This window comes from Roseobacter sp. N2S, assembly GCF_031454055.1.
GTDB lineage: Bacteria > Pseudomonadota > Alphaproteobacteria > Rhodobacterales > Rhodobacteraceae > Amylibacter.
This window is the reverse complement of sequence record NZ_JAVDQB010000003.1, coordinates 114,236-229,578: the sequence shown is the minus strand read 5'-3', so window position 1 is coordinate 229,578 and position 115,343 is coordinate 114,236. Positions and strand designations below refer to the sequence as shown.

105 protein-coding genes and 1 tRNA gene (2 of these 106 running past the window's edge) are annotated in these 115,343 nt (G+C 56.1%); 38 read left to right on the top strand and 68 right to left on the bottom strand.

The genetic code is table 11. The features are described 5' to 3' along the window. Positions 1–2,428: the 3' portion of a carboxyl transferase domain-containing protein gene (locus GGE09_RS10195; protein WP_309746013.1), read on the top strand. Its footprint begins 797 nt before the window's first position; 2,428 of the gene's 3,225 nt are visible here — the last part of the coding sequence; the start codon falls outside the window, past its left edge; the stop codon is at positions 2,426–2,428. 3 nt (positions 2,429–2,431) lie between these two features. On the opposite strand, the gene GGE09_RS10190 is transcribed toward GGE09_RS10195, so the two are convergent. Both GGE09_RS10190 and GGE09_RS10185 read right to left on the bottom strand, forming a co-directional pair. Beyond that, positions 2,432–3,184, bottom strand: a complete 753-nt coding sequence (locus GGE09_RS10190) for an enoyl-CoA hydratase/isomerase family protein (protein ID WP_309746012.1) — start codon at positions 3,182–3,184, stop codon at positions 2,432–2,434. Then, entirely contained in the window at positions 3,184–4,812 is a 1,629-nt protein-coding gene (locus GGE09_RS10185; RefSeq protein WP_309746011.1) for a long-chain fatty acid--CoA ligase, read from the bottom strand. Before GGE09_RS10185 ends, GGE09_RS10190 begins: the two co-directional genes overlap by 1 nt. 212 nt (positions 4,813–5,024) lie before the next feature. Here GGE09_RS10185 and GGE09_RS10180 point away from each other — a divergent pair, with 212 nt between their 5' ends. Together GGE09_RS10180 and GGE09_RS10175 are read left to right on the top strand one after the other, a co-directional pair. After that, on the top strand, positions 5,025–5,759 hold the full coding sequence (locus tag GGE09_RS10180) for an SDR family NAD(P)-dependent oxidoreductase (RefSeq protein ID WP_309746010.1): 735 nt from the start codon (positions 5,025–5,027) through the stop codon (positions 5,757–5,759). Further along, entirely contained in the window at positions 5,759–6,361 is a 603-nt protein-coding gene (locus tag GGE09_RS10175; RefSeq protein WP_309746009.1) for a 2-hydroxychromene-2-carboxylate isomerase, read from the top strand. Before GGE09_RS10180 ends, GGE09_RS10175 begins: the two co-directional genes overlap by 1 nt. 99 nt (positions 6,362–6,460) lie before the next feature. Here the strand turns inward: GGE09_RS10175 and GGE09_RS10170 are convergent, their stop codons facing one another. The 5 genes from GGE09_RS10170 to GGE09_RS10150 form a co-directional block, all read right to left on the bottom strand. Next, positions 6,461–7,162 (bottom strand): ABC transporter ATP-binding protein, encoded by a 702-nt coding sequence (locus GGE09_RS10170; protein ID WP_309746008.1) that lies wholly within the window; start codon positions 7,160–7,162, stop codon positions 6,461–6,463. Position 7,163: 1 nt separating this feature from the next. Next, positions 7,164–7,922, bottom strand: a complete 759-nt coding sequence (locus GGE09_RS10165; RefSeq protein WP_309746007.1) for an ABC transporter ATP-binding protein — start codon at positions 7,920–7,922, stop codon at positions 7,164–7,166. After that, the gene (locus GGE09_RS10160; protein ID WP_309746006.1) at positions 7,919–9,223 is read right to left on the bottom strand and encodes a branched-chain amino acid ABC transporter permease; all 1,305 of its coding nucleotides are present in this window, start codon (positions 9,221–9,223) and stop codon (positions 7,919–7,921) included. The genes GGE09_RS10165 and GGE09_RS10160 overlap by 4 nt, the downstream gene beginning before the upstream one ends. Then, positions 9,220–10,176 (bottom strand): branched-chain amino acid ABC transporter permease, encoded by a 957-nt coding sequence (locus tag GGE09_RS10155; RefSeq protein WP_309746005.1) that lies wholly within the window; start codon positions 10,174–10,176, stop codon positions 9,220–9,222. The genes GGE09_RS10160 and GGE09_RS10155 overlap by 4 nt, the downstream gene beginning before the upstream one ends. An 82-nt stretch (positions 10,177–10,258) precedes the next feature. Beyond that, complete coding sequence (locus GGE09_RS10150; protein WP_309746004.1) at positions 10,259–11,503, bottom strand: branched-chain amino acid ABC transporter substrate-binding protein; 1,245 nt, start codon at positions 11,501–11,503, stop codon at positions 10,259–10,261. Positions 11,504–11,735: 232 nt separating this feature from the next. Here GGE09_RS10150 and GGE09_RS10145 point away from each other — a divergent pair, with 232 nt between their 5' ends. Then, on the top strand, positions 11,736–13,238 hold the full coding sequence (locus GGE09_RS10145) for a class I adenylate-forming enzyme family protein (RefSeq protein ID WP_309746003.1): 1,503 nt from the start codon (positions 11,736–11,738) through the stop codon (positions 13,236–13,238). A 68-nt stretch (positions 13,239–13,306) separates the two neighbouring features. Here the strand turns inward: GGE09_RS10145 and GGE09_RS10140 are convergent, their stop codons facing one another. The 9 genes from GGE09_RS10140 to GGE09_RS10100 all read right to left on the bottom strand — a co-directional run bounded on the left by GGE09_RS10140 (position 13,307) and on the right by GGE09_RS10100 (position 21,726). Next, positions 13,307–13,711, bottom strand: coding sequence for a PaaI family thioesterase (locus tag GGE09_RS10140; protein ID WP_309746002.1), 405 nt, complete (start codon positions 13,709–13,711; stop codon positions 13,307–13,309). Then, the gene (locus GGE09_RS10135; RefSeq protein WP_309746001.1) at positions 13,708–14,505 is read right to left on the bottom strand and encodes an IclR family transcriptional regulator; all 798 of its coding nucleotides are present in this window, start codon (positions 14,503–14,505) and stop codon (positions 13,708–13,710) included. The genes GGE09_RS10140 and GGE09_RS10135 overlap by 4 nt, the downstream gene beginning before the upstream one ends. 4 nt (positions 14,506–14,509) lie before the next feature. Then, on the bottom strand, positions 14,510–15,538 hold the full coding sequence (locus GGE09_RS10130; protein WP_309746000.1) for a phosphotransferase family protein: 1,029 nt from the start codon (positions 15,536–15,538) through the stop codon (positions 14,510–14,512). An 8-nt stretch (positions 15,539–15,546) separates the two neighbouring features. Continuing rightward, entirely contained in the window at positions 15,547–16,194 is a 648-nt protein-coding gene (locus GGE09_RS10125) for a histidine phosphatase family protein (protein ID WP_309745999.1), read from the bottom strand. A 5-nt stretch (positions 16,195–16,199) separates the two neighbouring features. Continuing rightward, positions 16,200–17,210: a nitronate monooxygenase family protein gene (locus tag GGE09_RS10120; RefSeq protein ID WP_309745998.1), complete on the bottom strand. Its 1,011-nt coding sequence runs from the start codon at positions 17,208–17,210 to the stop codon at positions 16,200–16,202. Between the two features lie 77 nt (positions 17,211–17,287). Next, on the bottom strand, positions 17,288–18,484 hold the full coding sequence (locus GGE09_RS10115) for an acetyl-CoA C-acyltransferase (RefSeq protein ID WP_309745997.1): 1,197 nt from the start codon (positions 18,482–18,484) through the stop codon (positions 17,288–17,290). A gap of 10 nt (positions 18,485–18,494) precedes the next feature. Further along, the gene (locus GGE09_RS10110; protein ID WP_309745996.1) at positions 18,495–19,418 is read right to left on the bottom strand and encodes an SDR family NAD(P)-dependent oxidoreductase; all 924 of its coding nucleotides are present in this window, start codon (positions 19,416–19,418) and stop codon (positions 18,495–18,497) included. Between the two features lie 2 nt (positions 19,419–19,420). Continuing rightward, positions 19,421–20,548, bottom strand: coding sequence for an acyl-CoA dehydrogenase family protein (locus GGE09_RS10105; RefSeq protein WP_309745995.1), 1,128 nt, complete (start codon positions 20,546–20,548; stop codon positions 19,421–19,423). Between the two features lie 5 nt (positions 20,549–20,553). Beyond that, positions 20,554–21,726 carry an acyl-CoA dehydrogenase family protein gene (locus GGE09_RS10100; protein WP_309745994.1) on the bottom strand — a complete coding sequence of 391 codons (1,173 nt, stop codon included), beginning with the start codon at positions 21,724–21,726 and terminating at the stop codon, positions 20,554–20,556. A gap of 128 nt (positions 21,727–21,854) precedes the next feature. On the opposite strand from GGE09_RS10100, the gene GGE09_RS10095 reads away from it, so the two are divergent. Then, the gene (locus tag GGE09_RS10095; RefSeq protein ID WP_309745993.1) at positions 21,855–22,850 is read left to right on the top strand and encodes an NADPH:quinone oxidoreductase family protein; all 996 of its coding nucleotides are present in this window, start codon (positions 21,855–21,857) and stop codon (positions 22,848–22,850) included. A 103-nt stretch (positions 22,851–22,953) separates the two neighbouring features. Here GGE09_RS10095 and GGE09_RS10090 read toward each other — a convergent pair whose 3' ends face one another. After that, entirely contained in the window at positions 22,954–23,613 is a 660-nt protein-coding gene (locus GGE09_RS10090) for a histidine phosphatase family protein (RefSeq protein ID WP_309745992.1), read from the bottom strand. A 132-nt stretch (positions 23,614–23,745) separates the two neighbouring features. On the opposite strand from GGE09_RS10090, the gene GGE09_RS10085 reads away from it, so the two are divergent. The 3 genes from GGE09_RS10085 to GGE09_RS10075 are packed head-to-tail and all read left to right on the top strand — an operon-like array spanning position 23,746 to position 26,481. After that, positions 23,746–24,642: a haloalkane dehalogenase gene (locus GGE09_RS10085; protein WP_309745991.1), complete on the top strand. Its 897-nt coding sequence runs from the start codon at positions 23,746–23,748 to the stop codon at positions 24,640–24,642. Positions 24,643–24,652: 10 nt separating this feature from the next. Continuing rightward, complete coding sequence (locus GGE09_RS10080; RefSeq protein WP_309745990.1) at positions 24,653–25,474, top strand: enoyl-CoA hydratase-related protein; 822 nt, start codon at positions 24,653–24,655, stop codon at positions 25,472–25,474. 2 nt (positions 25,475–25,476) lie between these two features. Then, the gene (locus tag GGE09_RS10075; protein ID WP_309745989.1) at positions 25,477–26,481 is read left to right on the top strand and encodes an NADP-dependent oxidoreductase; all 1,005 of its coding nucleotides are present in this window, start codon (positions 25,477–25,479) and stop codon (positions 26,479–26,481) included. Positions 26,482–26,555: 74 nt separating this feature from the next. Here GGE09_RS10075 and GGE09_RS10070 read toward each other — a convergent pair whose 3' ends face one another. Together GGE09_RS10070 and GGE09_RS10065 are read right to left on the bottom strand one after the other, a co-directional pair. Beyond that, the gene (locus GGE09_RS10070; protein ID WP_309745988.1) at positions 26,556–27,593 is read right to left on the bottom strand and encodes an NADP-dependent oxidoreductase; all 1,038 of its coding nucleotides are present in this window, start codon (positions 27,591–27,593) and stop codon (positions 26,556–26,558) included. A gap of 85 nt (positions 27,594–27,678) precedes the next feature. Beyond that, positions 27,679–29,073 (bottom strand): amidase family protein, encoded by a 1,395-nt coding sequence (locus GGE09_RS10065; protein WP_309745987.1) that lies wholly within the window; start codon positions 29,071–29,073, stop codon positions 27,679–27,681. 176 nt (positions 29,074–29,249) lie between these two features. Here GGE09_RS10065 and GGE09_RS10060 point away from each other — a divergent pair, with 176 nt between their 5' ends. From GGE09_RS10060 to GGE09_RS10030, 7 genes are all read left to right on the top strand, one after another. Next, entirely contained in the window at positions 29,250–30,179 is a 930-nt protein-coding gene (locus tag GGE09_RS10060) for a LysR family transcriptional regulator (RefSeq protein ID WP_309745986.1), read from the top strand. Positions 30,180–30,326: 147 nt separating this feature from the next. Continuing rightward, positions 30,327–32,396: an FAD-dependent oxidoreductase gene (locus tag GGE09_RS10055; protein ID WP_309745985.1), complete on the top strand. Its 2,070-nt coding sequence runs from the start codon at positions 30,327–30,329 to the stop codon at positions 32,394–32,396. A gap of 164 nt (positions 32,397–32,560) precedes the next feature. Continuing rightward, the gene (locus GGE09_RS10050) at positions 32,561–33,652 is read left to right on the top strand and encodes an ABC transporter ATP-binding protein (protein WP_309745984.1); all 1,092 of its coding nucleotides are present in this window, start codon (positions 32,561–32,563) and stop codon (positions 33,650–33,652) included. Beyond that, positions 33,652–34,581, top strand: coding sequence for an ABC transporter permease (locus tag GGE09_RS10045; RefSeq protein WP_309745983.1), 930 nt, complete (start codon positions 33,652–33,654; stop codon positions 34,579–34,581). The genes GGE09_RS10050 and GGE09_RS10045 overlap by 1 nt, the downstream gene beginning before the upstream one ends. 1 nt (position 34,582) lies before the next feature. Beyond that, positions 34,583–35,392, top strand: coding sequence for an ABC transporter permease (locus GGE09_RS10040; protein WP_309745982.1), 810 nt, complete (start codon positions 34,583–34,585; stop codon positions 35,390–35,392). Between the two features lie 19 nt (positions 35,393–35,411). Next, a complete protein-coding gene (locus GGE09_RS10035; protein ID WP_309745981.1) occupies positions 35,412–36,449 on the top strand; it encodes an extracellular solute-binding protein in 1,038 nt (345 codons plus the stop codon). 134 nt (positions 36,450–36,583) lie between these two features. Beyond that, complete coding sequence (locus GGE09_RS10030; protein WP_309745980.1) at positions 36,584–36,784, top strand: hypothetical protein; 201 nt, start codon at positions 36,584–36,586, stop codon at positions 36,782–36,784. A gap of 38 nt (positions 36,785–36,822) precedes the next feature. On the opposite strand, the gene GGE09_RS10025 is transcribed toward GGE09_RS10030, so the two are convergent. The 9 genes from GGE09_RS10025 to GGE09_RS09985 all read right to left on the bottom strand — a co-directional run bounded on the left by GGE09_RS10025 (position 36,823) and on the right by GGE09_RS09985 (position 50,086). Next, positions 36,823–38,148: an aspartate aminotransferase family protein gene (locus GGE09_RS10025; RefSeq protein WP_309745979.1), complete on the bottom strand. Its 1,326-nt coding sequence runs from the start codon at positions 38,146–38,148 to the stop codon at positions 36,823–36,825. A gap of 9 nt (positions 38,149–38,157) precedes the next feature. Further along, a complete protein-coding gene (locus GGE09_RS10020; protein ID WP_309745978.1) occupies positions 38,158–39,129 on the bottom strand; it encodes a C45 family peptidase in 972 nt (323 codons plus the stop codon). A 9-nt stretch (positions 39,130–39,138) separates the two neighbouring features. Beyond that, a complete protein-coding gene (locus GGE09_RS10015) occupies positions 39,139–40,599 on the bottom strand; it encodes a biotin carboxylase (protein WP_309746216.1) in 1,461 nt (486 codons plus the stop codon). Between the two features lie 12 nt (positions 40,600–40,611). After that, entirely contained in the window at positions 40,612–43,353 is a 2,742-nt protein-coding gene (locus GGE09_RS10010) for an ornithine decarboxylase (RefSeq protein ID WP_309745977.1), read from the bottom strand. A 62-nt stretch (positions 43,354–43,415) separates the two neighbouring features. Beyond that, positions 43,416–44,390 (bottom strand): carbon-nitrogen hydrolase family protein, encoded by a 975-nt coding sequence (locus GGE09_RS10005; protein WP_309745976.1) that lies wholly within the window; start codon positions 44,388–44,390, stop codon positions 43,416–43,418. A 68-nt stretch (positions 44,391–44,458) separates the two neighbouring features. Continuing rightward, positions 44,459–44,890 carry a universal stress protein gene (locus GGE09_RS10000; RefSeq protein WP_309745975.1) on the bottom strand — a complete coding sequence of 144 codons (432 nt, stop codon included), beginning with the start codon at positions 44,888–44,890 and terminating at the stop codon, positions 44,459–44,461. Between the two features lie 10 nt (positions 44,891–44,900). After that, positions 44,901–47,672, bottom strand: a complete 2,772-nt coding sequence (locus GGE09_RS09995; protein ID WP_309745974.1) for a TRAP transporter permease — start codon at positions 47,670–47,672, stop codon at positions 44,901–44,903. 121 nt (positions 47,673–47,793) lie between these two features. After that, positions 47,794–48,741, bottom strand: coding sequence for a TAXI family TRAP transporter solute-binding subunit (locus tag GGE09_RS09990; RefSeq protein WP_405048544.1), 948 nt, complete (start codon positions 48,739–48,741; stop codon positions 47,794–47,796). Positions 48,742–49,102: 361 nt separating this feature from the next. Continuing rightward, positions 49,103–50,086, bottom strand: a complete 984-nt coding sequence (locus tag GGE09_RS09985; RefSeq protein WP_309745972.1) for a LysR family transcriptional regulator — start codon at positions 50,084–50,086, stop codon at positions 49,103–49,105. A gap of 117 nt (positions 50,087–50,203) precedes the next feature. On the opposite strand from GGE09_RS09985, the gene GGE09_RS09980 reads away from it, so the two are divergent. From GGE09_RS09980 to GGE09_RS09945, 8 genes are all read left to right on the top strand, one after another. Further along, positions 50,204–51,085 carry an ABC transporter permease gene (locus tag GGE09_RS09980; RefSeq protein ID WP_309745971.1) on the top strand — a complete coding sequence of 294 codons (882 nt, stop codon included), beginning with the start codon at positions 50,204–50,206 and terminating at the stop codon, positions 51,083–51,085. 7 nt (positions 51,086–51,092) lie between these two features. Further along, a complete protein-coding gene (locus GGE09_RS09975) occupies positions 51,093–51,878 on the top strand; it encodes an ABC transporter permease (RefSeq protein ID WP_309745970.1) in 786 nt (261 codons plus the stop codon). Positions 51,879–51,937: 59 nt separating this feature from the next. Continuing rightward, on the top strand, positions 51,938–53,104 hold the full coding sequence (locus tag GGE09_RS09970; protein WP_309745969.1) for an extracellular solute-binding protein: 1,167 nt from the start codon (positions 51,938–51,940) through the stop codon (positions 53,102–53,104). Between the two features lie 75 nt (positions 53,105–53,179). Then, complete coding sequence (locus GGE09_RS09965; RefSeq protein WP_309745968.1) at positions 53,180–54,256, top strand: ABC transporter ATP-binding protein; 1,077 nt, start codon at positions 53,180–53,182, stop codon at positions 54,254–54,256. After that, the gene (locus GGE09_RS09960) at positions 54,257–55,585 is read left to right on the top strand and encodes an aspartate aminotransferase family protein (protein ID WP_309745967.1); all 1,329 of its coding nucleotides are present in this window, start codon (positions 54,257–54,259) and stop codon (positions 55,583–55,585) included. Positions 55,586–55,616: 31 nt separating this feature from the next. Continuing rightward, complete coding sequence (locus tag GGE09_RS09955; RefSeq protein WP_309745966.1) at positions 55,617–56,108, top strand: N-acetyltransferase; 492 nt, start codon at positions 55,617–55,619, stop codon at positions 56,106–56,108. Further along, a complete protein-coding gene (locus GGE09_RS09950; protein WP_309745965.1) occupies positions 56,105–57,127 on the top strand; it encodes a histone deacetylase family protein in 1,023 nt (340 codons plus the stop codon). Before GGE09_RS09955 ends, GGE09_RS09950 begins: the two co-directional genes overlap by 4 nt. Next, on the top strand, positions 57,124–58,221 hold the full coding sequence (locus GGE09_RS09945; protein WP_309745964.1) for an FAD-binding oxidoreductase: 1,098 nt from the start codon (positions 57,124–57,126) through the stop codon (positions 58,219–58,221). Before GGE09_RS09950 ends, GGE09_RS09945 begins: the two co-directional genes overlap by 4 nt. Positions 58,222–58,330: 109 nt before the next feature. Here the strand turns inward: GGE09_RS09945 and GGE09_RS09940 are convergent, their stop codons facing one another. The 6 genes from GGE09_RS09940 to GGE09_RS09915 all read right to left on the bottom strand — a co-directional run bounded on the left by GGE09_RS09940 (position 58,331) and on the right by GGE09_RS09915 (position 67,703). After that, positions 58,331–60,091, bottom strand: coding sequence for a hypothetical protein (locus tag GGE09_RS09940; protein ID WP_309745963.1), 1,761 nt, complete (start codon positions 60,089–60,091; stop codon positions 58,331–58,333). 375 nt (positions 60,092–60,466) lie between these two features. Further along, the gene (locus tag GGE09_RS09935) at positions 60,467–61,837 is read right to left on the bottom strand and encodes an HlyD family type I secretion periplasmic adaptor subunit (RefSeq protein WP_309745962.1); all 1,371 of its coding nucleotides are present in this window, start codon (positions 61,835–61,837) and stop codon (positions 60,467–60,469) included. Next, positions 61,834–63,582, bottom strand: coding sequence for a type I secretion system permease/ATPase (locus GGE09_RS09930; protein WP_309745961.1), 1,749 nt, complete (start codon positions 63,580–63,582; stop codon positions 61,834–61,836). The genes GGE09_RS09935 and GGE09_RS09930 overlap by 4 nt, the downstream gene beginning before the upstream one ends. 149 nt (positions 63,583–63,731) lie before the next feature. Continuing rightward, on the bottom strand, positions 63,732–65,954 hold the full coding sequence (locus GGE09_RS09925; RefSeq protein ID WP_309745960.1) for a calcium-binding protein: 2,223 nt from the start codon (positions 65,952–65,954) through the stop codon (positions 63,732–63,734). A gap of 170 nt (positions 65,955–66,124) precedes the next feature. After that, positions 66,125–66,703 carry a hypothetical protein gene (locus GGE09_RS09920; protein WP_309745959.1) on the bottom strand — a complete coding sequence of 193 codons (579 nt, stop codon included), beginning with the start codon at positions 66,701–66,703 and terminating at the stop codon, positions 66,125–66,127. 10 nt (positions 66,704–66,713) lie between these two features. Next, positions 66,714–67,703: a helix-turn-helix transcriptional regulator gene (locus tag GGE09_RS09915; protein WP_309745958.1), complete on the bottom strand. Its 990-nt coding sequence runs from the start codon at positions 67,701–67,703 to the stop codon at positions 66,714–66,716. A gap of 516 nt (positions 67,704–68,219) precedes the next feature. On the opposite strand from GGE09_RS09915, the gene GGE09_RS09910 reads away from it, so the two are divergent. Further along, complete coding sequence (locus tag GGE09_RS09910) at positions 68,220–68,858, top strand: LuxR C-terminal-related transcriptional regulator (protein WP_309745957.1); 639 nt, start codon at positions 68,220–68,222, stop codon at positions 68,856–68,858. A 53-nt stretch (positions 68,859–68,911) separates the two neighbouring features. On the opposite strand, the gene GGE09_RS09905 is transcribed toward GGE09_RS09910, so the two are convergent. Together GGE09_RS09905 and GGE09_RS09900 are read right to left on the bottom strand one after the other, a co-directional pair. Next, positions 68,912–70,756 (bottom strand): adenine deaminase C-terminal domain-containing protein, encoded by a 1,845-nt coding sequence (locus GGE09_RS09905; RefSeq protein WP_309745956.1) that lies wholly within the window; start codon positions 70,754–70,756, stop codon positions 68,912–68,914. Between the two features lie 34 nt (positions 70,757–70,790). Continuing rightward, positions 70,791–71,435 carry a phosphoribosyltransferase gene (locus tag GGE09_RS09900; protein ID WP_309745955.1) on the bottom strand — a complete coding sequence of 215 codons (645 nt, stop codon included), beginning with the start codon at positions 71,433–71,435 and terminating at the stop codon, positions 70,791–70,793. Positions 71,436–71,503: 68 nt separating this feature from the next. On the opposite strand from GGE09_RS09900, the gene GGE09_RS09895 reads away from it, so the two are divergent. After that, positions 71,504–72,673, top strand: a complete 1,170-nt coding sequence (locus GGE09_RS09895; protein WP_309745954.1) for an amidohydrolase — start codon at positions 71,504–71,506, stop codon at positions 72,671–72,673. Here the strand turns inward: GGE09_RS09895 and GGE09_RS09890 are convergent. The 14 genes from GGE09_RS09890 to GGE09_RS09825 form a co-directional block, all read right to left on the bottom strand. Then, positions 72,670–73,551 carry a nucleoside hydrolase gene (locus GGE09_RS09890; RefSeq protein ID WP_309745953.1) on the bottom strand — a complete coding sequence of 294 codons (882 nt, stop codon included), beginning with the start codon at positions 73,549–73,551 and terminating at the stop codon, positions 72,670–72,672. The two genes, GGE09_RS09895 and GGE09_RS09890, sit on opposite strands and share 4 nt — an antisense overlap. Further along, positions 73,548–74,918, bottom strand: coding sequence for a M20/M25/M40 family metallo-hydrolase (locus GGE09_RS09885; protein ID WP_309745952.1), 1,371 nt, complete (start codon positions 74,916–74,918; stop codon positions 73,548–73,550). The genes GGE09_RS09890 and GGE09_RS09885 overlap by 4 nt, the downstream gene beginning before the upstream one ends. Beyond that, the gene (locus tag GGE09_RS09880; protein ID WP_309745951.1) at positions 74,915–76,246 is read right to left on the bottom strand and encodes an amidohydrolase; all 1,332 of its coding nucleotides are present in this window, start codon (positions 76,244–76,246) and stop codon (positions 74,915–74,917) included. The genes GGE09_RS09885 and GGE09_RS09880 overlap by 4 nt, the downstream gene beginning before the upstream one ends. Continuing rightward, a complete protein-coding gene (locus GGE09_RS09875; RefSeq protein ID WP_309745950.1) occupies positions 76,246–77,310 on the bottom strand; it encodes an ABC transporter ATP-binding protein in 1,065 nt (354 codons plus the stop codon). The genes GGE09_RS09880 and GGE09_RS09875 overlap by 1 nt, the downstream gene beginning before the upstream one ends. Further along, positions 77,307–78,095 carry an ABC transporter permease gene (locus tag GGE09_RS09870; protein ID WP_309745949.1) on the bottom strand — a complete coding sequence of 263 codons (789 nt, stop codon included), beginning with the start codon at positions 78,093–78,095 and terminating at the stop codon, positions 77,307–77,309. Before GGE09_RS09870 ends, GGE09_RS09875 begins: the two co-directional genes overlap by 4 nt. Positions 78,096–78,100: 5 nt before the next feature. Further along, entirely contained in the window at positions 78,101–78,928 is an 828-nt protein-coding gene (locus GGE09_RS09865) for an ABC transporter permease (protein ID WP_309745948.1), read from the bottom strand. A 70-nt stretch (positions 78,929–78,998) separates the two neighbouring features. Further along, positions 78,999–80,015: an ABC transporter substrate-binding protein gene (locus GGE09_RS09860; protein WP_309745947.1), complete on the bottom strand. Its 1,017-nt coding sequence runs from the start codon at positions 80,013–80,015 to the stop codon at positions 78,999–79,001. Between the two features lie 265 nt (positions 80,016–80,280). After that, entirely contained in the window at positions 80,281–81,900 is a 1,620-nt protein-coding gene (locus GGE09_RS09855) for a dihydroxyacetone kinase subunit DhaK (RefSeq protein ID WP_309745946.1), read from the bottom strand. An 11-nt stretch (positions 81,901–81,911) separates the two neighbouring features. Then, positions 81,912–82,907, bottom strand: coding sequence for an ABC transporter ATP-binding protein (locus GGE09_RS09850; protein ID WP_309745945.1), 996 nt, complete (start codon positions 82,905–82,907; stop codon positions 81,912–81,914). Continuing rightward, positions 82,900–83,997: an ABC transporter ATP-binding protein gene (locus tag GGE09_RS09845; protein WP_309745944.1), complete on the bottom strand. Its 1,098-nt coding sequence runs from the start codon at positions 83,995–83,997 to the stop codon at positions 82,900–82,902. Before GGE09_RS09845 ends, GGE09_RS09850 begins: the two co-directional genes overlap by 8 nt. A gap of 4 nt (positions 83,998–84,001) precedes the next feature. Continuing rightward, positions 84,002–84,190, bottom strand: coding sequence for a hypothetical protein (locus GGE09_RS09840; protein WP_309745943.1), 189 nt, complete (start codon positions 84,188–84,190; stop codon positions 84,002–84,004). Then, the gene (locus GGE09_RS09835; protein WP_309745942.1) at positions 84,187–85,125 is read right to left on the bottom strand and encodes a carbohydrate ABC transporter permease; all 939 of its coding nucleotides are present in this window, start codon (positions 85,123–85,125) and stop codon (positions 84,187–84,189) included. The genes GGE09_RS09840 and GGE09_RS09835 overlap by 4 nt, the downstream gene beginning before the upstream one ends. Beyond that, a complete protein-coding gene (locus tag GGE09_RS09830; protein WP_309745941.1) occupies positions 85,122–86,069 on the bottom strand; it encodes a sugar ABC transporter permease in 948 nt (315 codons plus the stop codon). The genes GGE09_RS09835 and GGE09_RS09830 overlap by 4 nt, the downstream gene beginning before the upstream one ends. A gap of 140 nt (positions 86,070–86,209) precedes the next feature. Continuing rightward, on the bottom strand, positions 86,210–87,535 hold the full coding sequence (locus GGE09_RS09825; RefSeq protein WP_309745940.1) for an extracellular solute-binding protein: 1,326 nt from the start codon (positions 87,533–87,535) through the stop codon (positions 86,210–86,212). A gap of 225 nt (positions 87,536–87,760) precedes the next feature. On the opposite strand from GGE09_RS09825, the gene GGE09_RS09820 reads away from it, so the two are divergent. Beyond that, positions 87,761–88,792, top strand: a complete 1,032-nt coding sequence (locus GGE09_RS09820) for a LacI family DNA-binding transcriptional regulator (RefSeq protein ID WP_309745939.1) — start codon at positions 87,761–87,763, stop codon at positions 88,790–88,792. A 12-nt stretch (positions 88,793–88,804) separates the two neighbouring features. Here GGE09_RS09820 and GGE09_RS09815 read toward each other — a convergent pair whose 3' ends face one another. After that, on the bottom strand, positions 88,805–89,269 hold the full coding sequence (locus GGE09_RS09815; RefSeq protein WP_309745938.1) for a PACE efflux transporter: 465 nt from the start codon (positions 89,267–89,269) through the stop codon (positions 88,805–88,807). 99 nt (positions 89,270–89,368) lie between these two features. On the opposite strand from GGE09_RS09815, the gene GGE09_RS09810 reads away from it, so the two are divergent. Then, on the top strand, positions 89,369–90,265 hold the full coding sequence (locus GGE09_RS09810) for a LysR family transcriptional regulator (protein ID WP_309745937.1): 897 nt from the start codon (positions 89,369–89,371) through the stop codon (positions 90,263–90,265). Between the two features lie 82 nt (positions 90,266–90,347). Here the strand turns inward: GGE09_RS09810 and GGE09_RS09805 are convergent, their stop codons facing one another. Then, positions 90,348–91,475 carry an NADH:flavin oxidoreductase gene (locus GGE09_RS09805; protein ID WP_309745936.1) on the bottom strand — a complete coding sequence of 376 codons (1,128 nt, stop codon included), beginning with the start codon at positions 91,473–91,475 and terminating at the stop codon, positions 90,348–90,350. Between the two features lie 98 nt (positions 91,476–91,573). On the opposite strand from GGE09_RS09805, the gene GGE09_RS09800 reads away from it, so the two are divergent. Further along, on the top strand, positions 91,574–91,930 hold the full coding sequence (locus GGE09_RS09800) for a helix-turn-helix domain-containing protein (protein WP_309745935.1): 357 nt from the start codon (positions 91,574–91,576) through the stop codon (positions 91,928–91,930). Between the two features lie 55 nt (positions 91,931–91,985). Here the strand turns inward: GGE09_RS09800 and GGE09_RS09795 are convergent, their stop codons facing one another. The 6 genes from GGE09_RS09795 to ilvD all read right to left on the bottom strand — a co-directional run bounded on the left by GGE09_RS09795 (position 91,986) and on the right by ilvD (position 98,123). After that, complete coding sequence (locus GGE09_RS09795; protein WP_309745934.1) at positions 91,986–92,537, bottom strand: MarR family transcriptional regulator; 552 nt, start codon at positions 92,535–92,537, stop codon at positions 91,986–91,988. Positions 92,538–92,539: 2 nt separating this feature from the next. Continuing rightward, positions 92,540–93,841 carry a TRAP transporter large permease gene (locus GGE09_RS09790; RefSeq protein ID WP_309745933.1) on the bottom strand — a complete coding sequence of 434 codons (1,302 nt, stop codon included), beginning with the start codon at positions 93,839–93,841 and terminating at the stop codon, positions 92,540–92,542. Continuing rightward, positions 93,841–94,353 (bottom strand): TRAP transporter small permease, encoded by a 513-nt coding sequence (locus GGE09_RS09785; RefSeq protein ID WP_309745932.1) that lies wholly within the window; start codon positions 94,351–94,353, stop codon positions 93,841–93,843. Before GGE09_RS09785 ends, GGE09_RS09790 begins: the two co-directional genes overlap by 1 nt. A 61-nt stretch (positions 94,354–94,414) precedes the next feature. Continuing rightward, positions 94,415–95,461, bottom strand: a complete 1,047-nt coding sequence (locus GGE09_RS09780) for a TRAP transporter substrate-binding protein (RefSeq protein ID WP_309745931.1) — start codon at positions 95,459–95,461, stop codon at positions 94,415–94,417. A 50-nt stretch (positions 95,462–95,511) separates the two neighbouring features. Further along, positions 95,512–96,399 (bottom strand): NAD(P)-dependent oxidoreductase, encoded by an 888-nt coding sequence (locus tag GGE09_RS09775; RefSeq protein ID WP_309745930.1) that lies wholly within the window; start codon positions 96,397–96,399, stop codon positions 95,512–95,514. Then, positions 96,396–98,123, bottom strand: coding sequence for a dihydroxy-acid dehydratase (gene ilvD / locus GGE09_RS09770; protein WP_309745929.1), 1,728 nt, complete (start codon positions 98,121–98,123; stop codon positions 96,396–96,398). The genes GGE09_RS09775 and ilvD overlap by 4 nt, the downstream gene beginning before the upstream one ends. A gap of 102 nt (positions 98,124–98,225) precedes the next feature. On the opposite strand from ilvD, the gene GGE09_RS09765 reads away from it, so the two are divergent. Continuing rightward, on the top strand, positions 98,226–99,005 hold the full coding sequence (locus tag GGE09_RS09765) for a TIM barrel protein (protein ID WP_309745928.1): 780 nt from the start codon (positions 98,226–98,228) through the stop codon (positions 99,003–99,005). Beyond that, the gene (locus GGE09_RS09760; protein ID WP_309745927.1) at positions 99,002–99,787 is read left to right on the top strand and encodes a fumarylacetoacetate hydrolase family protein; all 786 of its coding nucleotides are present in this window, start codon (positions 99,002–99,004) and stop codon (positions 99,785–99,787) included. Before GGE09_RS09765 ends, GGE09_RS09760 begins: the two co-directional genes overlap by 4 nt. 70 nt (positions 99,788–99,857) lie before the next feature. Here GGE09_RS09760 and GGE09_RS09755 read toward each other — a convergent pair. The 6 genes from GGE09_RS09755 to betI form a co-directional block, all read right to left on the bottom strand. After that, a tRNA-Ser gene (locus GGE09_RS09755) sits at positions 99,858–99,947 on the bottom strand. Between the two features lie 144 nt (positions 99,948–100,091). Then, entirely contained in the window at positions 100,092–100,652 is a 561-nt protein-coding gene (locus GGE09_RS09750; protein ID WP_309745926.1) for a hemerythrin domain-containing protein, read from the bottom strand. A gap of 41 nt (positions 100,653–100,693) precedes the next feature. Beyond that, positions 100,694–102,355: a choline dehydrogenase gene (gene betA, locus GGE09_RS09745; protein WP_309745925.1), complete on the bottom strand. Its 1,662-nt coding sequence runs from the start codon at positions 102,353–102,355 to the stop codon at positions 100,694–100,696. 16 nt (positions 102,356–102,371) lie between these two features. Then, the gene (locus tag GGE09_RS09740) at positions 102,372–103,016 is read right to left on the bottom strand and encodes a glutathione S-transferase family protein (protein ID WP_309745924.1); all 645 of its coding nucleotides are present in this window, start codon (positions 103,014–103,016) and stop codon (positions 102,372–102,374) included. Then, positions 103,016–104,524 (bottom strand): choline-sulfatase, encoded by a 1,509-nt coding sequence (betC, locus tag GGE09_RS09735; protein ID WP_309745923.1) that lies wholly within the window; start codon positions 104,522–104,524, stop codon positions 103,016–103,018. Before betC ends, GGE09_RS09740 begins: the two co-directional genes overlap by 1 nt. Continuing rightward, on the bottom strand, positions 104,521–105,126 hold the full coding sequence (gene betI, locus GGE09_RS09730) for a transcriptional regulator BetI (RefSeq protein ID WP_309745922.1): 606 nt from the start codon (positions 105,124–105,126) through the stop codon (positions 104,521–104,523). The genes betC and betI overlap by 4 nt, the downstream gene beginning before the upstream one ends. 194 nt (positions 105,127–105,320) lie before the next feature. Between betI and GGE09_RS09725 the strand changes: the two genes are divergently transcribed. Next, positions 105,321–105,818, top strand: coding sequence for a DUF2867 domain-containing protein (locus GGE09_RS09725; protein WP_309745921.1), 498 nt, complete (start codon positions 105,321–105,323; stop codon positions 105,816–105,818). Positions 105,819–105,864: 46 nt separating this feature from the next. On the opposite strand, the gene map is transcribed toward GGE09_RS09725, so the two are convergent. From map to GGE09_RS09710, 3 genes are all read right to left on the bottom strand, one after another. Then, a complete protein-coding gene (gene map, locus GGE09_RS09720; RefSeq protein ID WP_309745920.1) occupies positions 105,865–106,614 on the bottom strand; it encodes a type I methionyl aminopeptidase in 750 nt (249 codons plus the stop codon). A 494-nt stretch (positions 106,615–107,108) separates the two neighbouring features. Further along, a complete protein-coding gene (pntB, locus tag GGE09_RS09715; protein WP_309745919.1) occupies positions 107,109–108,488 on the bottom strand; it encodes a Re/Si-specific NAD(P)(+) transhydrogenase subunit beta in 1,380 nt (459 codons plus the stop codon). Between the two features lie 10 nt (positions 108,489–108,498). Continuing rightward, positions 108,499–110,067, bottom strand: a complete 1,569-nt coding sequence (locus tag GGE09_RS09710) for a Re/Si-specific NAD(P)(+) transhydrogenase subunit alpha (protein WP_309745918.1) — start codon at positions 110,065–110,067, stop codon at positions 108,499–108,501. A gap of 273 nt (positions 110,068–110,340) precedes the next feature. On the opposite strand from GGE09_RS09710, the gene GGE09_RS09705 reads away from it, so the two are divergent. From GGE09_RS09705 to GGE09_RS09685, 5 genes are all read left to right on the top strand, one after another. Further along, the gene (locus tag GGE09_RS09705) at positions 110,341–110,763 is read left to right on the top strand and encodes a YeeE/YedE family protein (protein ID WP_309745917.1); all 423 of its coding nucleotides are present in this window, start codon (positions 110,341–110,343) and stop codon (positions 110,761–110,763) included. Beyond that, on the top strand, positions 110,763–111,182 hold the full coding sequence (locus tag GGE09_RS09700; protein WP_309745916.1) for a DUF6691 family protein: 420 nt from the start codon (positions 110,763–110,765) through the stop codon (positions 111,180–111,182). The genes GGE09_RS09705 and GGE09_RS09700 overlap by 1 nt, the downstream gene beginning before the upstream one ends. 64 nt (positions 111,183–111,246) lie before the next feature. After that, positions 111,247–111,843: a TetR/AcrR family transcriptional regulator gene (locus GGE09_RS09695; RefSeq protein WP_309745915.1), complete on the top strand. Its 597-nt coding sequence runs from the start codon at positions 111,247–111,249 to the stop codon at positions 111,841–111,843. A 107-nt stretch (positions 111,844–111,950) separates the two neighbouring features. Then, entirely contained in the window at positions 111,951–112,619 is a 669-nt protein-coding gene (locus GGE09_RS09690) for a PspA/IM30 family protein (RefSeq protein ID WP_309745914.1), read from the top strand. A gap of 31 nt (positions 112,620–112,650) precedes the next feature. Continuing rightward, entirely contained in the window at positions 112,651–112,926 is a 276-nt protein-coding gene (locus GGE09_RS09685) for a YiaA/YiaB family inner membrane protein (RefSeq protein ID WP_309745913.1), read from the top strand. A gap of 71 nt (positions 112,927–112,997) precedes the next feature. Here GGE09_RS09685 and GGE09_RS09680 read toward each other — a convergent pair whose 3' ends face one another. Next, positions 112,998–113,738, bottom strand: coding sequence for a YebC/PmpR family DNA-binding transcriptional regulator (locus GGE09_RS09680; protein ID WP_309745912.1), 741 nt, complete (start codon positions 113,736–113,738; stop codon positions 112,998–113,000). Between the two features lie 178 nt (positions 113,739–113,916). Between GGE09_RS09680 and GGE09_RS09675 the strand changes: the two genes are divergently transcribed. Beyond that, on the top strand, positions 113,917–114,513 hold the full coding sequence (locus GGE09_RS09675) for a LysE family translocator (RefSeq protein ID WP_309745911.1): 597 nt from the start codon (positions 113,917–113,919) through the stop codon (positions 114,511–114,513). Positions 114,514–114,589: 76 nt separating this feature from the next. Beyond that, positions 114,590–115,343: the 5' end (the start) of an SLC13 family permease gene (locus tag GGE09_RS09670; RefSeq protein ID WP_309745910.1), read on the top strand. The gene runs 1,025 nt beyond the window's last position; only the first 754 of its 1,779 coding nucleotides appear in the window; it begins with the start codon at positions 114,590–114,592; its stop codon lies beyond the right edge, outside the window.

Below are 115,343 nucleotides of genomic sequence, written 5' to 3'. Positions count from 1 at the left end.
ACTCGCCACCTTTGAATTCCTGCTTCTTGGCGATGGGTCTTTCGTCTTTATGGAATCCAACCCCCGCCTTCAGGTGGAACACACCATAACCGAGGAAATCACCGGCGTTGATCTGGTGCAGGCGCAAATCCGTGTGGCGCTTGGGGCAACGCTGGGCGAACTGGGGTTAACCCAAGCCAACATCCCCGCGCCAAACGGGGCTGCGGTACAATTGCGCATCAACTGTGAACAGTTCCAAGCAGGCGGTACGATAACCCCCACTGGTGGAACCCTGACAGACTATGCCCCAGGCGGTGGTCTGGGTCTGCGGGTGGAATCCGCCGCCTATACGGGAATGAAAACCAACCCCGCCTTTGACAGTCTGCTGGGTAAACTGGTGGCACACAGCCCCGCTGGCCTGCCCGCCGCCCTGACCCGCGCCCGCCACGGGCTGGCAAGCTTTCGGCTGGACGGTGTGCAAACCACCAAGCCTATTCTGGCCCGTCTGCTGGATTGTCCAGAACTGGAAACGGGTCAAGCCACTACAAATCTGGTCGGCGATCTGTGGCAGGAATGTGTTGCAATCCAAGCCGCCACCACGCCCACGACCCAGCCCCCCGCAGCAGACGGGTTTGCAGCGCCGATGCAAGGCACCATCCTGTCCGTGGCCGTAACCGCAGGCGAAGTTGTGGCCAAAGGCACGTTGTTGTTCACCATGGAGGCGATGAAGATGCAGCACCGCATCACCGCCCCCTATGCCGCCGAAGTTTCAGACATCCACGTCACCGCAGGCGATACGGTGTTTCAGGGCGACCCGCTGGCAAAATTGTCAGAACGGGACGGCGCAGATGTGGCGGTGGCCGAGGCGTTCATTCCCGACCCCGATCACATCCGCCCCGACCTTGCGCGCCTGACCACGCGGCGCGCCATGACGGCCGACGCGGCCCGCCCCGCCGCAGTGGAAAAACGCCACGCCAAGGGCAAACGCACCGCGCGGGAAAATGTGGCGGACCTGTGTGACACGGGCAGTTTTGTGGAATACGGCGATCTGACCTACGCCGCCCAACGCAAACGGCGCAGCCTAGAAGACCTGATGGCAAACACCCCCGCCGACGGGATGATCACCGGCTTTGGCACGGTCAACAACGGGCAGGTTACAGGGCAGACCCGAACAGCCGTGATGGCCTATGACTATACGGTTCTGGCGGGCACCCAAGGGGTTATGAACCACAAGAAGACCGACCGTTTGCTGCATGTAATCCGCGCCCAGAAAACCCCTCTGGTGATCTATTGCGAAGGCGGCGGCGGGCGGCCCGGCGATGTGGATGCCATGGACAATGCGGTGGCAGGGCTGGACGTGCCGACCTTCTGGTCTTTTGCGGCGCTGTCAGGTCTGGTGCCTGTCATCGGCATTGGATCTGGGCGGGTTTTTGCGGGTAACGCAGCCCTTTTGGGCTGTTGTGATGTGGTGATCGCCACCAAGGATTCCTCAATCGGGATGGGCGGGCCTGCGATGATTGAGGGCGGCGGTTTGGGCGTGTTTCACCCCGATGCCGTCGGCCCTGCAGATGTGCATGGCCCCAACGGCGTGATCGACATTCTGGTCGAAGACGAGGCTGAAGCCACCAAAGCCGCCGCGCAATATCTATCGTATTTTCAAGGGTCTACACTGGATTGGACCGCCCCTGACAGCAGAACCCTGCGCCATGTGGTGCCCGAAAACAGGCTGGAGGTTTATGACGTACACGCCGCCCTGCACGGGATTTGTGACGCAGGCTCTGTGCTGGAATTACGCGCAGGATTTGCACGCGGCATGGTCACCGCCTTTGGCCGCGTTGAGGGCCGTCCTGTCGGCATCCTTGCCAACAACCCGATGTTTCTGGCGGGCGCGATTGACAGCGATGGCGCGGATAAGGCTGCGCGCTTTGTGAAACTTTGTGATGCTTTTGACATCCCGTTGGTGACCCTATGCGACACACCGGGTATGATGGTCGGCCCGGAGGTGGAAAAAACCGCCCTTGTGCGCCATTGCTCGCGCCTGTTTCTGGCCGCTGGCAATGCGACGATCCCGATGATGACGGTGGTGCTGCGCAAGGGCTATGGTCTGGGCGCGATGGTGATGGCGGGGGGCAGTTTTCATCGGCCCCTGTTCACAGTTGCATGGCCCACAGGCGAATTTGGCGGCATGGGGTTGGAAGGCGCGGTTCGGCTGGGCTATCGCAAGGAACTGGAAGCCATTGCCGATCTGGACGAACGCCAAGCCCTGTATGACAAGCTGGTGGCCGACAGCTATGAAAAGGGCGAAGCGCAGAATGCGGCGGCTTGTCTGGAAATCGACACGGTGATTGATCCCGCAGACACCCGCAAATGGATTGCCGCCACGCTGGACGGGGTTGCCCCTGTGCCTGCGCGTGACGGCAAAAAGCACGCTTATGTGGATGCGTGGTAGGATCTAACCTGCCAGCATTGCGGCCATTGCGGTTTTGGTTTCATCGGAAAACCAACCGCCTTTTGGGGTGTTGGCACCGTTTTGCATGGCGGTTTCGATCCGCTGAACCGTGGTCCCACGCAGATCCGCCTTTGATGCGGCATATGTTTTCGGCGGTAAGGCGGCGTATTGCGCTGCAAGGTCCAACGCGCGGTCCATCACAGCATCAGCCGCGACAATTTCATCGACAATACCCGATGCCAAAGCGGCTTCTGCCCTGATCGGCTGACCGTTCAACAGCAGCCGCCGCATATCCGCAGCAGACAGTTCAGCCCGTGCCAGTTCCAGCGGACCAAAGGGCAAAGTCGCGCCCACCCGCACCTCAGCCAGACCGAAACTGACCCGTTCATGGGTCACACGGTAATCGCAGCCAATCACAAAGAAAAATCCCCCCGCAATCGCCGCGCCGTTGATTGCTGCAATGGTGGGTTTGGGCAAGGCATATAGTTTGGTAAAACTCTCGTTCAACGCGCGCACAATATCCCATTGACCTTGCAGATCAAAGCCTTGCGCCTCTTTCAGGTCCAGCCCGCCAGACAGCACTTTCAAATCACTGCCCAGCACTACAGCCCGCACGGAACTGTCCGCGCCAAGCCTGTCATATTCAGCCCCAAGCGCATCCAGAAACGCCGGATTAAGCGCGTTGACAGGGGCGCGGTGCAGCATCAAACGCGCAACACCGCCCCCCATGTCCGTGGTGGTAAACCAATCCGACATCAGCCAGCCAACGTGCCGTCATTGTGGCGCTGGCGCAGGGTCAGCTTCGACACTTTCCCAGTGGCGGTCATGGGCAATTCCTCCACAAACACCACCTCATCTGGAATTTGCCATTTGGCGAGGTTTTCACCCAGATGCGCCAAGATACCAGCCTGATCTTTGTCAGCGCCAGCCGCTGCCACAACAATCAGCAAAGGCCGTTCATCCCATTTAGGGTGAGGCACGGCAATCACTGCACAATTGGCCACGCAAGGATGGGACATGGCCATGTTTTCCACGTCGATGGAACTGATCCATTCCCCCCCCGATTTGATCAGGTCTTTGGCGCGGTCCGTGATGGTTAACATCCCCTCAGCCGTAATTTTGGCCACATCGCCTGTGCCAAACCAGCCATCGGCATCCAACGCGCCGCTTGTGGCCTCTTCGTTGTTGAAATAACCGCTGACAATCGCGTTGCCCCGCACGAACAGCTCTCCCTGCGCTTCGCCGTCATGGGGCAGACGCACACCGTCTTCGTCGACGATTTTCAGGTCCACACCAAACACACGCCGCCCCTGTTTCGACTTCAGATCAATACGTTCTTTCATTGGTAGGGCATCTTGTGTCGGGTTTAATACACCCACCGTGCCAATCGGGCTCATCTCTGTCATACCCCAAGCGTGGCAGACGGATACATCCATGTTTTCAAAGGCTTCAACCATAGAGCGCGGGGCCGCAGAGCCGCCGATGATGACTTCTCCAAAGCCGCTCGGTTTACCACCCTGCGCCTTGATTTCTGCCAGAAGCCCCAGCCAGACCGTAGGAACACCCCATGCAGAATAGACGCCTTCCTCCTGCATCAGTTTGTAAATGCTCGGCCCGTCCATGGCGGCCCCGGGGAACACCAAGGATGCACCTGTCAGGGGGGCCGCATAAGGCAGACCCCAAGCGTTCACATGGAACAATGGTACAACGGGCAGGATTTTCTTGCCCGGGCTTAAGCTGGTTTGCAGCGACACACCCGCCATCAAAGCATGCATTGTGGTGGAACGGTGTGTGTACAATGCCCCCTTCGGATTGCCCGTGGTGCCAGACGTATAGCACAAGCCACAGGCGGTATCTTCCGGGAAATCAGGCCACTCATAAGCCGCATCTTCGGCCTCTACCAGTTCTTCGTAACACAGCAGGTTTGGCAGATCGGTCTGGGGCATATGGGCGCGATCGGTCATTGCCACATAGATCAGGTCTTTGGGCAAATGGGCCTGCAAGGCGTTCAGGATCGGAATAAAGGTCAAATCCACAAAGATCACCTTATCTTCGGCGTGGTTGACGATATAAATCATCTGCTCTGCCGACAGGCGCGGGTTGATCGTGTGGCAGACGGCCCCGATACCAGCAATCCCGTAGTAAAGTTCAAAGTGGCGATAGCCGTTCCAGGCCAATGTCGCCACGCGGTTGCCCTCGGTCACGCCCAGTTTCAGCAGCGCCTTGGCCAATTGACGAGTGCGCACATCAATTTCGCGGTAATTCGTGCGATGGATGCCCCCTTCAACCGCAACAGAGACAACTTCAACGTCGCCGTAAACCTCTGCTGCGAAAGTAAGAATATCGTTTACCCGCATAGGGCGGTTCATCATCAAGCCTTGCATGGCGTTCCTCCTCGTTTTGCGGATACCATACTAATTTAATAACAAAAGTCAGGTTCTTTTTGAAAGAAACGACCACTAAATCACCATGACGTTGCGAAGCAATTGACAGGCACAGCGGCGGGTTCATACCATTGGCAATCACAATCTGAGAAAGGCACTTACATGCAGTTCGAACGGATCGAATTTCCCCCGCAATCCCGGGAACCTCTCCCATGACCGCCCCTGTCGCATTGATCGTCGGCGCGGGCGATTACATCGGGGCGGCCATTGCAAAACGTTTTGCTGCGGGCGGGTTTACCGTATGCCTTGGGCGGCGCAACGGCGATAAACTCGCACCGCTGATTGAAGATATCACCGCCAGCGGCGGCAGCGCCCACGGTTATTCAATGGATGCCCGCGACGAAGACAGCGTGGCAGGATTGTTCAACACCATTGAAACCACTATAGGCCCGATAGAAATCGTGATTTTCAACGTGGGGGGCAATGTGCAGTTTGATATTCTGGATACCACCGCCCGCGTGTTCCGCAAGGTCTGGGAAATGGCCACGTTTTCGGGGTTTCTTGTGGGGCGCGAAACAGCGCGGCATCTGGCGCCGCGTGGCAAGGGATCGCTGTTTTTCACCGGCGCTTCTGCCAGCATGCGCGGCAACGCAGGCTATGCGGCCTTTGGTGCGGGCAAAGCGGGGTTGCGATCTTTGGCTCAAACCTTGGTCAAGGAACTGGGGCCAAAAGGCATCCATGTGGCCCATCTGGTGATCGACGCAGGCGTCGACACTGCTTTTGTGCGCGAAAGAATGGCTGCTGGCGGGGTGGATGCAGACAGCCTGCCCCCTGACACATTGATGAACCCCAACAGCGTTGCCGAGGCATACTGGATGCTGCACCATCAAACGCGGGACGGCTGGACCTTTGAATTAGACATCAGACCTTATGCGGAGAAATGGTAATGAAAACCTTTGACTTTCTATATGATTTTGGCAGCCCGAATGTGTATGTGATGCATAAAATCATGTCCCAGATCGAGGCCCGCACAGGGGCCAAGGCCAATTACATCCCGATCCTGCTGGGCGGCGTGTTCAAACTGACCAATAACACCTCGCCGATGCAGGCCTATGACGGGGTGAAAAACAAACTGGCCTATGAACGGCGTGAACTGGACCGGTTTATCGAACGCTATGATATCCCGTTTCAGTGGACCCCGCATTTCCCCGTGATGACCACCGCCATCATGCGCGGCGCGGTGTTTGCACAAGACAAGGACTATGGACCCCGCTATCTGGACGTTGTGTTTGATGCGGTCTGGAAAGACGGCTTGAAAATGGACGACCCCACCGTCATCGCCGAAACACTGGACGCCGCTGGCCTGCCTGCCGCTGAAATCATCGCAGCCGCCCAATCCCAACCCGTCAAAGACCGCCTGTTTGAAACCACCGCCCAAGCGGTGGAACGGGGTGCATTTGGTGCCCCGATGATGTTCGTGGGGGATGAACCCTTCTTTGGCAAAGACAGCCTGCCCGAACTGGAACACTGGCTGGCCTCAAAACCCTAGGCGCAGGCCCTCGTTTCTTTTGAGCATAAATACCTAGCAAAAACAGTATTGGCGGGACACAGCCCCGCCAAAACCAAAACTTACATCTGAAATGCCGGCTTAAACTTCCAGCCACTCCTTGCGAATGTCTTCGCGGGATTTCAGCTCGGCCGGGGTGCCTTCAAACACCACCTGCCCGTGGCCCATCACATAAACCCGATGGGCAATATCCATGGCAATCGACAGCTTTTGTTCCACCAACAATGTCGCAACACCCCGCGCCGCAATCTGGTTTAGCAACTCGGCAACCCGCTGGGTCATTTGCGGTGACAGGCCCTCGGTGGGTTCGTCGATCATGATGAAATCAGGATCACCCATCAAGGTGCGGCACATGGTTAACATCTGCTGCTCCCCCCCCGACATTACGGATGCTTCTACATCCGCCCGTTCCCGCAGGTTAGAGAACATTTCGAACATATTCTCCATAGACCAGCGGCCATCTTCGTCCTTTTGGCCAGGTTTCAAACCAAGGATCAAATTCTGCCGCGTGGTCAGCCCCGGAAAAATATCGCGGTTTTCGGGCACATAACCGATCCCCAGATTGGCGATTTCAAAGGCTTTTTTACCGGCAATTTCCTGCCCTTTGAATTTGACTGATCCCTTCGGTTCCACCTCTCCCATAATGGCCTTGCAGGTGGTGGATCGCCCGACCCCGTTGCGGCCCAGCAGTGCCACGATCTCGCCCTCGGCCACGGTGATGTTCACCCCTTGCAGGATGTGGGATTTGCCGTAATAGGCGTGAAGGTCTGTTACTTCCAGCATATCAGTGCTCCGCCTCTAGTGCTGCGCCAAGATAGGCCTCTTGCACGTTCTGATCCGCACGAACCGCTTCGGGTTCGCCTGTGGCAACGATCTCGCCGTAGACCAGCACGCTGATCTTGTCACACAGACCAAAAACCACGCCCATGTCATGTTCCACCATGATCAGGGTTTTGCCCTCGGTCACTTTTTCGATCAGCCCGACGATATAGTCGGTTTCCGTGTTCGACATGCCCGCCGTGGGTTCATCGAGCATGATCACATCCGCCCCCCCCGCGATGGTAATGCCGATTTCCAGCGCCCGCTGTTCAGCATAGCTTAGAACCCCCGCAGGCAGATCGCGGCGGCTGGACAGGTTGATCTGTTCCAGAATTTCATCGGCGCCTTCGTTCAATGCGCGGGATTTCGACACCATGTTCCAAAAGCTGTATTTATAGCCCAAGGACCACAAAAGCGAGCAGCGCACGTTTTCAAACACCGTCATCTTTGGAAAGATATTGGTGATCTGGAAACTGCGTGACAGCCCCATGCGGTTGATTTCAAACGGGGCCTTACCCGCCAGATCCTGACCATGCAAACGTACATGCCCCGAAGTCTGCGGAAACCGCCCTGTGATCAGGTTGAACAGGGTGGATTTCCCCGCCCCGTTCGGCCCGATAATCGCATGGCGTTCGCCTTTGCCAATGGACAGGTCCACCCCGCGGATGATCTCGGTCTTGCCAAAAGATTTGCGCAAGCCGTCAAGTTCAAGAGCAGCCGTCATTGCGCGCCTCCGTCTTTTTTAGGGGTTAAGATGTTGGAATTAGCCCAAGTATCGCGCAGCTCTGGTGCGTTGCGTCTGGCAATCAGGAAACTGACAACCGTCACCGAAATGACCACAACCCAAGGCAATACGCTGTGGGTGGAAAAGACATAGCCAAACAGGCTCATGTCATCCTCGCCAACAGCGGCATGTTTATAGTGGAACATGATTTCACAAAAACACGCCAACCCAAGAATACCAACCGCCGCAGGCAGCACGGTTTTGATGTATGGCACAATCAAATCCTTCAGCTTACCCAGTTTATAGGGTGCAGCATGCATCATGATCACACCTGCAAGTCCGCCCGGGAAATACATCACGGTCAGCACAAACAACGCGCCCACATACATTTGCCACAACTCTGTTTGTAGAGACAAAACCGATTGCAACAAGGTAAAGACAATCGCTCCGATGATCGGCCCAAAGAAAAAGCCAACGCCCCCAAGGAAGGTGATCAAAAGGATCGACCCTGATGTGGCAAGGTTCAGGTTTTCTTCGGTCAGGATTTCAAAGTTGATAGCAAACAGACCACCCGCCACGCCGCAGAAAAAACCTGACGCGCAGAAGGAGTAGAACCGCACCCAACGAGAGGAATAGCCCAGAAACTGTGCCCGTTCAGGATTGTCACGCACCGCATTCGCCATCCGCCCCACAGGGGTTCTGGAAAACAGATACATCAGCAAAGCCGACAGAACCAGCCAACCTGCGGTCAGATAATAAACCTCGATCTTGGTGAGGAATTCATAACCGAACACTGGCAGACCATAGGTCCGATCACCACTGACGCCCTCTTCGCCGCCAAAAAAGGCAACGATGATGACGGAACAGGATGCGATCAATTCGCCAATCCCAAGCGAGATCATGGCAAACACCGTCCCCGCCGCACGGGTCGAAAACGCCCCGATGATGGTGGCCATCCCCAAGCCGAACAAACCGCCAAACAGTGGCAGGAATGGCAAGGGCAGCGGGATGCTTTCGGCCTCGACCCAGTTCATGACGTGCATGCACATAAAGCCGCCCATGCCCATATAGACCGCGTGGCCAAAGGACAGCATGCCGCCCTGCCCCAGCAACATATTATAGGCCAGGGCAAAGACGATGGTGATCGCCATCTGGTTCATAATGGTCAGCGCGGAACTGGACTGAAACACATAAGGCAACAGCACCAGCAACACCGTGCAGATGATCCAAGGCGCAACAGCCCCCGTGGTCATGCCACCGTAAGACCGTTTTTGCGAGATCGTAGAAGTTGTATCCGTCATGCGTCACGCTTTCCAAACAGGCCATAAGGGCGGAAGACTAGGATCACGACCATCAGAAGATAGGGCAGGATCGGCCCGATCTGTGGCAGTGTCAGGGTCCAAAGATCACGCAAGGCGCTTTCGGACATTTCCTCGGGCATTTCAAATCCAAGCGCCATCAGAATATCGGCCATTGCCAGATTATAGGATGCTGCGAATGTGGTCATCCAGCCGATCAACAGGGATGCAACCAGCGCCCCCCAAAGCGACCCAAGGCCGCCAATCACGATTGTGACAAACACAATGGACCCCAGCAAAATCGCCATCCCCGGGAAGGTGCCCAGTTGCGGCCCTGCGATCACGCCAGCCAGACCAGCCAATGCCGTGCCAACCCCGAACACACCCATAAAGATGAAAGGCACGTTGTGGCCCAACGCCTCTACTGTGCGCGGATAGCTAAGGGCGGCCTGAATGATCATGCCCACCCGTGTTTTGGTCAGAACATACAACAGGCACAGGAAGATCAGCACTGAAATGGCGATCATAAAGACCTTATAGGCCTGAATTTCATTGGTCCCGATGGAAAACAGCGCGAACTGAAGCACTTCGGGTGCGTCATAAGGCACCTGGTTCTTACCCCAGAAAAACTGAACGATTTCTTCAATCAAAAGAGCCAGACCAAAGGTAAAGATCAACTCGGGCACATGCCCGTATTGGTGCACTTTACGCAGGCCGTATCGTTCGACCCCCGCGCCTGCAATGCCAACAATCAAAGGCGCTACCAGTAGCCCCGGCCAAAAGCCCAGATACGTACTGATCTGATATGCGAAATAAGCTCCCAGCATGTAAAAGCTGGCATGGGCGAAGTTCAACACGCCCATCATTGAAAAAATCAACGTCAACCCGCTGGACAGCATAAACAACAGCAATCCATATACGAGCCCGTCAATCAGGATAACGAAAACCAGTTCCATCGTGCCCCAATCCTAACGATTTGTGAATTTTAGACGAAAAAGGCCCGCTTCGGAAAACCGAAGCGGGCCTGAAACATGCCGGTTAAGGGCGTTCCATCTTACAAGTTGTCGGGCTGTCCATGCCAGCCATTTCAACTTCGCTGGCCATTTTCATACCCCATTGGGATGCATCCATTTTGAACATGATGTCCTGGTCGGTATGCTCTTGGATATCCACGTTCTGAATGATCTGGTGATCCTGTGGACGCATGAACAATTTACCGCCCCAGATGCTGTCATGCTCCATGCCTTCAAGCGCTGTGGCAACCTTAACAACGTCTGTTGCAGAGCCAGCCTCGTTGATGGCTTTCGCCAGCATTTCGATTGTGTTGGCAATCCGTGGCTGGGTGATGTCGTGATCTGGGTATTTGGCTTCAAAACCTTCTACATATTCGATCATGCGATCGGATGCAGGCGGGTTCACAGCGCCTTCACTGACCAGGAAGATATGGCCTGTGCCTTGTTCCCCAAAGGTGCGCGTGATGCCGTTTGATGCACCGTAATAGGTGTAGATCGGGCCTTCAAAACCAGCGTCGATGATGGCTTTCCCCAAGCCAACCATATCTGCGCCCCAGTTACCTGTGATCACAGCATCTGCACCGGAAGATACGATTTTACGCGCATAAGGTGTGAAATCTTTCACCTTGCCAATCGGGTGCAATTCGTTGCCAACGATTTCTACATCAGGGCGTTTTTCAGCCAGATTTGAAACCGCAGCCGCTGCAACAGCCTTACCAAAGGAATAGTCCTGACCGATCACATAGACCTTTTTCAGGGACTCGTCTTTGGCCATAACGTCTGTCAGCGCATCCATTTTAATGTCTGCGTTGGCATCAAAACGGAAGTGCCAGAAGTTACAGGCATCGTTGGTCAAAGCCGGATCAACAGCCGCGTAGTTCAGGAACAGAACCCGGTCATCAGGGTTACGTTTATTGTGCTTGTTCACAGCATCCGTGATCGCATGGGCAATACCAGAGGAGTTCCCCTGCGCGATATAGCGCACACCTTGGTCAATCGCCACTTGCAACTGGATCAGCGACTCTTTCGGGCTCATTTTATTGTCAAAGCCGACGATTTCAAACATGTCCCCGCCCAGAACACCGCCTTTTTCATTCACCAGCTTTTCAGCCGCAAATTCAAATTCAGCCAGACCGTTTGTCCCAGTCGGTGAAAACGGGCCAGACAGCGGATCAACAAAAGCGATTTTAACAGTGTCGGCAAAAGCGACGGATGCACTCATGGTCATTGCCATAGCGGCAGCAACACCGAACGTGGTTTTCTTAAGCATTAATGTATTCCTCCCAGAATTGGTATCAACCTACACGCGACGCGTGGCTGATATACCCGAAAGAGTTGCATATTCCGTTCATAAGTCAAGCTTTACGCTTTGGAATAACGTTGGGTCACTCTGGTAGAATTCCTGTTTAACGGCTTTTGCCAAAACTTTGTGCTCTTTCGCATAGCGGAATTTTGTTTCACAGTTTCACAGTCGCAATTATTGCGAGAATCGGGAGCAGAAAATGAATCGACTACATCAGGTTTTAGACGGCAAGCCGGGGGGCGCACTGGCGCTGGTGGACTTTGACGGCACACCTTTCACCTATGGCGAGCTTCAACTGGAGTCCGCCGCACTCGCTGAAATCTTGCGCACGCACGGGGTTCGCGCAGGGGATCGGGTGGTGCTGGTGGCAGAAAACTCGGTGTTTTATGCTGCGATGGTTTTCGCGGTCAGTCAGTTGGATGCTTGGCTGGTTTTGGTAAACGGCAGACAATCCGCCGATGAAATCACTGCTATTCAAGCCCACGCCACCCCGCGCTGCGTGCTTTACACGCACAGCGCCTCGGCCCCTGCCCGCCAACATGCCGAACGGATGAAGGCCAAACAGATCGGCACATTGGCCGGTGGCCCTGTCTGGGCAACCGAAGTCTGTGACGTAGATGTCGAACCCGTCAGCGCCGATGCAGATCAGGTGGCTGTCCTGCTGTATACTACAGGCACCACCAGTGCGCCCAAAGGGGTGATGCTGACCCATAACAACCTACTGTTCAGCGCCAAAAATTCCACCACTTTCCACGGCCTGACCCCGGCAGACCGCGTGGTTGGCGTTTTGCCGGGCACCCATATCTATGCGCTTGCCTCGGTCTTCCTGCCCGCAATGATCGCTGGTGCGTCGCTGCATTTCTTTGCACGGTTTGATCCTGTCGCAGTGCTAAACCTGCTGCGCGACGGGGCGACCCGTTTCCCAGCGGTGCCCCAAATGATGGCCGCCATCATGCAACACCTGCATGAAGTGAACGAAGACCTGAACGCCCCTTCCCTAATCAGCATGATGACCGGCGGCGCCCCCCTTGATCCCGGCCTGAAAGCACGGGTGGAACGGGTCTTTGGCCTGCCGCTGAACAACGGCTACGGGCTGACCGAAACCTCACCTTCTATCGCGGCCACCCATAACGACGAACCACGCAGCGACGTGGGCGTGGGCAAACCCTATAAATGGATCGAGGTCCGGCTCTGGGATAAGAACGCCGATGGCATCGGTGAAATTCAGGTGCGCGGCCAGAACGTTATGAAAGGCTACTACCGCGCCCCCGAACGCACGGCCGAAGCAATGACAGAGGATAATTTCTTCCGCACAGGTGATCTGGGCCGCTTTGACGATGGCGGCGGCCTGCATATTGTCGGCCGTCTGAAAGAGTTGATCATCCGCTCCGGCTTTAACGTCCACCCTCCCGAAATCGAGGCCATGCTTTCCCAACATCCAGACGTTTTCCAAGTCGCAGTCATTGGCCGCACGGTGCCTGGAAACGAAGAAATCCTCGCCTTTGTGAAAGGCACCAAAGATCTGGAAGAAACCAGCCTGAAACTCTGGCTGCGCGACAGGCTGGTGGGCTATAAAATCCCCAGCCATATCTTTGTGGTGGATGCCTATCCTGCGGCGGCAAGTGGTAAGATCCTGAAACACAAACTGCTCAATCACTTCAGCACAGAAATCGCAGAAAAAGACGCCAAGGCAACCGTTTAGCCTTGGCCCGCACAGCTTTTTTGTTTGCTAAATATCCCCGCGCAGAGCGCAAAAAACCCACCGCACCTTTAACGGGTGCGGTAGCGGAATGTCCCCGTGGCTTTGGCAATCAACTCACCGGTTTCGTCGCACAGCTCGCCATCGGCAAAATAAGTCTTGCGCCCGCCCCCCGTGCGCCAGCCTTTGGCGATCAACAGCGTGCCTTTGGGCCGCGACAGATATTGCACAGTCATGGACAGCGTCATCACCAACTGCGGCGCGTCCGGATTGCCCGTGTAACTGCCCGCAAATCCCATGGCCGTATCCAGCAAACTGGCATGAACCCCGCCGTGGGGCAGCCCGTAACGGTTGCCATGTTTCGCCTCTAGGGGCATTTCAACTGTGGCTGTCCCCTCACCCCATTCCGCCAGACGGTAGCCCAGCAGTTTTTGGTATTCATAGGCGTCTTCAAACAATTCTGTGGTATCGGTCATTGGGGCTTCATATTCAAAAGTTCTGCGGTTTTCACCAGCAACGGGCCAAAGACCGTCTCTAGCTGCTTGGGCTTAACATGGAACGAAGGCCCGCCCACATTCAAGCCGAAAACACGCCCGTCCAGCGCGCGAATTGGCACAGCGATACCGTTCACATCGGGGCGCCATTCGCCGTAGCTTTTGCAAAATCCGAGGGTTTCATATTGATGTTTTGCCTCGATGTAACTGGCTTTTTGCTCTTCAATCAGTTCGGGCAGAAATTCCGCCCCACAGGCAAAAGCCGCTTCGCGCCCCGCCTCATCCAACCCCACAAGAATAGCGCGGCCAATGGCAGAAAAGAACAGCGGCAGACGCGATCCGATGGACAGTAGCAATGACACATCCTCGCGCGAACGTTCTACCGCGATATAGATCGCATCGGTCAAATGCCGCTCTGCCAGCGCACAAGTGATATAGCTGTTCGGCCCGTCGCGCAGACGGCCCATTTCCCCTTTGGCCCGCTCGGCGATTTCCATCCCCGACAAAACGCCAAAGCCCAAAGACAACACCCCCGCCCCTAGCCGATACCCCCCCGAGGACACGTCCAGCGACAGGTAGTCCAGCTTGCACAGCGTATAGATCAGCCGAGACACGGTGGGTTTGGGCAGACCTGTGCGCTTGGCAATATCCGTGTTGGTCAGAATCGATTCATGGGGGCGAAAACAGCGCAAGACATCCAGACCACGGGCCAGCGCGGTGATAAAGTTGCGGTCTTTATCCTCGTCCATATCAGTGATCAGATGAATGTCAGCCATAGCTTTACCCCTGCCCCAACGCTTTTAGGCCCGCGTTGGCAAAGACCGGCACATATTGGCCCATCTGCTTGCCCCGTTCAGGGTTTGACGCATTGCCATCCAGCGCCCGTTTCAGCACGCCCTGAATGATCGCGGCCATGCGGAAAAAGTTGAACGCCAGATAAAAGCCGAAGTTGTCGATAGGCCCGATGCCGCGCCGTTCACAATATTGCGCGATGAATTCGGCGTCTGTGGGCAGGCCAAGTGCAGCGCGATCAACCCCGGCAAGGCCGCGGCCCTCTTTGCTGGGGGGCATCTGCCACTGCATGATGACGGCGGCCAGATCCGCATAAGGATGGCCGATGGTGGACAGTTCCCAGTCAAGCACCGCAAGGCACAGCGGCCCGTCTTTCTGGAACATCATATTGTCGATGCGGTAATCCCCGTGTACGAGGGTCCGCTGGCCGTCATCCGCAGGGGATTGTTCCTCCAGCAGCGCCATCAGCCGGTCCATATCTGCCACTGTAGTGGTTTCAGACGCACGGTACTGCTTTGACCAACGCCCGATCTGGCGTTCGTAGTAGTTTCCAGGAGGTCCGAAATCCGACAGGCCCACAGCGTCAATATCAACATCATGCAAGGCCGCGAGAACCCGGTTCATATCGCCGATCACGCCAGTGCGCATGGCGTTATCCTGCTCGGGCATGGTGGGCAGCGTATGGTTGCGCCCGTCCACGTGATCCATCACGTAAAACATCGACCCGATCACAGCGTCGTCTTCACACAGGTGGTGCATTTTGGCGACGGGGACATCACTGCCTGCCAGCGCAGATTGCACACGGAATTCACGATCTACCGCATGGGCAGATTTCAGCAAAACACCCGGCGGCTTGCGGCGCAGCACGAAATTGCGGGCGGGTGTTTTTAGCAGGAACGTCGGGTTGGATTGCCCGACCTGAAACTTTTCAACCTCGATAGGGCCTTGAAATCCTTCGATCTTATCCGAAAGATAATCCGCAACGGCAGCAGCATCCAGTGTTTGCGTATCGGTCATGGCGTCCCCTAACTATAGGTCAGCATCTGTGCGAATTCCAAAGAATCCAGATGCGGTGTGGCGTTAAATTCATGTAAAAAGCGTTTTTGTCCAGCGAAGATAATCTTGCTCATCGCCGTGTTTTTCACCTGCAGGTTCAGGGTCATCATCATTTTGGGCGGTGCCCCGACGATAGAGGCAACCGTCTGCCCGATCACCCCGCCTGAACTGACCACCAAAACACGCTCTGCCCCGTCGCGGGTGGCACTTGTCAGCGCAGCTTCAATGCGCGTGGTGAATGTTAGCCAGCTTTCAGACGCTTTGGGCAATCCACCGTCCTGCCATTCAAAAATGGTTTCCCGCAGGGTGCGGAAATGGGTCTTGCGATCACCCATCACAACATCCGGCACTGCCCCGTCAAAACGGGCTCCCAGCAGGTTGTGAAAATCATATTCGTTAAAGCCTGCGTGAATTTCAGGGTCGGTAAACCCCATAGAATTCAGCGTCTCCATCTGCCGTATCAGCGACCCGACCACAATGCGATCCGGCTCCCAGCCCCGTTGGCGCAATGCAGCGCCGACAAGACGGGATTGTTCATGGCCTATGTCAGACAATTTGTCGTAGTTATCCGCCCCGAAAGAGGCTTGCCCGTGGCGGATAACGATCATTTCCGCCATTTTAATTAACCAGCCTCGCCCGCAAGACGGGCCACAGCAGCGTGGTATTCTGTGGCGATGCGATCCACCAAAGCGCCCGCAGGCTGGATGGCTTTCACCGCACCAATACCCTGTCCTGCGCCCCAGATTTCCTTCCATGCCTTTGGCTTGGATGATCCTTCGCCAAAGTTCATCGAGGACGCATCCGCCGCAGGCAGATTGTCAGGGTCCATCCCAGCCGCAGCAATGGACGGGCGCAAATAGTTGCCGGAAACGCCGGTAAACAGGCTGGATGTCACAATATCCGCCGCGGTGCCTTCGACCACAGCGTCTTTGTATTCGGGGATGGCATTTGCTTCTTCTGTGGCGATAAAAGGCGAGCCGATATAGCCCAGATCCGCCCCCATCACCCGCGCCGCCAGAACCGCGTCGCCCGTGGCAATAGACCCTGACAACAGCAGCGGGCCTTTGAACCAGCTCCGAATTTCCTGAATAAGCGCGAAGGGCGATTGTGGGCCTGCGTGGCCACCAGCACCAGCCGCCACGGCAATCAAGCCATCCGCGCCCTTTTCAATCGCTTTTTTGGCAAAGCGGTTGTTGATGATGTCGTGCAAAGTGATGCCACCACACGAATGCGCCGCCTCGTTCACCTCTACCCGCGCACCAAGCGAAGTGATCCAGATCGGCACTTCATGTTTGACGCAAATTTCAATGTCCCGTTCCAGCCGCGCGTTAGAGCGGTGTACAATCTGGTTCACCGCATAAGGGGCCGCTGGTGTATCGGGGTTCGCCTGATTGTGGCGGTCCAGTTCTTCCTTGATCTGGGTCAGCCATGTATCCAGCAGCGGGTGCTCACCTTCGCCTTCGCGGGCATTCAGCGCGGGGAAAGCCCCCACGATGCCAGCTTTACACTGTGCGATCACCAAAGCAGGCACCGAAATGATAAACAGCGGCGATGCAACAGCGGGGATACGCAGGCCTTGCAATGCTTTGGGCAAATGAGATTCAGCGTGGGTGGCATTCCAGGGGCGGGTCATAATTCGGCAGTCCTTAACGGGTTAGTAAAATGGGTGAATTGCGCCCAAACCATTGGACGCAATCCTTTTTTATAAGATCAGAGAACTTCGAACAGGCCGGCAGCGCCCATACCGCCGCCCACACACATGGTGCAGACAACGTATTTCGCACCGCGACGCTTGCCCTCGATCAGCGCGTGACCAACCATGCGCGCGCCTGACATGCCGTAGGGGTGGCCGATGGAAATCGCGCCGCCATTGACGTTCAGCAGCTCATCCGGAATGCCCAGAACATCGCGGGAATGAATGACCTGAACGGCGAAAGCCTCGTTCAATTCCCACAGGCCGATATCATCCATTTTCAAGCCGTGGGCTTTCAAAAGTTTTGGCACAGCATAGATCGGGCCGATGCCCATTTCATCGGGTGCCAGACCCGCAGCCATCACACCTACATAACGACCCAGCGGCGTCAGACCCTTCTTCTCGGCGGTTTTGGCTTCCATCACAACGGCAGCAGATGCCCCGTCAGACAGTTGGGACGCATTGCCCGCCGTGATGAATTTGCCTTCCTTGATAACCAGACCGTCCTTGAACACCGGCTGCAAACCCGCAAGGGATTCAGCGGTTGTGCCCGGGCGGTTGCCCTCGTCTTTTTCAAGGGTCACTTCATGTTCGGTGACTTCTTTGGTTTCTTTGTTCATCACCTTCATGGTGGTGGTCAAAGGCACGATTTCATCGTCGAACTTGCCAGCTTGTTGTGCGGCGTGAGTGCGCGCTTGGGACTGTGCGGAATATTCATCCTGTGCTTCGCGCGATACGTTATAGCGGGCCGCTACGGTTTCGGCGGTTTCCAGCATGGACATGTACATGTCAGGCTGGTGTTCCTTGAACCACGGGTCTGGTGTGATGAACATATTGGGCAATTGCACGGTGGAAACGGATTCAACACCGCCCCCGACAACCACATCCATACCGTCGGTGATAACCTGTTTGGCCGCCGTTGCGATGGCCATCATCCCAGAGGCACATTGACGATCCAGCGACATGCCGGGCGCCGTAGTGCCCAGACCTGCACGGATCGCAGCCTGACGGGCGATGTTGGTGCTGGTTGACCCTTGTTGCAGGGCCGCGCCCAAAACAACATCGTTTACTTCAACGCCCTCAATCCCGGCACGTTTGACCGCGTGTTCGATGGCGTGGCCTGCCAGTTGCTGGCCCAAAGTTGCGTTAAACGCCCCGCGATAGGCTTTGCCAATCGGGGTACGGGCGGTAGATACAATAACTGCGTCGCGCATGATAATTTCCTTACTTTTCCAGTTTAATGCCAGCCAGATCGGCAGCGTTCTTGGCGTATTTTCCAGTTTGTTCAAAGGCTTGGGTCAGGATTTCCTGCCCTTCAGGATCGGTGATCTGTTCCCACTGCGCCGCCACATTTTCAGGCGTGATATCGTCGCCAGCCAGTGTGATGCCTTTGGTTTCATAGACACGGGTTTGGGCAAATGACCCGCCACCAGCGCCCATGATTATGCGCGAGGGCGCATCTTCAGACACCAGATACAGAACCCCCGGCGTGATGGTTTCAGGCCGCAGCAATTCGCCCACTTCGGGGGTGAACAGTTCTTCGGTCATACGGGTTGTTGCGGTTGGTGCCAGTGTATTGACGCGGATATTGTCGCGCGCACCTTCCATGTGCAGCACATTCATCAGACCCATCATCGCCGCTTTAGCAGCGCCATAGTTGGACTGACCAAAGTTGCCATACAAGCCCGAAGACGAAGCCGTCAGCACGATGCGGCCATAGCCCTGTTCGCGCATGATCGGCCACACCGTATGGGTCACGGTTGCGGTGCCAATCAAGTGTACATCAACTACCTTTTTGAAATCCTCAAGCGTCATCTTGGAAAAAGTTTTATCCCGCAAGATGCCCGCATTGTTGATTAGAATGTCGATGCGGCCCCATTTGTCCATGGCCTGTTGAACCATGTCCTTGACGTCGGATTCACTGGACACATCGGCACCGTGGGCAAATGCCTCGCCGCCCGCCGCGATGATTTCGGCAACCACCGATTCCGCCGCAGCCGAAGACCGCCCCTGACCGTCAGCCGCAACCCCAAGGTCGTTCACCACAACCTTGGCTCCGCGCGCTGCCAGGCCCAGCGCGTGACTGCGCCCCAGACCGATGCCAGCGCCAGTGACGATGGCAACTTTTCCATCAAAGCGGATTGTCATATTCAGTATCCTTTTATTTTAGCAATCTGTTCGGCGTGATAGCCGTAATCGCCCAACCATTCTTGCGCCACACGGGCGCGTTTCATGAAAAAGCCCATGTCAAACGCATCCGTCATACCGATGCCGCCGTGCATTTGCACGCCTTCCATCACCGCCAGCTTCGCCGTCTGATTGGCCCGTGCTTTTGCCAGCGAAACCGCCAGCGCCGCATTTTCGGGTTCTTCGTCCAACATCCGGCCCGCATTTGCAATCGTTGATGTGGTGACTTCAATATCAGACCACATGTGGGCTGCGCGATGTTGCAGGGCCTGAAACTGGCCAATCAACACGCCGAACTGCTTACGTTCCTGCAAATAGCCCACCGTCATCCCGAAAGCACCGGAACTCAGACCAGTCATTTCAGCCGCCAGCGCCGCCTGCCCCGCCTGAAGTGCGGGTTTCAGCACGGTCATCGCCTGATCAACAGATCCAACAACGTCTTCGCCTGTGGCTTCAACCCCGTCAAAACTGATCTGCGCTGAATCGCGGGCATCAATCATGTTTTGCGCCGTGCGGGTGATGCCTGCACGATCGGCAGGGATATCAAACAAGGTCAGCGCGTCGTCATCGTCCCCTGTGCGGGCCAGAACCAGCAAGCGATCGGCACTGCCGCCATCCACCACAAAGGTTTTTTCGCCAGACAGTTCAAACCCGTTGCCCACCCGTTTGGCCTGCATCTGCGTCGCGTTCGGGGCGTGTTTCACCCCTTCGTCCAGCGCCAGCGCATAGGTCAGATCACCGCTGGCGATATTGCCCAATGCCTCGGCCGCGCGGGGATTATCCGCCACTTGCCGCAGGGCCGTTGCCGCCATTACGGCAGTGGAAATAAACGGCGAGGACACCAGCGTCTTGCCCATTTCCAGCGCCAGCAGGTTTGCCGCCGCATGACCCATGTCAATGCCACCCTGATCTTCGGGCACCAGAACACCGGTCCACCCCAGATCAGCCATCTGCTTCCACAATTCAGGATTATAGGCTTTGCCCGCATCCCGCAGTTCACGGAATTTGCCAACAGGCGAGGATTCATCCAGAAAGCCTCGCGCGCTGTCCACCAGCATAGTTTCGTCTTCGCTCAATGTTAGATTTGTCATAGTATTTACCCCGGAAGCCCCAAAACACGCTTAGAAATGATGGAAAGCATCACTTCTGATGTGCCCCCTTCGATGGAATTCGCCTTGGTTCGCAGCCAGTCAGCAGGCAGGGAACCGGTCTCACCGTCCCATTGCAGTGCCTCGGAACCGCCCGCTGACATGAACAATTCATGCTTGCGTTTGTTCAGCTCTGTCCCTGCGTATTTCAGCATGGCCGAGGCATCCCCGACACCTTTGCCACCCGCCGCCTGATCCTTGTACCGTTCAATTGTCAGACCAACGGCCATTTCTTCAATGTCACAGGCAATCGCTTCCGAGCGCAGGCTCGCCTCGGACAAATCATGACCTGCATCGGCCAGAACCTTACCAAGCGTACGCGCGCCGCCCCGACCCGAGCCACCGCCCGAAATCATTTCCCGCTCATGGGTCAGCAGATATTTCGCCACATCCCAGCCGCGGTTTTCCGTGCCAACGATCTGATCCTTTGGAACGGTGACATTGTCAAAGAAGGTTTCGCAAAACGGTGACGCACCAGAGATCAGTTTGATCGGACGGGTGGTCACGCCTTGGGATTGCATGTCAAACAACAGGAAGGAAATCCCTTTGTGTTTCGGTGCATCTTTGTCGGTGCGGATCAGCGCAAAAATCCAGTCTGCCTTATCCGCGTAGGACGTCCAGACCTTCTGGCCGTTAACCAGCCAATGATCGCCCTGATCCTCGCCTTTGGATTGCACACTGGCCAGATCAGACCCGGCACCCGGTTCGGAATAGCCCTGACACCAGCGCACTTCGCCCCGAGTAATGGGCGGCAGATAGTGCAGCTTTTGTTCGTGGCTGCCAAAATGCAGCAAGGCAGGGCCCAGCATCCAGATGCCGAAGGATTGCAGCGGAAGGCGGGCGTCCAGATGATCCAGCTCGGACAGCCAGATTTTTTCCTGTTCGCGGTTAAAGCCCGCGCCACCGTATTCAGCGGGCCAAGTGGGGCATGTCAGCCCGTTGGCGGCACAGACATCCAACCATTGTTTTTGCGCATCGGATTGAAAGGTCCAATTCTTACCGCCCCAGCAGATCGAATCTGCGGTGCGATCCCCGTCTTGCATTTCTGCAGGGCAGTTTTTAGAGAGCCATTCGCGTATTTCAGCGCGAAAATTCTCTGGATTTGTTGTATCAAACGGCACGGCTATCCTCCCAAACGCAGCGTCAAGTTCCGCTATGCAGAATTGCATTTCACTTGTGCGTTGACAAGATTGTTCCCGCCCCTGAACGTGGGCGTGATGTAACGTCATTTGAATTTGGGAGACAGACTATGCGCGCTATGATGAGCACTGAAGCCGGAGGACCGGAGAGCCTTAAACTGACCGAAGTGGACACACCAACCCCTGCAAAAGGCGAGGTGGTGATCCGCGTTCGCGCAGCGGGGGTAAACTTTCCTGACACGTTGATTATCCGCGATTTATACCAGATCAAACCCCAGCGCCCCTTTGCGCCCGGCGGTGAAGTATCCGGTGATATTGAAGCCATCGGTGAGGGCGTAGAAGGCTTTGCCATTGGCGACCGTGTGCTGGCGGTTCCCGGGTTCAACGGCTTTGCCAGCCATGTGATCGCGGATAAATCAACGCTGGTGCCGATTCCCGATGATATGCCCTATGAACAGGCGGCGTGTTTTGTGTTGACCTACGGTACGTCCCACTATGCGCTGAAACAGCGGGCCGCATTAAAGGCGGGGGAAACCTTGCTGATCCTTGGGGCCGCTGGCGGTGTGGGCGCGGCGGCAATCGAGCTGGGCAAAGCCATGGGCGCGCGGGTGATTGCGGCAGTATCCTCCGAAGACAAGGCAGCATTTTGCAAAAAGCTCGGCGCGGATGAAACCCTGATCTACCCCCGTGACATGGACCGCGATGCGCAAAAGGCGTTTTCAGGCGCAATTAAGGAACTGGCAGGGCCGAAAGGCGTTCAAGTGGTCTATGACGCGGTGGGCGGAAACTACGCCGAACCTGCCGTGCGCGCCCTTGGTTGGGAAGGCCGTTTTCTGGTTGTGGGCTTCCCCGCGGGCATTCCGAAACTGCCACTGAACCTGACCTTGCTGAAGAACTGCCAGGTGATCGGTGTGTTCTGGGGCGCCTTCACCAAAATGCAACCCGATGTGCATCAAGCCAACCTACGCGAATTGTTTGACATGTGGGGCAAAGGCCAGATCACCCCGCAAATCTCAGCGACTTTCCCGCTGGAACAGGCTGCCGACGGGCTGCGCTTGCTGGAACAGCGCAAGGTTCTGGGCAAAGTGGTTCTAACCGTTGATTAGATGGTAAAACCTGTGGTGAAAACCACCAAGTGACACCCCTAAAAACAGGGGCAAAGCACCCGCTTTTCCCCTGTTTTTTTTGATCAAGATACGGCCCGCACTCCTATTCGCCGAGATGGGTGCAATCGTTAAACGCCCGCACGATAAAGCGGTCTTTCGTTAGCACAACACGGTGGATCGACCCGTTTGACGCGCCAATCATCGCAAAGGGTTTACACCCCGTCGCAATGGACATAATCGCCCCGACAACCCCGCCATGTACACAAAACGCCAGTTTTTGCCCCGCGTGATTGTCCAGCAACCGCCACAAGCCGCGTTCCACCCGTTCATGCAATTGCGCGGTGGTTTCCGCCCCCGGAATATGGCCCCATTCATGTTCTGCCTTGGCGCGCAAAAACTCTGGCGCGCCTTCGGCCGATTTGATCCGGTATAGACCGCCATCCCAATGCCCCAGACTGATTTCCCGCAGGTCGGGTTCCTCGATCGGGGTCATCCCAAGATGGGCCGCAAGCGGGGCCATCGTCTGGTGCGTGCGCTGCAATGACGTCACATAAAGCGCATCGAAATGCTCGTGGCGCAACCGCTCGCCAACGGCAATGGCCTGTGCTTCTCCGCGTGGATGCAGCGGCGGATTCCCGTGGCCGTCTTTCATCGGAAATGACACACCATCGCGGGCAGGAATGGTTTCACCGTGGCGGATAAAGATCACGTCAACAGCGTCGTCAGGCACCACAAAACGGTGCTGGGGGTATTCTTTGGTCATGGGTATCCTTCGGGGTTTCAGTCCGGTTCCGCCACGTCGCGACGGGCCGTGATTGACAGATTTCAAGTCTTGCCCCTAGGCTTTTCACAAAGCTGACCCGCCGTCAAACCTGCCATCAAACCGGAGCCTCCCATGGATCGCCTGCGCACCCCTGACCAGCATTTCACCGACCTGCCTGATTGGCCCTATGCGCCCCATTATATCGACACGCTGACAGGCTATGACGGCCTGCGAGTGCATTACGTGGACGAAGGCCCAAAAGACGCGGATCGGGTATTTCTTTGCCTGCACGGACAGCCCACGTGGTCCTATCTGTACCGTAAAATGATCCCACCGTTGCTGGAAAGTGGCGCAAGAGTGATCGCACCTGATTGGCTGGGGTTCGGGCGGTCTGACAAACCCGTAAATGACACGGATTACACGTTCAACTTCCACCGCAACATGATGATCGCCTTTATCAAGGCATTGGATTTAAAGAATATCACCCTTGTGGTCCAAGACTGGGGCGGTGTGCTGGGCCTGACCCTGCCCCACGAACTGCCGGATCGGATCACCCGCCTGTTGGTGATGAACACCGCCATTGCTGCGGGTCAATCCGCTGGCAAGGGGTTTGAGGACTGGCGCGCCTATAACGCTGCCAACCCCGACCTGAACATCGCGGCCCTGATGGCCCGCGCCACCCCGATCCTGACCAAGGCCGAGTCCGCCGCCTACGCCGCCCCCTTCCCCGATGTCAGCTATAAGGCAGGCGTGCGCCGTTTCCCCGACATGGTAATGACATCCCCCGAAATGGAAGGCGTAGACCACTCCAAAGCCGCCATAGATTTCCTGCAAAACCACTGGACTGGCGACAGTTTCATGGCCATCGGCCTGCAAGATCCGGTCCTTGGACCACCCGTCATGAAATGGCTGCACAGCATCATCAAAAACTGCCCCGAGCCGATGGAAATCCCGCAGGGTGGCCATTTCCTGCAAGAATGGGGTGCGCCAATCGCACAGGCCGCCCTGCACCACTGGGGCGACATTTAAGGACTTTACCATGACACGCGAAATCAACACCGGCACCGGCGAACTGCTATGCTCTGTCACCGATCACGTGGCCACACTGACCCTGAACCGCCCAGACAAACGCAACGCCATGGGCGCGGAAATGATGCCGGCCTTGCAGCATATGCTGCTGCAGGTCGAAGCAGACAGCGACGTGCGTGTGGTTGTCCTGACGGGGGCTGGTAACGGTTTTTGCGCGGGCGGCGATGTTTCCAGCATGGGCGCACGCATCGGCGCAGGTTCAACCCTGACAGTGGACGAAAAAATCCGCTTTCTACAGCACGCCCAAGAAAGCTGCTCCCTGCGCCTCTATGAATTAACCAAACCCACACTCGCCGCCCTGCCGGGGGCTGCTGCGGGCGCGGGCATGTCGCTTGCACTGGCCTGTGATCTGCGCATTGCCGCCCAAAGCGCCTTTATCGTCCCTGCATTCGGGGCCATCGGCCTGTCAGGCGATTACGGCGGCAGTTGGTATCTGTCAAAACTGATCGGGCCGGGTCGTGCCAAAGAACTCTATTACACCAACCGCCGTATGCAGTCGGACGAAGCGCTTTCCTTGGGTGTGTTCAATGCTGTGGTGCCAGATGAAGAACTTCGCGCCGCCGCCCAAACAATGGCCGCCAAAATCGCCAAAGGCGCGCCCGTGGCCCTGCGCTACATGAAGGAAAACCACAACCGCGCCATGGTATCGGATTTGAAAACCACCATGGCCGCAGAGGCAGACCGTATGGTGCGCACCACCCACACCGAAGATTTCGCCAATGCCTCGGCTGCGTTTTTGAACAAACAAACACCCGTTTTCAAAGGAAAATAGCTATGAAGACCCGCCAAGTTATTGTCAAAGACCTGCCCAAAGGCACGCTGACACAAGACCATTTCGCCTTAACCGAAACCGACCTGCCCGCCCCGAAGGAAGGCGAGTTGTTGATCCGCACCATCCTGATGTCCATCGACGCGGCCAACCGCGCCTGGATGCAGGGCGCAACCTACCGCGCAGCCATTCTGGCAGGCGACCCTATGCACACCTATGCCCTGGCCGAAGTGATCGACAGCCGCGCGCCCAAATTCACCAAAGGCGATATCATCGCGGTTGAAACTGTCTGGGCCGATTACGCCGTAGTCCCCGCTAAGGGCGCGCAAAAAATGCCACCGGTTGAAACCCTGTCCCACCTGATGTCGGTCTTTGGCATCGCGGGCAAAACCGCCTTTCACGGCCTGCTGTCCGTCGGTCGTCCGCTTCCGGGGGAAACCGTGGTGGTTTCAGCCGCCGCAGGGTCTGTTGGGGCCTATGTGGGCCAGATCGCCAAGGCAGTGGGCTGCCGCGTTGTGGGTATCGCGGGGGGCGCGGAAAAATGCAAATGGGTGGTGGACGACCTTGGTTTTGACGCCTGCGTCGATTACCGCGATCCTGCATGGCACAAAGCGTTGAAAGCCGCCTGCCCCGAAGGCATCGACATCTATTTTGACAATGTGGGTGGCAACATCCTTGAAACTGTTTTGTTCCGCATGAACGAACGGGGCCGCGTGGTCTGTTGCGGTGCCGTCAGCCAGTATGACGCCACTGCCCCAAGCGGTCCGCGCAACCTGCCAGGGTTGGTGGTAGTAAAACGCCTGCGCATGGAAGGCTTCATTGTGATGGACTACGCCCATGAAGACACCACAGCCCTGCGCGCCTTACAAAACTGGGTCAAATCCGGCGCGATCAAAGTCCCCGAGGACATCGTAGAGGGGCTTGAAAACGCCCCTGCCGCGCTGATCGGCCTGCTGGCAGGTGAAAACCGCGGCAAACGCATGGTCCGCGTCGGCCCCGACGCCGTTTAGGCTTCAATGTTCTAAAAATACTCAAAAAAATAGGGGGCCATCAAGCCCCCTATCCACATCACAATTCAACCAAGTCAGGCTTTCGGATCAGCCCCGACCCGCACCAGTTGCTTGCCGAAATTCTGACCCTTCAACAGTTCCAGAAACGCCTTTGGCGCATTTTCCAGCCCCTCGGCCACGGTTTCGCGGAAGTTGATTTTCCCTGCCGCCACCATTGGCGCGACTTCCTTGAAAAATGCGCCCGCACTGTCTTGATGATCTGGAAACAGGAAGCCCTGCACATGCAGACGTTTGGTCAGAATCGCAGACCAGACCGCTGGCAATGGCGCGGCATCTGCCACGTTGTCGCCGTTATACCATGCAATCATCCCACAAATCGCGATACGCCCGAACATGTTCATATTGGGCAGAACACCTTCTAGGGTTTTCCCGCCCACATTTTCAAAATACACATCCACACCCTGCGGCGCGACTTCGGCGATCTTTGCCGCCAGTTCACGTCCGTCAGCCGCTGCCTTGTGGTCCAGACAGGCGTCAAAGCCCAACTCTTTCACCGCATAATCACATTTGTCAGCGCCACCTGCCACACCGATGACTTTACAGCCCTTCGCCTTGGCCAACTGCCCCGCCAGACCACCAACAGCGCCGGTGGCTGCGGAAATCAGAACCGTTTCCCCCGCCTTCATCTTGCCGATTTCGTTCAGCCCGATCCAGGCGGTCATCCCCGGCATGCCCAGCACACCCAGATAGGTGGACAATGGTGCAAGCGTCGGGTCGATCTTGCGAATATCCGTACCATCAGAAACCCCGTGGGAAGCCCAGCCAGTGCGCCCCACAACAATGTCGCCAACCGCAAAATTGTCGTTGTTGGATGCGGTAACTTCACAGATTGCGCCGCCCTCCATCGTGCCACCGATCGGCACAGGATCCGCATAGGATTTCGCATCATTCATCCGCCCGCGCATGTAAGGATCAAGCGACAGCCAGATGGTGCGCAGGGTCACTTCGCCCGCGCCTGCTGTGGGCAGCTCTTTATCCTCAAAGCGAAAGTTTTCAAGCGTCGGCCAGCCAGTTGGCCGTGATGCAAGGGCGACGTGTTGATAAGTTGTCATGTTTTCTCTCCAGAAAGATATGGTTGACCCAGACCTAGCGTCCCTGTGCCTTTGCGCCAATGGCCCGCTGAAATGCCGTAGCGTATCATTGCGGATTGACGGGCAGAATGGCGGGTTGCGCTGCTTCGATATCGCGCCCCGCAGCGATCAGAATATCCTCGCGGTAGCGCCGTGCGATCAGTTGCACGCCCATAGGTTTGCCCGACGCCGATCCTGTGGCCACGGCCAAGCCTGGCAGGCCCAGCGCGGGCAGACCAAGCTGGGTGAGTTGCGCACGCATGATCGCCTTGAACCCGTCCTCGGATTGGACATCCGCTTGCTGGTCAAACGGCAACATACCAGAAATCGGGCAAATCAGCACAGAATATTGCGCGAGAAACAGCTGCCATTCGCGCAGATGGGTGACGCGGTCGCGCAAGGCGTTCAACAGCCCCCCCGCATCCACAGGCGCAGACAGCGATTGCATCACTGCGAACACATGCTGGCTGTCAGGCTCTGCTTCTTGGGCCACCAGTTTGTCCACGCCCTGCCGCATTTCCGCCAACCAAAGCTGCGCGTTAATATCCGCCGAGGGTTGCAGCGGCGGGGTGTCCACTTCCTCTACCTCCCACCCTGCTGCGGCCAGTGTGTCTGCGGCAGCCCGCAAGGCGATCTCGATTTCAGGCGCCACCTCCATCCCGTCAGGATGCACACAAAGGGCCGCGCGGCGTGGGAATGCACCTTGATCTATCGGGGCGGGCACCCACCATGGATCGCGCAGATCCTCAACCGCCATAGCCCGCAGGCTGAGGTCGATGTCATCCATGCTGCGTGCCAACGGGCCACCCACAGCCATCAACTGCCCGCCGATATGACGATCAGCGCCAGAGGGGTTATAGGCTGGCAAACGCCCTAATGTTGGCCGCAGCCCGTGGATACCACAGGCATAAGCCGGATAGCGGATCGACCCGCCAATATCCGTGCCGTGACCCACTGCTGCCATGCCGCTGGCTACAGAAGACCCCGCGCCGCCAGATGACCCGCCCGGCGTGATATTCGCACCATGAGGATTCAGCGTCTGGCCATGCAGGTCATTCTTGGTAAACCAGCGCAGGGAAAATGCGGGCGTATTGGTACGCCCGACAATCACCGCCCCAGCCTTGCGCATGTTAGACACCACAGGGCTATCATGCTCTGCGATCAAATTTTCCAGCATCTTCAGACCATTGGTGGTGGCAAAGCCCTTTTGATCCACATTCACCTTAATCGTGACAGGCACGCCCGCCATTGGCCCCACGTCGCGCCCCGCAGCAATATCGGCATCTACAGCAGCAGCGGCAGCCAAGGCTTCATCAGGCATATGCTGCACCACCGCATTCAGCGCGGGATTGACCGCATCTATGCGATCCAGATGGGCCTGTGCCACCTCAACTGCCGAAACCTCCTTAGCGCGGATTTTGGCGGCAATTTCAGTGGCGGATAATTTCCAGAGTTCAGACATGTGGGCAGCTCCATTAGTGTTTGGCGCATCGTGGCACCAGCTCCCCTGCCAGTGCAATGTATTTCTTAACGCTGCACTTTGCCCGATCGCCCTGTAGACAACCACTCCACCTTGCCCTTAACGGAAAACTGCTTCAAACCCGTGCCTAAAGTCCCCCAGCCGCAGAAAGCCCGTCGATGCCATTGCGTTTCACATTTCGCCAGTTGGAATATTTCGTCGCCGTGGGGGAAGCAGGATCAATTGCGCTGGCCTCGGAAAAAGTGAATGTGTCTTCGCCGTCGATTTCCGCCGCCGTGTCCCAACTGGAAGACGAATTCGGCCATCAGTTGTTCCTGCGCAAACATGCCCAAGGCCTGTCGCTGACACAGGCAGGGCAACAGTTTCTGGACAAGGCAAAAATCGTGCTAAAGGCCGGAGAAGATCTGAACCGTCTGGCCATTGATATTTCCGGCAGCGTCAAAGGCCCGCTGCGGCTTGGCTGTTTGCTAACTTTTGCGCAACTGGTTCTGCCCAGCCTGCGCCGCGATTTTGAAACGCTTTATCCGCAAGTCAACGTCACCCAGTTCGAACTGGACCAGATGGAACTTTTTACACGGTTGCGGCGGGCGGAAATCGACGTGGCGCTGACCTATGATCTGAACATTCCACCCGATCTGGTATTTTCACCGCTGGCCGAATTGCCCCCCTATGCGCTGGTGGCAGAGCATCACCCGTTGGCTGACCGCTCTGCGGTTTCGGTGCGCGATCTGCATGAACACCCGATGGTTCTGCTGGATTTACCTTTTAGCGCCGACTATTTCTTGTCCCTGTTTGACGACAGCGGCCTGAAACCAAACATAGCCGAGCGGACCCGCGACATGGCTGTGATGCGCAGTCTGGTGGCCAACGGCTTTGGCTATTCCTTTGCCAATATCCGCCCCAAAACCGATCGCGCGCCGGATGGCAGCAAACTGCGGTTCATACCGCTGATGGACAAGGTGCGTCCGATGTATCTGGGCCTTGTCAGCGCTGAAGGCGCTGGCAGTGTTCTGACCGTCAAAACCTTTATGGACCACTGCCGCAGCAAGATTTCCAACGCCCAGATTCCGGGAATGAAACCGGAATAGGCAGCCCTGCCCTTTTTCAGGCAGATCACGCCAGCGGGGCACGGGTTAAGCAATCCCTAAGCCCCGCTTTCGCAGTCACGTCTTTAACTTGTGAATTTTATCTGTAACGCTGGCACGAAACCCTGACCAAACAGCCGGAGCAAGCCAGTGCGGGACCCGCGTTACGACATTCTATTCGAACCGATGAACATCGGCCCGCTTACCGCCAAGAACCGCTTTTATCAGGTGCCCCATTGCAATGGCGGCGGCTACCGTGATCCGTCAGCCGCAGCGGCCATGCGCGGCATCAAAGCCGAAGGCGGCTGGGGGGTGATTTTTACCGAGCAATGCGAAATGCACCACACCTCGGAAATTACGCCCTTCATCGAATTGCGCCTGTGGGAAGACAAAGACATCCCCCAATTGCGTAAAATGGCCGAGCAGATGAAAAGTCACGGCGCGCTGGCGGGGATTCAACTGGCCTATTCGGGCATCAACGGACCAAATCTGTACACCAAAGAGGTGCCGCTTGCCCCCTCTGCCCTGCCGATCCGCACCTTTACCAATGATCCGGTACAGGCCCGCGCCTTGTCAAAAACCGATATCAAAGACCTGCGCCGCTGGTTTGTGAACGCGGCCAAACGTTCAAAACTGGCGGGGTTTGATCTGATCTGTCTGTACGGGGCCCACGGGTTCGGGATTTTCCAACATTTCCTCAGCCGCGCCACCAACCAGCGCAGCGATGAATATGGCGGATCACTCGAAAATCGCGCGCGCTTTGCCCAAGAGGTGATCGCCGACATCCGCGATGCAGTGGGCGATACTATGGCGCTGACTTTGCGGGTGTCTTTGGATGAAACCATCGGTGATTTGGGTTTTTCCAACGCCGAGGTCCGTGATTTTATTGAAATGAACAAAGACCTGCCTGACCTGTGGGATCTGGCCCAAGGCACATGGGAGGATTGCTCTGGCCCGTCGCGGTTCAAGGATGAAGCCGCCCAGCATCAACTGGTCAAAGGCATCCATGAATTGACCGACAAACCGATTGTGGGCGTGGGGCGGTTTACCTCACCTGACGTGATGATCAAGCAGATCAATTCCGGCGTACTGGATTTCATCGGCTGTGCGCGGCCCTCTATCGCCGATCCTTTCCTGCCTAAAAAGATCGAGGAAGGCCGCATCGAAGACATCCGCGAATGTATCGGCTGTAACATCTGCATTACCGGCGACATGACCATGTCGATCAGCCGCTGCACCCAAAACCCCACCTTCATGGAGGAATGGCGCAAGGGCTGGCATCCCGAAAAGATGAACCCAAAAGGCAAAAGCCAAAACGTTCTGGTGGTCGGCGCGGGCCCCGCCGGGTTAGAGGCTGCATGGGCGCTGGCGCGGCGCGGTTATGACGTTGCCATCGCCGAGGCAGGGCGTGAACTGGGCGGGCGCGTGTCCAAGGAATGCCGCCTGCCGGGTCTGTCGGCATGGGGGCGGGTCAAAGACTACCGCGCCTATCAACTGGGCCAGCGCGCCAATGTGGAAACCTATTTTGACAGTCGCTTAAGCGCGGCTGACATCCTGGAATTCGGTTTTGAAAACATTGCCATAGCCACAGGGGCACAGTGGCGGCGCGATGGCGTGGCCCGCCAGCATGTGGTGCCCATGCCCATTGCCCCCGACGCCAAAGTCTTTACCCCCGATGACCTGATGGACGGTCATTTGCCCAGCGGCCATGTGGTGATCTATGACGATGACCACTATTACATGGGCGGGGTTCTGGCGGAATTGCTGATCAAATCCGGTGCGAAAGTGACCCTGATAACCCCCAGCGCCTTTGTGTCGGACTGGACCAATAACACGCTGGAACAGGCCAGCATTCACGTGCGGCTGGCGGAATTGGGCGTCGAAATTGTGCTGAACCGCGGGGTGACGCAGATCCACAGGGATCACGTCATCAGCAATTGCACCTATACGGGCCGCACCCAAGAATTTGCCGCCGACGGCGTGGTGATTGTCGGGGCGCGCAGTGGCAATGATCAAGTCTACACCGATCTGCTGGCGCGCCAGTCTGACTGGGGGGATGCAGGGATCAAAACCGTCAAACTATTTGGCGACGCAGAGGCCCCCGGCCCCATCGCATGGTCCACCTATGCAGGCCACCGATATGCCCGTGAACTGGATGGTGAAAATATAGGCGATGCCCTGCCGTTCCGCCGTGAAATTACGCAACTGGCACTGGATTGAACCGCCCGCCCTGCCCTGTCATGGTATGTCTTCAAAGGGTCTGCAAAGACTGCGGCCTTGGGACGGTTCGCTGCACGTTAGGGTTTGACTAACATAGGCTAAGGAAGTCCTTTCTTAGCTGTAATCCCGCACGAGGGTATGATTTTCCACAAAGGAGCCCGCTTTTGTCACATGCGCCCAGAATTGCCGTAGATGTCCGCAAGGCCGTCAAACGCTATGGGGATTTCACTGCCTTGCAACAGATTTCCCTGTCGATCTACGACAATGAATTCTTCACCCTGCTTGGGCCATCGGGCTGCGGGAAAACCACCTTGCTGCGGATGATCGCCGGCTTTGAAGAGGTAAGCGCAGGCGAAATTATGTTGTTCGGAGACAGTATCGCCGATCTGCCCCCTCACAAACGCCCCGTGAACACGGTGTTCCAGAATTACGCGCTGTTTCCCCATATGACCATCACCCAGAACGTGGCTTTTGGGGTGCGGATGCGCGGCAAATCCGATGCCGAATCCCAAAAGCGGGCGGGTGAAATGCTGGAACTGGTGCAGCTGTCGCAATTCGCGAACCGCAAGCCCTCGCAATTGTCAGGCGGGCAACAACAACGCGTGGCACTGGCCCGCGCGCTGGCCCCCCAGCCCAAAGTTCTGTTGCTGGATGAGCCCCTGTCTGCGCTTGATCTGAAACTACGTCAGGCCATGCGGTTCGAGCTGAAACAAATCCAGCGCGAAACCGGCATCACCTTTATCTTTGTCACCCACGATCAAGAAGAAGCCCTGACCATGTCTGACCGCATCGCCGTGATGAGTGCTGGTAAATTGCAACAACTGGGCGAAGCGAAAGAGATTTACGAGCGTCCAAACAACGTCTTTGTGGCTGATTTCATTGGCGAAACCAATCTTCTGGATGTGACCGTGGACAATGTGACCAACGGGCAGGCGACCTGTGTTCTGGGTGGTGGCCACAGGCTTGGGTCCAGTGCGGCGGACGGGATTACGGCGGGGGATAAGGTGCATCTGTCAGTACGCCCAGAACGCCTTATCCTGTCTGAAACCGCCCAAGACGCGGCTAGTTTACAAGGCATTGTGCGCGACAACGTCTATGTGGGCACCGATATCCAGACGCTCGTCGATCTGGCAGATGGCCCCCGCATGATGGTGCGCACATCCAATTCGGATCGCGGCAACAAGCGAATATTTGATGCAGGTACCCCGGTTTTTGTCACGATGGAGGCAGGCGCGGCGCGGCTGTTGGCAGATTAATGGCGGGCGGGGCAGCCAGCGGCGGTAGTGCAAATTCCGACACCTATGCAACGGCCCGTATCTGGCTTTTACTGCCTGCATGGGCGGTGCTGGGTATTTTTGTACTGACCCCGGTGCTGATGATGCTGGTCTATTCCTTTTTGACCAAAGAATTCCGCGGCGGCGTGATCTGGGAATTTTCAACTGCCGCCTATGACCAGTTCTTTTTCAATCGTGGCCTGTTTGGCGATGCGCCCGCCACATTGGAATGGACCTATATTGGTATTTTCTGGCGCTCTACCTGGCAGGCAGGGGCGGCCACGCTGCTGGCTTTGATCATCGGCTTCCCCACCGCCTATTACATTGCCACACGACCCGAAAACACCCGCTCTGTCTGGGTGTTTCTGATCACCATCCCCTATTGGGTGAACCTATTGATCCGCACGGTTTCCATGAAATTCATGCTACGCGACAACGGGCCGTTGAATGATTTCCTGCTGGGCATCGGCGCGATTGATAGCCCGATCCATATCATCAACACCAATTTCGCCGTGCAACTGGGCCTGTTTTACTCCTACCTGCCTTTCATGGTGCTGCCGATCTATGCCTCGGTCGAGCGGTATAATTTCGCGCTGTCAGAGGCCGCCGCTGATCTCTACGCCTCTAAATGGGTCACCCTGCGCCATATCCTGCTGCCTGCCGTGAAACCGGGGGTGATTGCGGGCTGTATTTTGGTGTTTGTGCCATCCCTTGGGTCGTTCCTTGCGCCTGATTTGTTGGGCGGGGCCAAGAATTTCATGATTGGCTCTTTGATCGAGGAACAGTTCAAAGGCAACGCGGGCAATTGGCCGTTCGGGGCTGCGGCGTCGATGATCCTGCTGACTATGGTGCTGATCCTGTTGCTGGTTTTTGCCCGACAACAGGCCAAATCCGATAAAGGAACCCGCTGACATGGCCCGCAACAAACTGGACATCAAAAGCTATGGCGGCTTTTTTCCGATCACCGTGTTGTGTCTGATAATCCTATATGCCCCGCTGCTGGTGGTGACGGTCTATTCCCTGAATGACAGCAATTCGATCACCAACTGGGAGGGCATCAGCTTTCGTTGGTATCTGGATGTATTTGTCGGCCCTGAATCCGAAAAGTTCAGAACTGCGGCGTGGAATTCCTTTTCCATCGCCATTGTCGCCGCGATTTCGTCCACCACAATCGCCACTTTATCCGCCACAGCCATGGTGCGCGGCGGGCGGTTCAAAATGCGCAGCGCATCGTTTGGGCTGATCAACCTGCCCCTGATGGTGCCTGAAATTGTCACCGCCGTGGCCACTTTGATCTTTTTCAACGCCATCGGGTTTTCGCGGGGCTATCTGACCATCCTGATCGCCCATATGGCCTTTTGCATCCCCTTTGCCTATCTGCCCATCGCCGCGCGGATGCAGGGGATTGAAGACACCTATGAACAGGCCGCCATGGACCTTTACGCCACCAAACGACAGGCCTTTACCAAAATCCTGCTGCCCCTGATGATGCCCGGCATTATATCGGGGTTCCTGCTGGCCTTTATCGTGTCTTTGGATGACTTTCTGATCACCAACTTTGTCAAAGGTGCAGGGGTTGAAACCCTGCCAACCGCCATATTCGGATCCGTCAAACAGGGGATTAAACCCAATATCATGGCCATATCCACCATGCTGCTGGGCCTGTCCGTGGTTATGGTCACCCTGTCCTATTTCATCAGTAAAACCGACAAAACCAAGTAACCAACAAAAGGGAAAAGCAATGAAAAACATCTTGAAAACAAGCGCCACCGCAGTGGCTTTGACACTGGGGGCCAATGTGGCACTGGCCGAAGAACAAGTGGTGGTCTACCACTGGTTTGAATATATCCCCCAAGACCTGATCGACAAATTCACCGCTGAAACCGGTATTAAAGTGGTGATGGACACATTCGATTCAAACGAGGCGCTTTTGGCATCCTTGAAGGCTGGGGCAATTGGCACCTATGACGTGGCAGTGCCGGGCGATTACATGGTTTCGATCATGAACACCGAGGGTCTGCTGGACACAATCAAAGACGGTGAACTGGCCAATAAGGCCAATATCGCACCAGAATGGGCCGATCCGGCTTTTGACAAAGGCCGTCAACATTCAATCCCATACCAATGGGGTTCTACCAGCTTTTCGGTCAACCGCGATGTGTTTAGCGGGCCGATCAACAGCACTGACATTCTGTTCAATCCACCCGCAGAACTGGACGGCAAGATCAACATGCTGGACAGTCAGGGAGAGGTCATGGCGCTGGCGTCCCTGCACCAAGGCATCCCGCAATGTTCCACAGACCGCGACCAGCTAAAAGCGCTGAACGACATGCTGCAAAACGCAAAAAGCCACTGGGCCTCGTTCAACTCTGACACCGCCAAAGAGGTTCTGGTGTCAGGCGATGCCGCCGCTGGCATGATCTATGACGGCTTCAGCGCCAAAGCCCGCGAAGAAGGCGCAAATGTTGAATACGCCTTCCCGACGCAGGGCTATGTGGTCTGGATGGACAATGTAGTGCTGTTGAAAGACGCACCGAACCGTGCCAACGGGCTGAAATTCATGGATTTCCTGCTGGTGCCTGAAAACATCGCAGCCGTGACCAACTATGCCCGCTACGGTGCTGGCGTGACTGGGGTTACTCCGTTTCTGGACCCGGAACTGGCCACCCTGCCCGAAGCCCAAGTGCCTGAAACCGCTGGCGCTGGCGTGTTCATCGAACCCTGCGATGAAGCCACACAGGCGGTTTATGACACGATTTGGACCAACCTGAAAAAGTAACCTCAGGCCTGATAACACACATCTGGGGCGCCCCTTCACGGCGCCCCTTTTCTTTGCGTGTTCTGTGCGCGTGGAACTTTTCCTGCATGTCCTGCGTTAAATCTGTGAACCCACATAACTGAAAGGCCAAGCAAATGTCCGCTCCAGAGACCAATATCGAAAAGCAAACCAAACGACACTTCGGGCCGCTGATAGGCATGACCAGCGTTGTTCTTGCGGCCGTTGTTGTGATGCTGGCCCTGACCTATATGTCTGACGATGTGTCCGAGCAAGACGCGCCAATCACCCAGCCTGCGGAAAGTAGCGTGGAAAGCGCGCCGGTTCAGTCAAACTAAAGCGACACCGACGTGGGGATTGATCAAAGGCAGATCGTTTAACGGGCCAAAGCTGTTTCCACCGCAACAGACAGTTTTTCAACCAGCTCGTCGATCTGCTCGTCGTTGAGGATAAACGGCGGGGCCAGCAGCACGTGATCGCCGTTCTGTCCGTCGATTGTACCGCTCATCGGATAGCAAATCATCCCCGCGTCAAAGGCGGCTGCTTTGATCTTGGCGGCAATTTTGCGCGCGGGATCAAACGGGGCTTTGCTGTCCCGATCCGCAACCAATTCGACCCCTAGAAACAGACCCCTGCCACGAATATCCCCTACATGGGGATGCTGTCCGAACCGCGCGTGCAAGGCTGCCTTCAGCTTTTCGCCTTGGGTCTTTGCCTGCCCGACCAGCCCCCGTTCCAGCAGGGCCGTAACCACCGCAACCCCAGCGGCGGCAGCGGCGGGATGGCCCAGATAGGTGTGGCCGTGTTGGAAAAAACCACTGCCGTTTTCAATAGTTTCATAGATCTGACGGCTGCACAACATGGCGCCGATCGGTTGATAGCCCGCGCCCAACCCTTTGGCGATACACAGAATATCTGGCGCGACGCCTTCTTGATCGCAGGCAAACAGACTGCCAGTGCGCCCCATGCCGCACATCACTTCGTCCAGGATCAGCAGGATGCCGTATTGATCACAAATCTCTCGGATGCGTTTGAAATAGCCGGGCGCAGCCGTCAACGCCCCCGCCGTCGCACCCACCACAGGTTCCGCCATAAAGGCCATAACCGTTTCAGGCCCGACCCGCAACAGTTCTTCCTCCAGCAGGTTGGCCGCGCGGATGCCGTAATCAGCATCGCTTTCCCCATCGTTTTGCAGGCGATAGGGGTAGCAGGGGTCGATATGGCTCATGTCGATCAACAATGGCCCGAACTGCGCCCGCCGCCAGGCGTTCCCCCCCGCCGACAAAGCCCCCATGGTGTTGCCGTGATAGCTTTGCTTGCGGGCGATCAGACGACCCCGTTCAGGTTCGCCTTTTTCCACAAAATACTGCCGCGCCAGCTTTAACGCGGCTTCCACGGCTTCAGACCCGCCAGACACCAGATAAACCCGATCCAGATCACCCGGCGCATGTTCAATCAACAAATCTGCCAGCGTTTCAGCGGGTTCTGACGTCAGGAACCCTGTATGGGCATAGGCCAGTTGATCCAATTGCGCTTTGACCGCATCAATGATGGTCTGATCACCATGCCCAAGACAAGACACCGCCGCCCCGCCCGAGGCGTCGAGGTATTGTTTACCTGTGGAATCATACAGATAGCAGCCCTCACCGCGCACAGCGATTGGCGGTGGCTGTTTGGTATGACGGGGGAAAATATGCGACATTAGAGGCTCCTATGCGGCACCCGGGATTTGGACCCGACGTGCACCCTCGTGAAAATCATCCATAGACATTGGCCAGACCGTGCCCGGCCAGCGGATTTCCATCTGCTGCAACCTTGGTCGATACACAGCCGTATAAAGCGTGCCAAACCCCGCTTCAAACGCGGTGGAATAGAGCGGCGGTTTCAAAAACGCACCGATGAACTTTTCTTCAGGGTCACGGTGCAGGGTCAGGCGCTGCAACAAGAACCGTTCCCGTTCCACCGTGGCTGTAAACCGCGCGTGGCTGACCCATTCAACGTTTTCCTGATGATTGGTGGCCACCGCCGCATGGGTGATCACCGCAGGGCGGTCGGGTGCCATCATCGCGGTCAAATACTGGCGTTTGGCGTCCAGAACGGTGACGTTATAGCTCATATGGGTGGGCACGCGGGCCAGAACCTTGCCCGCCTCGGCGGCGGTTTCGCAGGTTTGCAGCACATAGCGCAGGATCAGCGGCACGCCGAACCCTGTGCCCACCACGCGCCGCCCGCCAAAGGTCAGCGATATAGCAAGCCCCGCGTCATTGGTGCCATCCACCATCCCCCAAACCCCGTCCGATGTGCCCATAACCCGCCGCCCCTGCCAGCCTGTGTGCAACACCAGACTGTCAAACGCACTGGCGTTGTAATCGTAATTGCGCACCAGAACCGGTTCTTCGCCGGTCCAGATCGCCTGCGAACACCCTGCCAGATAGGGCGGCGGACAATAAAAACTTAGGAACCGCGCGGCCTGATCACCGCCGCCTGCCAAGTCGCATAAACGATCATAGAGCGGCACAATCTCGGGCATATGCGTGGTCAGCGCGCGGCGGCTTTCCAGATAACTGGGACGCGCAGCATCGCCCTCGCGCAGCCACCAGCGTTTATAGTTGGGCCAGTATTCTGCGAAAAGCCCAGCCCATTTCGGGCCGGGCTGATCTTCGCTGAGGGCGCGCCAGTACATGGCGACTCCTTACATGATTTTAAAGGCGGGATCGGCCACGGCTGGACCCGCGTTTGCCACAGGCAGCGCTTTGCCGGATACCGATTGTTTGATGCCGTGTATCCACTTTTTGGCCCGCTCGTTCAACTGGAAACCTTTGGTCATGGACCGTCCCCGCGTCACAAGAATGCCGATGTCCGCCCCTTCATAGCGATAGTCACCGGGGCGCAGGATCCGCAGGAAAAACGCCTCGTTTTCGCTTTCCACCGCGCGGCGGTGATAATCGAAACGGTCAAACACCACACGCCCGTCCTCGAGCATTTTATAGATGCCTGTTTCAGGTGCTTCGGTACAGATATCCACACTGTCGTCTGTGTGTTTGATTACCATCTGTGACCAGCTGTCGATCATATCAGGATCTGCCCAGCGGTTGTTCAACTCTTCTGTATCCAGATCGAATTTCTTGCGCGAAAATTCCAGCAGGTGGAACAGGAACAGCGGCGCATCTGCGTGGGCAAACGCCGCGTGGTTGGTCATGGACGACGCGCCTGTGATGCGCGGATTAAGTTCCCCCAACCACAGATCGCCGGTCTTTTTGTCGATCAGGAAATCCAGTTCAAAATAGCCGCGATAGCCTTCCTTGCGCAGTTGCTCGCCGAATTTAAAGGTCAATTCACGGGCTTTGGCACGGACCTTGGGCGGAAAGGCGGTGGACAGGATTTCATTGCCACACCAGCCGCCGCGATAGGGTGTCAATTCGTTAAACCCGACCAGTTCGGTCATCAGTGGGCCCACGATGGTGCCCTCCTTGGTGGCGCAGCCTTCAATGGCGGACCCGCGGCAATCAATCCGCTTCATGATCTTGATTTCGCCCTCGCCGACGATTTCATGTTCATGGCGGCGGAAGTCGGCCTCGGATTTGATGAAGAACGTGGTGTGGCCGCTGTCGCCAAAGGCGGATTGCAGCACCAGATCATGGCCGATCCCCGCCTTTTCACAGGTTTTACGTAGGCCTTCATAGTTTTCAACCTCGGCCAGCACGTTTGGCACAGAGGGAACACCCGCTTTGTTACCGATGCGAACGGTTTCGATTTTATTGTCCATTTGCGTGCGCAATTTGGCCTTGGGGAACCACACATCCGCGCCCAGTTCTTTGGACAGGCGTTCGGTTTCCTCGTCAAACATCAGGAACACAAACTTCGGCTTGCCCCCGCGCCGTTTGATAAAGTCGATGACCTCTTTGTGTTGCAACAAATAGTTGTTGATATCCTCGATGCTTTGGAATTCCGCATGGGGCTGTTCGGACGGGCAGAACACATTCGGGTGCTTGCCGCCGTAGCAGTCTATGTAGCAGATATATTTAAAGTTTTTGACCCATTCATCCAGCCCCAGCAGGTTAAAGTTGGTTGCCGAAATGAAATAGATCGGGTCCTCGTTGCGGTGAAAAAAGCGACGAATTTCCGAGATGTTTTTAAGCACGGTTGCCATGATATAGTCCTTCTTTTATTCGGCTGCAGTTTGAATGGTTTTAGCTTTGGTTAAGGCGCTCAAGGCCTCGGTGGTAAAGACACGCAGGCCAAGATCGGCGCGGTATCCGTGGATTTCATTGACGTCCAGCGCCAGCATAAAGGCCAGAATTTCACGGCTGATCACCTGTCCTGGTACAAGGATCGGAAACCCCGGCGGATAAGGGATGATAAAGCTGGCCGAAACCAGTTCCTCGTCGTTGTCCAGCGCCTGTTTCAACTGTCCGTCCAATTCCATATAGTCACAGTTCTTTTCATCATAACTAAGGTAATAGGCTTGGCGGATGTCGCCTTCTGGGGTCAGGTTATCGGGGCGAAACGCATCGTGGAAGCGGCTGAAATCAGGCAATGGCGGATAGTTTTCCGTCAGGTTGGCCACCCGCCGGTCAAACGACAGACGTTCCATTTTTGACGCATCATCCAGCAGGTCGTCCAGCTCGTTGGCGATTTCCACCAGTACCTCAATCAGATAGGCGACCGAGGAGCGCGTGGTGCCGATGTTGGTCATGAACAACACCGTATTGCGCGAGGTTTTGTTGATCTGGATACCGTATTTATCCATCAACACGTCATTTTTGAACGTGTCGCCATCCCAACCCGTACCGCCCACGGCAAGGGTGACGCGGGTGGCATCCAGCACGAAATCGTCCTTTTCCCAGCAATCCCACATATCCGTCCAGCCCTGTTCCGTGTCGAAATAGCTGGTAACCCCGCTTTGGCGGTGATGCTCGGGGATCATGTCCCCTGCCGACAACACCTTAAAGTATTTCTGCAACAACGGATGGCTGCTGATGGCGCGGCGCATGGACATGGCGGCTTCGACTTGCCGTTGAACAAATTCAAACCCTTCCAGTTCCACCTGCCTGCGCCCCACATCCAGCGAGGCGATGATCTGGTAATTCGGGGAGGTAGAGGTGTGGGTCATATAGGCTTCGTGAAAGCTTTGCTCGACCTCTCCTTTAAAGTCCTGATCGTTGACGTGGATCATCGACCCCTGCCGCAGGCTAGTCAGGGTTTTATGTGTGGATTGGGTGGCATAGACCCTGACCCGCGCGTTCGGGGGGGCAATCAGACGCGTGTCCAACAGTTCTTCGTCGCTGGCGTCTTTGATCTGTTTTTGCTGGGCGTCATAGGCCAGTTGATGGGCATCTGTACGCAGACGTTTGCGCAGGTTATTGGCCGTGCGCATGGCGGTGCGCTGGCGATAGGTGGGGCTGAAACGGGCAAAGGCAAACCACGCTTCGTCCCACAGGAACACAAGGTCGGGCTTGATCGCCAGACATTCATCCATCACACGATCCACGTTGTAGACCAGACCGTCAAATGTGCAGTTGGTCAGCAGCAACATGCGCACGCGGTCCAGTTTTCCCGCAGCCTTTAGTGCCAGAAGTTGGTGCTTGATTTCGCGCAAGGGCACAGCCCCGTACATTGAATATTCATTCAACGGATAGCTGTCGAGATAGACCACCTCGGCGCCCGCCAGCACCATGCCGTAGTGGTGGGATTTGTGGCAATCGCGGTCCACCAGAACAATGTCGCCGGGGCGCACCAGCGCCTGCACCACAATTTTGTTACAGGTCGATGTGCCGTTGGTGGCAAAAAACGTCTGCTTTGATCCAAAGGCGCGACTGGCCAGTTCTTGGGCCTGTTTAATTGGTCCGCTGGGTTCCAGCAAACTGTCCAGCCCGCCTGATGTGGCCGAGGTTTCCGCCAGAAAGATATTCGGCCCGTAAAACGCCCCCATATCCTGAATCCAATGGGATCGGCTGATGGATTTGCCGCGGCTGATCGGCATGGCGTGGAACACACCTGTGGGCTGTTTGGAATAATTCACCAAGGCGGTAAAGAACGGCGATTTATTACGGGCCTCTACCCCGCGCAGGATATTAAGGTGCAGTTCCATAAAGTCTTCTTGGTTATAAAACACACGACGGCAAATCCCCAAATCCAGACCTGCGATGTCTTCAACCGAGCGTTCCGTTACAAGATAAGCATCCAGCTCGGGGCGCACTTGTGCAATCAGGCGGCACAGCTCGGGGCCATAGTTTTCCGGCTCCATTGCGTCGATGTTTTCCGCGCTGCCCAGATGGGACAGGTATTTATGCAGGATTTCGTTTTCATTTTTGGATTTCAACGCCAGCCCCGGACGTACCACGATGGCCTGGATATTATGGTTGAACAACACCGCTATCAACGCGTCTTCGAGACTGGGCACCACCACCGCTTCATAGTGGAACGGGTCTTCAAAACGCCGCATACGGGCCATGTTACTTTTGATCCAGCGTTCCTGCTGGTCATTCACATTATCGACGATCAGAACTTCAAAATACGGGCGTGCCATGGCCCGTGCTTCGGGGGATAACATCGCCTCGTCGTTGTTTTCCTCGTCGTCTGTGCTGTCACGTTCCAGCGGAATACTGCGGCGTCGATAGGCTCCTGTGGTCAGGGCGCGGGTCACACGGGTGATGGCAAAGGCCACGTCCTCGTAATGGCCGTTTTCAAACTGGCGGCGCATGTGTACAAAGGCCGCCATGCCTGGAAAGGCCCAATAAGGTTCGATCACCGACAAGGCCTGAAACAACTCGGCGATTGTGGATTTCAGGGCATTGATTTTGCGGGCCGTGGTTTCACGGCAGATTGAAGATGAAGCGGCCCGCAGCGCGCTCCACCTGTCAGCGCGCAATTGTGTTGCAGAATAATACTCGCTGACAGAGTCCATTGGTCGTTCTCCTTCAAAAGGGCTTAACCAAACGCCACGCTGTCAGCGCACTGCATCTGGTATCAGCCGCTGGGTGTTTCCCCCGCAGCGGGCACATGCCCGATGTCATAAACGGGGTTGCGTTCGCGTGCTTCGGCCTCGGCGTCTGCCGGAACATCCACATGCAGACCTGCGCGCGATCCCTGTTGGGGGATTTCAAGCGGGCCAAGGGTTTTCAAATAGGTGTCTGTGCCGCTCGCGCGGTCATAGACGGAAAAATCAACGGCACGATCACGGAAGCTTTTGAGCACTTGCCCCAAGCCCTTCATGCCGGTTTCGCGCTGGCGGCGCACCATGGACAAGTCCACCTCTATGGGGAACATGTCTTCTTGGCCTGCGGATTGGTGCAGCACCAAAGACGTGGGATCCACAACGCAGGATTTACCAACCCCGCCTGCCCCCAAACCGTTGACATCAAACACATAGCACTGGAATTGCGCCGCTGTTGCCCGCGCGATGGCCAGTTCCGCATCGCGGTCCGTGGTGCCTGTCAGAACCGGATGCAACAGTACCTCGACCCCTTGGCTGGTCAACTGCCGCGTGGTTTCGGGGAACCACATATCGTAGCAGATCGACAGACCGAACCGGCCCACGTTTGGCACATCAAAGACACAGAATTCAGTGCCCGCCGCGATGCCTGCCTCATAGGGCAGGAAGGGAAACATTTTGGCGTAACGGCGCACGATATTGCCATCGGGATCAATCACCAGCGACGTGTTATAAACCCGCCCGTCCTGAGGCGAGGTCAGGAACATGGAGCCCGGAATAAGCCAGACTTTGTGGCGGCGGGCGGCCTCGCAGAAACGATCAATGGTTTCGTTTTCAGGGGCCAAAGTAAACCGTTCCAGCGGGCCAAAGGGCGCCAACTCGCTGAACAGCACCATTTGGGTCCAAGGGAAACGCGCCATCAGAACGTCAAGACGTTGCAGCATACCGTCTACATTTGGCTGAAGTGCGTTAACGTACATCTGTACGCCGGCAATGGCGAATGGGGTCATAAAAGGAAATCTCCGTGCATGCGCAAACGCCCAGCCGGTGCCGAGTCATTTTTTGCGTCGCACATCCTTTACGCCCTTACCACAAGAACGGAAACAGGGGATCTGCGCACAATTCTGTCAGCATTAGAACCGACCAGAAACTCGCGCATCAAATCAGGTTTCAACGAGGCCATGATCACCAGATCGCAATTGATCTTATCAATCGTCTTTAGAACCTTGCGGTGGATTTTCCCAAACGCCAGATGTTGTTTCACCGGAATCTCGTCCGGCACGTTTTCCCGCACAAGGCGATCCATCGCATTGCTGGCGGCAGAAACGGCTTTTTCTTCATAGTTTTCAGGAAAAAAACCTTCGACCAGAGGAGACCCCATATCAGGCACAACCGACATGATATGCAGCATCCCCTTGGACGCGCTGACCAGTTCAATCGCTTGGGGCAAGGCTTTTTGCCACGAGGCTTTATCCGTCAGGTCAATGGTCAGTAGAACAGTGTTAAACATCGCGATCTCCTTAGGCTGTGGCTGGTTTACGATTTACGCGCCCGTTGCGGCCCCGTTGCAGAAAGATGATAAGGCCCAGCAGCAGCAGCGCGGGAATGAACATCAAATATTTGCTGGGCTGGTCAATCGGGCGCAGCACCCGCAGCACCGTTTGATCCCAATCCAGCCCCGCATTGGCCGCAGCACTGTCATAGGTCACATCATCCACAACCAGTTTGCCATCGGCCTCGCGTACCAACAGGCCCGCATTTTCCAAACGCTCCTCGCCCGTGGCCCCTTGGTTGATTGGCAGGATTGCGACGAATTCGATTGGATCGCCCAGATCATTCACCCCAGCCACCCGCAGGCGTAAATCCTCGCCCACAGGGGTTGCCAGCGCGGCGGCTGCCAGTTCGGTCGGGGCTTCTTCGGCGTAGGGCGGCGCGACCATATCCATCCAGAAACCCGGGCGGAACAGGGTAAAGGCCACCAGCAACAAGGCGATGGTTTCGTAAAAGCGGTTCTTGGCCAAGAACCAGCCTTGGGTTGCGGCTGCGAACAGCAACATGGCGATGGTGGCGATGACAAAGACGAATATGCCTTGCGCCCACGTCACATTGATCAGCAACAATTCCGTATTAAAGATGAACAGGAACGGCAGGGCCGCAGTGCGCAGGCTATAGAAGAACGCAACCACACCGGTTTTGATCGGATCCCCGCCCGACACGGCCGCAGCCGCGAAACTGGCCAGCCCCACAGGTGGGGTCACATCAGCCATGATACCAAAGTAGAACACAAACAAATGCACAGCGATCAGGGGAACGATCAAACCGTTTTGCTGACCGAGCGTCACAATCACAGGGGCCAGCAGGGCCGATACCACAATATAGTTTGCCGTGGTCGGCAACCCCATCCCAAGGATCAGTGACAGGATCGCGGTCAGGAACAGAATGGCAAGGATATTGCCGCCCGACAGAACCTCGACCACATCGGCAAGGGCCGAACCGACCCCCGTCTGGCTGACAGCCCCGACGATAATACCCGCCGTGGCGGTGGCAATGCCGATCCCGATCATATTACGTGCGCCGGTTTCCAGACCGTCAATCAGATCGGTAACCCCGCCATAAACCGCCGCGCCAAACGCGCCTTCCCCACGCATCATTGCGGTCAGGGGGCGCTGGGTCAGCAGGATAAAGATCATATAGGCCGTGGCCCAAAACGCCGACAGACCCGGCGACAGACGATCCACCATCAGCGCCCAGACCAGCACAACCACTGGCAGGATGAAATGCAAGCCAGAGCGGATCGTCGGCCCCGGCAAAGGCAAGGTCGTCACAGGGGCGTTCGGATCATCCAGTTCCAGCGGCTCCTCTTTAGAGGCCACATAAAGCAGGCCCACATAGACCGCCGTCAGGAAAGCAAAGATGATATAGGCGGCAGTCTGTGGAAAGGCGGGGCGTATCCAGCCCATGCCGTAATAGACGATAAACGATAGCGCGCAGATGACAGCGATGGTAAAGGCCATGCCGATCAGACGTTGCACGATGGGTTTGGGGGTATAGGCGCGGGGCAGACCCTCCATTCCGGCCTTCAAGGCCTCAAGATGGACAATATAAACCAGCGCGATGTAAGAAATCACCGCAGGCAGAAAGGCATGTTTCACCACGTCGAAATAGGGAATCCCCACGTATTCAACCATCAAGAACGCCGCAGCGCCCATCACAGGTGGCATGATCTGGCCGTTCACCGAACTGGCCACTTCAACCGCACCTGCTTTTTCTGAACTAAAGCCGACCTTTTTCATCAACGGAATGGTGAACGTCCCCGTGGTCACAACATTGGCGATGGAAGACCCTGAAATCAGCCCCGTCATCGCCGAAGACACAACCGCCGCCTTTGCAGGGCCGCCCTTCATGTGACCCATCAGGCTGAACGCCACTTGAATGAAATAATTGCCCGCCCCAGCCCGATCCAGCAAGGAACCGAACAGAACAAACAGAAACACAAATCCTGTGGACACGCCCAGCGCGATACCAAACACACCTTCCGTGGTGATCCACTGGTGGTTAACGATTTCAGACAGGCTGTTGCCTTTGTGGGAAATGATGCTGGGCATATAAGGGCCAAGCACGGTGTAGATCAAAAACACTGACGCCACGATCATCAATGCTGGCCCCAGCGCGCGGCGGGTGGCCTCTAGCAACAGCATCAAGCCAATCACGGCGACCACGAAATCCTGTAGGATCGGCGCACCCACGCGCCCTGAAATATCCCGGTAATAGACGAACAGATACAGTGCTGCCAAAGCCCCCACGACGGCCAAAGCCCATTCCCAAACAGGGATACGCTCTTTGGGGGAACCCAGCACAACCGCGCCGACCACAGCCGCTGCGACAACGGGAATCCACCATGTTGTGGTGCCATCTTTGGCGCCCATCATAAACAAAAAGGCCAGAACCACCGGCACAATGACGCCAAGGCCGATCTGGAATTTGGAGCGGGTCGCAGGAAAGGCTGCGAAAGCAAGGAAAATGGCGAAAGCCAGATGGATAGAGCGGCTTTCCGTGTCATTAAACACGCCCCAGCCGACCATAAAGGGAATGGGGGATGCGATCCAAAGCTGGAACAATGACCACGCCAGCGCCACGCAGGTCAGAAACGTGCCAACCGGACCGATTGCGCCCCGCCCGCCTGTATCGGAAGACGCGACCAGTTCGTCCAGCTCGGCCTGCGTCAGCCCACCGCGCCCTGCCGCCGCGTTTTCCACAGCAGCAGCTTGTTGTTGGTTTGGATCGTGTGTCATTGATGTTCCCCTGTTACCCGTGTGCCCGTAAAATCGGGCTTTGATCTTTATGTCTTCGGGTTAGGAGCGGCGGTCTTGGGGCCGCCGCTCCGGTCTTTAAGGTGTTGGTTTAGCCGAGGGCTTACATCCAGCCACGCTCTTTGTAGTATTTTTCAGCACCGGGGTGCAGAGGTGCGGACAGACCTGCTTTGATCATGTCCTCTTCTTTCAGATGCTCGAACGCGGGGTGCAAACGTTTGAAACGGTCAAAGTTGTCAAAAACCGCTTTAACCACTTGGTAAACCACTTCGTCGTCCACCTTGGCAGAGGTTACAAAGGTTGCTTTCACACCAAATGTGTTGGTGTCTGCATCAGAGCCTTTGTACATGCCACCTGGTACAGTTGCTGCAGCATAAAACGGGTTCTCCGCGATCAGTTTGTCGATTTCCGGACCTTCTACCGGCACCAGAACCGCATCCACAGTGGACACAGCCTCTTGGATAGAGCCGTTCGGGTGGCCAACAGTGTAGATGATCGCATCCACTTTGTTATCGCCCAGTGCAGCCGCTTGTTCCGCTGGTTTTAGTTCAGACGCCAAGGCGAAATCGCCCAAAGTCCAGCCCAGTGCGTTCATCACAACATCCATCGTCGCCCGTTGGCCAGAGCCGGGATTCCCGATGTTCACCCGCTTGCCTTTAAGATCGGCAAAGGTCTTGATCCCTGCATCCGCACGCGCGATCACAGTGAAAGGTTCACCGTGTACCGAAAAGACCGCCCGTTCGTCGGAAAACTGGTTGCCCTCAAATTTCGAAGTGCCGTTATAGGCATGGTACTGCCAGTCGGATTGGGCTACGCCCATATCCATATCACCCGCCATAATCGCGTTGATGTTGGCAATGGAGCCACCAGTGGACGGCGCTGTACACTTCAGATTGGTTTCAGCTGTTGTGCGGTTCACCAGACGACAAATCGACTGTCCCACAACAAAATAGACGCCCGTTTGCCCGCCTGTCCCGATAGTGATGAACTTTTCCTGTGCAACACTTACAGTCCCGGCCAGCATGGCCCCTGCAAACGCAAGGTTTCTCATTAATCGCATGGTCTTCTCCTTTTATAGGTCACGATTACACGCCCCTTTCGCAGGGGTATTTCTTTCAGATTGGCATTAAGCGGCAGCTTTCATGCGAGCAAATGTTAACTGCAGCAACACTCCTCCCAAAGCGTCTCGCAATCCGGCACTGTCATTAAAAACAAGGTCCTATCCCGTTTTCTTTTCCTGTGTCGTTCAACTTTAGGCTAGTGATTGTTTTGGTTTTTTGTCAAGTCGGTTCTGGCAATTAACCGCTTTCAGGCCGCTATCAGCCCCCTGAAATCACAAGATGTTCCGCAAGCAAAGCCAGCCCTTGGACACCCTTCCATCGCCGCCGTCAGCCGCCAATCTGCGCGCGTCATTACCCTTGCGACAGTGGGATCGCCGGAAACGGATAGGTCCGCAGATGCAGCGGCATGGTTTTGATCTGCTCCAGCAGGCGCGCCACAAAAAACTGCTCGGCGCGGTTCAGCTTTTTCTTGGGATTGCGTACCAGAAAAATATCCACCTCAGGCGGGTCACTATAGGGCGGCAAGCGCCACAATAGCCCGTCGCGCACATCCCGTTCCAACACGTGGATCGGCAGTGACCCAATGCCCAAACCGCATTGGATCATCCGACGCACCTCTTCCAGTTGGGACGACCGCCCGACGATCCGCTGCGCCATATCCCATTGTTTTCGCAACAAAGCTACGGGCCGCAGCGCGTCGTTCAGATCATCAGTATCAAAAGACACAATGTCATAGCCGCGCAGGTCCTCCATCGTCAGATTTTTGCGACCAAACAGCGGGTGGGGCGGCCCGCAATAAAAGCTGAAAAACTCTCGGTACAACAGATCATAGGTCAGATCCGGCAGTTTGCGATTGACCAAACAAATGCCGAAACTGGCGTGGCGGTCCATCACCGCGCTGGTCACCGTGGCACTGGTGGCGGTTTTAATATTGAAGGTGACATTGGGATAAAGCGTTCTGGTTTCGGTCAGTAAGTCATCCAGCAACGGGGTAATCACATGGCTGGCCAGATGGATCGAAATCTCGCCGGAAATCTCTTTACTGGCGGCGGTTGTGATCTCTTTCAACCCTGAAACGCTGCGAAAAATATCCATACATTCGTCGTAAAGATTGCTGCCCGCCGCTGTCAGGCGAAAACTGCCCTTGCCCCGTTCAATCAACTGGCAGTTCAGTTCCAGTTCCAGCCGTTGCAGCGCCAGACTGACTGATGGCTGCCCCCGCAACAAGCGATGGGCCGCGCGGGTAAAACTGCCCTCTTCCACAATCACCACAAAGGTGCGCAGCAGGTTCCAATCCAGTCGGGTAACGAATTTTTCTTCTTCACGATCGGCCACAGTTTCACCCGTTTTTTCACGGCACTACATTATTTCAATTAATGTATTCTATGTTTTATATCAATTTGCCTAATTTGAATCCCCCATGCAATAGTTAACGCAACACCTTGGGGATGAATGAAACCTATGCGATCCAGCGACCAGTCTATCGACAAGCGGCCTTGGCTGTTGCTGTCCCCTTCCCTTGTGTTCATCACCCTGATGGTGGTGATCCCGATGGCCTTTATTCTGGTCTACTCCTTCTACGAAAACATTGATCTGGCGGTGGATAAGGTCGCGTTTCAATTCGGCAACTGGAACGAGGTTCTGACCGACGGCTATTACCGTGTCGCCATCTGGAAGACCCTGCGCCTGTCGGTGATCGTTACGGTGCTGGCTGCTGTTTTGGGCTATATCCCCGCCTATTTCATCGCCATGACCAAGTTCCGCGACAAGTGGCTGTTGCTTTTGCTGCTGATCCTGCCGTTCTGGATCAGCTTCATCATTCGCACGCTCAGCTGGATCCATATTTTCGGCAACCAAGGCGCGCTGAACGGCTTGTTTCGTATGCTTGGCATCACCGATACGCCCCTGTCGCTGATGTATAATGAATTCACCGTAATTGTCGGATTTATCCACGTTTTCCTGCCTTATATGATCCTGAATATCTATGTCAGTCTGGAAGGTATCGACGAAAATCTGGAACCTGCCGCCCGTACGCTGGGCGCAACCCCGTGGCAGGCGTTTCGTGAAGTCACCCTGCCCCTGTCCATGCCCGGTCTGGCTGCGGGCTGCCTGCTGGTGTTTGTGCTGACGGGGGGCAGTTATGTGACGCCGCTGATCCTTGGCGGGCCAAACGACTTTCTGTTTGGCAACCTGATCTATGATGCCATTGTCAGCGAACTGAACTGGCCCATGGGCGCGACACTATCGTTTACCCTGTTGTTTTTGCTGGGTTTAGTGGTTGTTCTCTACAGCCGCCTGATGGGACTTAACCAACTTTCCAAAGCTTTCAAATAGGATGAAAATGCGCGTCTGGAACCTGTTAAAAGCCTATACCGTTCTGGTCTATGTCTTCATGTTCGCGCCGATTCTGGTGGTGCTTGTGCTGGCGTTTAATTCATCCCAATTCGGCGGGTTCCCGATCGAAGGTTTCAGCTTTCGCTGGTTCGCTAAGCTGTATGAAAACGAGGCGATCATCCGCGCTCTGCGCACATCGCTGCTGCTGGGCGCTTTAACGGCGGTGATTGCCACCAGCCTTGGCATACTCGCGTCGCTGGCATTGGTACGCTATCAGTTTCGCGGCAAAGACCTGATCACAACGGTGCTGATTGCGCCGGTTCTGGTGCCGGAAACCGTGCTGGCAGTTGGCCTGCTGATCTTTATGCGCTGGTTGCATGTGCCACGGTCATTCGGGCTGTTGCTGCTGGGTCATTCGATCATCGCCCTGCCTTTTGTGGTGCTGGTGGTCCAAGCCCGCCTTGTGGGCATCCGCCGCGACTATGAAGAGGCCGCCCGCAGCCTTGGGGCCAGCCCGCTGCAAACGTTCTTTGCCATTACCTTCCCGCTGATGTTGCCCGCCGTTTTCGCAGGCGCACTATTCGCCTTTACCATTTCTTTTGACAATATCACCGCCACCGTCTTTTGGCGCCCGTCAGGGATGGAAACCGTCCCCACCCAAATTTTCGGCATGCTGCGCAATTCCGTCAGCCCTGAAATCAACGCCCTTGGCTTTGTGATGATCTGCATCACCGTCGGCGTCCCGCTGATGGCAGGCGCATTGGCCCGCTATTACACCCGCAAGAAAAACTGAAGCTTAACATTCAGATCAACCCACACCAACACCACCCCATACCAACAAGGAGAAAACGAATGAAAAAGATAGACAGTACAAAACGTTATGAAATGCTGGCAGAGCGGATGGGCAATGGCGATATGGATCGCCGCTCGTTCTTTGGCCTGCTGGGCGCGGCGGGCATTTATGCCGGCGTTTCCGGCGGTATCATGACCACAATGGCCAGCCAGGCCCGCGCCGCAGGAACAGAGCTGTATTTTGAAGGCTGGGGCGGCGTTGTATCCGAGGCTCTGCGCGCCCACGCGTTCAATCCCTACCAAGACGCCACTGGAAACACAGTTGTAGACGCCACCTTTGGCGGCGAGGCCGAGGTGCTGACCAAGATCAAAGCCGCAGGCAATACCAACGGCCACAACATCCTGCATTCATCCGGTGTAAGCTGGTACAAACGCTGGGTCGATGCGGGCTATGGTTCGGAATTGAACACCGCCAATATCCCCAACATCGGCAATGTGATGGACGCGATCATCGCGCCGTTCAAAGCCATCACGCCTGACAGCCTGTCCGCTGTGCCTTATGATTACGGGACAACAGGTATCGCGTATAACACCAAATATGTGACCAAAGAAAAAGCGATGGAATTGGGTGCAAACCTGCTGCTGGACAAAGAGTTAAAAGGCAAAATCGGCGCTTGGGGCGGTGATTGGGCCAACCGTGCATGGTACGGGGCGCTGCAATCCAACCAAGACCCGAACAACATCCAGGACTGGGATGCCGTCTGGGACAAAGCCCGCGAAAACCGTGATCTGGTGCTGAAATACTGGTCGTCGGGTGCAGAGCTGATGGATCTTCTAGCCAAAGAAGAAATCTATGTGACAGAAGCCTGGTCGGGCCGTGTCGCCGCGCTGCAAGCCCAAGGTCACCCCATCGCCTATATGGACCCGCCAAACGGTCTGGCCTGGATGGAAAGCATGTTCGTGCTCAAAGGCTCGCCCATGGCCGAAGCCGAAGAACTGCTGAACTTTATGCTTGATCCGGCCACCGCCATTGCTGTGGCTGAAGGGCAGAAATACCCGACCTCGCTTGATCCCAACAAGGTCAAGATGACGCCGATGATCGAAGCCCTGCCCGCCTATGATCCCACAGGTAAAATGGACAAGCTGGTGTTCCGTGATCCGGTGGTCTGGAACGAAGTTGAAAAAGAGCAATCCAAACAGTGGAACCGTGTCTCCAAGGGCGGTTGATCCCATCTGTTAAACGGGCAGGTCGCGCAAGGGCGCGGCCTGCAATACTTTGATATTATTTAGGAAAATCAGCCTATGGCGCGTGTTGAACTTGTCGACATCCAGAAATCCTTTGGCATGGTCAAAGCTGTTAAAAATGCCAATGTGGTGTTTGAAGACGCCTCTTTCACAACGCTGCTTGGCCCGTCGGGCTGTGGGAAAACCACAATATTGCGAATGATCTCGGGGTTGGTTGACCCGACCAGCGGCGATATTTTGGTGGGCGGCAGCCGTGTGAACGATGTGCCGATCCACAAACGCAATCTGGGGCTGGTGTTCCAGAATTACGCATTGTTCCCACACCGCACCATCGGTGAAAACATCGCTTTCGGGTTGAAATACCGCGGCGTGCCAAAATCCGATGTGACCGAAAAAGTTCGCAATGCGCTGGACATCGTGCGCTTGCCCGGCGTCGAGGATCGCTACCCCCAGCAACTGTCAGGGGGGCAACAACAACGCATTGCACTGGCCCGCGCCATTGTGATTGAACCCGATGTTCTGCTGCTGGATGAACCCCTATCCGCCCTTGACGCCAACCTGCGCGAAGACATGCGGGTGGAACTGAAGGCCATTCAGGACCGGATCGGCGTCACCACTATTTTTGTGACCCATGATCAATCCGAAGCCCTTGCCATGTCAGACAAAATTGTGGTGATGAGCGCGGGCAAGGTTGAACAAATCGGCGATCCGGATGAGGTGTATAACACCCCTGCATCGGAATTTGTGGCGACGTTTCTGGGGGCGTCGAACCTGTTGCCAGCCAAGGTTGTCGGGCGCGACGCCAAAGGCGTGGTTCTGCACACGGCGGAATTTGGCAAAACCCTTGTGCCGATTGCCCGCGCGGCCACCCTTGGGGATGCCGGTTCAGGCCAGTTGATGATCCGCGCGGAAAAGCTGTTGCTGTCGGATGGGCCACCCAGCGATAAAACCACCCAAGCAGTGATTGAAGCCGTCGATTACCAAGGCCAGTTGGCGCGGTATTTTCTGCGCGTGGGCGACACCCCTTTGCAAGCCATCAACATGATCGCAGGCCGCCCGTTTAAGGCAGGCAGCACAGTGAACCTTGCGCTTGCGCCCAATGAATGCAGTGCGCTGCCCCTGAAAGACGTCTGAATGACCAGCCATCTGTTTTACCAATCCCGCCTGCCCCGCCCCGATCTGGATCGCGCCGAGGGAATTTATATGTGGGATAAGGCGGGCAAGCGCTACATCGACGGATCATCTGGTGCGATGGTCAGCAATATCGGCCACTCTGATCCAGCGGTTCTGGCCGCCATGCGCGCGCAGATGGATAAATCCACTTTCGGCTATCGCCTGCATTTCCAGACCGAACCTTCAGAGGAACTGGCCAAACGGATCGCAGGCCTGACCCCCGAAGGATTGGACCGCGTATTCTTTGTCTCTGGCGGGTCTGAAGCGGTGGAATCCGCCCTGAAAATGGCGCGGCAATACGCGCTGACCCAAGGTCAGGCGCAACGCTACAAGGTGATTTCCCGATACCCGAGCTATCACGGCGCAACCCTTGGGGCGCTGGCGATCACCGGTTATGCGCCCATGTCCGCGCCCTTTGATCCGATGATGAAATCCATGCCCAAGATCCCCGCACCACGGGCCTATCTGGATGGGATGGACCCCAATGACCCTGCCACCGGCCTGCATTACGCCAACATGCTAGAGGATAAAATCCTAGAGGAAGGCCCCGCTACCGTACTGGCCTTTATCGTCGAACCCATCGGCGGCGCATCCACTGGCGCGCTGGTGCCCCCCGCAGGTTATATGCGCCGCATCCGAGAGATTTGTGACCAATACGGCGTGCTGCTGATCCACGACGAAGTGATGACAGGCGGCGGGCGCACGGGTACTTTTTTCGGCGCAGAACATTGGGATGTGGCCCCCGATCTGATCGCCCTGTCCAAAGGGTTTGGCGCAGGCTACGTGCCCCTTGGGGCGATGATCGCGCGCAACGACATGGTCGAGGCGGTTTTGGACGCAGGCGGGTTTATTCACGGTTATACCTATGCAGGCAACCCACTGGCCTGCGCTGCGGGTCTGGCAGTGCTGGACCAGATCGAACAGAACAACCTGACCCAAAACGCCGCGCATATGGGCGATGCTTTGACCCTGCGCCTGCAATCCCTGATGCAACGCTATCCGATTATCGGCGATGTGCGCGGCAAGGGCCTGTTGCTGGCGTTTGAGTTCATGGCCGATCGCGCCAGCAAAGCCCCGCTGCCGCCCGCATTGAACGCCCATGCCCGACTGGTGGATATCGCCTATGAAAACGGGCTGATCATCTATTCCCGCCGCACCCGAGGCGGGATTTCCGGCGATCACTTCCTTGTTTGCCCGCCGATGATCGTGACCGAACCGCAACTGGATGAAATCGCACAGATTTTGGACCGTTCCTTGCAGCAATTCATGGGCGAGCACCCGACACTCTAACGCCGCTAAACACTGGCGACAGGACATCGCAATGACCCGCACACCCACAACAATACGCCCGGTGGAAAAAGCCGACGTGCCCCTGCTGAACACGGCCCTTCGTGCTTTGTCGGCGGAACTGGGCGATCCCCACCCCGCCACGTCCGAGTTTCTGGAACGGGCAGGATTTGGCCCCACACCAGCCTATTACGCGCTGATTGCACTGGACGGCGCAGACGCGTTGCAAGGGGCCGTAATGTTTTCGCCCGTGGCCTCAACCGCCATTGGCACAACGGGCACGTTTGTGTCTGATCTTTGGGTGGCAGAAACGGCGCGCGGCACCGGCCTTGGGCGCCAGTTGCTGGGTGCTGCGGCGGGCTTTTCCGCCGACCACTGGGGCGCGGCATATCTTAAATTGTCAGTCTATCACGGCTCGGTTCAGTCGCGCCAGTTTTATGACCGTCTGGGGTTCACCCCTCGCAACAGCGAAACCACCATGTTTCTAGATTTGAACGGGTTTAAGACCCTGAAAGGACAGCGATGAAAGCCATCTTCGACGAACGTCAATGGGCCCATGATCCAAAGCATTTTATGGCCAACGGGGTGGTCCTGCCCAATCCCGAACAGCCCGAGCGGATTGAACGGCTGCACGCGGGCGCATTGGCTGCGGGCTGTACGTTTGAAACGCCAAAAGACGCAGGTCTTGGCCCGATTGCCGCTGTCCATTCGCCAGAATACCTGACATTCCTGCAAACCATCCACAAACGCTGGCAATTCATTGACGGTGCAGGCCAAGAGGTGATCCCCAATATTCACCCCTCCAACCGCACCGACAGCTATCCAAAATCCGCCGTGGGTCAAGCAGGCTTTCACCAAGCTGACAGCGCCTGCCCGATTGCCGCAGGCACATGGGAATCCGCCTATTGGTCTGCCCAATCGGCCATCACAGGGGCCGATGCGCTGATCGACGGCACCCGTTCCGCCTATGTTTTGTCCCGCCCGCCCGGCCACCATGCCTTTGGCGATCAGGCAGGCGGCTTTTGTTTTTTGAACAACGCGGCCATTGCGGCGCAACGCTTGGTGGATCACGGGCTGACCCCCGCGATCCTTGATGTGGATGTACATCACGGCAATGGCACGCAGGGGATATTCTATCATCGCGACGATGTTCTAACCGTATCCACCCATGCCGACCCCGAACGGTTTTACCCGTTTTTCTGGGGGCATGGCCATGAAAGGGGCGCGGGTGCGGGGCTTGGGTATAACCTGAACCTGCCCCTGCCGCGCGGCACCAATGATGCGGATTTCCTGACCACGCTGGACACGGCCCTTTCGCGCGTGCGTGCCTTTGGCGCGGATGTGGTTGTGATCGCGCTCGGGCTTGATGCCTATATCGATGATCCGTTCAAAGGGCTGGCCGTCACCACAGAGGGTTTCGCCCGAATTGGGGCAGCCGTTGCAAGGCTGAACCTGCCCACGGTTCTGGTGCAGGAAGGCGGCTATCTGTGTGATGAACTGGGCTATAATCTGACCAGCGTCCTGAACGGGTTTCAAGGCGCATGACACAGCCAGACATCATTGTGATCGGCGGCGGCATTGCAGGCACCAGTGCGGCGGCCCATTTGGCCCAAGACGCCACTGTCCTGCTGGTCGAGGCCGAACCCCAGTTCGGGTATCATTCCACCGGACGGTCTGCTGCGATATTCATCCGCAACTATGGCAATGAGGTTTTGCGCGCATTAAACGCTGCCGCCGCTCCTGTGTTGCAGCAGCCTGCAGGTATTTCCGAACAGTCACTTCTTTCCCCGCGCGGTGAAATGCTGATCGCAGGCGAAGAGGATATGGCCGAAATGGAACATTACGCCGAGGGATCCACAGGCCTTGAACGACTTACTGCGGCAGAGGCTGTGGAACTGGTGCCAATCCTGCGCCCCGAACGGATCGCAGGGGCCATTCTGGAACGGGACGCCCAAGACATTGACGTGGATCGCATGTTGCAAGGCTATATCCGACTGCTGCGCGAACGGGGCGGCACAACCGTAACCAATACGCCTGTCACAGGGCTGACACGCGCCAAAGGTCTGTGGCAGGTCACAACCGTCAACGCCACGTGGTCGGCCCCTGTGGTGGTGAATGCGGCCGGGGCTTGGGCCGATCGGCTGGCTGCAATGGCGGGAATTGCCCCCGTTGGCCTGACCCCGATGCGCCGCTCTGCAGTGTTGCTGGACGCGCCCAAAGGCTATGACATAGACCTTTGGCCGCTGTTCGCCTCTGCCTCGGAAAGCTGGTACGCTAAACCCGATGCGGGCCGCCTGTTGGTGTCACCCGCAGATGAAGATCCCGTCGATCCTCATGACGCATGGCCTGATGATATGGTTCTGGCCGAGGGGCTGGATCGCTATGAACAGGCCGTCACCGTTCCCCTGACCCGCCCCACCCACAGCTGGGCCGGATTGCGCAGTTTCACCCCGGATCGCACCCCTGTTGTGGGCTTTGATCCCACTTCTGACGGGTTTTTCTGGCTGGCCGGTCAAGGCGGTTACGGCGTGCAAACCGCCCCTGCCCTTGCGGCCCTGTGCAAGGCGCTATGCAACCACCAATCCCCCGCACTAGAAGCAAGCATCATCACAGCCCTATCGCCAGTTCGGTTTCGATAACCACCGAGGGCTATTTTTTTCGACAAAAGACCCCCAGCGGATTTCCCGCCAGGGGGCTTTTTTTGTGACACTGCTTCACCTTGGCGCGCAGGTCTTAGACTTACCAGCCTTAGATAAAGCTGATGTCATCGCTAATAGAGGCGAAGTTCGACACGTCTTTTAGGGTCAGTTCATCTTTGCCAAAGTCAAACACAAGATCATCGCCATCGGATTCCGCGAAGGCTTTCAGCTTTTTCATGGTCAAGCGGCCAGAGTCCCCAAGTGATCTGTCAAACACCAAGGTATTATCGCCTTTGTTATAGTCGGTGATCACATCCTTGCCGCCGTTAAAGACAAATGTGTCATTTCCCTGGTTTCCGCTTAAACGGTCATTGCCAGCGCCACCGTCAATGTAATCATTACCGCCCCCGCCAAGGATTTTGTCAGCGCCGTCACCGCCCAACAACTTATCCTTGCCGCCGCCGCCCTTGATCACATCCCTGCCCGCGCCGCCATCGACGAAATCGTTCTTGGCCCCGGTCGAGAATTTCTCGTTGGCGGATGTCCCGACAAAATGATTAGCGACTTTAGCGCCTGTTCCCAGCAGGTTAAGCATCTGCGCATAAATGCCAGAGCCGTCCCCGTCACTGCCTTCGTCGGATTCCCAAGTCACGACAACCTTACCGTTTTTCAGCGTGGTCAAAGACACATCGCTTTGATCACCGGATTTGGTCTTGTTGATAAGTTGGGCTTCACCGATGCGAATGCCAGTGTCGTCAAAGCGTTGGGCCACAACGTTTTCACCGCGACTGGTGGTATAGGCGATGACGAAACCGCCGTCTTTGGTCGCTGTGATTTCCGGCAGGGTCTGATCTGCAAGGTTGGCATCATGCACGTCCACAACCGAACTGCGCGCCGTCAGGTCTTGGTTGAAAATCTGAACATAGCTGTCGTAATGCCACTTCCCTGAATTGGCCGAGCTTTGATCCTCTTCCATCCAAGTGATCGCAAAACCGCCGTCTTTCAACATGGCAACGCGGGGATTAAAGGCAGGACCGGTCAGGCCAGAGCCTTCAAGTTCAAACCGCGCGCTGGTTTTAAAGGCCAGACCGCGCTCCCGTTCGCCATCAGGGCGCTCAAATGTCTGGAACTGGATAATCCCCATAGACCCGTCAAAATCCGAGGTCATCGTGCTGACGACCAAGATATTTTCATCGTCCAACTTGCCAATATCTCCGAATGTGGTCTGACCGCGCGGGTTGATTTCATCCGCGGCGAAATTACGGGACCAGTCGCCATTACGTGGCACAATCGAGGGCGTGTAGGCGCTGAACTCATCCACCAGATACTGCGAGCCACCGCGCGCAATATCATTGTCGCGGCTGCCAGAACCGAATTGGTCGCCGCCCAGCGAGATCAACTGCGGATCAAGCGAGAACTTTTCATCATCCGGGATATGCCCGCCGTGGCGTTCCTTTTCCACGTTGTAATAGTCTTGGCCTTCAAAGCCGAAACTTTTGGTGTGGGTCCGAATGCTGGTCACCGCATCAAGGGCTGTGGGATCATCTTCGCGGTCCAGACCCGTGCGCAATTGCGCGTTGGATTGCCAGATCCACATGCCGTTGCCGTCTTCGTTAAAGGCAACATCCGGTGTGGTCTGATCACCGATGGTAATTGTGTTAACTTGGATTTCGGCGCCAACGGTTTTCCCCTTGGCATTGAAATTCTGGGCGAAAACGCCCCACCCGTCACCATCCTGACCTTCGCTCTGCCAGACAATTTGAAACCCGCCTGTCTTGGGGTTAAAGCCAATGTTTGCAGAGGTTTGATCGCCATTCGTGAAGGAGTTAACCAGTATTTCACCGCCAACTGCTTTTAAAGCATTTGTCATTTCAAGATTCCTAATAATAAATATATTCAAACGTGCGAAAAATGTGCGTTTGAAATCGCCTCTTGTCAAATTCTATTTATCGGGCGGAGCTGCCCAAAACTGTTACAAATAGGGGGTTCTACAGCAATTTCGGCGCTTTTCGCACCCACCGAACGGGCAGATCGCAGGTTTGTCTTTGGGCTGTAAAGGGTTGTGTCCCAAGGAAAGATTATCCCTAGCCAGCGGGTGGAATGCCCGCTGATTACAGCCCGATTACCCCTTGTGAAGGGCCCAATATTTTTCTGGCAAAAACTTCCCTGAATTGGATGTTTTTATCGAACCTCGCGGCTATCGGCTGAGGCTGCGATCGGGCAAAGCCCTACCAGCCCCAAACCATTACGGCGTGAAGGCGGTTCCAAGGCCGCCGATCACAGGGTCCAACAGATAGGTCAGAAGGGTTTGTTCTCCGGTGGATACCAAAACTTGCGCGGGCATGCCGGGCACAATATCCACGTTTGCCATGTCTTTTAGCTGGGTGTCTGGCACCTTCACTGTGATCTTATAATAGGATGATCCATCTACTTCGTTCACAAAACTATCCGCAGACACATTGGTCACCCTGCCAATCACCACGGGCGTTGTGCGAAAGCTATAGGCGGTCAGGCGCACGCGGGCCTCTCCGCCTGTCACAACCTCGTCAATATCGCTGGGGCGCACGCGCGCCTCGATGTAAAATGTGCTGTCGGCGGGAACAATATCCAGCAGTTTTTGACCACTTTCGATCACCTCGCCGATGGTGTTAATGCCCAGCCCCACTACACGGCCCGCGATTGGGGCGCGGATTGCCAATCTTTCGCGCACATCCAACATGGCCTCGACCCGCTGGCGAATGTCATAAACCCGGTCCTGCACTGATTGGCGTTCAGCGGTGACAATCCGCATCCTTTCGCGGCGCACCTGAATGACCCGTTCCTGAACTTCCGATTTTTGCTGCAGCAACCCTTGGATCTGGCTTTCCGTCGTGCCGAGATCACCAAATATCGCAGATTCCGCCTGAAGCCGATTTACAAACCGCCCCTTGGTGACCAAGCCCTTTTCGAACAGCAGGTTCAAATCCTTTGTTTCGCCGGACACCAGTTCCATTTGCTTTTCGAGAGATTTGACGCGGTGCATCGTGCCCGCAATCTGTTCATCAATCTGGTTAATCCGATCCTGCAAAATAGCCGCCTGCCCCGCATCGGTTCTTTTGTTGGATTCAAAAATGTCCCTCTGGCTGTTGAAGGCCTCGATCAGCGTAGGTTCTTGGCGTATCAGTTCTGCCAACTCGTCACTTAACTCTAGCTGATCCTTGCGGGAATATTCCGCCATGCTGCGCAGGTTCTGCGCCAGCGCACTGGCCAATTGCCCCCGCAAGATACCCAGTTGCGCACTTACTCTGGCGTCTTGCAAGCTGGCCAGAAGGTCACCTTTTTTGACCAAAGCGCCCTCTTCCACAAAAATTCCAGCGACAATGCCGCCCTCTAAATGTTGCACAATCTGGCGATCCCCAAGCACTTTGAATTCACCGGATGCCACAATGGCGGTGCGCAGCGGCGCCAGCCCTGCCCAAGTGCCCAGCCCCCCAAACAGGCCAAGGCTTAGGATCATCAGCACAAATACCAGCCCGCGCACCCGTGTGGGGGGAACAATATTCGATGTCTTTGATGGCAAACGATCCACAAACCCGACCGTAGTGTTTCCAGCTTTTGCGACAGAGGATCGTGTCATTTTGTTGCTCCTGCTTTGGCGGGCCGTCGGATGATTTTGCGTGGGGTTAGAACCGCAACTTTGGGGTCATCGGTGGTGCGATTTGCCAAGGGCGAAACCATACTGTCCAAGACCGCTTTTGATCCGCCGAACCGCACCAAACGGCCATCTTGCATAATGCCAGCATGGCTGACACCGCGCAGGATGCTCATGCGGTGGGTGATCAAAATAACGATGCAGCCGCGATCTGCGGCGTTTTGAACCGCCATTGAAAGGGCTTCCTCGCCATCGGGATCAAGATTGGCGTTTGGTTCATCCATGACAATAATCCGCCGATCTCCGAAAAAGGCGCGGGCCAGTCCGATGCGTTGCCGCTGACCGGCGGACAACAGCTCTCCGCGCAGACCCACTTGGGTGTTATACCCGTTTGGCAAAGACAAAATCAGCTCATGAATGCTCGCCCGTTTGGCCGCTTCGACAATGGCCGACGGCGAGGCGTCTTCGTCCATCATGGCGATGTTTTCAGCCACAGTGCCCTGAAACAATTCAACCCGCTGGGGCAGAAAGCCGATATATTGCCCGATCTGTTCCACAGGCCAATCCGTCAGGGCGGCATCATCCACCCGAATGAACCCCCGCGACAACGGCTGCAAGCCAACAATCGCACGCGCGAGTGAGGTTTTGCCCGCACCACTTGGCCCGATAATGCCCAGCGCATCACCCGGGCGTAAATCAAACGACACATCCAAAAGCAGCGGTGCTTGTTTGCCAGCCACAACCACGGTTGCATTTTCCACCGACAGGCGGGCATTGGGTTCAGGCAGGCTCATGATTTTGGCAGTTTCTTTTTGCGCAGCAAACAGCGCGTTCAAGCGGCGCATGGCCATTCGCGCCTGCGTAAACTGCCGCCAGCCTGCAATGGATTGTTCTACTGGTGCGGCCGCCCGACCTAATAAAATCGAACTGGCGATCATCATGCCGGGCGATAATTGCCCCTTGATAACCAGTAAAACGCCCCCCCCCAGCAAAGCGATCTGTAGGGCCATGCGGGTCATTTTGGCAAAAGACGTCAGCAGCGCGATGCGGTCTGTGGCAATGGCGCCAAAAACCATCGCAACGAAGGTTTCTTTCTTCCAACGTTCAATCAACGCGGGGGCCTTGCCCATGGAGCGGACCACCTCGGCGTTGCGCAACATTTCCTCGATGGTGCCTGCTGCCTTTTGCTCTGCATCACTGGCGGATTCCGTGGGATCACGGCTGACCAGCTCGCTGATAATTCCAAGGCCGAACAGAAACAAAAGCCCGATTGTCGCGATAATACCAAGCACCGGATGGAACAGGAATATCACCCCCACAAACAACAAAGACCAAGGCGCATCCAACAGCGCGATAAACGCCGAACTGTTCACAAAAGAGCGAATGTCCTGAAGATCACGGACAGGGCGTGCCCCCTGCGTGTCATTTGGATTGGTTGCATTCACCAGCCCCAGCAACACACTGGGGCCGTGATTGCCCTCTAGGCGCGTGCCCAACCGGGCCGCCAGCCGTTGGCGAATGGTATCAAACGCCAGAAAAAAGATCAGAGCGATGGCCGCTCCGATCGTTAGCATGATCATTGTGTTTACATTGCCAGAAGACATCACACGGGAGAACAACTGGAGCATGTAAAGCGGCGCGGTCAAAACCAGCAGATTAATAAAAACGCTGGCCAAAAAGATGGCTGTGATTAAACCGCGCTGCCCCGAAAATACCTTTTTAGACCCCATAATTTTGCCTTTTTAAAATTCAATGCTAAACTGCAATTTTGGCTCAAGAGTATTCTAAGTTCGCCTAGGGATGGCCCACTTAGAAACCCTTGGGCCAAAACCGGGGATGGCATGGCGTCTGCAGTCACGCCATCCCCATCTCTTGTTGATTAGACGATCACAATATCGACGGCCTCATACAGGTAGTTCCCCTGTGAGTAGCCATTGATACCGATCCCAACAAAGCCATCCGCATCGTTGCCCAAGTGGTCAAACAACGTGAACGGTGTGACAACACCTGTGGATACGCCCAGCAGATCCACTGTGGACCCACCAACCGCAACTGTGGTGTTTGTGCCGTTGTCAGTGACCGAAGTTGCCGCTTCCAACGCGTCAAACAGATCGCTGTCAGAGGCCGATCCGGTCAGATCGGTGATGCGATAGGTCAGAACATCGTTGTCACCGTTCATAGTGAAATCGGTCACAATGTCATGGCCATCGTTAGAGACAAAATTTGCCCCGTCCCAAGCCAGATCAATAACAAAGATGTCTTTGTCAACTCCACCAGTCAGAACATCGTCACCCTCACCGCCGATAATGATGTCTTCGTCATCACCGCCATTAAGGATATCGTTGCCAGCTCCGCCTTCAAGCAAGTCATCGTCGTTGCCCCCATAGAGAACATCGTCACCTTCATTGCCTTCCAGGTCATCGTTGCCGTCATCGCCGTAAAGCGTGTCGTCACCGTCGTCGCCACCCATCCAGTCGTCACCGTCGTCGCCATGCATGTAGTCGTTGTCTTCGCCGCCATACATGTTGTCGTCGTCTTCACCACCGGACATGGTATCCGCGCCAGTGCCACCGAACATGTGGTCGTAGCCACTGTCACCAAACATAGTGTCAGCACCATCGTCGCCATACATGGTGTCATTGTCGTTACCACCAGACATCCAGTCGTCGCCGTTGCCACCAGACATGCTGTCATGACCATCGTCGCCATACATGACGTCGTTGTCATTTTGGCCCAACATCCGGTCGTTGCCGGTGCCACCAGACATCCAGTCCTCGCCGTCGCCACCTTTCATGATGTCGTCGCCGTCATCACCAAACATGATGTCGTCGCCTTCGTCACCTTTCATGAAGTCATTGTCGTCATCACCATGCATGATGTCGTCGCCAGTGCCGCCGTACATTTTGTCTTTGCCGGTGCCACCATACAGACTGTCATGATTGCCTTCGCCGTAGATCGTGTCATGTCCAGACCCACCATGGATCAGATCGCAACCGTCTTCGCCGTCATCAAGTTCGACAGGTGTGTCAACGCAGGTGCCGTTTTCACAGGTTGGGTCAACACCCCCTGCATGGTCCCCGTAAATGGTGTCACCTTTCGATCCGCCACGCATATAGTCGTCGCCTGATCCACCTTTCATCCAGTCGCGCGCTGCATCACCCTGCATAGAGTCATCCGCGGCCCCACCAGACATATGGTCCGCACCACGGCCACCAAACATAAGGTCTTCGTCAGCACCACCGAACAGAACGTCCGATTTGGCACCGCCATCCATGATGTCTTCGCCGTCACCGCCGTACATGCAGTCACTGCCACCGCGGAAGTCGACTTTCTTGCCGCCCCATGTGTCAGAGCCAGAGTCCAGGTCAGTGGCATTGCCTTGACGGATGTCACCATACATTTCGTCATCACCAGCATCGCCGGTCATGAAGTCATCGCCAAGACCACCTGTCATACGGTCGTCATCTTCGCCGCCAGACATGCCGTCATTGCCTTCGTTGCCGTACATGACGTCTTCGCCAGTGCCGCCAAACATGCAATCATCGCCGCCTTCGCCAGCCATGCAATCGTCGCCAGCACCGCCATACATCAGGTCATTGCCGTCATCCAACGACAGGTCGTCCCCGTCATCGCCGATCATCACGTCGTTACCGTCGCCGCCATAAATTTCGTCGTCGCCTTCGCCGCCTTTAATCTGATCTTCGCCGTTTTCGCCGTAAATCAAATCATTGCCGGTTTCGCCGTCGATATAATCATTGTCGTGCAGACCGTCGATTGCCGCATAAGGACCACCCCAAACTGTGGCGCCATTGCCCCCGACCAGAACGTCATTATGGCCACCGCCAAGGATTTTGTCGTCGCCGCCGTTGCCAAGAATGGTGTCGCACCCGGCCTCGCCGTCAATCACGTTGTTATTTTCGTTGCCGACCGCGCTGTCATCGCCATAACCCAGATCGTAATTATCTGGAGAACCTACAAGATTCAGGTCTACAAATTCATCGCCGTGCGTCCCAGTCCCTGTGACTTGGTTGTTATACGGTTTGTCCAAATTGATGATACATTCCGGCTCGCATTCGGGCCATACTCTTGGATCAGTTGACATAATAAAACCTCCTAATTGATAAGGTTAATGTAAGAATAAAATAATTAATGCCTCACACTAACCGTATGATTATGCTGAAAAAACCAGCTCTCAAAACGCAGAAACTTTGCGTTCATGGGATCAGTTCAACAGAATAATAAGCGCCAAACTGCCCCCTTATTGGGGTGAAATTAAAATTTCTTGACGACCAAACCCTGAATAAAACCGGATAGATTTTGAACCTCGGACAGGATCACATCCGACCACAAAACACCCACTGCCAAGCCGATAGCCAAAAGGCAAACCGTGCCCAAAACCGCCCGTGATTTACCCGTCTGGGCCTTGGCGTGGCGCTCGAATTGTTCCGCAACTGCCTGGCTTAGAATTGGCTCAAGTTCGATGCGCAAAGCCCCCTCCATGCTGTTAACCGCCCCTTCAATCTGATCAAGACGGGTGACAATCTGGGTGCGATCCTCGTTGGAGCGTTCAATCTGCGTTTTGGTTAAACTTTCGTTTAGCGCGCGCAGTAATGTGACCATGCGATTGTACAGCTCGATCACATCCTCGCGTTTGGCAATCGGCTTTTCCCCCGCAACTAAAAAACCCTGAAGTATCTTGGCTTCGGTCTCCGAATAAGGGTTCGGCTTGGCCCCGAGGTTCTGCCTTGGCCTTTGCTTTTCGGGCGCGGGTCTTTGCAGTGGCGATACCGGCTGCGCTTCGGGTTCGATGGCCGTCGCATTGGCCGTTGCTCTTTGATTAATCTGGTTCATTGCTCTCTCCTCAACCGGCTTGCCATGTCAAAAGCTGCGCCATTTCTGCGCGACAATTGACATTCAACTTACTCAAGACACGTTTTGAATAAGTGCTGCATGTTTGTTCCGTTAGCTTGGCTTTGACGGCCATTTCCCGGTTGGACAGCCCAAGTTGCATCAAAGACGCGATCCGGGCTTCGGCATTGGTCAGCCCCATTTCCCGCGCCAACATTACGATCCTTTCAGAGTTAGGCGGCGTTGGCACCATTGCGATCACCATGGTCGCACTTGGGCCGCATTCAAATTTCCGCAACGACAGAATTGACGGGCATTGGGTGTCTCTGTTTTCCAGCATCAGGATCTTTTCCGCGCCAATGCCTGCGCCACTGTCAGCGCATTGCCTGACCATTTCGCGAAGCTGCGCTGTGTCACTGCTGGTGCTGCAACTGATCCCGTTGCCTTGCGACCGCAGGATATTTTGTGCTTTCAACAGATCGTAGCCTGCCGAATTTGCCCGCACCAAACGACATTGCCGATCCAGCACCAGTATGGCCGAGGCTATTTTGTCGGTGATGATCCACAATAAGGCATCATCCACAAACTTCCCCACATCCGTTAATATCTCGGTCAGGCAATCCTCCCGCAGCAGGGGCCAGATGTATTGCAGATATTTTTCGGAATGGGACTCCGTGGCTTCCCGTGATTTCAAAATTTCGATCTGATCAATTGAACCATCCGCAAAACTTGATTCATAGGATTGCCAGCAAGACCCTTCGGATCGTTTTACTGTGTTTGATATATGCTCTTTCAGGCCAGATACGTCAGACCCACTGACCTGTACAGGAGCGAACCCTACCTGCCGCCCCGGACGCAAAATATTTGCTGTTGGTAAACTAAATATTTGTGATGGATCAATCGAATTGGGTTGATCATCGGTTTCAAAAAAATGGGTAGATAAAATTAACTTCTCATCACCATTACGCACATAAGCAATCGCTGCGTCTGAGAACTCTAACATTGTTCGACTGAACTTATCCGACTGCTTTACGACCCCTCCCGGATGGTTGGGGCTACAAAAAACATTCATCTTAACCTCCCTCTGGCCATATAAATGTCAAAATTTTATTCTTTCAATTCCCAAACTATAGCACAGCATCCTGTCCATAATTCTGGGCACATGGCCTAAGCGGATCGCTTGATTCGCGCGGCTGCTGCGCAATTGTGCAAATCTAGGGTTGTAAAATTAACCATTGGGATTAATCCGAATGGACTAGGCCAATTGAAGCTGGAAAAGAAAATGGCCTGTTGATTTCTGTTGTTTTGAAACCGATTCGCAGATCACAAAACCTACTAAATCGTTAATAGGACTGTGTTTTCTTTGACCGGTCGCTAGCTGCCACATGATCTTAACGCATAGGTCAGGAACAGGGTGACCACCGTAGCGCCTTGATTTTTTTAAAAAATTATCCCAGACTGGTTTCAATATTAATACATTTATTGAATTTAATTTTTTATATAAAACGGTGCGTCTAAGATGTCGATTTTTGTGGTTTCCAGAAATCACTTGGTCCGCGACATGATTGCCTCAATACTGGAGTCGCGTAATCAACAAGTGAAAGCAGTTTATGAAAGTGCGAGCAAAATCGGCTCCACGCTTGAAGAAGATATCGTGCTTCTTCATGACCCCCCTACTATTCGCGACACGAAGGCTGACATAGACATGTTGCGTCTTGGCAGTCCGAATCTGCGGCTTATTCTTGTACCCAAAAGTGAATTCCTGCCTGCGTTTTATGCCGAGTTCAGCACCAAAGTCGCCGCAATTATTCCAGAGGACAGTTCTGCAGAGGCGCTGTTAAGCGCGATCATCATGGTTAACGAAGGCTTTTCCGTTTCCGCGCTAGAATTTCAGCCAAGCCAGCAAAACCCAGACACTGCCAATTTGATTAATCCGGATGATTTACCAAAAGCCCCCCCAAGCAAGATCATTTCCAACCTCTCTGAACAAGAGACCCGTGTTCTAAAACTGATTGCCGGGGGGGCTTCGAACAAGGCAATCGCCTTGAACCTCGGCATTGCCGAAGCCACGGTAAAATCGCACCTGCGTTCGTCCTTTTTAAAGACAGGGTGCAAAAACAGAGCACTTGCAGCGGTCTGGGCTTCTATGAATTTATAGCCATAAAAGCCAAGGATACCTGCCCGTGACCGCTGCACAGATTTAGCGAAAAACTAAAACACCACAGGGCGGGTTTCGCCTGTGACCACATGGATCAAGCCTTCGGGTGCATGGTCGCTTTTGGCGACCAGGTTCCAACGCCACGGCGCACAGGTCAGGGTTGCGATGGCCAAGCGTTCAGGAAAACCGGGCTGCCAGCGCGGGTGGAACGACGGTTCATACATCCAGTCCACGTCATCGGCCGCCGTATAAAGCGCGCGCATTTCGGCATCGTTTTCTGCGGCGGGACGTGCGGTCATCAGGCCCGCGATTTCGTAACGCACCCGCGCGGTCACTTTGCCCTTGTGCACCAAGACCCAGCCGCCGCCCATTTTTGCCAGTTCATTCACCGCCAATGCCATCGCCTCATCAGATGACCCAACGCACCAGACGTTATGTTTATCGTGCCCCATGGAACAGCACAGCGCAGTATCGGCATCTTTGGGGCCGCAGCCCAGCCAGAACATTTTGGTGACCGCAGCTTTACCAGAATAGCGGTCAATGATCGAAAACTTGGTAATATTCTGCGCGGCATCCCTTTGCACCAGCCCTTCCACCACAGGCAATGTGCGGACAGGGACTTCGTCGCTCCAGTGAAAGGGGCGCAGGACGGGGGCTTGCATATCTGTGCGGCCCGCTTCGGCCTGAATAGCAAAATCGTCAGGCGTCAGCGCGCGGCCGATATTAACTGTGTTACGGGCCCAATCAGGCCAGTCAATTTTGACAGGATCTAACAGATAGTTCGCACCTTTGGACACCTGTTGCCCGTCGGCCCAGACCTCGGAAACTGAAAAGGCATCCATGTCTTCCAGCAGAACCAGATCGGCAAAACGACCGGGCGTGACACTGCCGACCCAAGGGGTCAATCGCATGTGGCGGGCGGGGTTTATGGTGGCCAGTTGCACCGCAATTTCAGGGGACAGCCCCGCGTTGATCGCACAGCGCACATTATAATCCGCCGCCCCCAGCCGCAGTGTATCGGTGGCGCTGCGATCATCGGTGGTGACGGCGACCTGACTCCAATCCGTCAGCCCCCGTTCAATCAACCCTTTGATGATGTCATCCATCGTGTGCACACGGATTTCCACAAACAGCCCGTGACGCAGCTTGTCCCAAGCCTCCTCAGCGGTCCAAGCCTCATGATCCGAGGCCAGACCCGCCGCCGCATAAGCATTGATATTAGGCAAATCACGCAGCCCCGCGCCGTGGCCTTCAACCACACCGCGCGCGGCCATGGTTGCACCGATCATCGACCACAAACGATCGTGCCCCGGGTTTTCGCGCTGGGTAATGGCGGGCCAATCCATCACTTCGTCAAGTCCGGCGGTCATGGGGCTGGCCATAAACCCCGCCTGATCTGTGCCGTCCAGATACGCCCCATGTTCCCAACCTGTGGGTGGCACCGCTGATCCCGGAAGGGGGAAAATCTTTAGCGGTGATCCCGCATCCCGCGCCGCCAGCCAGAAATCCAACGTCCGTTTCGGCAGAACATTTGACAGCTCGTGACTGGCCTCACAGGTCCATGTATTGCCACGGGGCAGCACAAGTGCCGCCTCAAATTCCGGGGTGATATGGGAACTTTCGATGTGTTTGTGAACCTCGCCCAGCCCCGGTACTGCGTCCAGATGTTTGCGATCAACGGTGGTTTTCGCCTGCCCCGTAAAACTGCCACGCGGCCCGACAAAAGCAATGCGTCCTTGTGACATCGCAATGTCAGCGCCGTCGATCCATGTGGCTGTGCCTGTGTCCAGCAAGCGCCCCACCTGTAACAGAACATCCGCATCTTCGCGGCCCAAGGCCACCTGAACAAGGGATTTGCGCAAGGCTATTTCAGCTTTGAAATCAATGTTTCCGCTCATGCCAAGCTCCTGTGTTTCTTTTGTTTACAGCCCATTAGGCCACCCAACCTTCGTCGGATTTTTGCAAAATCGGTGTGGAAAACGCGCCCTCAACAGGGCAGCCCCCCACAGCATCGCGCCAGCCCGTGCCTTGCAACATCGCCGCACCAATCACAACGGGTGCGACCTGCTGCCCGTCCAGCAACCGCAGCACTGACGCAATCGAGCTGCCGGTTGACAGCACATCATCAATCACCGCGACGCGCCCTGTCAGCAAAGGCACCATGCGCGGGTCCAGATACAGCCGCTTGCCCCGATCAGGCGAGGTGATCGACGACATATCCACCGAAAGCGCATCATCGTACCAGAACTTGCGCGAGGTGCTAAGCGGGATCAACCGACTGTGTCCCAACCGCCGCGCAACGGCCTCGGCCAAGGGCAGACCAAGGGTTGGAACCGCAACGATCACTTCAGGGTCATAGGGGGCCAATTGCGCCGCCACCCCGTCAGCCAGCGCATCAAGCACCATAAAACTGGCTTGGTTCAAAATCAATGAGGCCACCCCCCGCGCGCCATCACTTAACGGGCGGATCGGCAATAAAATTGTGTGCGCGCCAAAAGGAACCGCATAGGTTTCCTGATCCGGCTGCACGCCAATTTCCAAGTCACTGTGCAGTGCTTGCCAGACATCGGTTCTCATGTTGTTTTCCTCTTGTTAACGGGCGCAATAGGCGTAGGTTTGCGGCCTATCTGAAAGGCCCTATCCTGATGCAAAACACCCCCCTTATGACCGCTGAAACACTCGCTGAACTGACCGCGCTGCGCCGTGATTTGCATGCCCATCCCGAACTGGGGTTTGCCGAACATCGCACGGCCGCCATCGTTGCGGATCGGTTGCGCAAAGCGGGGCTGGAGGTAGAAACCGGCATTGGCGGCACGGGGGTTGTGGGCACGTTGCGCAAAGGCAATGGCAACCGCGCCATTGCCCTGCGTGCTGATATGGATGCTCTTGCCATGCCCGAGGAAACCGGCCTTCCCTATGCCTCGACCACGGCGGGGGCAATGCATGCTTGCGGCCATGACGGTCACACGACCATGCTGTTGGCCGCAGCCGAAGCCATGGTGGATCAGGATTTTTCCGGCACGGTTCATTTCGTCTTTCAACCCGCCGAAGAAGGCCGGGGCGGCGCCAAGGCCATGATTGAAGACGGGATTCTGGATCGCTTTCCCGTGGATGCAGCCTATGGTTTGCATAATATGCCTGGCCTAGATCTGGGGGTTCTGGCGGCGGTCGAAGGCCCGCAACTGGCCAGTTCCGACAGTTGGTCGGTCAGTTTTCGCGGCATTGGCAGCCATGGTGCGAAACCCCATCAGGGACGTGATGCAGTCACGGCTGCCGGGGTGTTTCTGTCGCAAATCCACAGCATTGTCGCGCGTGAAGTTGACCCGCTGGAACCCGCCGTTATTTCCGCCTGCGCCCTGTCCGCAGGTGATTTCGCAGCCCTGAACGTCATTCCTGACACGGTGAAAATTGGCGGCACGGCGCGGGCTTATTCGGCAGGGGTGCGCGATCAATTGGAAGCGGCGATTGGCCGTCATGCCAGCGGCGTTGCCACAGGGTTTGGCATTGAAGCCGACTATACCTTCCTGCGCCGTATCCCGCCTGTGGTCAATGCTGCCACGCCAACCAAAATCGCCCAGCTTGCTGCGGTGAACGCTTTGGGTGCAGGCAACCTGCGCACCGCTTTCCCGCCATCCACCGCAGGGGATGATTTCGCGGAATTTGGCACGCGGGTGCCCGGCGCCTATGTCTGGCTTGGCATGGGGGAAACCCGCGAAAACGGGCAACATCACAACACCAACTATGATTTCAACGACGCCTGCATCCCTTACGGCGTCGCCTATTGGTGCGCGGTCATTGCCAAGGAATTGGGCTAGCACGACAGGCCTTTCAACAGGGCCGCGCGCAGACCATCGGCATCAACGCCCATGGCCACTTTGATCGGGTGCGGCCCGTCGACCAAGGCCCCTGTTGCAAGATCCACATCCAGCAAACGGGTTTCAAGGGTGAACAGTTCCGGATGCCGGGCCAGCAACGGCACGCAGGGGTCGTGCAGCGGGCGGCTTTCCGCGCCATCGGTCGTGGCGAAATAAGCATCAATCAAATCGGCAGAGGCTTTGGCACACTCTGCCCCCGTTTCGCGCAACGCGGTGATATAGCCAACATCCGCGCGGAACTGGCGGGTGGCATCCAGCGGGATCAGCGTAACGGGCAGATTTGCTGCCAATACCGCCGCTGCCGCATGGGGGTCATGGGCGATGTTGAATTCGGCTTTCGGCCCCACATTGCCCGGCTCGTCCACAGCCCCGCCCATAGCGATCACACGGCGAATCCGCTGTGCGCTTTCAGGGGCGCGTTTCAGCAACAGCGCAAGATTGGTCAACGGCCCCAAACAGAACAGATCAACTGTTTTAGGGGGATGTGCCGCTAGAATTTCAATCATCGCAGCAACCGCGTCTTGGCTGGCGGGCGGGCTTAACGGTTCGGGGAAATGCACGCCGCCCAAACCGTCATTGCCGTGAATGCCCAATTCGGGGCTGGCCTCTTTATCCAGAGGTGCTGCCGCGCCTGCATGAACGGGCGTCGGTACACCCGCTAGCGCAGCAATACGGCCCGCGTTAAAGGTGGTCACCGACAGGCCGATATTGCCCGCAACCGTGGTCAGCGCAACCACGTCTTGCGCGGGGTGGCGCAGGGCGTAAAGAATTGCGATGGCGTCATCAATGCCGGGATCGGTGTCGATGATAATGGTCATTTTCCCAACGCCTCGATGATACGGACCCAAGATCGCATACCACCGCGAAAGCTGGACAGGTCGTATTTTTCATTGGGGCTGTGGATGCGGTTGTCAAAACGTCCAAAGCCGACCAGCAACGCGTCTACACCCAATTTATCCCGCAGCGCCCCGATAATCGGAATGGATCCGCCAGTGCCGCAGGTGGTGGACACGCCCCATTCATCCGCCAATGCGGCCAAAGTGGGTGCAAGGAAGGGGTTTTCACTGTCCATAGCCCAAGCGGGTGACAGCCCGTGATCGGAAAAGCTGACGCTGCAATCAGCGGGCAGTCTGGCCTGCACATGGGATTGAAACGCCGCGCGGATGGCTTCGGGGTCTTGCCCTGCCACAAGGCGGAAGGACAGTTTGGCGTGGGCTTCACAGGGGATTACGGTTTTGAAACCCGGTTCGGTATAGCCCCCCCAGATGCCGTGGATTTCACAGGATGGCCGCGCCCAGACTTGTTGCAACACGGGTTTGCCTGCCTCGCCTGCTGGAACGCTCAGTCCGACGTTTGTCAGGAAACCCTCCTCGTCAAACGGAAGGGCCGCCCATTCTGCCGCTGTTGCCGCGGGTAAGTCACGTACGCCGTCATAAAACCCGTCAATGGACACGCCGCCATCGTCTGTCCGTAACGAGGCCAACACATCGGACATCACCGCCAAAGCATTGGCCGCCGCATTGCCAAACATGCCCGAATGCAGATCACGATCACCACTTTTGATAGTCATCTGCTGCCCAACCAACCCGCGCAGCATGGTTGTAACCGCAGGGGTGTCACGGTCCCACATATCGGTGTCGCACACCAGAACCACATCGCAAGCCAGCTCATCCGCAGCTTTTTCCAAGAACCCCGGCAAGGAACGCGACCCGCTTTCCTCTTCGCCTTCAAACAGGAAACTGACGCGGATCGGCAGACTGCCTTTGGTGTCGATCAGAGCGCGGCACGCCTCGACAAAGGTCATCAACGCGCCTTTGTCGTCTGATGCGCCGCGCCCGACAATATGGGTATCGCCTTCAACAGGAACCAAAACAGGTTCAAAAGGATCGGTGTTCCACAGATCCAGCGGATCGGCGGGCTGTACGTCATAATGGCCGTAAAACAACACATGCGGCGCGGTTTCTGGCCCATCCAAATGCCCGACAACCATCGGGTGGCCTGTGGTGGCATGGACCTTGGCATCCGCGCCCATGTCTTTCAGCGTTTGGGCCAGCCAGTCGGCGGCGCGGGCAACCTCGGGGGCAAAGGCGGGGTCAGTGGAAACAGACGGAATTCGAATGAAATCAAACAGCCGTGCCAGCCGGTCGTCCATGGTGGCGTCTATATGGGAAAGCGTGTCAGTCATGGGGTGCCTTTGTCTGTCATTTGGTCAATTTCAACGATGCGGGCTTTGAATTGACGGGCAATTTGCAGCGCATCGGCGAGGGCTTTATCTGCGTCTAGGGTCAGGGTTTCGCGATCTTGCATCAGCCATTGCCCCGCGACCATTGTGCCGCGCACATCGCTGGGCAGGGTCGCAAAGGTCAGCATGGAATAGATGTCATAAATCGGGTGCAGGCGCAGGTCGGCAAGGGAAATCCGGATCAGATCGGCCTGTTTGCCCACCTCAAGCGAGCCGACGCGATCAGCCATGCCAAGCGTTGCAGCGCCTTCGATCGTGGCCATGCGGATGATGTCGGTGCAGGGCAGAATACCGCGCGAATGGCCTGCGATTTTCTGGAACATCGCGGCGGGGGCAAATTGCGAAAACAGATCAAGCGTGTTGCCTGACATGGGCCCGTCTGTAGCGATGCCAACCTGAATGCCACGCTCGCGCAGGGCGGTTATCGGGGCAATGCCGCGCCCTGCCTTGCCGTTAGAGCGCGCATTATAAGCTACATTCACACCCCGTTCGGCCAACAGGTCCATGTCATTTTCCGTCGGATACATCACATGTGCGGCAACCAGCGCAGGCGTCAACAAGCCTGCCCGATCCGTGATCTCTACCGTTGTGCGGCCATGGGTGTCTTGCGCCCACGCCAGTTCCGCCTCGGTCTCGGCCAGATGCATCTGGACCGGCAGATCAGGGTGATCCGCAGACCAAGCGGCGACCCGCTTCATCACATCAAACCCCGTGGAATAAGGTGCATGAGGCGCAGCGGATGCGGTGATCCTTGGGTGGTCGGAATAAAGATCGGCCAGCGCATCAAGGCGGGCAAAGCCTTCGTCAAAGGTTGCGTGATCGGGGGCCGCGAAATTGGCCAGCGTTTGGCCGACAACCCCGCGCAGGCCCGATTGATCCAGCACCGCGCCGATGCGGTCTTCAAAGTAATACATATCCGCCACGGTGGTCACGCCGCCACGGATCAGTTCCAACGCGGCCAGCCTTGCGCCTATTTCAACCACATCGGCTGTGACCAATGCCCGTTCCAAAGGCAGGATATAGCGGAACAGGCGGTCGTCCACATCTTCGCCCAAGCCGCGAAACAGGGTCATGGGCATGTGGCAATGGGGGTTCACCATGCCGGGCATGATCAGATCACCCCCCATATCCATGATCGGCCCAAAGGTGTCAGGGGCATCCCCTGCCCCAAGCGCCGTGATCTTATCCCCTGTGATCGCGATCCAGCCGCGCTCAAATTCCGTCATCTGCCCGTCAATTGTCAGGATACGGGCATTGGCCAGCACAGGCATCAGGGTTCAACTGGCAGCAGGCAACATTGATCGGGTTGGGGAACCAACATGGCGGTGCTGCCGCTGTTAAACGGGGTGGCTTGCGGGCCGTTGGCCGTCACCGTCCCCCCTGCGGTTTCGCAGTGGTATTGATAGGCCCGTCCGATATAGGTGCGCATTCCCAAGGTCGCAGGTATACCGCCAACAGTGTCCGACGGCGCCACAGACAGCCCTTCGGGGCGTGCAGCAAAAATGAACTTTTTGCTGGGCACGGTGAACTGGCTTTTGGGCAGTTCAATCATGCTGCCACCCTTGATTTTTGCGCGCACCGCATCGCCTGCTTCGGCCACGGCCTCCATTTCGATCATATTGTCGAAACCCACAAAATTCGCCACGAAAGCACTGGCAGGCTGGGAATAAAGCACCTCTGGTGTATCAAGCTGCATGATCTGCCCGCCCTTCATGATCGCCACCCGATCAGAAATCGAAAACGCCTCTTCCTGATCGTGCGTCACGTAAAGCGCGGTGGTTCCATTGGCCTGTTGCAGGCGGCGGATTTCCACCCGCATATCCACCCGCAGCTTGGCGTCAAGGTTCGACAAAGGTTCATCAAACATAAGCAGCGGCGGATCAATCACCAAAGCGCGGGCCAAGGCCACCCGTTGCCGCTGACCGCCCGACAGATTGGCGGGGTGACGGTCGGCCAGTTCACCCAGCCCCACCCGCTCAATCATCGCATCGACCCTTTTGGTGCGCTCTGCACCAGACAGTTTACGCTGTTTCAGCCCGAACCCCACGTTATCGCGCACGCTCAGGTGCGGGAACAACGCATAGGTTTGAAACACCAAACCGATGTCGCGCGCATGGGCGGGCAGCCGCGTCAGATCGCGATCCCCAAGCCGGATTGCCCCTGCGGTCGGTTCCAGAAACCCCGCCACAAGGCGCAGGGTTGTGGTCTTACCGCAGCCCGAAGACCCCAGCAGCGACACCAACTCCCCCTCGGCGATGTGCAGGGACAGGTCTTCAAGCACCTGTGTGGTACCGTAATGCGCAGAGATATTTTCAAGTGTAAGTGATTGGGTCATTTTGTCAGGAAAGTCAGTCCAAGGGTCCGTTCAACCACAGCCATAACGGCAACTGTGACACCCATCAGCAGCACCGACACCGACGCGATTGTCGGGTCAAAGAACTGCTCCATATGGGCAAGCAACTGGATCGGGAGAGTGGAAACGCCGGGTCCGGTCAGAAAGATCGAAATCGAAACGTCGTTGAGAGAGGTGATGAACGCAAGGATGAACCCCGCGATAATTCCGGCCCGAATATTGGGCAAAACTACGATGAAAAAGGCCTTAAGGCGCGGGCACCCCAAGGACACAGCCGCTTCTTCAATCGAAAAGTCAAAGCTGTTCAGCGAGGCCCCGACCACCCGCACCGTATAGGGCAGCACGATCAGCGCGTGGCCAATCAGCAAGGCCGCCATGATCGGCAGGCCAAAGCCGCTGGCCAGTGATTTCATCAGCGAAAAGCCAAGCACAATTTCAGGGATCAGGATCGGCAGCACAAACACATTGCCCAGAAAAGCGGGCAGTTCCACGCGGTAACGCGCCAGCGCATAGGCCGCCGGAATGCCGATCAGCATCGAAAGGGTCGTGCCCCCAATCGCCAGCATAAACGACGTGCCCATAGTGCGGGTAAAGGCCGAGATTTCAAAGATGTTGGTGAACCAATGCAGCGTTAACCCCTGCGGTGGAAAGGTCAGATAGGTGGTGTCTGACAGGGCCGAGCCGATGATCACCACCAGCGGGCCTAACAGGAACAAAAAGGTCAGGATCGTGATTACGATCAGAACGGGGTGAATGCGTGTTTTCATCGGGATCACCCTGCCATCGGATTAAGTTTACGGGCCACTTTGGACATGATCAGCACTGTTGTCAGTGTGACCACAACCATGACAGCGGCAATTGTCGATGCGCCGACCCAGTCAAAGGTGACCATGGCCCGTTGATAAAGAAACGTGCCCATCATCATCTGCCGTTCGCCGCCCAATAGTTGTGGGGTTGCGTAGGATGTGAACGACCCTGTGAACACCAGAACCGCCCCCACAATCAGCCCCGGAACCGCCATCGGCAACACCACCTGACGAAATGCGGCAGCGGGTGTCGCCCCAAGGGATGCGGCGGCATCGGTCATGTCTTGCGGGATGCCTTCCAACACGCCCACAAGGGTCAGGATCATCAGCGGCACAAACAGATAGACCATCGCCACAATTACCGAACCTTGGGTATAAAGCATGGACAGTGGTTCTGCGATCACACCGATTTTCAGCAGAAATCCGTTCAAAATGCCGTTCTTGCCCAAGATCACCAGCCAGGCAAAAGACCGCACGACCACGCCTGTCAGCAAGGGAAACACAGCCGCGATAATCAGCAGGCTTTTGATCCGCGACGGCATCCGCGCCACCACCCAAGCGGTGACAAATCCGATGGCCACAGAAATGATCGTTGTGATCAAGGCCACCTCCATGGTGCGCCACAGAACCGTCATACGAAACCGCGAATTAAAGAACGCGCTATAGGTGGCAAAAGGCCCTTTGGGATCGCCAAATGTGGTCACGAAAGTGGCTAAAACAGGCAAGCCCAGAAAGATAAAAACCAGCAAAATTGCCGGGGTTGCAATCAGCCATGCGCGCAGGCGGTTGGACATAGAACTTCCTTGTAAAGAAAAAGCGGAGCAAGGTAAGATGCTCCGCCTCTTAAACGATAGGTCTGGAAAGTTACAGACCGAAGACTTCGTTCCAGCGATCAATCCAGTCGGTTTTCGCGGCGTTCATCTTGGCGTAATCCATACGGTTCAGCTTGGCGATCGCTTCGGCGCCATAAGTCCAGACAGCGGCTTGCTCTGGCGTCAGTTCAACACCGGTGTGCACAGGCGCATCAACGCCCTGTTCTGCGTTCACCTGTTGCACTTCTTTGGACAGCACAAAATTGATGAACTGATAGGCCAGATCAACTTTTTCAGCGCCAACAGGGATGTTGACCGTGTTCAGCGTGGCAACATCGCCGTCATCAAGTGTGGCCCAAGTCATTGTAGGCACGGCTTTTTGCAGCGATGACAGGGTGAAATCCTGCGCAATCGCAACCGATGCCTCGCCTGTTGAAATCAGGTTCACCATTTCAGAGCCAGTGTTGTAGTTTTTAACCGAATTCGGTTTCAGTTCCGCAATCGCCTTGAACGCACCATCCGCATCTTCATAGGCATCCACACCCGCATGTTTGCCCGCCTGAACCACAACCATCGGTCCGGCTGTTGTCGTGATCCCTGGCAGGGTCACTGCGCCAGCCAGATCAGCACGCCACAGGTCGTTCCAGGATGTGATCGGTTCCACTTTTGCGGAATCATACACAATGCCCGCACGCCCCACGCTGTAAGCCGGACCAAAGCCGCCTTGGGGGTCTTGCGCCATTTCATACAGGTTTTCGATATTCGGCAGGCGCGAACGGTCCAGTTCCATAAATGTGCCCGCTTCCACACCCAACTGGGAATAGCTGTCGGTCAGATAGATCACGTCAACGCCTTTGCCGCCACGGGCCTGCAACTTGCCCAAACGATCCGCGTTATTGCCTGTTTCAAACACAACTTCACAGCCGCAGATTTCCTGAAACGGGTCTACGATGTTTGCTTTCAGTTTTTCACCATTATAGCCCCACCATGAAATGGTGAAAGTTTCGGCCTGCGCCGTTGTGGCCGCAAGAGCAGCGACACAGGTCGCGGTCATAAGTGCAAACTTCATCGAAAGTCCTTTGTGTTTTGTGAGTGTGTTTTTGGGTGTGATTTCAGGCATGAGTCTCGGGTTTCAGCATATCCGGAATTTACCCAGAGGCAAGTCGCCCCGTTGCAAGGCGACTCTCTGAAATTTTACCAAAAATGCAAACTGCCCAATATTTGGCCAATCCCACGCCCGTGGTACGGCTTCTTGGGCAGCCTGAAATCTGGCGGCACGACCAAACCGATTTCACCGCCCCAGATCCTCAGACAGCCCCGCTTTTTTCGCGCCCTTATGACGCCAGATGCTCAAATAGCCGCGCAACGGCTTCGGCACCGGGGTCGATGTGGCCTTCCAGCTGTTCTGCATTGATATAGGTCGCGCGTCCGGCTTTTGCGGTGGTCAGCGTGGCGGTGTAAGCCGCCCCTTTGCGGGCAGCAACAGCCGCTTGGGGCAGCCCGTCTTGCAGGGCGTCCAAAGCAGGCAACAAAGCATCAACCATAGTACGGTCACCGGGGTTGGCACCGCCGATCTGGCGCAGACGCACCAACCCGTCTTGCAAAGCTTCGCGCATAGGTTTGCCCGCCGAAGACGCATCCCCTGCCGCAGCAAAAAATATTGCCAGCAGCACGCCTGACGACCCGCCCATGGTCTGGCTCAACTCCAGCCCTATGGCACGGTAAAGCTGGGTGTGATCGGCCAGCGGCAGGCTGTCGATTGCTTCGATCAATGCGCGTGCAGCGGTGGCCAGTGTGGACCCTGTGTCGCCATCGCCAGATTTGGCATCCAGCGCGTTCAGATCATCCTCGGATTCGATCAGTACCGCGCAGCAGTCCGTCAAAAACGCTTTGGTCGGGGCATGGCTGGATGCAGGCGAGCGGACCGGCGACAATCCGTCCGGCAGCGGCAGGATCGGCGCAGTACCGACCAGTTTACAGCCTGACCAGCCGGCAACATGAACCGGTTGCGCCAACAATTCGGCGTCCCCTTCTGACAATTCCAATACAGACACCGAAAACCCGTGCATATCCAACGCCGTCATCATCGCATCAGGTCCGATAATCAACTGAATTTGCGGCCCAATGGACGAGTCCAGCAAATCGCGGGTCAAGATAGACATTTCCAGCACAGACGCGCCGCCCAGATTGTTCACCAACGCCACATGGGGCGTTTTCGCCATGGTCGCGCCCAACTTCTCGCTTACCCGCGTCACCGCATCTTTGGCCCCGCTTGACGCAACTTGTTCCACCCCTGCTTCGCCGTGGATGCCAAGACCCAGTTCGGCCATGCCATCGGGGATGCGGTTTTCTTTGGGTGATCCCGGCACCGTGCAGGTGTCCAGCGACATGCCAATGCTGCGGCTGCTTTTTATCACCCGTTGCGCAGCTTCGGTACAAGCGGCCAAATCCGCACCGTTTTCCGCCATTGCGCCCGCAATTTTATGCACAAACAGCGTGCCCGCCAAGCCGCGTGCCTGTGGCAGATCTGGCAAAGCCACATCATCATCCACAATTACCATGCTGACCTTATGGCCAAACGCCCGCGCCCGTTCCGCCGCGAGACCGAAATTCAGCCGATCCCCTGTGTAATTCTTAACAATCAGCAAACACCCCGCAGGCCCCGTGACCGCCAGAATTCCGGCCAGAACAGCATCAGCCGAAGGCGAGGCAAACACATCACCGCAGACAGCCGCCGTCAGCATACCCTTACCCACAAACCCCGCGTGTGCAGGTTCATGCCCTGCCCCGCCGCCTGTGACCAAAGCCACTTTGGATTTATCCCAATCGGCGCGGACAACAACGCGGATATGGGGATAGCCGTCCAACCGCGTCAGCGCCCCGCCCGAGGCGGCGACAATGCCGTCGATTGCCTCTGTGACCATGTCTTCTTTATGATTTATAAACTGTTTCAAGGTCTTTCCCTTCAAGCCATGCGCGCGCCAGAGGCGTCAAAGTAAAACGGGTTCTCGGGGCGAATTTTGACCGTATCGCCCCCTTTCAGCCCGGTATGGGCGTCGGTCACAGTGATCAGATCGTGGTTTTTGAACGACAGATGCAGGCGAGTTTGATCGCCCAGATGTTCAACCCGCTGCACAAAACTGTCCTGCCCGTCGCCTTGCGTGATCTGTTCGGGACGCAGCCCGATAGACACCGCACCGCTGGGTGCATTTCCAAAAACATCCGCTGGCAACACATTGATGCGCGGCTGACCAAGACGGCTGGCCGCATAGATGCTGACAGGGTTTTCATAGATTTCACGCGGGCTGCCAAATTGCACCAAACGCCCCTGATCCAGCACACCTACATGGGTGGCCATAGTCATGGCCTCAATCTGGTCATGGGTCACGTACAGCAGGGTCGCGCCTGAATTGGCCTGAATATTCTTCAACTCGATCCGCAGGTCAGAGCGTAGTTTTGCATCCAACGAACTCAGCGGTTCATCCATCAGATAGACCGAGGGATCGCGCACCAACGCCCTCCCGATAGACACACGCTGCATTTCCCCGCCGGACAGGGTTGTGGCCTTATTGTCCAGCTTGTGGCTGATTTGCAGCACCTCGGCAACCTCACCGACTTTGCGGTCGATGTCGGCCTTCGGTGTTTTCAGAATTGGCGATTTCAGCGGAAATTCAAGATTCTGACGCACGGTCAGATGCGGGTAAAGCGAGTATTGCTGGAACACCATCGCCACATCGCGCTGCGCAGGGGTCAGCCCCGCCATATCACGCCCGCCAATGCTAACACCGCCTTGATCTGGCGTATCAAGGCCCGAGACCATACGCAGGGTCGTGGTTTTCCCCGCGCCAGTCGGACCCAGCAGAACCACAAACGACCCATCTGGAATGGTCATACTCACATCTTTCAACGCAACATCCGCGCCAAAGGATTTGCTAACACCTGTCAGGGTGACTTCAGCCATGGGCCAATACTCCTTGATTGGCTTGGCTTAACAACGCCTTGCCGGAATGATCGTCAAAAATTGTGACCGTGCGGGGGTCAAACGTCAGACCCGTAGTAGACCCGACGCGCACAACATCTGATGACGCAACCCGCGCTTTGATCGCCCCGTTTGGCGTATCCAGCAGCACAATCTGCGTGGTTCCCAAATATTCAGTCGCCGTGACGCGGCCCCGAAATGGTGCTGCGTCATCAAGGCGGATATGTTCGGGACGGATGCCAAAGGACAAATTCCCCTTTGCCCCTTGCAGGATTTCAGGCATTTGCACTTGGGTTTCCCCCAGCATTACAGACGTGGCCCCATTGCCAGCCACCCCTTTGAAATTCAGGAAATTCATCGGCGGAGAGCCGATAAACTGCGCCACAAATTTCGTCGCAGGCCAGTCGTAAATGTCTTGGGGGACGCCAAATTGTTCCACCACCCCGTGGTTCATCACCACGATCTTATCCCCCATCTGCATGGCCTCTAGCTGGTCATGGGTCACGTAAACCGTGGTGGCCCCCATGCGGTCATGCAGCGCGCGCAATTCTTCGGACATATGTTCACGGAATTCCGCATCCAGCGCACCAAGGGGTTCATCCATGAAAAACGCTTTGGGATCGCGCACAATCGCCCGCCCCAAGGCCACCCGCTGACGATCCCCGCCAGACAGCCCGCCGACCGGTTTGTTCAGAATATCGGTGATCCCAAGGATTTCCGCGATTTCATGGACTTTCTTTTTGATCTGCGCTTTTGGCATACCTTGGCTGCGCAGCGGATAGCTGATGTTTTTGCCCACATTCATATGGGGGTACAGGGCGAACATCTGGAACACAAAAGCGATGTCACGCTGACTGGCAGGCTTCATCCCGACCTCTTCGCCGTCAATATAGATTTCACCCGCGCTGGGCAATTCCAGCCCCGCCATCATCCGCAAGGTGGTGGTTTTTCCACAACCTGACGGGCCAAGCAACATGAAGAATTCGCCATCCTCGATGGTGAAGGTTGACGATTTCACCGCGTTGAAGGTTCCGAAATCCTTGCGCAGGTTTTCTATGCGTATCTGTGCCATGGGGTTACTCCGGAAAATGGCTGACGATGATAAACATCACCGTGCCAATAAGGGTGACAAGGAAGGAATAGCTAAACACTGTCAGCACAAAGGGCTGCATCAGCATAATAACCCCCGCCGCGATCAGGATCGTTGCCACCATTTCCCAAGACCCCCGGCGCAGACGCACCAAACCGCTGATAAAATTCATCATTTCCGAACCGCTCCGAATGTGATCCCGCGCAAAAGATGTTTGCGCAACAGGATGGTAAAGATCATCACAGGCACCAGAAAAATCGTCGCCCCTGCGGCCACTGCAGGCCAGTCCTTACCGCTGGTGCCGATGATATTAGGAATGAAAGGCGGCGCGGTTTGCGCTGTGCCAGAGGTCAACAAAACCGCGAAAGCATATTCGTTCCACGCAAAGATCAGACAGAAAATCGCCGTCGATGCGATGCCTGTGGCGGTTTGGGGCAGCACCACTTTGTAAAACGCCTGAAACCGCGTGTAGCCGTCAATCAGCGCTGCCTCTTCGTATTCCACGGGAATTTCGTCGATGAACCCTTTCAGCAGCCAGACAGACAGGGACAGATTGACCGCCGTATACAGCAGGATCATCCCTAAATGCGTATCGTTCAGGCCCAACTGACGGAACATCAGGAAAATCGGGATCGCCACCGCGATGGGGGGCATCATCCGTGTGGACAGGATGAAAAACAGCAGATCGTCCTTTAACGGCACCTTAAAACGGCTGAACGCATAGGCTGCCATAGTGCCAAGGATCATACACAACGCCGTTGATCCAAAACCGATGATGATAGAGTTCAAAAACCGCTGACCGTATTTCGACGGGCCGGAAATAACTGTGCCGCGATCCCGCGCAATGGTATCATACCATGTTTGCGGCTCGCCCGCGTCTTCCAGCATCTGATCGGTGGCGCGGGTGCGTTCGGTGAACAGGTTCACATAACCCTCTAGCGTCGGTTCAAACACCACAACGGGCGGGTAAGCGATTGAATCTGTGGGCGATTTAAACCCTGTGGCCACAATCCACAGCAACGGCACCAAGGTGACAATCGCATAGCCGATCACCAGAATACCGGCGATCCATTTGGTACGGCCCGACGGCTCGGTCACTGAAAAGCTCATCTCTCTTTTACCTTATTCAGGGCTTTGACATAGATTGAGGCAAGGCCGAACACCGTCACAAACAGGATCACCGCATAGGCCGAGGAATAGCCCGTGCGCCATTTTTCAAACGCCTCACGCTTCAAATCAATTGACGTCAGCGTTGTGGTGTTGCCCGGTCCCCCGCCCGTAAGCTGGACTACAAGATCAAACATTTTGAAATTCTCGATGCCACGGAACAAAATCGCCAACATCAAAAACGGCAGCGCCATGGGCAGCGTGATCGTCCAGAACTGCCGCCATTTGCTGGCGCGGTCACATTCGGCGGCTTCATAAATACTGTCAGGAATAGACCGCAACCCCGCAAGACAGATCAGCATAACAAACGGTGTCCACATCCAGGTGTCGGCAATCACAATGGCCCAAGGCGCAAGGTTCACATCCCCGATCATCGAAAAACTGGCAGGGTCCACACCGCTGAAAAAACCCACCACATAGTTGAACAAGCCGATTTGCGGTTGATACAGAAAGGTCCAGAAGTTGCCCACCACGGCAGGGGATAACATCATGGGAAAGACGATAATTGTCGTCCAAAGATCATTGCCGCGAAATTTTTTATTGATCAGAAAGGCCAGTGCAAAGCCGATCAGCACCTGCAACGCAATGGTCCAGATCAGGAAATGCGCCGTGGCCTGCATGGTGTTCCACACATCGGGGTCGGTCAGGATACGCTGGTAATTGCGCAGCCCCACCCATTCCACATCATTGTTGGGGCGGTTCACACGGAAGTTGGTAAAGCTAAGCCGCACCGTCCAGATCAGCGGGAAAATATTCACCGCCAGCAGCAAAAACACGGTGGGCGCCACAAAAATCCAGGCAATTGTGCGATCCGAAAGGCCGCGTATCCGTCGCGCCAGACCCTCGGGGGTGTGCTGGGCGGCCCTGCTGATGGGGGTCATCGTCATGTTGAAATTCCTTCCAAGCAACCGCCCGAACTGGCAAATGCATTGGTCTTTATGGGGGTGTTTTACCGCCCTTCAGCCGACTACAGACCGGCTGAAGGGTTTGATAAGGCTATCAAAAGTCAGAACCACTTAGCAGTGGATCAAAGCTTGCCTTCGTCCTCAAAGACCTCGATCCAATCAGCCGTCAAACCGTCAAGCGCCTCTTTGGCGGTGCCATCCCCTGCAATTACATAGTTGTGCATACGGCTTTGCATCGCCAACAACAGATCGGCGTAGGACGGCTCGGCCCAGAAATCCTTGACGATTGCCATACTGTCCAGAAAAGTCTGGGCATAGGGCTGGCTGGCGGCGAAACCGGGGTCCTCGACCACCGCTTTCAGCGCAGAATACCCGCCCAATTCCCACCATTTGGACTGCACATCCTGTTGCGCAAACCATTTAATATACTCCAGCGCCGCATCCTGCTTTTCAGAATAGGCAACAACCGAAATCCCTTGCCCGCCCAGCTGTGCAAACTGCCCTGCGGGGCCTGCCGGATTGTGGAAATAACCGGATTTACCGCCCCCCACATTGGCGTCCGCTTCAACACCCGGCCAGATAAAGGCGAAGTTCATCTGCAAGGCAACCTGCCCCGAACGGTAAGCGTCAATGTTTTCGCCCATATACCAGTTGGACGACCCCGGAGGTGTGCCCACATCATAGAGCGCCTTGTAATATTCCAAGCCAGCAATCGCCCCGTCCGAATTGACAAACCCTTCCAGATCATAAGGTTTATCGGGATTTTCATAAAGGAACCCATAGTTATAAAGCGCGTTTGTCACGCCCATGGTGATCCCCTCGGACCCCCGTTCGGTATAGATCGCAGCGCCGTAAACCGTTGTGCCGTCAATATCGCGACCTTGGAAAAATTCGGCGATGTCTTTGAGTTCTTCCAGCGTGGCAGGCACGTCCAAAGCGCGGCCATATTTTTCCTGAAACTCGGCCTGCAACGCGGGGCGTTCAAACCAGTCCTTGCGATAGGTCCAGCCCACCACATCGCCAAACGCGGGCAGCGCGTAATAATTCGGGGTATTTTTGGGCCATTCCGCATAACCCGTCACAGTTGCAGGGATAAAGTCATCCATGCTGATGTTGTTCGCGTCGAAAAAGTCGTTCAGCTTGACGTAATGGCCGCTTTCCGCGCCCCCACCGATCCACTGGCTGTCCCCGATCATCAGATCACATAACAGCCCGCCCGAATTCAACTCGTTCAACATACGATCGGCAAAACTGGTCCAAGGCACAAATTCGAAATTCATCGTATGGCCGGATTGCGCTTCAAAATCCTTGCTCAGCTCTATCAGCGCATTTGCAGGGTCCCATGCCGCCCAGCACAGCGTCAGGTCATCCGCTTGTGCCGCACCAGACAGGCCAGCAGTGGCCAGCGCACCCGCAGCCGCAGTCATCTTCATCAGATTCAATGTCATTTTGGTCTCCTCCCAGAGATAGGGTTTTTATGCGCCTTGAAATGCCGCGCTTTCATCCTGCTACAATGACTAATGAGGCACGTGCCTCAAATCAAGTTAATTTTGAGACACGTGCCTCAAAAATAGATATACGAACAGGGAAAGCCGCTGTATAAAGACCGACACCATGACGTATACGCCCCGACAACAGCTTGATAATATGACGCAAACCCAGATGGCCTGATGATGACCTATTCGCTGCGACCCACAACCAAAGACCTTGCGAAAGCTGCCGGCGTCAGCCGCGCAACGGTTGATCGCGTGCTGAATGCACGCGACGGGGTAAAGCAAAAAACCGTCGATAAGGTGAACGCCGCGATTCGCGAATTGGGGTTCGTGCGCAACCTGCAGGCGGCCAATCTGGCGCGGCAACGGAACTATAATTTCATTTTTGCCCTGCCCCGATCAGGTGGCGAATTCGTCCAGCAGATCGAACGCCATGTGGACGAAGCCAAACAGGTTTTTCTGGCCGATGATATTTGGGCCAGCGTGGAATATATCTCGGAAAACGACCCACACAGCACCTCTGATTTTCTGGCCTCTATTGACCCTGCGCTAATTTCCGGCGTGGCAATCATGGCCCCAGAAACACCCCAAGTCCGCGACGCGATCAAACGGCTTCAGGAACGCAACATCGCCGCTTTGCCGTTTATTTCCAACCAGTCAGGGTTCGAAGACAACTGCGTTGGCATCGACAACCGCGCTGCTGGTGCAACCGCGGCCACACTGTTGGGACGGTTTATCAAATCCGAAACCGCCAGCCTGATGGTGGTATCCGAAAGCATGCAATCGCGTGACAGTCAGGACCGCCGCTTGGGGTTTGACGACGTGCTGAACGCAGATTTTCCGAACCTGCGCGCCCTGCCCTCGCTGGAAACCTACGGCGATTGGGATCGGGCGGAATCGATCATCGCGTCATCTCTGGCCAATAATGCAGACATCGCGGGCCTGTATATTATGTCGTCCGAGGCCGAGGCGCCGGTCACTGCCCTGAAAACATCAGGTCGCCTGAACGGGGTGGTCACCATCGCCCATGAACGCACGCCCTTTACCGAACAAGCCCTTCATTCTGGCGCAATTGATGCAATCATCGCGCAAAACACCGGCCATTTGGTACGCAGCGCCATCCGTCGCCTGAAAGGCATCATCGACAACCGCGAAACCCTGAAGTCCCAAGAAACCATCCGCACCGAAATTTTGCTGAAGACCAATCTCTGACCTTTGGATCGTTTAATCCATCGCCGCCAAAGCCTGCTCGGATTGGCGGTGAATCGGGAAGATTTTATCGTAGGCCAGCGTGAACACATAGGTGTAGCCCACAACAAAGGTTGTGATGGCAATATCTGCCACAAACGCTTCTAGCAGGGAGATCTGCAACCACCAGACATAGATCGGCAACGAGGTTAACGTCAGCGAGGCTTCAAACCCCAAGGCATGCACAACCCGCCCGAAATGGGACCGTTGGCTTGAAACCCGCCCGGCCCGCGCATCGACTTGATCAAACCCCCAATTATAAAGCAAATTCAACACCATCGCTTTTCCTGCCAGAAACGCACCGAACAGACCGAATTCCGCAATTGGCTTGTCAAAAATTACTGAGCCCGCGGGAATCAGGATCGCCATCAGTGAAATTTCAAAGCAGATTGTGTAGCGCAGGCGGTCTTTTCCCGATCTTTGAACAACAGTTTCCGACATCTATTTGCTCCTTCGCGCGGGCCTTTTTTCAAGATTGCTTCTATCGGTAATTCCAAGTATTTCCAGTCATTAAGTATCTGATAATATGATAGGACAGCCATGCCCTCCCCTGACAGTCTGCGCGCCTTTGTTCTGGCGGCTGAACTCGGTTCGTTTTCGGCCGCCGCACGACAGATGAAGAAGGCCCAGTCGGCTGTCTCCACCGCCATTTCCAACCTTGAAATTGACACGGGCCTGATGCTGTTTGACCGCAGCAGCAGGTCACCCACCCTGACCCCAGAGGGGCGTTCCTTGCTGCCTTATGCCAACGGAATTCTGCTGGGCCAGCAAGAATTTTCCGCCAAAGCCAGTTCCATGTCCGAAGGCGTCGAGGACCGCCTTTGCATCGCCGTGGAACAGGGCATCGACCTGACGCCTGCCCTAAACATTTTGACAGAATTTGCGGATCACTTCCCCCATGTGACGCTGGAAGTTCTGTCAACAGGCCCCAATGACACCGCGACCTTGCTGAAAGAAGGACGTGCGGTTTTGGGGCTGATGACAGAACAGGAAAGCTATCCCACAGGGTTCCAGTTTCGCGGTGTGGGTCATTGGACATTGGTTCCTGTGTGCAGTGCAGCTCATCCCTTGGCCGGATTTGATCGGGTTTCCCACACCCAGCTAAGGCAGCATCGCCAGTTGGTGTTGAAAAGCCGCTCGACCGATGAACTTGGGATTGTCGGTGAAATCAAAAGTGCGGCCACATGGTATGCGCAAAGCCCGAATATGATCCTTGATCTGGTATTGCGGGGGCTGGGCTGGGCCGAATTGCCACTGTCCGTGGTCAAAGACCAGTTGAAATCGGCCAATCTGGTTCGAATGAACTATCGTTTTCAGCAAAGCGATGTGTTGGAAGGTTTGGATCTTGTCTGGACTGAACAACACGGCCTTGGTCAAGCGGGCCAATGGATTAAAAGCCAGCTTTTAAATGTTCCACAAGAGGCTTGGCGCGCCTAAACAACACCGCCTTTGCCTTGTAAAAACCCCGAGGCCGCACACTCTGTGCAGCCTCGGACAGACTGTTTAAATCAAGCTTTTGTTAGACCAATTCACCCAAGCTGGCTGGGCTAAACCCTTGCAACTCAGCAGATTTTCCGTTGCGAATTTGATCTGGCCACGCAGGATTCGTGATCAAAGCGCGCCCAACGGCGATCAGGTCGAACTCTTCGCGGTCCAAGCGTTTCATCAATCCGTCGATTTCAGTGCTTTGTGAGGATTCTCCGCCAAAGGCCCGCATGAAATCGCCCGACAAGCCGACAGACCCTACACTTACCGTTGCTTTGCCTGTCAGTTTTTTCGCCCAACCCGCAAAGTTAAGGCCGTCTTCCCCGTCGATTTCAGGGAATTCAGGCTCCCAGAAGCGGCGTTGCGAACAGTGGAACACATCCACGCCCGCTTCGGCAAGCGGTGTCAGCCAGGCTTCCATTTCTGCGGGTGTTTCAGCCAGACGGGCAGTGTATTCTTGCTGTTTCCACTGGCTTAACCGCAGGAAGATCGGGAAGTCAGGACCAACAGCCGCCCGAACCGCGCGCACGATTTCAGCCGCAAAGCGCGAGCGTTCTACCAAGGTTGCCCCGCCAAACGCGTCGTCGCGCTGGTTTGTGCCAGCCCAGAAGAATTCGTCAATCAGATAGCCGTGGGCACCGTGAATTTCCGCCATATCAAAGCCCAACCGCTTGGCATCCGCCGCAGCCGAGGCGAAGGCCGCGATGGTGTCTGCGATATCGGCGTCAGACATGGCGTGGCCTACTTTGACATCGGGTTTCAACAGGCCGGACGGGCTTTCAAAACCGGATTCAGGGGTCCATTCGCCCTGTCCTTTGACAGCGCCGATGTGCCAGATCTGCGGCCCCATGCGCCCGCCCGCGTCATGCACGGCGTCAATCACTTGCTTCCAGCCTGCCAAAGCGGCCTCGCCGTGGAAAAACGGAATGTTCAGTTCATTGCGTGACGCCGGGCGATTGACCACGGTGCCTTCGGACAGGATCAAACCAGCGCCGCCTTCAGCACGGCGGCGGTAATAGTCTACGTTTGACTGCCCTGGCACACCGTTCGGGGCCATGTTTCGGGTCATCGGGGCCATGACAATTCGGTTCTTCAGTTCAAGGTTCCCAAGCTGGAACGGCGCGAAAAGCGATGCAGTGTCTGTGGTGGTTTTGGTTGACATTTAAAGTCTCCGGAATTTGATTTGCAGCATACGTATATTAAATATACCTAGTGGCAATGGGGCACTTCAGGTTCCCTAAGTCACTTTGAGGAAACCACATGTCTGACGCGCATTTTTCAGCCAACTGCCCCAGCCGCATTCTGTTCGCAGAAGTGGCCGACAAATGGTCCATGATGATCCTGAAAGTCCTAAGCGACGAACCACAACGCTTTAACGAAATCAAGCGGCGGCTAGAGGGTGTGTCGCAAAAAGCGTTGACGCAAACCCTGCGCCGCCTTGAACGCAACGGGCTGATCACCCGCACGGTTCTGTCAACCTCGCCTGTCGCGGTGCGTTATGCCTTAAGCCCGCTGGGAAAATCACTGGTGGTGCCCTTTGCAGCCCTATACGCTTGGACTTGCCACAACCTGCCCGAGGTGGAGGCCGCACGCCGAAACTATGATGCCCGCGCGTGACGCCAAACACCTGTTTATAACAACGAAACTGTGAACTCTTTCAGACCGTGCCAGATTAGCGCGGCTTGGTTTGGCACAGCGCATCGGTGCTGTTTGCCGCCTCTAGGGTGCCAATCAAATCTTTCATGGTCCCAACAAAGCTCGCGTATCGCTCGGTGCCAATAGCATCACGCAACGCGTCCAGATGGCCCAGCGCCTTGGCCTCCATTCGGGCTTGTTGTTCAATGCCTTTTTGCGTAGCCACACTTAGATGGATGCGCCGATCCTGCGCCGAACGCAGACGCTGGATCAGCCCCTCGTCCTCCATCCAGCGCAGGGCTTTGGTGATGCTGGATTTGTCACGGGCGGATGCGATCCCAATCTGGGTCTGGCTGATACGGGGATTGCGCACCACCAAGGTCAGGATGGTGAAATACCCCGGCAGCAGCGCGTCATCGCCCAGCCGATTGCGGAAATCCTCGTAAGCCACCTCAAAGGCGCGGCGCAGGTACATGCCGATGAATTCATGCAATACCCCGTGGTCCAGCGTAGCACTGTCAGGTGCCTGCGCGGCTTCATAGGATAAAACCGCATCTTCCTGCCCGCCCTGTGTCGGTTTGACCCCCATGCCTAGCGCGCCATAACAGGCAGAACCATCACCACCCAAGGAAAGGCAATGATGATCAGAATGCGTACAACATCGGCCAGCACAAAGGGCAGTACGCCCCTGTACATATCCCCGACAGAGAGGTCATCAATCACCGATTTAATCACGAACAAGTTCAATCCAACAGGTGGTGTAATCAACGAAAGTTCGGTCACCATCACGGCAAAGATACCAAACCAGACCGGATCAAACCCCAATTGCGTGACGATAGGAAAGAAGATCGGGATGGTCAGCAAAATCATCGACAGGCTTTCCATGAACATACCCAAGAAAAGATAGATCAACAGGATTGCTAAAATCACCGCCGTTGGCCCCAAGCCCAAGGATAAGATCAGGTCTGACAGTGCTGCGGGCAAGCCGATCAGATTCATAAAGTTGGAAAAAACCAGCGCGCCGATCAACACCATGAACAGGCTGGCTGTGGTCATTACGGTTTCTATCAGCGAGTCGATCAAGCCCCGCCATGACAAGGCACGCCGCCACAAGGCAAAGGCCAATGCCCCCGTGGCCCCAACGCCGCCAGCTTCGGTCGGGGTGAACACACCCTTATAAAGCCCGCCAATAATGCCGATGAACAACAACAGGATCGGCCCCACGCTGCGCAAATAGCGGATGCGATCTGCCCAGCCCACGCGGGGGGCGGCAGGGGCGCAACTCGGGTCGATTTGCGCGGCAATCCGAATGGCTGCAAGGTACAGGATGATGGCCAGCACACCGGGCAATACACCCGCGATGAACAGCGATCCGATATCCGTGCCTGTGGCGATCCCATACAGCACAAGGATCACCGAGGGCGGGATCAAAATACCCAACGTCCCCCCCGCCGCAACAGCCGAGGCCGCAAAGCCGTCTTTATAGCCATACCGGCGCATTTCAGGCACTGCGACTTTGGCCATGGTTGCCGCTGTCGCCAATGAAGACCCGCTCAGTGCGGAAAACCCGCCGCATGCAAGGATCGTCGCCGCCGCCAGCCCGCCGCGCATATGGCCCACAAACCCGTGGCACAGCCGGTACAGGTCCTCGGACATCCGCGCGCGGGTCACAAACACCCCCATCAGAATGAACATGGGCAGGACCGACAATTCATAAGACATGGTGGCGTTGATCGGCAGTTGGCCAATCATCCCCATCGCAGTGCGTTCGGATATGTTAATCCAAATACCCGAAAGCCCCACCAGCAACATGGCCAGCGCAATGGGCATCCCACCCATCATCAAAACAAACACGCCCCCAAAAGAGATCGCGGCGACTTCCCACACGCCCATCAGAGGCCCCCTGCCGTTTCAGTAGTCTTGGGGCGATCGGGGCGAAACGCCTCAATCGCGCAAATCAAAAAGGCCAGTGCAGCTACAACCAGCAGCACAGACATGCCTTGAGCAATCAGCCCCTTTGGCACGCGTAATTCCATCGTCACTTCGCCGTAGGACAGCAGCCGCACGCCCTGAAGCCAGACCCGCCAGGCAATAAACCCAAGCAACCCCGCCCCGACAAGATCAGCCAGAAACCCCATTGCGCGCACCACGGACGGGGGCAGTTTGTCGATCAGCACTGTCACACAAATATTGCCACGGCGGCGCACCATCAGCGGCACTGCGGTGAAAACAATCAGCCCCATGCCGATTTCGATCATTTCAAAGCCGCCCATCAACGGGCTGCGCAATCCATAGCGCATGACCACGCCGGTAAAGGTCACGGCCATAACGAAAAAGGCAATCAAACCGGATAGCCACGCAAGCACTAGGCACAGTTTGTCAAAGAGATTTATTGCAGATGACATCGCGCCCTCGCCCACCGGAAAAATAATGCGGTGGCACCCCTTAAGCGGTGCCACCCAAGGATCACTTGACCACGTTTACAGCTTTATCAGCACGGTAGTTTTCCACCATGTCGCGGGCGTATTCCAAAATTTCCGCCCCGTCATAGCCTTTGTCTGCCGCCTGCGCCAACCATTCTGTTTCCAGCGGTTTCAGCTTTTCACGGGCCGCAGCAACATCAGCTTCTGGCAGGGTGATGAATTCCACACCCTTTTCATTCAGCTTTTCTTCGCCATGTTTGTCCCCATTGGTCCAGGCAAAGCCCGACAGCATCGCAATCGCCATACCAGAGTGCTTTTCAACAGCCGCCCGTTCCTTATCGGTCAAACCGTCCCAGCTGTCCTGATTGAACGCCACCCAAAAGGTATCAGTATACAAACCACCTGGAATCCGTGTGATCGACGAAATTACCGGCGTGATGCCGAAAAAGTCGATGGATTCAGATGGGAAAGTGATCCCGTCAGCCACACCGCGTGACATTGCGGTCTGGGCCTCGGTCGGGGGCAGTTGCACGGGGGATGCGCCCAGTTCGGACATCATCCGCCCTGTAACATTGCCACCCACACGGATGGTTTTGCCCTCTAGGTCAGCCAGCGTATCAATCCGGCCCTTGGCCATGTTGATATTGGGGTTAGAGTGGGTGAACAAGCCCACCACATGGGCACCATCATGTTCGCCGTATTCCGCGCCGTACTTTTCATAGGTCAGCCAGGACGCAGCAGATCCGGCCCATGGATCGGGCGACATAAACGGCAGGTCCATCACTTGGGTCATGGTAAAGCGGCCCGCATTGTGGCCCGAAACACCGTAGCCCACGTCAAACGCCTGATCCAGCAACAGGTCAAACTGTGCAGGGGGTGGCCCCAGCGGCGAAGTCATGATTTCAAACTTCAACGATCCGCCGGTTTCTTCCTCAATCGCTGTTGCCCATGGCTTTAGAATGCCCGACACGATCAAATGGTGCGGCGGCAGCCACGACCCGACGCGGATCGTTTTTGTGTCCTGCGCGAAGGCAGGCAGCGCAGTGACACCAATCGCCAGCGCCAAGCCCCATGTTGCAAATATCTTCATCTTACTCTCCCTTATGCTATGCGGCTTCTACCGCTCGTTTATTTTGGTGATCAAAGTTTTGTAGGTCCACTGAGTTTAAAAATTTCCAGCGCATCTGCTTCGGACCCGCCCCGCACGGACAACAGACGAAACTGTTCCGCCGCCATCGCTGTGAATGGCACCGGAGATGTACTGCTGCGTGCCAGATCGCAGACTGAATCGAGATCTTTCAGCATTGTGTAGACATGTCCCAAAGGCGGCTCGTGCTGGGCGTTAACCATACGTGGTAAAAAGATTTGTAGCGGCTTGCTGTCTGCAAATCCACCAGCCAGTGCTTCGGGCAGACGGGTGGCATCCACGCCTGCATTTGTCGCCAGACGTGCGGCCTCGGCCAGAACGGCCATGGTACAGCCCACAATAACCTGATTGCACAGTTTGGTTGTCTGCCCTGCCCCCGACGGCCCCATCAAGGTAAACCGCGCGGCCATTTTCAGCACCACATCTTCGACTTTGGCAAAAACTGCCGCATCGCCCCCTGCCATGATCGCCAGCGTTCCCGCCTCGGCACCTGGCACACCGCCAGACACAGGGGCATCGATCCAATCCATGCCGGTTTCGGCTTTCAAACGATCCGCCATAACGCGAGTGGCCTCGGGCTGGATAGACGAGAAATCCACCAGAACCGCCCCTTTGCGCGCACCTTTGGCAACGCCGTTTTCACCGAACACGGCTTCTTCTACCGCTTTGGTATCCGTCAGGCACAGGAACACGATATCGGATTTCGCCGCAACATCGGCAGGGTTTTCCCCCAGTGCAGCCCCTTTATCCACCAGCGGTTGCGCCTTTGAAGCTGTGCGATTCCAGACTGTTAGCGCAAATCCTGCCGCTAGCAGACGCCCCGCCATAGGCGTGCCCATCAAACCGATTCCGATATATCCAAGCGTTGGTGTGTCTGTCATCTGTCCATTCCTTTTCTGCGCGGCTCTGGCCATTGCGCATTCCCTGCATGGGTCACAGCCCCTTCATGGGCTTGGCCCACGGTGGCTGCGTATTTCGACAAAAGCCCTGCCTTGTGGCGGGTTTCCGGTGCGGTCCATTCCGCGCGGCGTCGGTCCAGTTCTTCGTCCGACACATCAAGTGTGATTGTGGCCGCCTTTCCGTCGATAGTGATCGTATCACCGTTGTGAACCAACCCCATCGGCCCGCCTGTCGCGGCCTCGGGGGCGGCGTGGCCAATGCACATGCCCCGCGTGGCACCTGAAAACCGACCATCCGTCAGCAAGGCCACTTTTTCGCCCATGCCCTGCCCGTAGATCAGCGCCGTCAGACCCAGCATTTCGCGCATCCCAGGGCCGCCAACGGGGCCCTCGTTGCGCACAATCAGAACCTCACCCTCTTTGTAATCCCGCGTGTGCACCGCCTCGACCGCGTCATCTTCGCTTTCGAACACACGGGCCGTACCGGTGAAGGTCAGCGATTTCAGGCCAGCCACTTTTAACAGCGCACCATCGGGGCAAAGGTTGCCTTTCAACACAACAACACCGCCTGATTTCATAATGGCATCCGACACAGGGCGGATGATTTCCCCGTCTGGTGCGGGGGCGTCCTGAACCTCTTCGGCCAGTGTGCGGCCTGTGACTGTCAGCGTATCCCCGTGCATAAAGCCATTGGCGATCAACTCTTTGATAACCACATGCGCGCCGCCAATTTCATAAACATCCTTGGCGTGATATTTCCCGCCGGGTCGCAGGTTCCCGATAAACGGCGTGCGTTGCAGCACGGCGGCCACGTCATCGGCAGTGAATTTGATCCCTGCCTCATGGGCAATAGCAGGAATATGCAACGCAGTATTCGTGGACCCGCCTGTCGCCGCAACAATGGCACAGGCGTTTTCCAGCGCCTTGCGGGTCACAATATCACGGGGCAACGGCCCGCCCCGTTCGATCATTTCCATCACCAAGGCCCCTGCACGGTGACCAACGCCCTTACGCTCGGAATACACCCCTGGAATCATAGATGAATTGGGAACCGTCAGCCCCAATGCCTCGGATACCATAGCCATCGTGTTGGCGGTAAATTGCCCTGCACAGGCACCAATGGTCGGCTTGCAGGCCTCTTCCAATTGGGTCAACTCGTCTCGGGTCATGGTGCCGGCTTGCACAGCGCCCACAGCCTCATAGGTATCCAGAACACTGACATCACGCTCCTGAAACCGCCCCGGCAAAGCAGAGCCGCCATAGACAAAAACCGAAGGCACATTACAGCGTACCATCCCCATGATGACGCCCGGCAAAGTCTTGTCGCAGCCGCCATAGCCCACGATCCCGTCATAAGCGTGGCCGTGGATCACAGCCTCAATACTGTCGGCGATCAATTCACGGCTGACCAGACTGAATTTCATGCCTTCGTGGTTCATCCCGACCCCATCGGACACCGAAATCGTAGTGAATTCGCGCGGCGTGCCGCCTGCCATCGCCACGCCTTCCTTGGCGTAATCCACCTGTGCGTAATGGGTCATGTTGCACGGTGTCGTTTCGCCTTTCTGGCTGACCACGCCCACCATCGGCTTGGCGATTGCCGCATCATCCAGCCCCATCGCATGCATGAAGGCACGGTGCGGGCTGCGGTCGATGCCGTCGGTGGTAATACGCGAGCGAAGTGGTTTTTTGTCGGTCGAAGCCATTAATAGCTGCCCCTGAAGAAAGTTTCACGAAAGAATGTTTTCACTTGAACTAAATCATTCGATCCCGTTTTCTGTCAACACTGAATTTGAGGAGGCCGAAAATTGAGACTGATCGCGAATATTTCCATGATGTTTAAAGAAGTCGCCCTGCACGAAAGGCTACATGCGGCGCAGGCGGCTGGCTTCGCAGGCGTTGAAATCCAGTTTCCCGAAGCGCAGGATATAGCGGCGTTGAAACGGGCTTCAGATGAACTCCGGATGCCGATCACTTTGATAAATGTGCCGCGCGGCACTGGCGATGCAGTCGGTCTTGCTGCGCTGCCGGGTCAGGTTGCGGACTACCACGCCGCCGTTGAAACCTGCGCCGAACAGGCCGCAACCCTTAGGGTTCGCAAGGTCAATGTTCTGGCAGGCCGACCGCCAAAAGGCGCGGATCCCGCCGACTGCCGCGCCACCCTAATCCGCAACCTTATTCATACTGCCGATGTCATGGCTGCACTTGATGTGCGTGTCATGGTCGAGCCGGTTAACCTTGGCGACGTCCCCGGCTTCTTTCTGTCAGGACTGGGAAACGCACTGGCCCTGTTGGAAGAGATCAACCACCCCAACCTGTTCCTGCAATTCGATTATTATCACATGTCGATCACCGAGCCCGACCTGCCTGCGGCGATCCGGCGGGCGGGATCACGGATTGGTCACGTACAATTTGCCGACACGCAGGGACGCAATGAACCCGGCACGGGCACAGTGGACTTCGCCGCGGCCTTCAAAGCCCTGCGTGAAACCGGCTATGACGCAGAGGTTTCGGCAGAATATAATCCCCGTGGAACCACAGCCCAAGGGCTGGAATGGATGAATGATTTTAAAAGGATGATGGCATGAGCGACCAAACAAATATAACACAACAGATCCTGCAAGACGTGCTGGCAGGCGCACCGTTTAACGCTTACGGGGTGACCCCGCTGCGCAGCGTCGAACAGGCCTACGCCCTACAGGATTCGCTGACCTCTGCCTTGGTGGAAAATGACAGGTTCGGCCCTGTCGCAGGCTGGAAAATCGCCGCCAACTCTGTGCAATTGATGGAGCGCTTCAAGCTGAAAGAGCCCGCCACAGGCCGCGTCTTTGCCAACCAACGCCGCAACAGCCCCGCAACATTGCAAGTCAGCGACTACACCGAATTCGCCTTTGAACCCGAGATCGTCGCAGTAATAAAAACCACGCTCCCCCCAGAAAACGCGCCGTTTTCAACCGCGGACGTCATGGCTGCCATTGATCGGTTTGCCCCCGGAATGGAACTGCTGGACATGCGCCAAACCGACATGCCCAACACCCACATCCCTGACGCCATCGCCCAAAACATTTCCAACGTAGGCGCCGTTCTGGGCGGACCGGGTATCGCCCCCGAGGCCCTAAATCCAAGCAACGTGCGCACGACCATAACAATTGACGGCAAGGTTCAACACGACGTCACAGGCGCCGCCCCACAAAACCCGATCGAAGCCGTAACATGGCTGGCCAACCATCTGGCGTCACGGGGGCTTATGCTAGAAGCCGGACAAATCGTAATGTGCGGCACCCACAGCCCGATCTGGTACCACAAAGGCGCAGGCAAAATTGAGGTAGAGATGTCAGGTCTGGGAACTGTGTCCGTTACGATGGAATGACGTAAAGACTAGGCAAGGCCTTGCGTCATCACGCGACGCGGGCCGTGTCAATCTGGGAAAAAAGGGGGGGTGGCGGACAGACAGGGATTCGAACCCTGGAGACCCTTCCGAGCCTACACACTTTCCAGGCGTGCGCCTTCGACCACTCGGCCACCTGTCCGTTGGGCGGGTATTAGCGGTCTGAGCGGGGGCTTGCAAGCCCTAAGGTTTGTTTTTTGTTACAGTTTCGCAACTGCGGCATTTGGGGGGGATTTGACGGTGTTCTAACCCTGTGCATATCCGTTTTCTCGGCGGGATTGCAGGGTCAGTCGATCTCGGGGCCGTATTCCAGCACGAGGGGGACGATCAGGTCTTCTTCGTCAGTCAAATGACGTTCCAAAAAACTGTCAAAGGTCTTTTGTCGCGCCAGCAGGGCTTGGGTCGCAGTTTTGGCATCATTGCCCGATTGCAGGTCTTGCAGCACCAGATTTGTCGACTCGGCCAGATCGTGGATATGGCGGTCCAGCGCGTGGTGATCGGCGTCCAGCAGTTCAAAGCCGTGTTCCAACCGCCCGTCCAGGCCGGTGAATTTGGGAAAGTAGTGATTGTCCTCAATGGAATGATGGCCGTGCAACTGATCCAGAAACAGGCGGGTATAGTGGCTGAGCTCGGCCCCGAAACGCGGGTGTGTGCTGTCTAGGAACTGGTTGCTGCTGTCCTGCAAACGGGCAATCAATTCGCGGAACATGCCGTGGCGCGACAACCAGAACCCCGTCAAATCCGAAAAATTCGGATGGGTTTCCCAGTCGGCACGGGGATAAAGATCGGCCAGCACGCGCAGGTGTTCGGGCAGGCCGGATCGGGTTTCAAGGCTGGGTTTTTCCATGGTCTCAGTCCTAAACCAGCCGTAAAGGCTTGACCAGTCGCTTAACGTTGCTGGGTCTGCCAGTCGGGATGTATCCAAGGCTCCACGTTTGAAGCAGGCAGCGGCGTGCGGCCTAAAATATGGTCACTGGCCTTTTCCCCAACCATGATAGAGGGCGCGTTCAGATTGCCGTTCGGGATGCTGGGGAAGATAGAACTGTCGGCCACCCGCAGGCCCTCTACGCCGATAACGCGGCATTCGGGATCGACCACGGCCATCGGGTCATCCGCTGCGCCCATTTTGCAGGTGCCGCAGGGGTGATAGGCGCTTTCCACGTGTTCCTTGATAAAGCTGTTCAGCTCTGCATCCGACTGCACATCTTTGCCCGGTTGGATTTCGCCGCCGTTAAAGGGGGTGAAAGCATCTTGGGCAAAAATCTCGCGGGTTAAGCGGATGCAGGTGCGGAAATCCTGCCAGTCCTGATCGCGGCTCATGTAGTTGAACAGGATGCTGGGCGCGGCTTTCGGATCGGCGCTGGTCAGCGTGACCGCCCCGCGAGAGGTGGACCGCATCGGGCCCACATGGGCTTGAAAGCCGTGTCCCTCGGCGGCGGCCTTGCCATCGTAGCGCACGGCCATGGGCAGGAAATGATACTGGATGTCAGGGTATTCGATGCCTGCCCGAGACCGGATAAAGGCGGCACTTTCAAACTGGTTTGATGCGCCCGGCCCTTTGCCTGTCAGCAGCCATTTCGCCCCGACATAGGCTTTGCCCAGCAGGTTCCAGTATTTGAACAGGGTCACGGGTTGCAGGCTTTTGACCTGAATATAGAGTTCCAGATGGTCCATCAGGTTCTGCCCGACCCCTGCCCGATCCGCCACCACGTCAATGCCGTGTTCACGCAGATGGGCGGCGGGGCCGATGCCCGACCGCATCAGCAACGCGGGGGAATTAAACGCAGAGGCGGCGATGATCACCTCGCGGCTGGCGTTCAAAGTGACGGTCTTGTTGCCTTGGCTGATTTCAACCCCGACTGCGCGGCCATCTTTGATCACCACGCGGTTGGCGTGGCCCTTGACCAGTTCAACGTTGGGGCGTTTCAAGGCGGGTTTCAGATAGGCGTTGGCCGCAGACCAGCGTTGGCCTTTGTGAACGGTCTGATCCATCGGGCCGAAGCCTTCTTGCTGGACGCCGTTGTAATCATCTGTGACCTGATAGCCTGCCTGACGACCTGCCTCGACAAAGGCGCGGTTCAGGGGGTTTTCGCGGCTTCCCCGCTGCACATGCAGCGGACCTGCATCGCCGCGCACATCTGCATCACCGCCGTGGCCAGATGCATCCCAGTTTTCCTGCCGCTTGAAGTAGGGCATCACATCCGCGCCAGACCAGCCCTGTGCGCCCAGTTCGGCCCAGGTGTCATAGTCCCGCGCATGGCCGCGCACATAGACCATACCATTGATCGAGGATGAGCCGCCAACCACCTTGCCCCGAGGGGCCGCCAGCCTGCGCCCGCCCAAATGGGGTTCGGGTTCAGATTGATACCCCCAATCATAGCGCGCCATATTCATCGGATAGCTAAGTGCGCCGGGCATCTGGATAAACGGCCCCCAATCGGTACCGCCATATTCCACAACCAGCACTTTGTTTTTGCCGTCTTCGGACAGGCGATAGGCCATTGCACAGCCAGCAGAGCCAGCGCCGATGATGATGTAATCCGCGTTCATAACGATGGGTTCCTTGTCAGAACGTGTTGCGCAGCGCGTCGTAAGAAACCATCACATGGTCCTGAAAGGCGCGGCGTTTGGTAAGGCGATTATAGTAAGCTTGGGCCTGCGGTAGCGGCCTGCGGGGTAAATCCGTGTCAAAGTAACGGGACAGAACATGGCCGAACATCACGTCAGCCAGTGTGAAATCGGGACCGCACAGAAAGGCGTGATCGGCAAGGCGGGCTTCGGCGATGGACAGTTCTGCTTCGAACACGTCCAGTGCTGCAGAAATCGCCGCCGTATCCCGCCGCTCAGGGGCGGTGCGGGTGTTGCGCCAGAAAATCGGGCCGGTAAAATTCCGCGCCACATCGTTTTTGGCCCAATCTGCCCACATATCCACCTGCGCGCGGGCCAGTGGATCAGCAGGCCAAAAGCTGTCAGAGCCGTGCAATCCCGCCAGATAGCGCAGGATAGCGGCGGTTTCGAACAAGGCCTGCCCTGTTTGGGTCACCAGCACGGGGATTTTACCATGAGGGTTCCGCGCGCGGAACGTTTGGGTGTCAGTGCCCCCGTAAACTTCGCCGTAATCCAGCCGGTTTGCGGCCAGCGCCAGTTCCCCGGTGCCCCACATCACCGCCTGCACATTCGACGAGGTTTTGCGCCCGTAAACCGTGAGCATCACTCCCCCCTTGGGAAACGGGCGACGTCCTCGACCGTGTTCAAATCCATGTGGTTGCGCATGTAGCGTTCAGATGCTTTTTGCAGCGGCTGGTAATCCCAAGGATAATAATCGCCGTTGCGCAGCGCCTCATAAACCACCCAGCGGCGGGCCTGACTTTCGCGGATCTGCGCATCATAAGCATCCAGATCCCAACGCACTTCGGATTGTTCGCGCAGGGCCTTTAGAGTGACGGCATATGTGGGGTCGGTTGCCAGATTTGTCAGCTCGTGGGGGTCGGTGTCCAGATTGAACAACTGTTCGGGATCAAGGGCGCAGCGGTTGTATTTCCACGGACCATCGCGCAGGGAGACCAGCGGGGCATAAGATGCTTCGGCGGCGTATTCCATTGCAACGGGGGCGCTGCGGGTGCCGCCCTGCCCCAGATACACAAGGCTTTCGCCTTCGGTCCAGGGGGCGACTTCATCCATGGAAACACCAGCAAGTTCGGCCACTGTGGGGGTGACGTCGATATTGCTGACAGGGGCTGTGACCAGACCCGGTTCCATATCAGGGGCGCAGACCATCAAAGGCACGCGGGAGGCGCCTTCAAAGAAGCTCATCTTGAACCAATGTCCCCGTTCGCCCAGCATATCGCCGTGATCGGATACAAACAGGATTGTTGCCTCTTGGCGGGTAGTTTCAAGGGCTTCCATTACCTCGCCGATTTTATCGTCCAGATAGCTGATATTGGCGAAATAGGCGCGGCGCGAACGCTTGATGTCTTCTTCTTTGATGTCAAAGCTGCGCCAGTCGTTGGCGTCAAAAATCCGTTTGGAATGGGCGTCGTGATCGGCGTAGTCCATCGCAGGCACGCTGGGTAACAGGTGGTCGCAATCCTCGTACAGATCCCAGTATTTCTTGCGCGCTACATAGGGGTCGTGGGGGTGGGTGAAGCTGACGGTCAGGCACCACGGGCGATCCTGTTTGCCCCGCGCCAGATCATAGACCTTGCGCGTGGCGTTATACGCCACCTCATCGTCATATTCCATCTGGTTGGAAATCTCGGCCACGCCCGACCCTGTGACAGAACCCATGTTGTGATACCACCAGTCGATCCGCTCGCCCGGTTTGCGGTAATCGGGCGTCCAGCCGAAATCAGCGGGGTAAATATCAGTGGTCAGGCGTTCTTCAAAGCCGTGCATCTGATCGGGCCCGACGAAATGCATCTTGCCCGACAGGCAGGTTTGATAGCCCGCACGGCGCAGGTGGTGCGCATAAGTGGGGATGTCAGAGGCAAATTCCGCCGCATTGTCATAGACCCGCGTGCGGCTGGGCAATTGCCCCGACATGAAAGACGCCCGCCCCGGTGCGCAGAGCGGTGACGCGGTATAGGCGTTTTTGAACCGCGTGGAACGTGCCGCCAGTTTTTTAAGGTTCGGCGCGTGCAACCAATCGGCTGGCCCGTCGGGAAACAGCGTGCCGTTCAGTTGGTCTACCATAAAAATCAGGATGTTCGGCTTGCTCATGTAGAGACCTTTAATTCTTGCTGTGTGTGGTTCAGTTGCTGGCGCAGGTATTCATCCACCAGTGCCATAACCTCCAGCCGCGCAGGTGCGTTGTCCTGCAAGGCGTGGCGGATGTAAAAACCGTCAATCATCGCGGCCAGAGTTTGGGCCACGTGGTTCGCACGGCTGGTGTCCATCAGTTGGGACAGATTGAACACCAGATTGGAATGCAGCCGCCGCCCGTAAATGGCGAGCAGGCGTTTGGCTTCGGGGACGGTGCGGGCGTAGACATAGAAATTCAGCCATGCCGACACCACTTCATCTGTGAAATTCAGCGGATGAAAGCTGACGGCGATGATGGCGTCCAGACGTTCCTTGGGGCCGGACACCAGTTTCATTTCCCTGCGCACATGATCCCCGTAAGAGCGCAGGATATGGCGCATGGCGGCCACAAAAATCTGTTCCTTGCTGCCGAAATAGTGATGGGCCAAGCCGCTGGACATGCCCGCCCGTTTTGCAATCTGGCTGACGGTCACACTTAACGAGCCCGCCTGCCCGATCTCGGCAATCGTGGCATCAATCAACGCCTGACGGCGGATCGGTTCCATTCCAACTTTGGGCATTTGAGACTCATTTCAGGTGTCGCCGCAACTTGGAGTTTTTATATTGACTGGTCAATCAATAAAAACGGAGTGCCAGAAAAAATCCTGTCACCGCTTTACAAGCGGAGATCGCCGCCGAGGGTTTGAGGCCCATCATGTCACATTGTCTAGGGGTCGTATTCTTGCTACCCCCGAAAAAACCTCGGAGGATTGCAGTGCAAAAAACCGCCCTCTTCACATTGCCAGATACCAATATTCAAGTTCTGGCACCCCCTGCCGAGCTGGATTTTTTTGACCGACAAAGCGTTCAGCTTTCCAACCCCATCACCCCGCTTGCAGCATGGAATGCGATCACCGGACGACCATCGCGCCTTTTGAAAGTTGCCTTTCGCATCAGGGACGGGATTTCCGCATTGTTCGGAGTCAAGAAAATCGGCGGCTTCTCATCCTCGGCGCGCGAAGGGGTTTCGGTTGGCGAAAAGCTGGATTTCTTTCTGGTGGAACATGTGGCGCACGATGTTCTGACCCTGTCGGAACGAGACACACATCTGGACGTTCTGACCTGCATATCAACACAAGAAAACACGCTGACCATTACATCTTCGGTGATAACGCACAACACATTCGGGCGAGTCTATATGCTGCCGGTTGCACCAGCACACAGGTGGATCGTCCGCTCAAATCTGCGGCGCATTCAAAAAGAGCACGCTTAATAAAAGGCCTGTGAAGGGCTGGTGTTTGGGTCTGCCTGCAACAGTATCACCCCGGCAAGGTCACCACAACTGCGCCGCGGTTTGTGGCGACGACGGTGTGTTCATACTGCACAACTGGCGCGCGGGGGTGGCTGCGCAGGGTCCAGCCGTCGGCGTCCTGATCCGCCCAAAGCCCGCCCGTAGACAGAAAGGGCTCCACTGTCAGAACAAGGCCATTGGTGATGCGGCGCTTGTCGCCTTTGGTGGGCCAGGTGGCGATTTCTTCGGGGTATTCATGCAAGGATCGCCCGACCCCGTGGCTGGCGAGATTTCGGATTAATGTATAGCCCCGCGCATCTGCGAATTTTCCGATGGCTTTACCGATGCCGGCCAGCGGCTTGTCACTGCCCACTTGCGCAATGCCGATCTGCATGGCGCGTTTCCCATCACGGCACAAACGATCCAGCGGCGCCTGCGTTGGCGGCACGCGAAATGTGGCCCCTGTATCCGCGAAAAAGCCGTTCTTTGAGGCAGACACGTCGATGTTCACCAGATCCCCTGCTGCGATCACCCGATCCCCCGGAATGCCATGGGCAATTTCTTCGTTCACGCTGATGCAGGTTGTGCCCGGGAAGTCATAGACGGCTTTCGGGGCCGAAACGGCGCCATTTCGGTCCAGCAATGTACGGCCTATTTCATCCAGTTCAAGGGTGGTCATTCCGGGTTCCATCGCTTTGGCCATCGTCTGCATTGTGTTGGCGACGATCCGGCCAATGTGTTTCAGCCCGTCCAGTTCATCTTGTTTTGTGATGGTCATCTGATGCTTTTCCCCAAGTGGATCTCGTTCCTTTTTATCTAAGAGCCTGTGTTCAGAATGTCCACGTCAGGGCGAACGGCACGGAACTTTGACAAAACTCTTGCGAAACCCCAGTGAACACCATGAAAATCGCAATAAAATTGAGACAGTTAAACTATATCGTGGCCAAATAGGCACGCTATACTTGAGGCATCCAAATTTGATTTTGCAGCCACATTCATGACACAATCATCAACCAATTCTTAACTCCCGAGCGTCAGATTAGACGACGATAGATATTTATGGGGAAAAGATATGAGTTTTTTAATTGGAATGGCAATTGGCGGCATGGCCGCTTGGCTGGTGATCGCCGTAATGGAAACCACTTGGGAAGACATCTTCCCAGATCAATAACCGCCTTTTTTAAACAACGTAAAACAAAAAACGCCTGCGGTTGATCCGCAGGCGTTTTGGTTTTCATCCAGTGTCAAAGCGGGCTTTCACCCGCCCTGCGTTCAGGAAATGCTGGCCAGCAACTGGTTCACACTGTCTTTGGCATCGCCGTATAACATCCGCGTGTTTTCTTTAAAGAACAGCGGGTTTTCGATACCCGAATAGCCCGTGCCCTGCCCGCGTTTGGACACGATCACATTTTTGGCTTTCCACACTTCCAGAACCGGCATCCCTGCGATGGGGGAGTTGGGATCCTCTTGTGCGGCGGGGTTTACGATATCGTTGGAACCGATGATCATAACCACATCCGTTTCGGGGAAGTCGTCGTTGATTTCATCCATTTCCAGCACGATATCGTATGGCACCTTTGCTTCGGCCAGCAGCACGTTCATGTGGCCGGGCAGTCGCCCTGCAACAGGGTGGATACCAAAGCGCACGGTCTTGCCTTTGGCACGCAGACGACTGGTCAGTTCAGACACAGATTGCTGCGCCTGCGCAACTGCCATACCGTAGCCCGGCACGATGATGATGCTGGATGCGTCTTCCAGTTGCGCAGCAACCGTCGCCGCATCTGTTGCGATCATTTCGCCCTCAATTTCCATAGCAGGGCCAGTTGCCGCGCCAAAGCCGCCAAGGATCACCGACACAAACGAACGGTTCATCGCCTTACACATGATGTAAGACAGGATCGCACCGCTTGAACCAACCAACGCACCGGTCACGATCAGCAGATCGTTGCCCAGCAAAAAGCCCGTCGCCGCAGCAGCCCAGCCAGAATAGCTGTTCAGCATGGACACAACCACCGGCATATCCGCGCCGCCAATGGCCATCACCAGATGCCAGCCCAGCGCAAATGCAATCAGCAGCATCAGGTATAATGTCCACGCGCCCGCGCCGTTCATATACATGATCAGCAGGATAAAGCTGATCACAGCCGCCGCCACGTTCAGCATATTGCGCCCCGGCAGGATCAAAGCCTTGGAATTGATAGACCCCGCCAGTTTGCCGTAAGCCACGATTGACCCGGTAAAGGTCACAGCGCCGATGAACACACCCAAGAAGATTTCGATCTCGTGGATCACAACTTCGGCGTGGGACATATCATGGGTGCCCACAATATCAGAGTTGATGCCGATAAACACGGCAGCCAGACCAACAAAGCTGTGCAAAGCGGCCACAAGCTGTGGCATTTCGGTCATTTCGACCTTACCCGCCACATAAGCCCCCGCAACAGCGCCGATCCCCAACAGCGGGATCAACAGCGCATAGCTCCACCCCGTGACACCCGGCCCAAAGACCGTGGCAATCACAGCAATGGCCATGCCGATAATACCAAACCACACCGCGCGTTTGGCTTTTTCCTGATTGCTCAACCCGCCAAGGGCCAGGATGAACAACACACTTGCAGCGATATAAGCTGCGGTTACTAGTCCTATGCTCATTGTCGCCTCCTTAGGATTTCTGGAACATTTGCAACATACGACGGGTGACCATAAAGCCGCCCACGATGTTGATGGATGCAATCAAAACGCTGATTGATGCCAGTAAGGTGACGATAAACCCGCCGCCCCCCAGTTGCAAAAGCGCCCCAAGGATGATGATGCCTGAAATCGCATTGGTGATCGCCATAAGTGGCGTGTGCAGCGCATGGCTGACGCCCCAGATAACCTGAAAGCCCACGAAACAGGACAGGGCAAACACGATAAAGTGCTGCATAAAGCTGGCCGGCGCAAAAGCCCCGATCAACAGCATCACCAAACCACCTGCAACCAGCAGACCAGTTTGCGTCATGCCCGCTTTGCGCATGGCTTCGGCTTCTTCTGCCTTGATTTCCTCGGCAGTTTTTTCGGGTGCCTTTGGCTTTTGCGCCGCAATCGCCTGAATTTTCGGCGGAGGCGGCGGGAAGGTTACAGCCCCCTCAAACGTGGCGGTCGCACCGCGGATCACATCGTCTTCCATGTTGTGCACAACCTTGCCGTCTTTTTCAGGCGTCAGGTCGGTCATCATATGGCGGATGTTGTTGGAATAGAGCGTCGAAGACTGTGCGGCCATGCGGGACGGGAAGTCAGTGTAGCCCACAATGGTCACAGCGTTGTCAGAGACGATTTTCTGGTCCGCAACCGTCAGATCACAGTTGCCGCCCCGTTCCGCTGCAAGGTCAACCACAACAGAGCCCGGCTTTTGCAGTGCAACCATATCGGCTGTCCACAATTTCGGCGCATCCCGTCCCGGGATCAGGGCTGTGGTGATGACAATATCCATTTCCGGCGCTAGCTCACGGAACTTGGCCAGCTGTGCCTCGCGGAATTCAGGGGAGGACGGGGCCGCATAGCCCCCCGTTGCCGCGCCGTCTGTCTGGGTTTCCTCAAATTCGAGAAAGACAAACTCTGCGCCCATGGATTCAATCTGTTCGGCCACTTCGGGGCGCACGTCAAAGGCGTAAACCTGTGCACCAAGGGAGGCAGCCGCCCCGATTGCAGCCAGACCGGCCACACCAGCACCCACAACCAGAACCTTGGCCGGAGGAACCTTACCCGCAGCCGTCACCTGACCAGTGAAGAACCGGCCAAAATTATTGCCTGCTTCCATTACAGCGCGGTAACCCGCGATGTTGGCCATAGAGCTGAGCGCGTCCATTTTCTGGGCGCGGGAAATACGTGGAACCATGTCCATCGCAATCACATGGGCGCCTTTTTTATTGGCGGCTTCCATCAATTCGGCGTTTTGACCTGGATAGAAGAAGGAAATCAGCGTCTGACCTTTGCGCAGACGTTTGATTTCCACATCCTCGGGTGGGCGAACCTTGGCGATAATATCGGCTGTTTTATACAAAGCAGCCGCAGTTTTCACCACCTCGACACCGGCCGCCACGTAATCTTCATCCGAGAAACGCGCAGCAGCGCCCGCCCCTGTTTCGATGACACATTCATAGCCAAGTTTTTGTAATTGTAGTGCAGAGTCCGGCGTCATTGCCACTCTGGCTTCATTCTCGAAAATCTCTTTGGGAGTTCCGATGCGCATGACAAACCTCCTTTGTTCAAGCGTTGCGATCGGGTCTTTGCCCCGACTGGGCAAAACCGACGCACATTTATACATCACCGAACTGGGATAGCAGGATTCGCCCCCGAGTACATGCGGCAATCTGCCCATAAATCGTAAAAACACCCTTGTTTTCTGCGTAAAAAACAGGCTGTTGCAGTGCAAACCCCTAAGCTGGCACACTGACGTAACGTCGCAGCTGTATCGACAAAACGGGCGGCAAACGGGTCTTGGAACAACAGATTGGACAGGCAAATGGAACTTTCTTGGCTTTACGGGCTGCTTGGCGGAGGGATGATCGGCTGCGCGGCGGCGATCTATCTGCTGGTGAACGGGCGAATAATGGGGGCCTCGGGGATTGCGGGCTCCGTCATAGATGGAACTGCGGGTAAGGTCGCGGGTGAACGGCTGGCCTTTCTGGCGGGGCTGATCGGAGTACCTGCACTGGCGACGCTGTTTGTTGACATGCCTTCGACCCATGTGACCTCAAATCTGGGATTGCTGGTGGTGGCGGGGCTGATGGTCGGCTTTGGCACCCGCCTTGGATCGGGTTGCACGTCGGGCCACGGGGTCTGTGGCATGTCGCGCCTGTCGTTGCGCAGCATCATCGCCACTGTGATTTATATTGGTGCAGGTGTGTTGGTAATCATCGCCGCCCGCAGCATGGGGGTATTGTGATGCGCATTCTTATTTCCTTATTGTGTGGTGGGCTGTTCGGCGCAGGGTTGGTAGTGTCTGGCATGACAGACACAAAACGGGTGCAAGGGTTTCTGGACCTGTTTGGCGGCTGGGATCCCACGTTGATGTTCGTCATGGGCGGCGCAATAATCCCCATGTTCATCGCTTGGCGGATTGCCGCAAAACGCGAGACTGCCGTGCTCGGCAGCCCGTTGCCCGCAGCGCCAAAGACCGAAATCGACCGTAAACTGGTGATCGGTGGCATCTTGTTCGGTATGGGCTGGGGCCTGTCCGGCTTTTGCCCCGGCCCTGCATTCGCCTCCCTTTCGTTCAGCGGCACGGGCGGTTTGGTCTTTATGATCGCCATGCTGGTGGCGATGATCGCTGCACGCCCGTTAATCCCGGCCCTGTTCCGCTAGGCAGCCCCCTTGTCACCCCCGCCCTGCCGCTTCATACTGAACGCGGTTCAGGAAAGGTGCCCCCATGGCCGGAATAAGAGAAGCAAAACGCGCCGCTTTGCGGGATAAACTGCTGCAATCCGCCCTTGTGCGCATTCACGATGGCGGCTTGTCCTCCTTGCGGGCCCGCGATCTGGCGCAGGATGCGGGCTGCGCACTTGGGGCGATCTACAACATATTCGCGGATCTCGACGAATTGATTTTCCACGCCAAGGTCGAGATTTTCCGCGATATGGACAGCCAACTGGCCAAAGTCATGGAGGGCGCTGACACTTTGCCGCCCAAAGAGCAGATGCTAAAACTCAGCCACGCCTATCACCACTTCGCCACCACCAACCCCCACACATGGAGCGCGATTTTTGCCGCCACCACCGTCGAGCCGGAAAACACCCCCGATTGGTATCGCGAGGCGCTGATCCGTTTGATGGAGCATATTTCGCGCCCGTTAAAACAACTGCAACCCGATTTGACCCCTGCGGCATTGCACCTGCGCACCCGCACGATATTCTCGGCCATCCACGGCGTGATTCTGCTGTCCCACCAGAAACGCCCCTCTGGTGTGGCGGAGTCCGAGGTTCCCGAGGCCATAGATATTGTAATATCTGCCTTTTCTTCCGTTTAAAAACAGTCTCTTAGTAAAATAAATGAACATCGTTCAAGTTTTTTCTTGATCACAAACGCACATCCGCTTATCCAGTTTGTGAACATCGTTCACAAATGGAGAGAGAAATGTTCGCGACCCTAAAAACGATTTTTGCAGGACAAGCTGCGCGTGACACCGAACAGGTGCGCAACTATTACGCGCTGGACCTGATCGACCAGAAAATCCGCGAAACCGATCACGGATTAAGTGCGGCCAAAGCCTCGCTGGCAGCATTGATCCAACGGCATCGCGCCGAACGGACACAGGCACAAACGCTCAGCAAACGGATCGACGACCTGATGGATCGCGCCCGCAGCGCGCTCGATAAAGGACTGGATGATCTGGTGAACGAATCCGCCTCAGCCATCGCAGATATGGAAAACGAGCTGGCACGGCGCGCCGATACCGTAGAGCGGCTGGATCGCAAGATCAGCGCCCTGCGCCTGAAGGTGGAAAAAGCCCAACGCCGCATGATTGACCTGCGTCAGGGGGCAATTTCCGCCAAAGCAATCCGCGCCGAACAGAACGCCAGCAAAGCCGTGGCCTCTGCCCTACCCGGCGGCCCCGCAAAAGAAGCGCAAGACCTGATCGATTCGATCCTTGGCAGCGAGAACACGGATGATCTGGCCGACATCTATGAGGAAATCGACGAGGGCCTGACCCACCGCACCCTAGAAGACCGCCTTGGTGCTTCTGGTTGTGGCCAAGCCACCAAAACCTCTGCCCGCGATGTGCTGGCAAAACTGAAATCTTAAACCAGACCCCATTCACCAAAGGACCAATTTCATGAACAATCAATCCCTGACATCCACACAGCTTTACGTATTTCTGAACCTTGCAGGCGTGCTGATCGCCTATGCCATGATGGCCGGCTCGCTTTGGTACGCGCCAGTGGACTTCTCTACCAAAGGCTATTGGGGCATGGGCATCCTGATGCTGTCCATTTCACTGATCAACGTGGTCAAATACCGCTTTGACGACATGAACCGTCAAGATAAAATCCGCCAACTCGAAGACGCAAAGAACGACAAACTGCTGAAAGACTACGTGTCCGAAAGCTGATCCCAAATAAGAACAGGGCCGCGGATGAAATCTGCTGCCCTGCTTCAATGTTCGATAAATACTCGAAAAACTTACAACTGTTCCATAATCTCGTCTGAAATGTCGAAATTCGCTGTAACCGTCTGTACGTCGTCGTCATCTTCAAGCGCATTGATCAGACGCATCAACTTCTCTGCGCCCTCCAGATCCAACTCGGTTGTGGTGGTCGGTTTCCAGATCAGCTTTGAGGAGTCGGATTCCCCAAGCGTGGCTTCCAGCGCGTTGCTGACATCGTTCAGATCAGTGAATTCACAGTAAATTTCGTGACCGTCCTCGGTGCTTTCCACATCTTCGGCACCCGCTTCGATTGCGGCTTCGAATACAGTGTCCGCATCGCCAACCGCAGCGGGATAAACCACCAGACCTTTGCGTTCAAACATGAAGGACACGGCACCGGTTTCAGCCAGATTGCCGCCCGATTTGGTAAAGGTAGAGCGCACGGTGGATGCTGTGCGGTTTTTATTGTCAGTCATTGCTTCCACAATTACCGCAACCCCCGCTGGGCCGTAGCCTTCATAGCGGATCTCTTCGTAGTTTTCCCCATCCTGCGCCGAGGCTTTGTTGATCGCGCGATCAATCACGTCCTTGGGAACAGATTTCCCCTTGGCCTCTTTGACGGCCAAACGCAGACGCGGGTTTTTTTCGGGATCGGGATCGCCCATTTTGGCCGCAACCGTGATCTCTTTTGCCAGCTTGGAAAACAGCTTGGAACGCACCGCGTCCTGCCGCCCTTTGCGGTGCTGGATGTTTGCCCATTTGGAATGGCCTGCCATAAATGTCTCCGGCGTAAATAATGTCTCTTCGGGCTGTCTATAAATGGTCGCCCGCAAGGGGGCAAGCACTGCCACACGCGCGCCCTAATGGCCAAGACCGCACCAAGGGGTGCAGATTTCCACAGGATAGGTCAATATTGCTGTTTCATTTTGCCCGTATCCAGCGATAGATGCGGACATGACTTATGATCTTATCCCTGCCCTTGCCGGTTTTGCCTTTGTGTCTTCGATCACGCCGGGACCGAATAACCTGATGCTGATGGCATCGGGTGCGAACTTCGGGTTTTGGCGGTCTATTCCGCATATGCTGGGGATTGGCATCGGCTTTACCATCATGATCATTCTGGTGGGGCTTGGGCTGATCCGGTTATTCGACTTGTTTCCCCTATCTTACACAATCCTGAAAGTGTTCAGTATCGCCTATTTGACATGGCTGGCCTGGAAGATTGCAAATGCCGCCCCGCCTAAAACCGGCGAATCCAGCGGCACTCCCATGACCTTTGTGCAAGCAGCGCTGTTTCAATGGGTGAACCCCAAGGCGTGGTCTATGGCGCTGACAGCAATCACCGCCTATGCGCCTGAACGTACGGTCTGGTCGATTCTGCTTGTCGGGCTGGTGTTTGGCGTCATCAACCTGCCCTGTGTCAGCACCTGGACGGTGATGGGTCAACAAATCCGCCGCCTGCTGAGCCGCCCGCGCTGGTTGCGGGCGTTTAACATCGGTATGGCTGTGCTGCTGTTGCTGTCTGCCTTGCCGGTTTTGCTGCTGAAGTAATTACAAACCAGTGATATTTTAAGAAAATGGATGGATTGCGGGTGACCTGCATCTTTCCTTTGGCTACATCTTGGGCATGACAACAGATCAAATCCTGCTTTTCGTTATTTTCGCATGTGTGTTCGGCCTTCTGCTGTGGGGGCGCTATCGCTATGATTTAGTGGCCTTCGGGGCCTTGCTGACAGGGGTCTTGGTGGGTGTGGTGCCTGCCAAAGATGCTTTTTCGGGCTTTGGGCATCCGGCCACTTTGGTGGTGGCGCTGGTGTTGATCGTATCCGCAGGGCTGGTGAATTCGGGCGCTGTGGGGCTGATCACCCGCGCCTTGGTGGACAGTTCCCGCGGGCTTGGCGCGCATATTGCGATTATGGGCGGCGTGGGTGCGGTTCTATCTGCGTTTATGAACAATGTGGCGGCCCTTGCGCTGTTGATGCCAGTTGATTTGCAAACCGCGAAAAAGGCCAAACGGGCGGCGGGGCTTTCCCTGATGCCCCTGTCTTTTGCCACGATTCTGGGCGGGATGGTGACGATGATCGGCACACCGCCCAACATCATCATCGCCACAATCCGCGAGGATTCTTTGGGCGAGGCGTTCAAAATGTTCGATTTCGCCCCTGTCGGTCTGGTGGCAGCGGCGGCTGGTTTGCTGTTTGTGTCCACCATCGGTTGGCGCTTGATTCCGCAGGTTGATGACGGATCACCAGTGGATAAGCTGTTGGACAGCGCCAATTACGTGGCTGAACTGACCATCCCAACGGAAAGCGATCTGATCGGGAAGAAACCGATGGATCTGTCGGTTGAGGCGGAAAAAGCCGATGTGGCCATCGTCGGTC

Bases quoted from the DNA above. Each gene is read 5' to 3' on its own strand.
- GGE09_RS09940 (WP_309745963.1), bottom strand. From the start codon at position 60,091: ATGACAAATGCTTTAAAAGCAGTTGGCGGTGAAATACTGGTTAACTCC.
- betC (WP_309745923.1), bottom strand. From the start codon at position 104,524: ATGAGCAAGCCGAACATCCTGATTTTTATGGTAGACCAACTGAACGGC.
- GGE09_RS09700 (WP_309745916.1), top strand. From the start codon at position 110,763: ATGCGCATTCTTATTTCCTTATTGTGTGGTGGGCTGTTCGGCGCAGGG.
- GGE09_RS10105 (WP_309745995.1), bottom strand. From the start codon at position 20,548: ATGACAAATCTAACATTGAGCGAAGACGAAACTATGCTGGTGGACAGC.
- GGE09_RS10035 (WP_309745981.1), top strand. From the start codon at position 35,412: ATGAAAAACATCTTGAAAACAAGCGCCACCGCAGTGGCTTTGACACTG.
- GGE09_RS09805 (WP_309745936.1), bottom strand. From the start codon at position 91,475: ATGTCAACCAAAACCACCACAGACACTGCATCGCTTTTCGCGCCGTTC.
- GGE09_RS09675 (WP_309745911.1), top strand. From the start codon at position 113,917: ATGACTTATGATCTTATCCCTGCCCTTGCCGGTTTTGCCTTTGTGTCT.
- GGE09_RS09885 (WP_309745952.1), bottom strand. From the start codon at position 74,918: ATGACTGACACGCTTTCCCATATAGACGCCACCATGGACGACCGGCTG.
- GGE09_RS09955 (WP_309745966.1), top strand. From the start codon at position 55,617: ATGACCCGCACACCCACAACAATACGCCCGGTGGAAAAAGCCGACGTG.
- GGE09_RS10165 (WP_309746007.1), bottom strand. From the start codon at position 7,922: ATGACGGCTGCTCTTGAACTTGACGGCTTGCGCAAATCTTTTGGCAAG.
- GGE09_RS10145 (WP_309746003.1), top strand. From the start codon at position 11,736: ATGAATCGACTACATCAGGTTTTAGACGGCAAGCCGGGGGGCGCACTG.
- GGE09_RS10085 (WP_309745991.1), top strand. From the start codon at position 23,746: ATGGATCGCCTGCGCACCCCTGACCAGCATTTCACCGACCTGCCTGAT.
- GGE09_RS09690 (WP_309745914.1), top strand. From the start codon at position 111,951: ATGTTCGCGACCCTAAAAACGATTTTTGCAGGACAAGCTGCGCGTGAC.
- GGE09_RS10075 (WP_309745989.1), top strand. From the start codon at position 25,477: ATGAAGACCCGCCAAGTTATTGTCAAAGACCTGCCCAAAGGCACGCTG.
- GGE09_RS09915 (WP_309745958.1), bottom strand. From the start codon at position 67,703: ATGTTAGAGTTCTCAGACGCAGCGATTGCTTATGTGCGTAATGGTGAT.
- GGE09_RS10025 (WP_309745979.1), bottom strand. From the start codon at position 38,148: ATGTCGCATATTTTCCCCCGTCATACCAAACAGCCACCGCCAATCGCT.
- GGE09_RS09810 (WP_309745937.1), top strand. From the start codon at position 89,369: ATGCCCTCCCCTGACAGTCTGCGCGCCTTTGTTCTGGCGGCTGAACTC.
- betA (WP_309745925.1), bottom strand. From the start codon at position 102,355: ATGAACGCGGATTACATCATCATCGGCGCTGGCTCTGCTGGCTGTGCA.
- GGE09_RS09780 (WP_309745931.1), bottom strand. From the start codon at position 95,461: ATGAAGATATTTGCAACATGGGGCTTGGCGCTGGCGATTGGTGTCACT.
- pntB (WP_309745919.1), bottom strand. From the start codon at position 108,488: ATGAGCATAGGACTAGTAACCGCAGCTTATATCGCTGCAAGTGTGTTG.
- GGE09_RS09685 (WP_309745913.1), top strand. From the start codon at position 112,651: ATGAACAATCAATCCCTGACATCCACACAGCTTTACGTATTTCTGAAC.
- betI (WP_309745922.1), bottom strand. From the start codon at position 105,126: ATGCCCAAAGTTGGAATGGAACCGATCCGCCGTCAGGCGTTGATTGAT.
- GGE09_RS09815 (WP_309745938.1), bottom strand. From the start codon at position 89,269: ATGTCGGAAACTGTTGTTCAAAGATCGGGAAAAGACCGCCTGCGCTAC.
- GGE09_RS10000 (WP_309745975.1), bottom strand. From the start codon at position 44,890: ATGTTTAACACTGTTCTACTGACCATTGACCTGACGGATAAAGCCTCG.
- GGE09_RS09710 (WP_309745918.1), bottom strand. From the start codon at position 110,067: ATGCGCATCGGAACTCCCAAAGAGATTTTCGAGAATGAAGCCAGAGTG.
- GGE09_RS09895 (WP_309745954.1), top strand. From the start codon at position 71,504: ATGCAAAACACCCCCCTTATGACCGCTGAAACACTCGCTGAACTGACC.
- GGE09_RS09970 (WP_309745969.1), top strand. From the start codon at position 51,938: ATGAAAAAGATAGACAGTACAAAACGTTATGAAATGCTGGCAGAGCGG.
- GGE09_RS09680 (WP_309745912.1), bottom strand. From the start codon at position 113,738: ATGGCAGGCCATTCCAAATGGGCAAACATCCAGCACCGCAAAGGGCGG.
- GGE09_RS09835 (WP_309745942.1), bottom strand. From the start codon at position 85,125: ATGAGCTTTTCAGTGACCGAGCCGTCGGGCCGTACCAAATGGATCGCC.
- GGE09_RS09775 (WP_309745930.1), bottom strand. From the start codon at position 96,399: ATGACAGACACACCAACGCTTGGATATATCGGAATCGGTTTGATGGGC.
- GGE09_RS09990 (WP_405048544.1), bottom strand. From the start codon at position 48,741: ATGAGAAACCTTGCGTTTGCAGGGGCCATGCTGGCCGGGACTGTAAGT.
- GGE09_RS09890 (WP_309745953.1), bottom strand. From the start codon at position 73,551: ATGACCATTATCATCGACACCGATCCCGGCATTGATGACGCCATCGCA.
- GGE09_RS09760 (WP_309745927.1), top strand. From the start codon at position 99,002: ATGAGCGACCAAACAAATATAACACAACAGATCCTGCAAGACGTGCTG.
- GGE09_RS09850 (WP_309745945.1), bottom strand. From the start codon at position 82,907: ATGGCTGAAGTCACCCTGACAGGTGTTAGCAAATCCTTTGGCGCGGAT.
- GGE09_RS09825 (WP_309745940.1), bottom strand. From the start codon at position 87,535: ATGACATTGAATCTGATGAAGATGACTGCGGCTGCGGGTGCGCTGGCC.
- GGE09_RS09820 (WP_309745939.1), top strand. From the start codon at position 87,761: ATGACCTATTCGCTGCGACCCACAACCAAAGACCTTGCGAAAGCTGCC.
- GGE09_RS10005 (WP_309745976.1), bottom strand. From the start codon at position 44,390: ATGACCCCATTCGCCATTGCCGGCGTACAGATGTACGTTAACGCACTT.
- GGE09_RS10040 (WP_309745982.1), top strand. From the start codon at position 34,583: ATGGCCCGCAACAAACTGGACATCAAAAGCTATGGCGGCTTTTTTCCG.
- GGE09_RS10175 (WP_309746009.1), top strand. From the start codon at position 5,759: ATGAAAACCTTTGACTTTCTATATGATTTTGGCAGCCCGAATGTGTAT.
- GGE09_RS10120 (WP_309745998.1), bottom strand. From the start codon at position 17,210: ATGACCCGCCCCTGGAATGCCACCCACGCTGAATCTCATTTGCCCAAA.
- GGE09_RS09935 (WP_309745962.1), bottom strand. From the start codon at position 61,837: ATGACACGATCCTCTGTCGCAAAAGCTGGAAACACTACGGTCGGGTTT.
- GGE09_RS10185 (WP_309746011.1), bottom strand. From the start codon at position 4,812: ATGCAAGGCTTGATGATGAACCGCCCTATGCGGGTAAACGATATTCTT.
- GGE09_RS09995 (WP_309745974.1), bottom strand. From the start codon at position 47,672: ATGACACACGATCCAAACCAACAACAAGCTGCTGCTGTGGAAAACGCG.
- GGE09_RS09845 (WP_309745944.1), bottom strand. From the start codon at position 83,997: ATGGCACAGATACGCATAGAAAACCTGCGCAAGGATTTCGGAACCTTC.
- ilvD (WP_309745929.1), bottom strand. From the start codon at position 98,123: ATGGCTTCGACCGACAAAAAACCACTTCGCTCGCGTATTACCACCGAC.
- GGE09_RS10190 (WP_309746012.1), bottom strand. From the start codon at position 3,184: ATGTCGGATTGGTTTACCACCACGGACATGGGGGGCGGTGTTGCGCGT.
- GGE09_RS10180 (WP_309746010.1), top strand. From the start codon at position 5,025: ATGACCGCCCCTGTCGCATTGATCGTCGGCGCGGGCGATTACATCGGG.
- GGE09_RS09785 (WP_309745932.1), bottom strand. From the start codon at position 94,353: ATGTCATCTGCAATAAATCTCTTTGACAAACTGTGCCTAGTGCTTGCG.
- GGE09_RS09960 (WP_309745967.1), top strand. From the start codon at position 54,257: ATGACCAGCCATCTGTTTTACCAATCCCGCCTGCCCCGCCCCGATCTG.
- GGE09_RS09880 (WP_309745951.1), bottom strand. From the start codon at position 76,246: ATGCCTGTGCTGGCCAATGCCCGTATCCTGACAATTGACGGGCAGATG.
- GGE09_RS10095 (WP_309745993.1), top strand. From the start codon at position 21,855: ATGCGCGCTATGATGAGCACTGAAGCCGGAGGACCGGAGAGCCTTAAA.
- GGE09_RS09945 (WP_309745964.1), top strand. From the start codon at position 57,124: ATGACACAGCCAGACATCATTGTGATCGGCGGCGGCATTGCAGGCACC.
- GGE09_RS10090 (WP_309745992.1), bottom strand. From the start codon at position 23,613: ATGACCAAAGAATACCCCCAGCACCGTTTTGTGGTGCCTGACGACGCT.
- map (WP_309745920.1), bottom strand. From the start codon at position 106,614: ATGACCATCACAAAACAAGATGAACTGGACGGGCTGAAACACATTGGC.
- GGE09_RS10130 (WP_309746000.1), bottom strand. From the start codon at position 15,538: ATGACCGATACGCAAACACTGGATGCTGCTGCCGTTGCGGATTATCTT.
- GGE09_RS09975 (WP_309745970.1), top strand. From the start codon at position 51,093: ATGCGCGTCTGGAACCTGTTAAAAGCCTATACCGTTCTGGTCTATGTC.
- GGE09_RS09950 (WP_309745965.1), top strand. From the start codon at position 56,105: ATGAAAGCCATCTTCGACGAACGTCAATGGGCCCATGATCCAAAGCAT.
- GGE09_RS09920 (WP_309745959.1), bottom strand. From the start codon at position 66,703: ATGAACCAGATTAATCAAAGAGCAACGGCCAATGCGACGGCCATCGAA.
- GGE09_RS10140 (WP_309746002.1), bottom strand. From the start codon at position 13,711: ATGACCGATACCACAGAATTGTTTGAAGACGCCTATGAATACCAAAAA.
- GGE09_RS09875 (WP_309745950.1), bottom strand. From the start codon at position 77,310: ATGACCCAATCACTTACACTTGAAAATATCTCTGCGCATTACGGTACC.
- GGE09_RS09840 (WP_309745943.1), bottom strand. From the start codon at position 84,190: ATGATGAATTTTATCAGCGGTTTGGTGCGTCTGCGCCGGGGGTCTTGG.
- GGE09_RS10155 (WP_309746005.1), bottom strand. From the start codon at position 10,176: ATGGAACTGGTTTTCGTTATCCTGATTGACGGGCTCGTATATGGATTG.
- GGE09_RS09800 (WP_309745935.1), top strand. From the start codon at position 91,574: ATGTCTGACGCGCATTTTTCAGCCAACTGCCCCAGCCGCATTCTGTTC.
- GGE09_RS09795 (WP_309745934.1), bottom strand. From the start codon at position 92,537: ATGGGGGTCAAACCGACACAGGGCGGGCAGGAAGATGCGGTTTTATCC.
- GGE09_RS09705 (WP_309745917.1), top strand. From the start codon at position 110,341: ATGGAACTTTCTTGGCTTTACGGGCTGCTTGGCGGAGGGATGATCGGC.
- GGE09_RS09830 (WP_309745941.1), bottom strand. From the start codon at position 86,069: ATGACGATGACCCCCATCAGCAGGGCCGCCCAGCACACCCCCGAGGGT.
- GGE09_RS10160 (WP_309746006.1), bottom strand. From the start codon at position 9,223: ATGACGGATACAACTTCTACGATCTCGCAAAAACGGTCTTACGGTGGC.
- GGE09_RS10070 (WP_309745988.1), bottom strand. From the start codon at position 27,593: ATGACAACTTATCAACACGTCGCCCTTGCATCACGGCCAACTGGCTGG.
- GGE09_RS10110 (WP_309745996.1), bottom strand. From the start codon at position 19,418: ATGACAATCCGCTTTGATGGAAAAGTTGCCATCGTCACTGGCGCTGGC.
- GGE09_RS10065 (WP_309745987.1), bottom strand. From the start codon at position 29,073: ATGTCTGAACTCTGGAAATTATCCGCCACTGAAATTGCCGCCAAAATC.
- GGE09_RS09910 (WP_309745957.1), top strand. From the start codon at position 68,220: ATGTCGATTTTTGTGGTTTCCAGAAATCACTTGGTCCGCGACATGATT.
- GGE09_RS09930 (WP_309745961.1), bottom strand. From the start codon at position 63,582: ATGGGGTCTAAAAAGGTATTTTCGGGGCAGCGCGGTTTAATCACAGCC.
- GGE09_RS09925 (WP_309745960.1), bottom strand. From the start codon at position 65,954: ATGTCAACTGATCCAAGAGTATGGCCCGAATGCGAGCCGGAATGTATC.
- GGE09_RS10010 (WP_309745977.1), bottom strand. From the start codon at position 43,353: ATGGACTCTGTCAGCGAGTATTATTCTGCAACACAATTGCGCGCTGAC.
- GGE09_RS09740 (WP_309745924.1), bottom strand. From the start codon at position 103,016: ATGCTCACGGTTTACGGGCGCAAAACCTCGTCGAATGTGCAGGCGGTG.
- GGE09_RS09750 (WP_309745926.1), bottom strand. From the start codon at position 100,652: ATGGAAAAACCCAGCCTTGAAACCCGATCCGGCCTGCCCGAACACCTG.
- GGE09_RS10080 (WP_309745990.1), top strand. From the start codon at position 24,653: ATGACACGCGAAATCAACACCGGCACCGGCGAACTGCTATGCTCTGTC.
- GGE09_RS09695 (WP_309745915.1), top strand. From the start codon at position 111,247: ATGGCCGGAATAAGAGAAGCAAAACGCGCCGCTTTGCGGGATAAACTG.
- GGE09_RS09870 (WP_309745949.1), bottom strand. From the start codon at position 78,095: ATGAAAACACGCATTCACCCCGTTCTGATCGTAATCACGATCCTGACC.
- GGE09_RS09860 (WP_309745947.1), bottom strand. From the start codon at position 80,015: ATGAAGTTTGCACTTATGACCGCGACCTGTGTCGCTGCTCTTGCGGCC.
- GGE09_RS09965 (WP_309745968.1), top strand. From the start codon at position 53,180: ATGGCGCGTGTTGAACTTGTCGACATCCAGAAATCCTTTGGCATGGTC.
- GGE09_RS09980 (WP_309745971.1), top strand. From the start codon at position 50,204: ATGAAACCTATGCGATCCAGCGACCAGTCTATCGACAAGCGGCCTTGG.
- GGE09_RS10030 (WP_309745980.1), top strand. From the start codon at position 36,584: ATGTCCGCTCCAGAGACCAATATCGAAAAGCAAACCAAACGACACTTC.
- GGE09_RS09790 (WP_309745933.1), bottom strand. From the start codon at position 93,841: ATGGGCGTGTGGGAAGTCGCCGCGATCTCTTTTGGGGGCGTGTTTGTT.
- GGE09_RS10060 (WP_309745986.1), top strand. From the start codon at position 29,250: ATGCCATTGCGTTTCACATTTCGCCAGTTGGAATATTTCGTCGCCGTG.
- GGE09_RS10150 (WP_309746004.1), bottom strand. From the start codon at position 11,503: ATGCTTAAGAAAACCACGTTCGGTGTTGCTGCCGCTATGGCAATGACC.
- GGE09_RS10125 (WP_309745999.1), bottom strand. From the start codon at position 16,194: ATGGCGGAAATGATCGTTATCCGCCACGGGCAAGCCTCTTTCGGGGCG.
- GGE09_RS09865 (WP_309745948.1), bottom strand. From the start codon at position 78,928: ATGTCCAACCGCCTGCGCGCATGGCTGATTGCAACCCCGGCAATTTTG.
- GGE09_RS10115 (WP_309745997.1), bottom strand. From the start codon at position 18,484: ATGCGCGACGCAGTTATTGTATCTACCGCCCGTACCCCGATTGGCAAA.
- GGE09_RS10045 (WP_309745983.1), top strand. From the start codon at position 33,652: ATGGCGGGCGGGGCAGCCAGCGGCGGTAGTGCAAATTCCGACACCTAT.
- GGE09_RS10170 (WP_309746008.1), bottom strand. From the start codon at position 7,162: ATGCTGGAAGTAACAGACCTTCACGCCTATTACGGCAAATCCCACATC.
- GGE09_RS10135 (WP_309746001.1), bottom strand. From the start codon at position 14,505: ATGGCTGACATTCATCTGATCACTGATATGGACGAGGATAAAGACCGC.
- GGE09_RS09905 (WP_309745956.1), bottom strand. From the start codon at position 70,756: ATGAGCGGAAACATTGATTTCAAAGCTGAAATAGCCTTGCGCAAATCC.
- GGE09_RS09900 (WP_309745955.1), bottom strand. From the start codon at position 71,435: ATGAGAACCGATGTCTGGCAAGCACTGCACAGTGACTTGGAAATTGGC.
- GGE09_RS10020 (WP_309745978.1), bottom strand. From the start codon at position 39,129: ATGTACTGGCGCGCCCTCAGCGAAGATCAGCCCGGCCCGAAATGGGCT.